This is a genomic window from Streptomyces sp. NPDC059897, assembly GCF_042730865.1.
GTDB lineage: Bacteria > Actinomycetota > Actinomycetes > Streptomycetales > Streptomycetaceae > Streptomyces.
On record NZ_JBHWKQ010000004.1, the window covers coordinates 1 to 111999 of the forward strand.

General features: G+C 72.2%; 103 protein-coding genes and 2 pseudogenes (1 of these 105 only partly in view). 48 read left to right on the plus strand and 57 right to left on the minus strand.

Annotated features, from left to right (window positions below):
- Positions 1–46: 46 nt before the first annotated feature.
- Complete coding sequence (locus ACFV9W_RS06065; protein WP_385756058.1) at positions 47–1006, minus strand: D-alanyl-D-alanine carboxypeptidase family protein; 960 nt, start codon at positions 1004–1006, stop codon at positions 47–49.
- Positions 1007–1165: 159 nt separating this feature from the next.
- A complete protein-coding gene (locus tag ACFV9W_RS06070) occupies positions 1166–1534 on the minus strand; it encodes a winged helix-turn-helix transcriptional regulator (RefSeq protein ID WP_385756060.1) in 369 nt (122 codons plus the stop codon).
- Between the two features lie 85 nt (positions 1535–1619).
- Here ACFV9W_RS06070 and ACFV9W_RS06075 point away from each other — a divergent pair, with 85 nt between their 5' ends.
- Positions 1620–2030: a RidA family protein gene (locus ACFV9W_RS06075; RefSeq protein ID WP_385756061.1), complete on the plus strand. Its 411-nt coding sequence runs from the start codon at positions 1620–1622 to the stop codon at positions 2028–2030.
- Between the two features lie 42 nt (positions 2031–2072).
- Here ACFV9W_RS06075 and ACFV9W_RS06080 read toward each other — a convergent pair whose 3' ends face one another.
- From ACFV9W_RS06080 to ACFV9W_RS06090, 3 genes are read right to left on the minus strand one after another with little or no spacing between them, the layout of a single operon-like run.
- A complete protein-coding gene (locus tag ACFV9W_RS06080; RefSeq protein ID WP_385756063.1) occupies positions 2073–2669 on the minus strand; it encodes a gamma carbonic anhydrase family protein in 597 nt (198 codons plus the stop codon).
- A gap of 53 nt (positions 2670–2722) precedes the next feature.
- Positions 2723–3334 carry a class I SAM-dependent methyltransferase gene (locus ACFV9W_RS06085; protein WP_385756065.1) on the minus strand — a complete coding sequence of 204 codons (612 nt, stop codon included), beginning with the start codon at positions 3332–3334 and terminating at the stop codon, positions 2723–2725.
- Positions 3335–3383: 49 nt separating this feature from the next.
- Positions 3384–3995, minus strand: coding sequence for a TetR/AcrR family transcriptional regulator (locus tag ACFV9W_RS06090; RefSeq protein WP_385756067.1), 612 nt, complete (start codon positions 3993–3995; stop codon positions 3384–3386).
- 99 nt (positions 3996–4094) lie between these two features.
- On the opposite strand from ACFV9W_RS06090, the gene ACFV9W_RS06095 reads away from it, so the two are divergent.
- On the plus strand, positions 4095–5600 hold the full coding sequence (locus tag ACFV9W_RS06095) for a carboxylesterase/lipase family protein (RefSeq protein WP_385756069.1): 1506 nt from the start codon (positions 4095–4097) through the stop codon (positions 5598–5600).
- A 21-nt stretch (positions 5601–5621) separates the two neighbouring features.
- Entirely contained in the window at positions 5622–6419 is a 798-nt protein-coding gene (locus ACFV9W_RS06100; RefSeq protein ID WP_385756070.1) for an alpha/beta fold hydrolase, read from the plus strand.
- 12 nt (positions 6420–6431) lie between these two features.
- On the opposite strand, the gene ACFV9W_RS06105 is transcribed toward ACFV9W_RS06100, so the two are convergent.
- Positions 6432–7334, minus strand: coding sequence for a LysR substrate-binding domain-containing protein (locus ACFV9W_RS06105; protein WP_385756072.1), 903 nt, complete (start codon positions 7332–7334; stop codon positions 6432–6434).
- A 195-nt stretch (positions 7335–7529) separates the two neighbouring features.
- On the opposite strand from ACFV9W_RS06105, the gene ACFV9W_RS06110 reads away from it, so the two are divergent.
- From ACFV9W_RS06110 to ACFV9W_RS06150, 9 genes are all read left to right on the plus strand, one after another.
- A complete protein-coding gene (locus ACFV9W_RS06110; RefSeq protein ID WP_385756074.1) occupies positions 7530–8855 on the plus strand; it encodes an MFS transporter in 1326 nt (441 codons plus the stop codon).
- Positions 8856–8901: 46 nt separating this feature from the next.
- The gene (locus tag ACFV9W_RS06115; protein WP_385756076.1) at positions 8902–11049 is read left to right on the plus strand and encodes an acetate--CoA ligase family protein; all 2148 of its coding nucleotides are present in this window, start codon (positions 8902–8904) and stop codon (positions 11047–11049) included.
- Between the two features lie 23 nt (positions 11050–11072).
- The gene (locus ACFV9W_RS06120; protein ID WP_385756078.1) at positions 11073–12218 is read left to right on the plus strand and encodes an acyl-CoA dehydrogenase family protein; all 1146 of its coding nucleotides are present in this window, start codon (positions 11073–11075) and stop codon (positions 12216–12218) included.
- Positions 12215–12985 (plus strand): enoyl-CoA hydratase/isomerase family protein, encoded by a 771-nt coding sequence (locus tag ACFV9W_RS06125; RefSeq protein ID WP_385756080.1) that lies wholly within the window; start codon positions 12215–12217, stop codon positions 12983–12985. The genes ACFV9W_RS06120 and ACFV9W_RS06125 overlap by 4 nt, the downstream gene beginning before the upstream one ends.
- Before the next feature lie 38 nt (positions 12986–13023).
- Positions 13024–14295, plus strand: a complete 1272-nt coding sequence (locus tag ACFV9W_RS06130; protein WP_385756082.1) for a CoA transferase — start codon at positions 13024–13026, stop codon at positions 14293–14295.
- 8 nt (positions 14296–14303) lie between these two features.
- On the plus strand, positions 14304–15044 hold the full coding sequence (gene fabG / locus ACFV9W_RS06135) for a 3-oxoacyl-ACP reductase FabG (protein ID WP_385756084.1): 741 nt from the start codon (positions 14304–14306) through the stop codon (positions 15042–15044).
- A 63-nt stretch (positions 15045–15107) separates the two neighbouring features.
- Positions 15108–16331: an acetyl-CoA C-acetyltransferase gene (locus ACFV9W_RS06140; RefSeq protein WP_385756086.1), complete on the plus strand. Its 1224-nt coding sequence runs from the start codon at positions 15108–15110 to the stop codon at positions 16329–16331.
- On the plus strand, positions 16328–17926 hold the full coding sequence (locus ACFV9W_RS06145) for an acyl-CoA dehydrogenase family protein (RefSeq protein WP_385756088.1): 1599 nt from the start codon (positions 16328–16330) through the stop codon (positions 17924–17926). Before ACFV9W_RS06140 ends, ACFV9W_RS06145 begins: the two co-directional genes overlap by 4 nt.
- 148 nt (positions 17927–18074) lie before the next feature.
- Positions 18075–19175: a sulfite oxidase gene (locus ACFV9W_RS06150; protein WP_385756090.1), complete on the plus strand. Its 1101-nt coding sequence runs from the start codon at positions 18075–18077 to the stop codon at positions 19173–19175.
- Between the two features lie 15 nt (positions 19176–19190).
- Here the strand turns inward: ACFV9W_RS06150 and ACFV9W_RS06155 are convergent, their stop codons facing one another.
- Positions 19191–20666, minus strand: a complete 1476-nt coding sequence (locus ACFV9W_RS06155; RefSeq protein WP_385756092.1) for an MFS transporter — start codon at positions 20664–20666, stop codon at positions 19191–19193.
- Between the two features lie 114 nt (positions 20667–20780).
- On the opposite strand from ACFV9W_RS06155, the gene ACFV9W_RS06160 reads away from it, so the two are divergent.
- Positions 20781–21629: a helix-turn-helix transcriptional regulator gene (locus tag ACFV9W_RS06160; RefSeq protein ID WP_385756094.1), complete on the plus strand. Its 849-nt coding sequence runs from the start codon at positions 20781–20783 to the stop codon at positions 21627–21629.
- A 7-nt stretch (positions 21630–21636) separates the two neighbouring features.
- On the opposite strand, the gene ACFV9W_RS06165 is transcribed toward ACFV9W_RS06160, so the two are convergent.
- Complete coding sequence (locus tag ACFV9W_RS06165) at positions 21637–22608, minus strand: 2-hydroxyacid dehydrogenase (protein WP_385756095.1); 972 nt, start codon at positions 22606–22608, stop codon at positions 21637–21639.
- Positions 22609–22807: 199 nt separating this feature from the next.
- A complete protein-coding gene (locus ACFV9W_RS06170) occupies positions 22808–23872 on the minus strand; it encodes a LacI family DNA-binding transcriptional regulator (RefSeq protein ID WP_385756096.1) in 1065 nt (354 codons plus the stop codon).
- 184 nt (positions 23873–24056) lie between these two features.
- On the opposite strand from ACFV9W_RS06170, the gene ACFV9W_RS06175 reads away from it, so the two are divergent.
- Positions 24057–24758, plus strand: a complete 702-nt coding sequence (locus tag ACFV9W_RS06175; RefSeq protein WP_385756097.1) for a ThuA domain-containing protein — start codon at positions 24057–24059, stop codon at positions 24756–24758.
- Between the two features lie 20 nt (positions 24759–24778).
- A complete protein-coding gene (locus tag ACFV9W_RS06180; RefSeq protein ID WP_385756099.1) occupies positions 24779–25900 on the plus strand; it encodes a Gfo/Idh/MocA family protein in 1122 nt (373 codons plus the stop codon).
- Here ACFV9W_RS06180 and ACFV9W_RS06185 read toward each other — a convergent pair.
- Positions 25872–26990, minus strand: a complete 1119-nt coding sequence (locus ACFV9W_RS06185; RefSeq protein WP_385756100.1) for an LLM class flavin-dependent oxidoreductase — start codon at positions 26988–26990, stop codon at positions 25872–25874. The genes ACFV9W_RS06180 and ACFV9W_RS06185 overlap by 29 nt on opposite strands.
- A 461-nt stretch (positions 26991–27451) precedes the next feature.
- Here ACFV9W_RS06185 and ACFV9W_RS06190 point away from each other — a divergent pair, with 461 nt between their 5' ends.
- Entirely contained in the window at positions 27452–28675 is a 1224-nt protein-coding gene (locus ACFV9W_RS06190; RefSeq protein ID WP_385756102.1) for an FAD-dependent monooxygenase, read from the plus strand.
- A gap of 418 nt (positions 28676–29093) precedes the next feature.
- Here ACFV9W_RS06190 and ACFV9W_RS06195 read toward each other — a convergent pair whose 3' ends face one another.
- Positions 29094–29594, minus strand: coding sequence for a MarR family winged helix-turn-helix transcriptional regulator (locus tag ACFV9W_RS06195; protein WP_385756104.1), 501 nt, complete (start codon positions 29592–29594; stop codon positions 29094–29096).
- Between the two features lie 166 nt (positions 29595–29760).
- Here ACFV9W_RS06195 and ACFV9W_RS06200 point away from each other — a divergent pair, with 166 nt between their 5' ends.
- From ACFV9W_RS06200 to ACFV9W_RS06210, 3 genes are all read left to right on the plus strand, one after another.
- The gene (locus ACFV9W_RS06200) at positions 29761–30549 is read left to right on the plus strand and encodes an alpha/beta fold hydrolase (protein ID WP_385756106.1); all 789 of its coding nucleotides are present in this window, start codon (positions 29761–29763) and stop codon (positions 30547–30549) included.
- A 59-nt stretch (positions 30550–30608) separates the two neighbouring features.
- A complete protein-coding gene (locus tag ACFV9W_RS06205) occupies positions 30609–31130 on the plus strand; it encodes a cupin domain-containing protein (protein ID WP_385756108.1) in 522 nt (173 codons plus the stop codon).
- Between the two features lie 85 nt (positions 31131–31215).
- Entirely contained in the window at positions 31216–32802 is a 1587-nt protein-coding gene (locus tag ACFV9W_RS06210) for an MFS transporter (protein WP_385756110.1), read from the plus strand.
- 188 nt (positions 32803–32990) lie between these two features.
- Here the strand turns inward: ACFV9W_RS06210 and ACFV9W_RS06215 are convergent, their stop codons facing one another.
- The gene (locus ACFV9W_RS06215) at positions 32991–34997 is read right to left on the minus strand and encodes a glycoside hydrolase family 3 protein (protein WP_385756112.1); all 2007 of its coding nucleotides are present in this window, start codon (positions 34995–34997) and stop codon (positions 32991–32993) included.
- A 279-nt stretch (positions 34998–35276) separates the two neighbouring features.
- Between ACFV9W_RS06215 and ACFV9W_RS06220 the strand changes: the two genes are divergently transcribed.
- Both ACFV9W_RS06220 and ACFV9W_RS06225 read left to right on the plus strand, forming a co-directional pair.
- Positions 35277–35789, plus strand: coding sequence for a DUF4232 domain-containing protein (locus tag ACFV9W_RS06220; protein WP_385756114.1), 513 nt, complete (start codon positions 35277–35279; stop codon positions 35787–35789).
- Between the two features lie 157 nt (positions 35790–35946).
- Entirely contained in the window at positions 35947–37491 is a 1545-nt protein-coding gene (locus ACFV9W_RS06225; protein ID WP_385756116.1) for an FMN-binding glutamate synthase family protein, read from the plus strand.
- A gap of 63 nt (positions 37492–37554) precedes the next feature.
- On the opposite strand, the gene ACFV9W_RS06230 is transcribed toward ACFV9W_RS06225, so the two are convergent.
- From ACFV9W_RS06230 to ACFV9W_RS06240, 3 genes are all read right to left on the minus strand, one after another.
- A complete protein-coding gene (locus tag ACFV9W_RS06230) occupies positions 37555–38772 on the minus strand; it encodes an alpha-hydroxy-acid oxidizing protein (protein ID WP_385756118.1) in 1218 nt (405 codons plus the stop codon).
- A gap of 105 nt (positions 38773–38877) precedes the next feature.
- Complete coding sequence (locus tag ACFV9W_RS06235; protein WP_385756120.1) at positions 38878–39576, minus strand: ANTAR domain-containing protein; 699 nt, start codon at positions 39574–39576, stop codon at positions 38878–38880.
- Between the two features lie 74 nt (positions 39577–39650).
- Positions 39651–40409, minus strand: coding sequence for an ANTAR domain-containing protein (locus tag ACFV9W_RS06240; protein ID WP_385756122.1), 759 nt, complete (start codon positions 40407–40409; stop codon positions 39651–39653).
- Between the two features lie 248 nt (positions 40410–40657).
- On the opposite strand from ACFV9W_RS06240, the gene ACFV9W_RS06245 reads away from it, so the two are divergent.
- Positions 40658–41992 (plus strand): NAD-dependent succinate-semialdehyde dehydrogenase, encoded by a 1335-nt coding sequence (locus ACFV9W_RS06245; RefSeq protein WP_385756124.1) that lies wholly within the window; start codon positions 40658–40660, stop codon positions 41990–41992.
- An 88-nt stretch (positions 41993–42080) separates the two neighbouring features.
- Here ACFV9W_RS06245 and ACFV9W_RS06250 read toward each other — a convergent pair whose 3' ends face one another.
- The 3 genes from ACFV9W_RS06250 to ACFV9W_RS06260 all read right to left on the minus strand — a co-directional run bounded on the left by ACFV9W_RS06250 (position 42081) and on the right by ACFV9W_RS06260 (position 44248).
- A complete protein-coding gene (locus tag ACFV9W_RS06250) occupies positions 42081–43079 on the minus strand; it encodes an asparaginase (RefSeq protein WP_385756126.1) in 999 nt (332 codons plus the stop codon).
- Positions 43080–43202: 123 nt separating this feature from the next.
- Positions 43203–43745 carry a hypothetical protein gene (locus ACFV9W_RS06255; RefSeq protein ID WP_385756128.1) on the minus strand — a complete coding sequence of 181 codons (543 nt, stop codon included), beginning with the start codon at positions 43743–43745 and terminating at the stop codon, positions 43203–43205.
- A 59-nt stretch (positions 43746–43804) separates the two neighbouring features.
- The gene (locus ACFV9W_RS06260) at positions 43805–44248 is read right to left on the minus strand and encodes an anthrone oxygenase family protein (protein WP_385756130.1); all 444 of its coding nucleotides are present in this window, start codon (positions 44246–44248) and stop codon (positions 43805–43807) included.
- A gap of 91 nt (positions 44249–44339) precedes the next feature.
- Between ACFV9W_RS06260 and ACFV9W_RS06265 the strand changes: the two genes are divergently transcribed.
- Both ACFV9W_RS06265 and ACFV9W_RS06270 read left to right on the plus strand, forming a co-directional pair.
- The gene (locus tag ACFV9W_RS06265; protein WP_385756132.1) at positions 44340–44918 is read left to right on the plus strand and encodes a TetR/AcrR family transcriptional regulator; all 579 of its coding nucleotides are present in this window, start codon (positions 44340–44342) and stop codon (positions 44916–44918) included.
- 78 nt (positions 44919–44996) lie between these two features.
- Positions 44997–45800: an IclR family transcriptional regulator gene (locus ACFV9W_RS06270; protein ID WP_385756133.1), complete on the plus strand. Its 804-nt coding sequence runs from the start codon at positions 44997–44999 to the stop codon at positions 45798–45800.
- A gap of 4 nt (positions 45801–45804) precedes the next feature.
- Here ACFV9W_RS06270 and ACFV9W_RS06275 read toward each other — a convergent pair whose 3' ends face one another.
- On the minus strand, positions 45805–47010 hold the full coding sequence (locus ACFV9W_RS06275) for a cytochrome P450 (RefSeq protein WP_385756135.1): 1206 nt from the start codon (positions 47008–47010) through the stop codon (positions 45805–45807).
- 206 nt (positions 47011–47216) lie between these two features.
- On the opposite strand from ACFV9W_RS06275, the gene ACFV9W_RS06280 reads away from it, so the two are divergent.
- Entirely contained in the window at positions 47217–48170 is a 954-nt protein-coding gene (locus ACFV9W_RS06280; protein WP_385756137.1) for a PDR/VanB family oxidoreductase, read from the plus strand.
- Between the two features lie 23 nt (positions 48171–48193).
- Here the strand turns inward: ACFV9W_RS06280 and hutH are convergent, their stop codons facing one another.
- The 5 genes from hutH to ACFV9W_RS06305 form a co-directional block, all read right to left on the minus strand.
- Complete coding sequence (hutH, locus tag ACFV9W_RS06285; protein ID WP_385756139.1) at positions 48194–49852, minus strand: histidine ammonia-lyase; 1659 nt, start codon at positions 49850–49852, stop codon at positions 48194–48196.
- Positions 49849–51345, minus strand: coding sequence for a sodium:solute symporter (locus ACFV9W_RS06290; protein ID WP_385756141.1), 1497 nt, complete (start codon positions 51343–51345; stop codon positions 49849–49851). Before ACFV9W_RS06290 ends, hutH begins: the two co-directional genes overlap by 4 nt.
- Positions 51342–51608, minus strand: coding sequence for a DUF3311 domain-containing protein (locus ACFV9W_RS06295; RefSeq protein ID WP_385756143.1), 267 nt, complete (start codon positions 51606–51608; stop codon positions 51342–51344). The genes ACFV9W_RS06290 and ACFV9W_RS06295 overlap by 4 nt, the downstream gene beginning before the upstream one ends.
- A 630-nt stretch (positions 51609–52238) precedes the next feature.
- A complete protein-coding gene (locus tag ACFV9W_RS06300) occupies positions 52239–55898 on the minus strand; it encodes a S8 family serine peptidase (RefSeq protein WP_385756145.1) in 3660 nt (1219 codons plus the stop codon).
- Positions 55899–56043: 145 nt separating this feature from the next.
- Positions 56044–56505: a hypothetical protein gene (locus ACFV9W_RS06305; RefSeq protein WP_385756147.1), complete on the minus strand. Its 462-nt coding sequence runs from the start codon at positions 56503–56505 to the stop codon at positions 56044–56046.
- A gap of 232 nt (positions 56506–56737) precedes the next feature.
- Between ACFV9W_RS06305 and ACFV9W_RS06310 the strand changes: the two genes are divergently transcribed.
- Positions 56738–57136: a PPOX class F420-dependent oxidoreductase gene (locus ACFV9W_RS06310; RefSeq protein WP_385756149.1), complete on the plus strand. Its 399-nt coding sequence runs from the start codon at positions 56738–56740 to the stop codon at positions 57134–57136.
- 29 nt (positions 57137–57165) lie between these two features.
- Here the strand turns inward: ACFV9W_RS06310 and ACFV9W_RS06315 are convergent, their stop codons facing one another.
- The 4 genes from ACFV9W_RS06315 to ACFV9W_RS06330 form a co-directional block, all read right to left on the minus strand.
- The gene (locus ACFV9W_RS06315; RefSeq protein ID WP_385756151.1) at positions 57166–57972 is read right to left on the minus strand and encodes an alpha/beta fold hydrolase; all 807 of its coding nucleotides are present in this window, start codon (positions 57970–57972) and stop codon (positions 57166–57168) included.
- A 102-nt stretch (positions 57973–58074) separates the two neighbouring features.
- The gene (locus ACFV9W_RS06320) at positions 58075–58527 is read right to left on the minus strand and encodes a hypothetical protein (RefSeq protein WP_385756153.1); all 453 of its coding nucleotides are present in this window, start codon (positions 58525–58527) and stop codon (positions 58075–58077) included.
- 128 nt (positions 58528–58655) lie between these two features.
- Complete coding sequence (locus tag ACFV9W_RS06325) at positions 58656–59543, minus strand: NAD(P)-dependent oxidoreductase (protein ID WP_385756154.1); 888 nt, start codon at positions 59541–59543, stop codon at positions 58656–58658.
- Positions 59540–60457, minus strand: coding sequence for an NAD(P)-dependent oxidoreductase (locus ACFV9W_RS06330; RefSeq protein ID WP_385756155.1), 918 nt, complete (start codon positions 60455–60457; stop codon positions 59540–59542). Before ACFV9W_RS06330 ends, ACFV9W_RS06325 begins: the two co-directional genes overlap by 4 nt.
- Before the next feature lie 100 nt (positions 60458–60557).
- Here ACFV9W_RS06330 and ACFV9W_RS06335 point away from each other — a divergent pair, with 100 nt between their 5' ends.
- The gene (locus ACFV9W_RS06335) at positions 60558–60938 is read left to right on the plus strand and encodes a winged helix-turn-helix transcriptional regulator (protein WP_385756156.1); all 381 of its coding nucleotides are present in this window, start codon (positions 60558–60560) and stop codon (positions 60936–60938) included.
- A gap of 8 nt (positions 60939–60946) precedes the next feature.
- On the opposite strand, the gene ACFV9W_RS06340 is transcribed toward ACFV9W_RS06335, so the two are convergent.
- Both ACFV9W_RS06340 and ACFV9W_RS06345 read right to left on the minus strand, forming a co-directional pair.
- The gene (locus ACFV9W_RS06340) at positions 60947–61984 is read right to left on the minus strand and encodes an SDR family NAD(P)-dependent oxidoreductase (protein ID WP_385756159.1); all 1038 of its coding nucleotides are present in this window, start codon (positions 61982–61984) and stop codon (positions 60947–60949) included.
- A pseudogene (locus tag ACFV9W_RS06345) lies at positions 61981–62970 on the minus strand (glycosyltransferase); the annotation flags it as partial. The pseudogene ACFV9W_RS06345 and the gene ACFV9W_RS06340, both read right to left, overlap by 4 nt.
- On the opposite strand from ACFV9W_RS06345, the pseudogene ACFV9W_RS06350 reads away from it, so the two are divergent.
- A pseudogene (locus tag ACFV9W_RS06350) lies at positions 62959–63300 on the plus strand (sensor histidine kinase); the annotation flags it as partial. The pseudogenes ACFV9W_RS06345 and ACFV9W_RS06350 sit on opposite strands and share 12 nt — an antisense overlap.
- 90 nt (positions 63301–63390) lie before the next feature.
- Positions 63391–64020: a GntR family transcriptional regulator gene (locus tag ACFV9W_RS06355; RefSeq protein WP_385756161.1), complete on the plus strand. Its 630-nt coding sequence runs from the start codon at positions 63391–63393 to the stop codon at positions 64018–64020.
- 39 nt (positions 64021–64059) lie between these two features.
- Here ACFV9W_RS06355 and ACFV9W_RS06360 read toward each other — a convergent pair whose 3' ends face one another.
- Together ACFV9W_RS06360 and ACFV9W_RS06365 are read right to left on the minus strand one after the other, a co-directional pair.
- On the minus strand, positions 64060–64884 hold the full coding sequence (locus ACFV9W_RS06360; RefSeq protein WP_385756162.1) for a carbon-nitrogen hydrolase family protein: 825 nt from the start codon (positions 64882–64884) through the stop codon (positions 64060–64062).
- A 49-nt stretch (positions 64885–64933) separates the two neighbouring features.
- Positions 64934–66283, minus strand: coding sequence for an MFS transporter (locus ACFV9W_RS06365; protein WP_385756163.1), 1350 nt, complete (start codon positions 66281–66283; stop codon positions 64934–64936).
- Between the two features lie 168 nt (positions 66284–66451).
- On the opposite strand from ACFV9W_RS06365, the gene ACFV9W_RS06370 reads away from it, so the two are divergent.
- Together ACFV9W_RS06370 and ACFV9W_RS06375 are read left to right on the plus strand one after the other, a co-directional pair.
- Positions 66452–67138, plus strand: a complete 687-nt coding sequence (locus ACFV9W_RS06370) for a DUF2848 domain-containing protein (protein ID WP_385756164.1) — start codon at positions 66452–66454, stop codon at positions 67136–67138.
- A 274-nt stretch (positions 67139–67412) separates the two neighbouring features.
- Positions 67413–68936 carry a catalase gene (locus ACFV9W_RS06375; protein WP_385756166.1) on the plus strand — a complete coding sequence of 508 codons (1524 nt, stop codon included), beginning with the start codon at positions 67413–67415 and terminating at the stop codon, positions 68934–68936.
- An 18-nt stretch (positions 68937–68954) separates the two neighbouring features.
- On the opposite strand, the gene ACFV9W_RS06380 is transcribed toward ACFV9W_RS06375, so the two are convergent.
- On the minus strand, positions 68955–69845 hold the full coding sequence (locus ACFV9W_RS06380; RefSeq protein ID WP_385756167.1) for a LysR family transcriptional regulator: 891 nt from the start codon (positions 69843–69845) through the stop codon (positions 68955–68957).
- A gap of 74 nt (positions 69846–69919) precedes the next feature.
- On the opposite strand from ACFV9W_RS06380, the gene ACFV9W_RS06385 reads away from it, so the two are divergent.
- The 3 genes from ACFV9W_RS06385 (at position 69920) to ACFV9W_RS06395 (ending at position 71810) form a co-directional block, all read left to right on the plus strand.
- Positions 69920–70066, plus strand: coding sequence for a hypothetical protein (locus tag ACFV9W_RS06385; protein ID WP_385756169.1), 147 nt, complete (start codon positions 69920–69922; stop codon positions 70064–70066).
- A 55-nt stretch (positions 70067–70121) separates the two neighbouring features.
- Positions 70122–70763: a carbonic anhydrase gene (locus tag ACFV9W_RS06390; protein ID WP_385756170.1), complete on the plus strand. Its 642-nt coding sequence runs from the start codon at positions 70122–70124 to the stop codon at positions 70761–70763.
- Positions 70764–70838: 75 nt separating this feature from the next.
- The gene (locus ACFV9W_RS06395) at positions 70839–71810 is read left to right on the plus strand and encodes an L-threonylcarbamoyladenylate synthase (protein WP_385756549.1); all 972 of its coding nucleotides are present in this window, start codon (positions 70839–70841) and stop codon (positions 71808–71810) included.
- A 4-nt stretch (positions 71811–71814) separates the two neighbouring features.
- On the opposite strand, the gene gap is transcribed toward ACFV9W_RS06395, so the two are convergent.
- The 3 genes from gap to ACFV9W_RS06410 form a co-directional block, all read right to left on the minus strand.
- A complete protein-coding gene (gene gap / locus ACFV9W_RS06400) occupies positions 71815–72813 on the minus strand; it encodes a type I glyceraldehyde-3-phosphate dehydrogenase (RefSeq protein ID WP_385756172.1) in 999 nt (332 codons plus the stop codon).
- 105 nt (positions 72814–72918) lie between these two features.
- Positions 72919–73878 carry a GlxA family transcriptional regulator gene (locus ACFV9W_RS06405; protein WP_385756173.1) on the minus strand — a complete coding sequence of 320 codons (960 nt, stop codon included), beginning with the start codon at positions 73876–73878 and terminating at the stop codon, positions 72919–72921.
- A 58-nt stretch (positions 73879–73936) separates the two neighbouring features.
- Positions 73937–75133, minus strand: coding sequence for an FAD-dependent monooxygenase (locus tag ACFV9W_RS06410; protein WP_385756175.1), 1197 nt, complete (start codon positions 75131–75133; stop codon positions 73937–73939).
- A gap of 233 nt (positions 75134–75366) precedes the next feature.
- Here ACFV9W_RS06410 and ACFV9W_RS06415 point away from each other — a divergent pair, with 233 nt between their 5' ends.
- Positions 75367–75669: a chaplin gene (locus ACFV9W_RS06415; RefSeq protein ID WP_385756177.1), complete on the plus strand. Its 303-nt coding sequence runs from the start codon at positions 75367–75369 to the stop codon at positions 75667–75669.
- Positions 75670–75735: 66 nt separating this feature from the next.
- Here the strand turns inward: ACFV9W_RS06415 and ACFV9W_RS06420 are convergent, their stop codons facing one another.
- Complete coding sequence (locus tag ACFV9W_RS06420) at positions 75736–76605, minus strand: tyrosinase family protein (RefSeq protein ID WP_385756179.1); 870 nt, start codon at positions 76603–76605, stop codon at positions 75736–75738.
- Positions 76606–76610: 5 nt separating this feature from the next.
- A complete protein-coding gene (locus ACFV9W_RS06425; RefSeq protein ID WP_385756180.1) occupies positions 76611–77039 on the minus strand; it encodes a tyrosinase family oxidase copper chaperone in 429 nt (142 codons plus the stop codon).
- 531 nt (positions 77040–77570) lie between these two features.
- Here ACFV9W_RS06425 and ACFV9W_RS06430 point away from each other — a divergent pair.
- The 8 genes from ACFV9W_RS06430 to ACFV9W_RS06465 all read left to right on the plus strand — a co-directional run bounded on the left by ACFV9W_RS06430 (position 77571) and on the right by ACFV9W_RS06465 (position 86881).
- Entirely contained in the window at positions 77571–78722 is a 1152-nt protein-coding gene (locus ACFV9W_RS06430; protein ID WP_385756182.1) for a glycosyltransferase family 4 protein, read from the plus strand.
- On the plus strand, positions 78719–80185 hold the full coding sequence (locus ACFV9W_RS06435) for a sugar transferase (protein WP_385756184.1): 1467 nt from the start codon (positions 78719–78721) through the stop codon (positions 80183–80185). Before ACFV9W_RS06430 ends, ACFV9W_RS06435 begins: the two co-directional genes overlap by 4 nt.
- A 4-nt stretch (positions 80186–80189) precedes the next feature.
- A complete protein-coding gene (locus ACFV9W_RS06440; protein WP_385756186.1) occupies positions 80190–81530 on the plus strand; it encodes an O-antigen ligase family protein in 1341 nt (446 codons plus the stop codon).
- A complete protein-coding gene (murJ, locus tag ACFV9W_RS06445) occupies positions 81527–83194 on the plus strand; it encodes a murein biosynthesis integral membrane protein MurJ (RefSeq protein WP_385756188.1) in 1668 nt (555 codons plus the stop codon). The genes ACFV9W_RS06440 and murJ overlap by 4 nt, the downstream gene beginning before the upstream one ends.
- Before the next feature lie 70 nt (positions 83195–83264).
- The gene (locus ACFV9W_RS06450) at positions 83265–83966 is read left to right on the plus strand and encodes a polysaccharide deacetylase family protein (protein ID WP_385756551.1); all 702 of its coding nucleotides are present in this window, start codon (positions 83265–83267) and stop codon (positions 83964–83966) included.
- A complete protein-coding gene (locus ACFV9W_RS06455; RefSeq protein ID WP_385756190.1) occupies positions 83963–85105 on the plus strand; it encodes a glycosyltransferase in 1143 nt (380 codons plus the stop codon). Before ACFV9W_RS06450 ends, ACFV9W_RS06455 begins: the two co-directional genes overlap by 4 nt.
- 4 nt (positions 85106–85109) lie before the next feature.
- Positions 85110–85766 carry a lipopolysaccharide biosynthesis protein gene (locus ACFV9W_RS06460; RefSeq protein WP_385756192.1) on the plus strand — a complete coding sequence of 219 codons (657 nt, stop codon included), beginning with the start codon at positions 85110–85112 and terminating at the stop codon, positions 85764–85766.
- Entirely contained in the window at positions 85766–86881 is a 1116-nt protein-coding gene (locus ACFV9W_RS06465) for a GNAT family N-acetyltransferase (protein WP_385756193.1), read from the plus strand. The genes ACFV9W_RS06460 and ACFV9W_RS06465 overlap by 1 nt, the downstream gene beginning before the upstream one ends.
- A gap of 32 nt (positions 86882–86913) precedes the next feature.
- On the opposite strand, the gene ACFV9W_RS06470 is transcribed toward ACFV9W_RS06465, so the two are convergent.
- Positions 86914–88167: a glycoside hydrolase family 26 protein gene (locus ACFV9W_RS06470; RefSeq protein ID WP_385756195.1), complete on the minus strand. Its 1254-nt coding sequence runs from the start codon at positions 88165–88167 to the stop codon at positions 86914–86916.
- A 379-nt stretch (positions 88168–88546) separates the two neighbouring features.
- Positions 88547–89764 carry an FAD-dependent monooxygenase gene (locus ACFV9W_RS06475; protein WP_385756197.1) on the minus strand — a complete coding sequence of 406 codons (1218 nt, stop codon included), beginning with the start codon at positions 89762–89764 and terminating at the stop codon, positions 88547–88549.
- A gap of 275 nt (positions 89765–90039) precedes the next feature.
- Here ACFV9W_RS06475 and ACFV9W_RS06480 point away from each other — a divergent pair, with 275 nt between their 5' ends.
- From ACFV9W_RS06480 to ACFV9W_RS06490, 3 genes are all read left to right on the plus strand, one after another.
- Complete coding sequence (locus tag ACFV9W_RS06480) at positions 90040–91602, plus strand: FadD3 family acyl-CoA ligase (protein WP_385756198.1); 1563 nt, start codon at positions 90040–90042, stop codon at positions 91600–91602.
- Positions 91603–91671: 69 nt separating this feature from the next.
- On the plus strand, positions 91672–92574 hold the full coding sequence (locus ACFV9W_RS06485; RefSeq protein ID WP_385756199.1) for an LLM class F420-dependent oxidoreductase: 903 nt from the start codon (positions 91672–91674) through the stop codon (positions 92572–92574).
- 113 nt (positions 92575–92687) lie between these two features.
- A complete protein-coding gene (locus tag ACFV9W_RS06490) occupies positions 92688–93038 on the plus strand; it encodes an STAS domain-containing protein (protein WP_385756201.1) in 351 nt (116 codons plus the stop codon).
- 16 nt (positions 93039–93054) lie between these two features.
- Here ACFV9W_RS06490 and ACFV9W_RS06495 read toward each other — a convergent pair whose 3' ends face one another.
- From ACFV9W_RS06495 to ACFV9W_RS06520, 6 genes are all read right to left on the minus strand, one after another.
- Positions 93055–94317, minus strand: a complete 1263-nt coding sequence (locus ACFV9W_RS06495; RefSeq protein ID WP_385756203.1) for an MDR family MFS transporter — start codon at positions 94315–94317, stop codon at positions 93055–93057.
- Positions 94317–95468, minus strand: coding sequence for a PLP-dependent cysteine synthase family protein (locus tag ACFV9W_RS06500; RefSeq protein ID WP_385756205.1), 1152 nt, complete (start codon positions 95466–95468; stop codon positions 94317–94319). The genes ACFV9W_RS06495 and ACFV9W_RS06500 overlap by 1 nt, the downstream gene beginning before the upstream one ends.
- Before the next feature lie 107 nt (positions 95469–95575).
- A complete protein-coding gene (locus ACFV9W_RS06505) occupies positions 95576–95986 on the minus strand; it encodes a hypothetical protein (RefSeq protein ID WP_385756207.1) in 411 nt (136 codons plus the stop codon).
- A 91-nt stretch (positions 95987–96077) separates the two neighbouring features.
- Positions 96078–96491, minus strand: coding sequence for a VOC family protein (locus ACFV9W_RS06510; RefSeq protein WP_385756209.1), 414 nt, complete (start codon positions 96489–96491; stop codon positions 96078–96080).
- Positions 96488–97072 (minus strand): dihydrofolate reductase family protein, encoded by a 585-nt coding sequence (locus ACFV9W_RS06515; protein ID WP_385756210.1) that lies wholly within the window; start codon positions 97070–97072, stop codon positions 96488–96490. The genes ACFV9W_RS06510 and ACFV9W_RS06515 overlap by 4 nt, the downstream gene beginning before the upstream one ends.
- A 79-nt stretch (positions 97073–97151) precedes the next feature.
- Positions 97152–98009 carry an SDR family oxidoreductase gene (locus ACFV9W_RS06520; RefSeq protein ID WP_385756212.1) on the minus strand — a complete coding sequence of 286 codons (858 nt, stop codon included), beginning with the start codon at positions 98007–98009 and terminating at the stop codon, positions 97152–97154.
- A 137-nt stretch (positions 98010–98146) separates the two neighbouring features.
- Here ACFV9W_RS06520 and ACFV9W_RS06525 point away from each other — a divergent pair, with 137 nt between their 5' ends.
- Positions 98147–98494, plus strand: a complete 348-nt coding sequence (locus ACFV9W_RS06525) for a winged helix-turn-helix transcriptional regulator (protein WP_385756552.1) — start codon at positions 98147–98149, stop codon at positions 98492–98494.
- A 38-nt stretch (positions 98495–98532) separates the two neighbouring features.
- On the opposite strand, the gene ACFV9W_RS06530 is transcribed toward ACFV9W_RS06525, so the two are convergent.
- Complete coding sequence (locus tag ACFV9W_RS06530) at positions 98533–98757, minus strand: hypothetical protein (RefSeq protein ID WP_385756214.1); 225 nt, start codon at positions 98755–98757, stop codon at positions 98533–98535.
- Positions 98758–98924: 167 nt separating this feature from the next.
- Entirely contained in the window at positions 98925–99302 is a 378-nt protein-coding gene (locus tag ACFV9W_RS06535) for a MerR family transcriptional regulator (RefSeq protein ID WP_385756216.1), read from the minus strand.
- Between the two features lie 75 nt (positions 99303–99377).
- On the opposite strand from ACFV9W_RS06535, the gene ACFV9W_RS06540 reads away from it, so the two are divergent.
- Positions 99378–100106 carry an SDR family oxidoreductase gene (locus ACFV9W_RS06540; RefSeq protein WP_385756218.1) on the plus strand — a complete coding sequence of 243 codons (729 nt, stop codon included), beginning with the start codon at positions 99378–99380 and terminating at the stop codon, positions 100104–100106.
- 27 nt (positions 100107–100133) lie between these two features.
- Here ACFV9W_RS06540 and ACFV9W_RS06545 read toward each other — a convergent pair whose 3' ends face one another.
- The 9 genes from ACFV9W_RS06545 to ACFV9W_RS06585 all read right to left on the minus strand — a co-directional run.
- The gene (locus ACFV9W_RS06545) at positions 100134–102221 is read right to left on the minus strand and encodes a SpoIIE family protein phosphatase (RefSeq protein WP_385756220.1); all 2088 of its coding nucleotides are present in this window, start codon (positions 102219–102221) and stop codon (positions 100134–100136) included.
- Between the two features lie 124 nt (positions 102222–102345).
- Complete coding sequence (locus ACFV9W_RS06550; protein WP_385756222.1) at positions 102346–103437, minus strand: peptidase C39 family protein; 1092 nt, start codon at positions 103435–103437, stop codon at positions 102346–102348.
- Positions 103434–105557, minus strand: coding sequence for an iron ABC transporter permease (locus ACFV9W_RS06555; protein WP_385756554.1), 2124 nt, complete (start codon positions 105555–105557; stop codon positions 103434–103436). The genes ACFV9W_RS06550 and ACFV9W_RS06555 overlap by 4 nt, the downstream gene beginning before the upstream one ends.
- Positions 105558–105571: 14 nt before the next feature.
- On the minus strand, positions 105572–106636 hold the full coding sequence (locus ACFV9W_RS06560) for an iron-siderophore ABC transporter substrate-binding protein (RefSeq protein WP_385756224.1): 1065 nt from the start codon (positions 106634–106636) through the stop codon (positions 105572–105574).
- Between the two features lie 105 nt (positions 106637–106741).
- Positions 106742–107608, minus strand: coding sequence for an ABC transporter ATP-binding protein (locus ACFV9W_RS06565; RefSeq protein WP_385756225.1), 867 nt, complete (start codon positions 107606–107608; stop codon positions 106742–106744).
- Positions 107609–107774: 166 nt separating this feature from the next.
- On the minus strand, positions 107775–108656 hold the full coding sequence (locus ACFV9W_RS06570) for a helix-turn-helix domain-containing protein (protein WP_385756227.1): 882 nt from the start codon (positions 108654–108656) through the stop codon (positions 107775–107777).
- A gap of 57 nt (positions 108657–108713) precedes the next feature.
- A complete protein-coding gene (locus ACFV9W_RS06575) occupies positions 108714–110486 on the minus strand; it encodes a glycoside hydrolase family 3 protein (protein WP_385756228.1) in 1773 nt (590 codons plus the stop codon).
- Between the two features lie 32 nt (positions 110487–110518).
- Positions 110519–111796 carry an MFS transporter gene (locus ACFV9W_RS06580; RefSeq protein WP_385756230.1) on the minus strand — a complete coding sequence of 426 codons (1278 nt, stop codon included), beginning with the start codon at positions 111794–111796 and terminating at the stop codon, positions 110519–110521.
- 42 nt (positions 111797–111838) lie between these two features.
- Positions 111839–111999: the final stretch of a LacI family DNA-binding transcriptional regulator gene (locus ACFV9W_RS06585; protein WP_385756231.1), read on the minus strand. Its footprint extends 844 nt past the window's final position; 161 of the gene's 1005 nt are visible here — the last part of the coding sequence; the start codon falls outside the window, past its right edge — the gene reads right to left on this strand; the stop codon is at positions 111839–111841.

The following is a 111999-nucleotide window of genomic DNA, read 5'->3' on the forward strand; positions in this document are numbered from 1 at the left end:
GACTCACGGGAGTTCGGCGGGCCTTCACCCGTAAGCGACGGACCGTTCAGTGCGCGAAGCCCCAGTCGAGCACCTTCGCCGCGTCGCCGAAGACCTCCTTGTCGGCGCCGACGATCGCTCCGACCAGGGTGCGGTTGTCCCGCTTCGCCGCGAAGACGAGGGAGTAGCCGGCCTCCTCGCCGCTGCCGGTCTTGACGCCCAGCGCGCCGTCGTAGCTGCTGAGCAGGTCGTTGGTGGTTTCCCAGGTGTAGTACCGGGTGCGGCCGTTGGCGGCCGGGGCCTCGGCCTCGTACTTCTTCAGCTTCACGACGTCGGCGAAGACCGGCTGGAGCAGGGCGCGCTGGCCGAGCTTGGCGAGGTCGCGGGCGGTGCTGCGGTTGTCGCCGTGCGAGATGCCGTCGAAGGAGTCGAAGTGGGTGCCGGTCATGCCCAGTTGGGCCGCCTCGGCGTTCATCTGGCTCACGAAGTCCGCGATCCGCGCCTCCGTGGTGTTCCCGACGCCGTAGTTGTCGGCGAGGGCCATGGCGGCGTCGCCGCCGGAGGGGATCAGCATGGCGTGCAGCAATTGGCGGGCCGTCAGCTTGTCGCCGGTCTGGAGGTCGGCGGTGCTGGCGCCGTTCTCCTGGACGTAGTCGCGGTACTCCTGCTTGACCGTGATCTGCCGGTCGAGCCACTCCGGGTGCTTGAGCACGACCACGGCGGTCATGATCTTCGTGGTGCTGGCCATGGACACGCTCTCGTCGGCCTTGGCACCGGCCCACATCTCGCGCTCCTGGCTGCCGTCGCGGGCGTCCAGGAGGTAGGCGTGCTCGGCCGCGCTGTCGGGGACGTCCTGGGTCGTGGCGGCCGACGCACCCTCGTCCTGGTTCGCGGAGTGCGTGGCGGCCGGCGTGGCCGCCTGGGCGATGCCACCGGCGGTGATCGGCAGGACGGCGCCGAAGAGCGCGACCGTCGCGAATCTGGCTCCTGTCCTGTGCAGCCGGTTGGGTCGGGCATGGGAACCCATGGGACGTCCCCTCCTCCCGGCGTGGTCAACGCCGGTTCGTCACGGTAAATCGGTGCACCACGAACCTACTTGCCCGCCGCCCGTCGACGTCAAGATCGGCGTGTCATAACCGGGTAACAGCGCCCTAGCCGCGTGAAGAAGGTGTGTGGACTGTGCGTGTCATTCGCCGTCGAAGGCCCTGCGTGCGCTTTCGATCTCCGGCATGCGGGTCGTGGCCCAGTCCAGCAGCACGTCGATCGGGCGACGGAGCGTCTTGCCGAGGGGTGTGATCCGGTACTCGACGGCGACCGGCCGGGAGCTGAGCAGTTCGCGCTCGACGATGCCGTTGCGTTCGAGCCGCCGGAGCGTGGCGGTGAGGGATTTCTGTGTCACCGCGGGGATGGCGCGGCGCAGTTCGTTGAAGCGGCAGGGCCGTTCGCACAGTTCGTTGAGGACGCTCAGCGACCACTTGTCCAGCACCTGGTCGAGGAGTTCCCTGTGCGGGGCGGTGACGCGCAGTTCGTCGTCCGGGGCGGGGGCGGTATCCATGCCGAAACCTGGTCTCGTTGAAGTGTCCTTCGTGCACCAGGTAGCAAAGGTATACCTGCCAGTCGATACGACATGAGGAGCCCCGATGTCCGTGCGCCGTTTCACACCTGCCGGAATGCCGCAGCCCACCCCGTACCACCACGTCGCCGTCGCCACCGGCACGCGCCATGTGTACGTGAGCGGCCAGATCGCCCGCACCCCGGACGGCGCCCAGGTGGCACCGGGCGACCTCGCGGGACAGGTCGCGCATGCGCTGCGCAACACCGCGACGGGGCTCGCCGGGGCGGGGGCGACCTTCGACGACGTGGTGCGGCTGACGTTCTACGTGGTGCGGTGGACGCCGGAGCAGATCGACGCGTTCATGGCCGGGGTCGACCAGGTGACCGGGGAGTTGGGCCTCGGCGACCGGCTTCCCCCGGCCTCGCTGATCGGGGTCGACCACCTCTTCGAGCCCGACGTCCTCGTGGAGGTGGAGGCGACGGCGGTGCTCGACTGAGCCGGGCGGGCGTGCGGGGTGGGGGGCCGCCCGCCCCGCACGTCAGTCGGGCAGGGTCCGGTCCTCCCGGTGTGCGCCGTAGAAGTCGACCTGGCGCTCCATGACCGCCCGCATCGGTGTGCCGCGCGGCACACCGTAGACGGTGCCCGGGAAGTCCAGGCGCTCCTGTTCCTGCCACAGCTCGTCGTGCTGGTCGGGGGAGAACAGCCGGGCCGGGTCACCTGCCGCGATCCAGCCGATGGGCACCACACTGTCCGGGCTCAGCCGGGAGTTGACGTGCAGCACGCTGTTGATCCGCAGCTCCGAGCGCGCGCCCGCCACCGACCCGGGGAACATCGACACCCCGGTCGCCACGAACACCTCGTCCTCTACATGCGCCCCGTTGATGTGCGCGTGCGGCCCGACCAGCACGGAGTCGCCCAGCACCGCGGGGTGTTCCGCCCTGCCCCGGACCAGGGCGTTCTCCATGACCACGACGTCCCGGCCGGTGCGTACTTCGCCGTCCTCCGCGGTGAGCACGGCTCCGTGCAGGACACGGGCGCGCTCCCCCAGGACGACGGCGCCGCACAGCACGGCCGACGGGGCGACATAGGCGGACTCGGGGACCACGGGCCGTTTTCCACGGTGCTCGATCAGCATGCCCATGGAGCGTAGGGCAGGCGGGGACCGTCGGCACGCCCCTACGGGCTTCTTCAGGCTCCGAGGCGGTGGACGCTCACCGCGTAGCCGCCGTCCTCGTACGGCGCCGCGTCCCAGGTGGCGAACCGGTCCAGCAGGGTCAGCCCGGCCGCCGCGCAGCACCCGTCGTACTCGGCCAGTGTGATGGTGGGCGGCACGGGCAGGTGGGCGGCGTCGAGGCCGAAGCCCGCGACCAGCAGGCCGCCCGGGCGCAGGGTCGCGGCCAGGCGCTCGACGACCGCGGCCTCGGTGCCGGGGGTGAGGAGCGGCATGACGTTCCCGGCGGCGACCACGAGGTCGAAGTCCGTGGCGATGTCGAGCGCGGCCGGGTCGAATTCGGCGAGGTCGGTCCGGAACCAGGGCAGGTGCGGTGCCCGCTCCCGCGCCACGTCGAGCATGGAGTCGTCCAGGTCGATGCCCACGCAGTCGTACCCGAGCTCGGCGAGCCGGATCATGACCCGCCCGGTGCCGCACCCGGCGTCCAGCACGCGGGCCCCTGCGGGCACGAGCGCCGCGCAGAACGACGCCTCTCCGTGCACGTCCTTTCCGCTGCGCGCCAGCGCCTCGAAGCGGGCGGCGTACTCGCCACCGGACTTTCCACCGGTCAGTTCCTGCCAACGACTCATGGGGCGACTCTAGGTCGTCGGCGCGGCACGGTCCTGTCCGCCCCTCGCCTCACGCACGCCGATCGCCCCCGCTGAACAGCCTGTCCAGATGCGCGTCGATGGCGTCGAGCGCCTCCTGGGGCCCGACCACGTCGAGCTCCAGCAGGGGGGTGAGGCCGGTGAGGGCGAGGAGCAGATTGGTCTCGGTGGCAGGGTCGCGGTCCGCGTCGATGTGCCCGTCGGTGATCGCCTGGCGGACCAACTGCTCGACCAGTTCCCGCCCTTGGAGCAGGCCTCGGCGCGCCTGCTCGTGAACGGCCTCGTCGTGCAGCGCCTCCAGGACGTAGGCGGCGCTCATCCGGCTGGTCGCGCGGGCGTCCGCGTGCAGAGGGAGCATTTCCGCGAGCGTCAGCCGCAGAACGTCGCGGGGGTGCGGACGGTCACCGAGCTCCGCGAGTCCCCTCTCGACACGCATCGAGGTCTGCTCGGACGCGAAGTCCATGGCGAAGGAGAGCATGGCGGCCCGGGAAGCGAAGTAGTGCTGCAGCTGCCCGAGGGAGATACCGGCCTCCTGCGCCACCACACGCATCGTCAGTTGCGAGACACCGCGCAGCTCCACCACACGCCACAGTGCCCGCGCGATGACTTCTCGGCGTCCGCGGTGATCCACCTGTTTCGGCATCGCCAGTGTCTCCCTTGCCGCCCCGAGCTCTTTCCAATACGGTTGACATAATACACTTGACCCATAAACCTGGCGACCACGCCGACGAGGGGAAGCACCATGCCTGTGCGACTGCCGGAACAGCCAAGGGTGCGGACCGTGGAAGGAACGGTGCAGGGGCTCCGCCGGCAGGGCCACGCGGTGTTCCGAGGCATCCCCTACGCCCAGCCCCCGGTCGGAGCGCTCCGCTTCGCCGCGCCCGCCCCGCCGCTCCCCTGGTCCGGAACACGGCAGGCCACGGAGTTCGGCCCCACCGTGCCGATCTCCCTCCCGATCGACACCGGCCCGCCCCAGGGCACGGACTGGCTGACCCTGGACGTCGGCACCCCCGATCCGGGGGCGGCCGGACTGCCCGTGCTGGTGTGGCTCCCGGTCGGCGGCTACGTCTCGGCGGCCTCCAGCGACCCGATGTACGACCCGGCGGCGCTGGCCGGGGCGGGCATCGTCGTGGTGACCATCAACTGCCGTGTCGGCGCGGAGGGGTTCGCGTTCCTCGACGACGCGCCGCCCAATCGCGGATTCCTCGACCAGATCGCGGCGCTCGAGTGGGTGCGGCGCAACATCGCCGCCTTCGGAGGCGACCCCGACCGGGTCACCGTGGGGGGAACGTCCGCGGGCGCGGGGTCGGTGGCCGCCCTCCTGACGATGAAGCGGGCGCGCGGCATGTTCCGGCGGGGGATCGCCCACTCGGTGCCGGGCCTGCACAGCACTCCCGCGCTGGCGCGCGAGGCCACCGCCACGCTCGGGGACCGGCTCGGCGCGACGGCCGCCACCGCCGCGGCCTGGCGCGAGATCGACCCATGGTGTCTCGCGGCCGAACTCACCTCCCTCAACAGTGACATCCAGGCACACCGGGAGCGCTGGGGACGGCTCACCGAGACCGGCACCGCCCTGTGCCCGGTCGTCGACGGCGAGATCCTCCCCGAGACACCCTGGCCGGCCCTGCGCGGCGGCCGGGCGCAAGGGACCGAGCTGCTCGTCGGCCACACCCGCGACGAGTTCCGCTTCTTCAGTGTCATCAGCGGACGGCGCGGCACCTTCACCGAACGCGACGCCCGCGCGGCCCTGGACCTGCTCGCCCCGCGACCGCACGGCGCGGACCGCTACCGGGCCGAGTTCCCGCAGGCATCACCGGAGGAGCTGGTGGAGACGGTGTACTCCGACGCGCTCTTCCGCATGCCGTCACAGCAGTTGGCGGAGGCCAATGCCGCGGCCGGTGGCGCCTCGTACCTGTTCGAGCTGAGCTGGGCCGCCCCGGTCCTCGGCGGCGCGCTCGGCGCGTGCCACAGTCTCGACATCCCGTTGGCGTTCGGCACCCTCGACAGTCCGGTCGGCAGGCAGCTCATCGGCGACGAGCCCACTCCCGAAGCACGCGCGCTCTCCCGCGAGTTCAGGGACACGTGGGTCCGCTTCATCAGCACCGGCGACGCCGGCTGGCCCGCTCACCGGCCCGACCGGCGGCTGACCCGCGTTCTGGACACCGAACCGGAGACCCTGCCCTACCCCGAACAGGCATCGCGCCGGATCTGGGAAGGCCACGCCCCCGCCCCCTTCGACCTCTCGTAGGCGAGAAACGGAGCAGTGCCGATGAAGAGCATCCACGTGACGGTCTGGGGCGAGGGCGCCGCAAGGGGAGCGCCCGCGGTCTTCGTGCACAACATTTTTACGTGGGGCAGCGACGAGATGTACGGTTTTGCCGCCCAGCGTCCGCTGGGCGACCAGCGCCGTCTGCTGCTGGTGGACCGTCGGGGCTACGGCCGCAGCCCCGACACCGACCGCAGCGACTTCGACACCGACGCGGACGACCTGGTGGAACTTCTCGAACGTCAGGCCGACGGCGCGCACCTGGTCGGTCACGGCAACGGCGGCCTGGCGGCCATGCTCGCCGCCGCCCGCCGCCCCGACCTCGTACGCTCGCTGGCCCTCATCCAGCCCGCCGCGTTCTCCGCGGCCGCCGGCCACCCGACGGTCGAGGCCATGCTGAGCCGGGTGCGCGAGAGCCCCGGTGTGCCGGATTCCGTCACACCGGAGGAGTACTTGCGCGCTTCCACGGAAGGGCTGGGAATGCCCATGCCCGCGCCCACTGCGCAGCGCTTGCGCGCCGTCGCCACGTCGATGCGCGAACGCCCGGTGTGGGAGGCGACGGTGGCCCTGGAACCGCTGCGGGCCGCCCCGTGGCCGAAGCTCGTGATCTGCGGGACCTGGCAGGACGCACCGGAGCTGTACCGCACCTACGCGGGTGAGCCGCTGATCGCCTGCGCCGAGGCCGTCGCGGCCACCGTCGGGGCCCGTCTGGTGCGCGTGCCCGGCTACTACCCGCACACCCAGCAACCCGCCGCCGTCAACGCGGCCCTGCGCGGACTCTGGGAGCGGCGACGCGGCTGACCGAGCCCGCCGTCAGCCCGTGGGATCCGCACAGTCCCCCGCGATCTCGTCCACCAGATCGATCAGCGCATGCAGCGCCGGATTCGGATCCCCCGCCCGCCACGCCAGGGCGAGCGGCAGCGGTGGGATGTCGCGGGCCGGGATGAGGACCACGCCGGGGACCTTGAGGTGGCTCGCGGAGGACGGGACGAAGCCGATGCCCACGCCGGCGCCGACCAGCGTCAGGATGGTGTGCGTGTCGGGTGCCTCCTGGACGATGCGCGGGCTCGACCCGTGGGCCAGATAGGCGGTGTGGATCAGGGCCACGATGCCCGCGCCCCGATTGGTGGGGTGGCTGACGACGGGTTCCTCCTGGATGTCGGCCATGCCGATCTCCTCGCGCGCGGCGAGCCGGTGGCCCGCCGGGAGTGCCACCACGATGCCGTGCCGGGTCAGTTCGCGGGCCTGGATGCCGGTGCCCGCGACCGGCAGCCGCATCAGGCCCGCGTCGATCTCGTCGTCGGTGAGCCGGGTCACCAACTCGCCGCCGTACACCGGACCGTGGATCTCCAGGCGGACCCGCGGCCGGTGTTCGCGGAACTTGCGGGTCATCAGGATCAGCACCTCGTGGGAGGTGGGTCCGCTGAACCCGAGCCGTACCACCCCGGTCTGTCCGCTCGCGGCCCGGCGGGCGGCCAGCGGCGCCTCCTGCGCGGCCCGCAGCGCCCTCCGCGCCTCCGTCAGGAACGCCTCCCCCGCCGCCGTGAGCGCCACCTGCCGCGTCGTGCGGCGCAGCAGCGTGACGCCGACCTCGTGCTCGAGGCGCTTGATCTGCTGGGACAGCGGCGGCTGCGACATCCGCAAACGCTCCGCCGCCCGCCGGAAGTTGAGCTCCTCCGCGACCGTCACGAACGACCGCAGGTGCCGCAGCTCCACGTGAACTCCCGTTCCTTCGCAGGTCATCGGCGATTGTGTCGCGCCGCCGAATCAACGGTAGGGAAATTTGGTGTTAGACGAAACCAGTCGGCAGCCATAGCTTCGCTGTGAGCGCGATCACGTTGTTCCCCCACGGAGTTCCCCTGCCCACGCCCGGACGACGACGTCCGCGGCCGACCGGAAGGACGGGACGAGATGCCGAGCACACGGCTTCCCGCAGAGGAGAAGATGGCCCGAAGGGCGGGCTGGGCCTCCTACCTTGGCTCAACCATCGAGTGGTACGACTTCTATGTCTACGGCACCGCCTCGGCCCTGGTGTTCGCCCCGCTGTTCTTCGCCGACGTGCCCCCGGCGGTCGGTGTGCTGCTCTCCTTCGTCACGTTCTGGGTCGGCTTCCTGGCCCGTCCGCTCGGCGCCGTCCTGTTCGGTCACCTCGGCGACCGCCTGGGCCGCAAGAAGGCGCTGGTGGCGACGTTGCTGCTGATGGGTGTCAGTACGGTCGGCATCGGGTGTCTCCCCACGTACGGGCAGATCGGTGTGGCCGCGCCGATCCTGCTGACCCTGTTCCGTACCGTGCAGGGCATCGCGCTCGGCGGTGAGTGGGGCGGCTCGGTCCTGATCACCACCGAACACGCCAAGAAGGAGCGCGGGTTCCTGTTCGCGGCCTTCGCCCAGCAGGGCTCCCCCACCGGCCGCATCCTGGCGACCCTTTCCTTCCTGGCCGTCGGGCAGCTCTCCGACGAGGCGCTGCTCGCGTGGGCCTGGCGCATCCCGTTCCTGGCCTCCGCGCTGCTGGTGATCATCGGCCTGGTGATCCGGCTCAGCCTGGAGGAGTCCCCGGCGATGGTGTCGCTGCGGGCCACCGACCAGACGGTGAAGGTGCCGGTCGTCACCCTGTTCCGGGAGCACTCCAAGCTGCTGCTGCTCGGTGTCGGCGCCGCGTTCACCGTCTTCGCCATCGTCTACGCCCGTGACACCTTCGCCCTGTCCTGGGCGACCGGCGAAGTCGGCATGGACCGGCAGGACTTCCTCACCGTCATCCTCGTCGCGAGCATCGTGCAGTTCTTCGTGCAGCCGCTCGGCGCCGTGCTGGCCACCCGCTGGGGCGTCCGCAAGGCCGTCACCGTCATCCTGGCCTGCCAGATCCCGACGATCCCGGTCATGTTCGCCCTCATCGGCACCGGCAGCTTCCCGCTGGCCGTGACCGGCGCGGTCCTCGCGACCATCCCTGACGTCATGTACTACGCGATCGTCGCGGGCATGTTCGCCCAGGCCTTCCCCGCCAAGGTCCGCTACACCGGCATCTCCACGGCGTACGGGCTCGCGGGCGTGCTCGGCGGTCTGGCGCCGGTCATCCTCCAGTCGCTGCTGTCGGCCTCCGGGACGATCGTGCTGCCCGTCCTGTTCGTGGTCGTCCTCGGTCTCGTCTCGCTCGTCGCTGCCCGCGCCTTCCTCACCCTGTCGGCCAGGACCGCCGACCAGGAACAGTCGACCGAGGCGCCACCCGCCGTCGTCAACTGACCTGCCCCTACGCGTACTTCGTCTCTCGCAGTTCCGAGGAGGAACCGTGCAGCAGCACGCAGCCCACCCCCGTACCGACGACGCCCTGAACTCGCTCCTGCACCCCCGCTCCATCGCGATCCTCGGCGCCTCCGACACCCCGACCAAGCTGTCGGGGCGGCCCGTCGACTACCTCAAGCGGTTCGGGTTCACCGGACGCATCCTTCCCGTCAACGCCAAGCGCGACCAGGTGCAGGGCCTCACCGCCTACCGGGGCCTCGACGACATCGACGGGGACATCGACCTCGCCATGATCATGCTGTCGGCCGAGCAGTCCGCCGACGCCGTCCGCGCCTGCGGCCGGCGTGGCATCCCCGCCGCGATCCTGGGCGCCTCCGGCTTCGCCGAAGTGGGCGGCCGGGGCGTGGAGTTGCAGGAGGACCTGAAGGCCGCGATAGCCGAGAGCGGGGTGCGGGTCCTCGGCCCGAACTGCCTCGGCATGATCGCCTCCCGCGAGCGGGCGCTGCCCACCTTCACCTCCGCGCTCGACGAGGACGCCGACCTGGTCGAGGGCCCCATCGCCTTCCTCAGCCAGAGCGGCGCCTTCGGCGGCTTCGTGTTCAACGCCGCCCAGAACCTCGGCATCGGGATCTCCCACTACCTCAACACCGGCAACGAGGTGGACCTTTCGGTCGCCGAACTGGTCGAGGGACTGGTTCGCAGCGACGATACGAAGGTGATCCTCGCCTACCTCGAAGGTGTCACCGGCGGCCGCCGCCTGTTGGACGCCGCCCGGGAGGCACACGAGCGGGACAAGCCGATCATCGCCGTCAAGGTCGGCCGTTCCGAGGCTGGCGCCCGCGCCGCGCAGTCCCACACGGCCTCGCTCGCCGGTGAGGACGCGGTCTTCGACGGGGCGGTCGGCCAGTACGGCATCCTGCGCGTGGACGGCCCCGAGTCGATGCTGGAGGCGGCGCAGATCTTCTCGACCGGCCGCCGGGCGGCGGGGCGCAGGCTGACCTCGCTGTCCGTCTCCGGCGGCGCGGGCGCCCTGATGGCCGACGCGGCGGCGGGCCACGGCATCGAGGTCCGTGCCTGGGACGAGGAGTGGCAGCGCACCATGGCCGCCGCGATCCCCGGCTACGGGTCGCCGCGCAACCCCGTCGACCTCACCGGCACCCTGGTGGCCGAACCCGACATCCTGCGGCGCTCGTTGAAGGTGGCCGTCGAGCACCCGGGCACCGACATGATCGCCGTGCTCCTGGGCTGCGCGGACAACTGCGCGGACACCCTCATCGAGGCCCTCGACGAGGCGTACCGCTCGACCGAGAGGCCCTTCGTGGTCGTGTGGACGGGCGGCAGCGGCCGTCCCCGCACCCGCCTGCGCGAGCTGGGCATCCCCTGCTACACCGATCCCGCGCAGGCCGCCCGCGCCCTCGGTCTGCTCGCCGACTTCAGCCTGCGACCCGCCCTGCCCGCCCCCGAGCGGCCCGCCGACGTCGACACCGAGGCCGCCCGCACCGTTCTCTCCCGCGCCCGCGCCGAGGGCCGCACCCAGCTCGACGAGTACGAGTCGACGCAGCTGATCGCCGCCTACGGGGTCCGTACCGCCGCCTCGCGACTGGCCGCAACTCCGGACGAAGCGGCAGCCGTGGCCCAGGAGTTGGGCGGCCCCGTCGCCGTGAAGCTGCTGTCCGAGCGGATCGGGCACAAGAGCGACATCGGCGGCGTCCGGCTCGGACTCGACGGTGCGGACGCGGTCCGCGAGGCCGCCGCCGACGTGCTGCGCATCGCCTGCGAGGCCGGTGTGGACGACGCCCGCGTCCTCGTGCAGCGCATGGCCGACGGCGGCGGCACCGAGCTGATCGTCGGCGTCAAGAACGACCCCGTGTTCGGCCCGGTCGTGGTCACCGGGCTCGGCGGCATCCTCGTCGAGGCGCTCGCCGACAGCCGGGTGGCCGTGGCCCCCGTCGACCCGGCGGGCGCCCGCCGCATGCTGCACTCGCTGCGCGGCAGCCGCCTGTTCGGCGAGGTGCGCGGCAAACCCGCCCGCGACGTCGAGGCCGCCGCCGACACCATCGCACGGCTGTCCTGGCTGGCCGCCGACCTCGGGGACGAGCTCGCGGAGCTGGACGTCAATCCGTTGCTGCTCGGCGCGGCGGGCGAGGGGGTACTGGCCGTGGACGCGCTGGCTCACCTCACGCCCCTCAACTGACCCACCTGGAAAGGAGTTTCACGATGGAAGCCGAGGAGTTCGAGGCGGTCGTCGCCGCCGTCCACACCCTTGTACGGGAGGACGTGGTCCCGCGCGAGGACGAGATCGAGGAGACGGACGCGATCCCGGAGGACGTCCGCCGCAAGGCCGTCGAGATGGGCCTGTTCGGGTACACGCTGCCGGAGGCGTACGGCGGGCTCGGCGCGAGCCTGTCCGAGGATGTCCGGCTCGCCTTCGAGTTCGGGTACACGACGCCCGCGTTCCGCTCGATGTTCGGCACCAACAACGGCATCGCGGGCAAGGTCCTCGACAACGCGGGCACCGAGGAACAGAAGAAGCACTGGCTGCCCCGGCTCGCCGAGGGAGCGGTGGCGTCGTTCGCGCTGACGGAAGCCGAGGCGGGTTCCGACCCCTCGGGCCTGACCACGCGCGCCGTCCGTGCGGGCGACGGCTATGTCATCAACGGCAGCAAGCGGTTCATCACCAACGCCCCGCTCGCCGACCTGTTCGTGGTGTTCGCCCGCACCGGCGAGGAGGCGTCCGGGACGAAGGGCATCTCCGTGTTCCTCGTCGAGGCTGGTCTGCCGGGTGTCTCGGTCGGTCCGAAGGACGCCAAGACCGGGCAGGCGGGCGCCTGGACCGCCGAGGTGTTCTTCGACGACGTACGGGTCGACAGGTCGGCGCTCGTCGGCGGCGAGGAGGGCGCGGGCTTCGGCACGGCCATGCGGTCCCTCGTACGCGGCCGGGTGCACATCGCGGCGCTGTGCGTCGGGATGGCCGAGCGGATCCTGGAGGAGTCCGTCGCGCACGCGGCGACCAGCAAGCAGGGCGGCCGCCCCATCGGCGAGTTCCAGCTCGTGCAGGGAATGCTCGCCGAGATCCAGACGGGTGTGCTCGCGGGCCGCGCGATGGTCGTGGACGCCGCCGAGAAGTACGACTCCGGCGAGGACCGGAAGATCCGCCCGTCGGCCGCGAAGCTGTTCTGCTCCGAAATGGTGTCGAAGGCCGCCGACCTGGCCGTGCAGATCCACGGCGGCATGGGCTACATGCGCGGCACCGTCGTCGAGCGCTGCTTCCGCGACGCCCGGCTCTTCCGTATCTACGAGGGCACCAGCGAGATCCAGAAGGTCATCATCGCCAAGCAGCTCCTGCGGCAGGCCCGGTCATGATCGAGCCCGCCGTGGACATACGGTGCGAGGGCCCCGTCCACACCCTCACCCTGAACCGGCCCGCCCGCCGCAACGCCCTCGACCTCGCCGACCGGCGCGAACTCCTCGCCGGGCTGCGGGAGTCCGAGCGCGACCCGGAGTGCCGGGCGATCGTGCTGGCCGGTGCGGGCGAGGTGTTCTGCGCGGGCGGTGACATCCGCTCCATGTCGCAGGACCCGGACGTCGCCCGCGAACGCCTCGCCGTGGTGGGCGATGTGGCCCGCGCCCTGGTGTGCTCGGCGAAGCCGGTGGTCGCCGCGGTGCGCGGCGGCGCGTACGGCCTCGGCCTGGGGCTCGCCGCAGCCTGTGACTACGTCGTGGCCGCCGACGACGCCCGGTTCGCGGCCTCCTTCGCCAAGATCGGGCTCACCGCCGACTCCGGCCTGAGCTGGAGCCTCGCGCAGCGCGTCGGCCCCGCCCGCGCCAAGGAGATCATCCTCTTCGCCGAGGACCTGAACGCCGCCGAGGCCCAGCGGATCGGCCTGGTCAGCGAGATCGTCGCGGCCGAGAAGGTGGCCGCGCGGGCGCGGGAGCGGGCGGAGCGGCTCGCCGCCGCGTCCCCCGCCATGGTCGCCGCCACGAAGCGGATCTTCGCGCAGGAGGCGCAGGATCTCGACGCGGTCCTCGACGCGGAGGCCGAGGCGCAGGTCGCACTGCTCGCCGGGGAGGGCTTCGCGGAGGGCCGGGCGGCCTTTCTGGAGCGCCGCCGCCCGGTCTTCCCGGCGTGAGCCCCACCCCGTACGCGTACGAAGCGAGAGGAGAACACATGCCTCACCCGACGGCGTCCCGCTCCCGCCCCCTTGAGGGCATGCGGATCGTCGAGCTCTCCAGCTACGTGGCCAGCCCGCTCGGCGGCATGACCCTCGCGCAGTTGGGCGCCGACGTCATCCGCGTCGAGCCGCTGAACGGCGCCCCGGACCGTACCCGGCACCCGCTCGCCGACAGCGGGACGAGCCTGTACTGGTCCGGCCTGAACAAGGGCAAGCGGGCCGTCGAGGTCGACATGCGCGACGAGGAGGGGCGCGAGCTGATCGCGGCCCTGGCCACCGGCGGCGGCGCGGGCGGCGGCATCGTGCTCGCGAACTCCGAACGCCACCAGGACCTTTCGTACGAGGCCCTGGCCGCCCGCCGCCCCGACCTGATCCATGTGCTGCTCACGGGCCGCCGGGACGGGTCGGCCGCCGTCGACTACACCGTGCAGGCCGCCACGGGCTTTCCGCAGCTCACCGGCCCGGAGAGCACGCCCGACCCGGTCAACCACCTGATGCCCGCCTGGGACGTCGCCGCCGGGCTGTACCTCGCCGTCGGACTGCTCGCCGCCGAACGCCACCGGCTGCGTACGGGTGCGGGCCAGCAGGTCCGTGTCGCCCTGGAGGACGTGGCGCTGGCGACGGCCGGGAACCTCGGGTACCTCGCCGAGGCCCAGCTGGGTGCCGCTCCACGCGCCCGCGGCGGGAACTACGTCTACGGCACCTTCGGCCGCGACTTCGCCACCGCCGACGGCGGCCGCCTCATGGTCGTCGCCCTCACCGAACGGCACTGGCGTGGGCTGCTCGGTGTCACCGGGCTGACCGACGCGGTCGACGCCGTCGGCCGTGCGCTCGGCGCCGACCTCTCCGACGAGTTCGAGCGCTACACCCACCGCAAGGTACTCGGCGAACTGCTCGCCGGCTGGTTCGCGGCACGCACCCTCGCCGAGGCACAGGAGGCGCTCGCCCGCACCCGCGTGCTGTGGTCCACGTACCGCACATTCGCCGACCTGGCCGCCGACGACGCCCAACTGCTGCGCGCGCACCCGCTGATGGCACGCGTCGACCAGTCCGGTGTGCCCGCGCACTGGGCACCCGGCTCGCCCGTCGTCATGGCCGACACCCAGTCCACGCCGGAGCCCTCGCCCACGGTCGGCCAGCACACCGAAGACGTACTTCGCGACGAACTCGGGCTCGGGGACGCCGAGTTGGAGAAGCTGGGCGAGGCGGGTGTCATCCGTCCCCCTCGCCGGCCCGCGCGCCCGTTCACCACCACCATCGGAAGCTGAGGACATTCATGGCACTACTGGCCGACAGGACCGCGGTCATCACGGGCGGCGCCCAGGGCATCGGGCTCGCCATCGCCAAGGCGTACGTACGCGAGGGCGCGAAGGTCGTGCTCGGCGACCTCAACCTCGACGCGGCCGAGACCGCCGCCAAGGAACTCGGCGGGCCCTCCCTCGCACACGCCATACGCTGCGACATCACCGAGGCCGCCCAGGTGGACACACTGATCCGGGCGGCGATCGACACCTTCGGCTCCCTCGACATCATGGTCAACAACGCCGGCATCACCCGCGATGCCACCATGCGCACCATGACCGAGGACCAGTTCGACCAGGTCATCGACGTGCACCTCAAAGGCACCTGGAACGGCACCCGCAAGGCCGCCGCCGTGATGCGCGAGCAAAAACGCGGCGCGATCGTCAACATCTCCTCGCTCTCCGGCAAGGTCGGCATGGTCGGGCAGACCAACTACTCCGCGGCCAAGGCCGGCATCGTCGGCCTGTCGAAGGCCGCCGCCAAGGAGATGGCCCACCATGGTGTGCGCGTCAACGCGATCCAGCCGGGCCTCATCCGCAGCGCCATGACCGAGGCGATGCCGGAGAGGGCCTGGGACCAGAAGATGGCCGAGATCCCGATGCGGCGCGCGGGCGAGGTCGAGGAGGTCGCGTCCGTGGCCCTCTTCCTGGCTTCGGACCTGTCGTCGTACATGACCGGGACCGTGCTGGAGGTGACGGGCGGCCGTTTCATGTGAGTTGGGGCCGGTGGCCCGGCCATCAGCCCGTCCCCGTACATCCGCACCCGTCAGGAGCACCCCATGCGTGAAGCCGTCGTCTGTGAACCCGTCCGTACCCCCATCGGCCGCTACGGCGGCATGTTCACGTCGCTGACCGCCGTCGACCTCGGCGTCGCCGCCCTCAAGGGCCTCCTCGAACGGACAGGGCTCAACCCCGAGGTCATCGAGGACGTCGTCCTCGGGCACTGCAACGGCAACAGCGAAGCCCCCGCCATCGGCCGCGTCGTCGCCCTGGACGCGGGCCTGCCGGTGACCGTTCCCGGGCTCCACCTCGACCGCCGCTGCGGCTCAGGCCTCCAGGCCGTGCTGTACGCCGCCCAGCAGGTGCAGACCGGCGCGCACGAGGTCGTCGTGGCGGGCGGCACGGAGTCCATGAGCAACGCGGCGTTCTACTCGACCGACATGCGCTGGGGCGCGAAGGGCGCCGCCATCCAGCTGCACGACGGCCTCGCGCGCGCCCGCTCCACCGCCGGTGGCCGCCACTATCCGGTGCCCGGCGGCATGTTGGAGACGGCCGAGAACCTGCGCCGCGAGTACGCCATCCGCCGCGAGGAGCAGGACCGTCTCGCGCTCGCCTCCCACCAGCGCGCCGTGCGGGCGCAGGAGGACGGCACCCTCGCCGAGGAGATCGTGCCGGTGACGGTGCCGGGGCGCCGCCGCGGCGACGAAGGAGTGGTCGTCGACACCGACGAACACCCGCGCGCCGACACCTCGTTGGAGTCCCTCGGTCGCCTCAAGCCGATCCTGCGCCACTCCGACCCGGAGGCCACGGTCACCGCGGGCAACGCGAGCGGGCAGAACGACGCGGCGGCGATGTGTGTGGTCACCACCCCTGAGCGCGCCCAGCAGTTGGGGCTGCGGCCGCTCGTACGGCTGGTGTCGTGGGGTGTGGCGGGTGTGCCGCCGAGGACGATGGGCATCGGGCCCGTCCCGGCGAGCGCGGTGGCCCTGGACCGGGCCGGGCTCAGCCTCTCCGACATGGACCTGATCGAGCTGAACGAGGCGTTCGCGGCGCAGGCGCTCGCCGTGATGCGCGAATGGGGGTTCGGCGAGAAGGACCTGGAGCGCACCAACGTGCACGGCTCCGGCATCTCGCTCGGCCATCCGGTCGGCGCGACCGGTGTGCGGATGCTCGCCACACTGTCGCGCGAACTGCACCGCCGCGAGGCCCGGTACGGCCTGGAGACCATGTGCATCGGCGGCGGCCAGGGCCTGGCGGCGGTGTTCGAGCGGGTGGCGTCGTGACCACGGCGCTGGCGCGGGCGACGGCGCTGGTCGAGGCGCTGGAGGAGGTGGTGGCCAAGGCCTCCGCCCGGCTCGCCGCGGCGCCCGCGACGGACGACGACCAGACCGTCCCGTACGACATCGCCTCGGTGTCGTCGGCGGTCGCCGCCGCCCGCCACCTCCTCGACCTGGGGCCGCACAGCGACACCGAGGCCGACCTGGCACTGCTCTTCGCCGCGGACACGGCGGCCGATCTGACGGGACGTATCGCCGGTCGCGAGGCGCTGTGGGGCGCGGACGGGACGCGGGGGCTGGGCGCGGTCGCCGAGCAGATCGCGGCCGGGCGGGCGCCCGCGTTCCTCGACGCGGTCGCCGAACGTGTGCTGGCCGCCGGCGGGGAGGCGGCCCCGCGCCACCTCCCCGCCGAACTGCAGCTGGTGCGGGCCACGTTCCGGGACTTCGCCGAGGCGAAGGTGAAGCCGGTCGCCAACCGCATTCACGCGGGCGACGAGGACATCCCGGCCGACATCGTCGACGGCCTCTCGGAGATGGGCTGCTTCGGCCTGTCGATCCCCTCCGAGTACGGCGGCTTCGCCGAGGGCGGCGCGGACGAATTGCTCAGCATGGTCGTGGTGACGGAGGAGCTGTCACGGGCCTCGCTCGGCGCCGCGGGCTCGCTGATCACCCGGCCCGAGATCATCGGTACGGCGATCGCGCGCGGCGGCACCGAGGAGCAGCGGCGGCGCTGGCTGCCCCGCATCGCGACCGGCGAGAAGCTGTGCGCCGTCGCCGTCACCGAGCCCAACCACGGCTCGGACGTCGGCGGCATCACGACGACCGCCGTGCGCGACGGCGAGGACTGGGTCCTCAACGGCGTCAAGACGTGGTGCACCTTCGCGGGGCGCGCCAACTACCTTCTGGTACTTGCCCGTTCACACCCGGACCGTACGGCGGGCCACCGCGGGCTGTCCCTGTTCGTGGTCGAGAAGCCCTCCTTCCCCGGCCACGAGTGGGAGGTCACGCAGGACGGCGGCGGCACGGCGTCCGGCCGCGCGATCCGCACGCTCGGCTACCGCGGCATGCACTCGTACGAGGTCACCTTCGACGGCTTCCGGGTCCCGGCGGAGAACCTCATCGGCGCCGAAGAGGGCCTGGGCCGCGGCTTCTACCTCCAGATGCAGGCCTTCGCCAACGCCCGCCTGCAGACGGCGGCCCGCGCGGTCGGCGTCATGCAGTCGGCCCTGGAACTCGCCCTTGAGCACGCGCGGCAACGCCCCGTCTTCGGCCACCCGCTCACCGACTTCCAGCTCACCCGCGCCAAACTCGCCCGCATGGCGGCGCACATCGCGGCGTGCCGCGCCTTCACCGCGTCGGCCGCGCGGGCCATCACGGCGGGCGACGGCGTCCTGGCCGCCGCCCAGGTCAAACAACTGGCGTGCCGGGCGGCCGAGTGGGTCACCCGCGAGGCCCAGCAACTGCACGGCGGTTACGGCTACGCCGAGGAGTACGCGGTGTCCCGCCTCTTCGTCGACGCCCGCGTCCTGTCGATCTTCGAGGGGGCGGACGAGGTGCTGGCGCTGCGGGTGATCGCGCGGCAGTTGGCGAAGAGGGGGTGACGAGGTCTGATCCCCTCGCGGCCGTCGCCCTCATGGCCGGCCTCCCGCCACTGGCCCTGCCCGGGGCCCGCAAGCCATAGACCACGCTTATGGGTCCATAGGGAACGAGCCGCTAGCGGCCCGCACGCGACGCGCCGACGCTGAGAACATGACGACAACCGACACAGCAGTCAGCGCACGGCCCGGGGTGGTCAAGCCGACGTCGGCCGAATTCATGGAGGACACCGGTACCGGGCTCGACTTCGGTACGCGGGCGGACCGGATGCCGGGCCATCTCACCCCCAACGACCACTTCTTCGTCCGCAGCCACTCCCCCACGCCCCGGATCGACGCCGAGCAGTGGTCCCTGCGCATCGACGGGGATGCCGTCCGGTCGCCCGTCACCTTCGGTTACGACGATCTGTGGCGGGCGTTTCCGCTGGTCTCCGTCACGCGCACGATCGAGTGCGCGGGCAATCGGCGGGTGCTGTTCGGCAAGCAGCACGGGCAGCGCATCGCCGGTACGCCGTGGGGCCGCGGTGCGGTGAGCACCGCCGAGTGGACCGGCGTACGGCTCCGTGACCTGCTGGAGGCGGCGGGTGTGACCGGGGACGCGCACGACGTCATGCCGGTGGCCCTGGACGCGTGCGGGGCCCGCCGTCCGATGCCCCTGGGCAAGGCGATGGCCGACGACACACTCCTCGCCCTGGCCATGAACGGCGAGCCGCTGCCGCCGGACCACGGCTTCCCGGCCCGCGTCGTCGTCTCCGGCTGGCTGGGCGCGGCCAGCATCAAGTGGGTCGGCCGCATCGAGGTGTCGCGCAAGCAGATCCACGTCCCCTGGAACACCGAGGACTACGTCCTCATCGGCCCGGAACACCCGGCACACGGCCCCGTCCTGGGCACCCCCATCAACGAACTCCCGGTGACCAGCCTGGTGGAACTCGACTGGCCCGCCCACCTGAAGCCGGAGCCCCAGCTCGTACGGGGACGGTCCTTCGCCGGTGAGCAGCGCGTCGCCTCCGTGGCGTACAGCATCGACCGCGGGCCCTGGCGCGAGGCCCGGCTCACCGGCTCCCGGGAGGCGGGTGCCTGGACCCGCTGGCACTTCGACTGGACTCCTGACCCGGGCGAACACACCATCTCCGTCCGCGCCACGGACGACACCGGGCGCACCCAGCCGGCGCACGTCCCGTGGAACCGCCTCGGCTACCTCAACAACCAGATCCTGGAGCATCCGGTGCGGGTCGCCGAGGCGGTCACCGGCTGACTCGGTGCGGGGCGGCTACTTCTTGGGCAGCCAGCGCAGGGCCGCCGCGCCCAGGGCGAGGTGCAGGGCGCTCGCGACCAGCGCCACGACGTGCAGTCCGGCCAGGAAGGCCGCCTTGGCGTCCGCCTGGGCCGCGGCGTCGGCACCGGCCTTGAGGGTCTCGTCGAGGGTGGGCGCGAGGCCGGGGCCCTGGAGGCGGAAGACGAGGGCGGCCAGCGAGCCGAGGAGGGCGATGCCCAGCGCGTTGCCGATCTCGTTGCTGGTCTCGGCGATGGCGCCCGCCGCTCCGGCGCGCTCCGCGGGGACCGCGCCGACCGCGGTGTCGGCGACCACGGCGAAGGAGATGCCGTAGCCGATCCCGGCGACGGCCGTCGAGGCGACGTACCAGCCGATGCCGCCGGTGACGGTGGTGGCGAGCAGGGCGAGCAGCCCGGCCGCGATGGCGAAGTGCCCGGTGACCAGAACCTTCCGCTTGCCGACGCGGTCGACGACGGCGGGCACGACCACCGAGGTGACGGTGAGCACGGCCGCCCCGGGCAGCGCGAGCAGGGCGGCCCCGAGGACGTCGATGCCGAGGACGGACTGCAGGTGGACGCCGGTCAGATAGGCGGCGGCCGACCAGGCGGCCAGCGGGAGCAGACCGGTGATGATCGCGACGGTGAAGACGCGGTCCCGGAACAGCGAGAAGTCGATCAGTGGCTCGTCGAGCACCCGCTGCCGGTACGTGAACCAGGCGAGCAGCACGACCCCTACGGCCACGGAGACCACCGGCAGCACGGCGAGGCCCTCGGCGGCGAGGTGCTTGAGCCCGTAGATCGCGGACAGCAGTCCGGCGGCGGACGCGGCCACGCTGGGCACGTCGACACGGCCCGTCCGCGCGGCCCGTACCTCGCCCAGCAGGACCGGTGCGACGACCAGGAACAGCGCGACGACGGGCAGGTTCACCAGGAACACCGAACCCCACCAGAAGCGCTCCAGGAGCAGCCCGCCCGCGACGGGTCCCACCGCGAACCCCGCGGCGAACGTCGCCGCGAAGATCCCGATCGCCCTCGCCCTCGTCCGTGTGTCGGGGAACAGCTCGCTGAGCACGGCGAGCGCCGAGGGCAGGAGGGTCGCGCCCGCGACACCCATCAACACCCGGAAGGTGATGAGGAGTTCCGGCGTCGGCGCGAGGGCGGCGGCAGCGGAGGCGAGGCCGAAGACGGCGGTGCCCAGCATCAGCAGGCGCAGCCGCCCGTACCGGTCTCCGATATTGCCGAAGGCGATCAGCAGGGAGCCGACCGCGAAGCCGTAGCCGTCGAGGATCCACAGTGCCTGGCCCGCGCTCGGCTCGAGCGCCCGGGACAGGCTCGGCATGGCGAGGAAGAGGATCGAGCCGTCCATCGAGACCAGGAGGACGGGGCCGAGGACCGCGAGGAGGCCGAGCCAGGAACGCAGGCCGGTGCGCCGGGACGGTGCCGTGTCCCGCGGGGGTGTCTGTGTCGTCGTCATGGCCACCACGTTCGGCGCCGGTCACGGCGGCAGCCATCCCACTGGCGTGGGTACACCTCGCGGGTACACCCTCCGGTCCCCCGTTTCCCTCCTCGGCGGCCTACCGTCTGAGGCATGGAGAGCATGGGAGCGTTCCTCAAGAACCGCCGCGACCGGGTCACACCCGACGACGTGGGCCTGCGCACGTACGGCACCTCGCGGCGGGTCCCAGGTCTGCGGCGCGAGGAACTGGCCCAGCTCGCGGGCGTCAGCGCCGGCTACTACACGCGGCTGGAGCAGGGGCTCGCCGAGTCCGCGTCGGAGCAGGTCCTCGACGCGCTGGCGCGGGTGCTGCGGCTCGACGACGTGGAGAGCGCCCATCTGCACAACCTCGCCCGCAGGACCGGGCGTTCGCGGCTCGTCGAACCCCCGGCCGAGACACCGGACGCCCGTGTCCTCGCGCTCCTCGCCGCCATCGACGAGGCCACCCCGGCGGTGATCCTCGGCCGGCGCGGCGACATCCTGGACTGGAACCGCGCAGGTCACGCCCTGTTCGGGCAGGACGCCGACTTCGACGCACCCCGGGACCCGGACCGCCGCCCTTCGGTGGTCCGCGGATTCTTCCTGGACCCCGAGGCGCGCGACTTCCACCACAACTGGGCCGAGCTCGCCGAGATCCACGTCGGCTATCTGCGGCTCACGGCGGGCCGCTACCCCACCGACGCACGGCTCGCCGCGCTGCTCGGCGAGATCATGATGGGCAGCGACGCGTTCGCCGAGCTGTTCGCCGCGGGCCACGTCCGCGACTGCACGACCGCGCCCATGCACCTCCAGCACCCGCGGGCGGGCGCCCTCAGCGTCACGTACCAGGTCTGGCTCCAGCCCGACAACCCCGACCACCGCCTGGAGTTGTACACCCCCAACGACCCGGGCTCGGCGAACGCGCTGCGTGAACTGCTCGACGCGCGGCCGGGCGGGCGATAGCGACGCCCTATACCCGGTGCGCGAGCTCCGTCCCCGAGGCCAGCCGCCGTGCGTTGTCCGCCGCGATCGCCACGCAGCGCTCCAGTGTCTCGGCGGTCAGCCAGGCCAGGTGAGGTGTCACGACCACGTTGGGCAGGGTGAGCAGCGGGTTGTCCGGGGCGACGGGTTCCTGGGCGAACACGTCGAGTCCGGCCGCCCCGAGGCGCCCGCTCCGGAGGGCGTCGACGAGGGCCGGTTCGTCGACGAGGGCGCCGCGGGCCGTGTTGACGAGGACGGCGCCCGGTTTCAGCAGGCCGATGCGGCGGGCGTCGAGCAGCCCTTCGGTGTGTTCGGTGAGCGGCAGGTGCAGCGATACGACATCGGACTCGGCGAGCAGCTCGTCCAGGGGGCGCCAGGGTGTCCCGGCGTCCGTGCCGCCGCCGGAGCGGTCGTGGCGCAGGACCCGGGCGCCGAGCGCGCCGAGCACCGGGGCGAGGCGGCGGGCGACCTGGCCGTAGCCGATCAACCCGACGGTACGGAACCCGAGTTCGCCCAGGTGCTCGGCCTGCGCGGTCTCCAGGGGCCAGCCGTGGCCGGCCCGGGTGGCCGCGTCGAGCGGGACCACGCGGCGCAGCGCGGCGAGCAGCAGCGCGAGGGTGGCCTCGGTGACCGCCTGGGCGTTGGCGCCGGGCATGTTGGCGACGGTCACGTTCCGCGCGCGGGCCCGCTCCAGGTCGATCGTGTTGACTCCGGTGCCGAGCTTCTGGATCAGCCGCAGCCGGGGCGCGCGCTCCAGGTCGGCGGCGGTGACGGGGCGCAGGACGTGCCAGAGCACCTCCGTGTCGGGCAGCAGCTCGGCGAGCCGTGTCTCGTCGTCCTCCGCACACCAGCGCACGTCGAGCCCGTCGAGGTGGCGGGCGAGGCGGGTGCGCAGGGCGGGCGGCGGGTCCAGGTGGGCGAGGATCCGGATCGGGGTGTCGCCGGTGTGCGGTGTGGTCATGCCAGGCCTCCCGCCGTGGCAGCGTCGGCCGGGCCGGGGGGCGTCGCACCGCGCCGGGCGAGTCCGAGCCCGCCCCAGCCGACGGCGAGGTGTGCGACGGAGGTGTCCTCGGGCGCCCGTCTCGACCTCGACAGCTCGTACATCCCTGAACCCCTCATGACAGGACGACAGTTCAGCAATTCTGAACCTGACGTTATATTCAGGAAACGGGCGAGGGCAAGACCACGCCGGACGTCTCCGGCGCGGCCGTCGACTCCCGTACGACCAGTTGTGTCGCCAGTTCCACGCGATGCGTGTCGGGCTGCTCGCCGCGTGCCTGGCGCAGGACGGCGCGCAGGGCCGCCCGGCCCATCTCCTGCAGGGGCTGGGCGACGGAGGTGAGTGCCGGGACGGAGTCGCGGGCGAGGGCCGTGCCGTCGAAGCCGACGAGGCTGAGGTCCTCCGGCACCCGGACGCCGCGCCTGCGGGCCTCGCGCAGGACACCGACGGCGATGGCGTCGTTGCCCGCGAAGATCGCGGTCGGCGGGTGGGTGCGGGACAGCAGCGCCGCCAGCCCCTCGATGCCGTACTCGGCGCGGAAGCGGCCGTGCAGGACGAGGCCGGGGTCGGCCTCGATGCCGTGCGAGGCGAGCGCGGACAGGTGGCCGTGCAGGCGCGCCTGGTTGCACTCGATCGCCTCCGGGCCGCCGAGGTAGCCGATGCGGCGGTGGCCGAGGCCCAGGAGGTGTTCGGTGGCGGCCTTGCCGCCCGCCCAGTTGGCGGCTCCGACACTGACGACGTCGGCGGGCGGCGGGTTGTAGGAGTCGATGACGACGACGGGGATCTGCCGGCGCAGGAGGGCGGAGAGGCCGGGCTCGCCGTAGGCGGAGGTCACGACGATGACTCCGGCGCGGCCCTCGTTGATGATGCGCTGCGCCTTGCGGTCGAGGCCGGGTTCGGCGGCGCGCCGCCGTCCGGTGGTGCTGACGACGACCTCGACGCCGGTGCTCGCGGCGTGGTCGAGGATGCCGTTGAGCAGCGCCGAGGGGTACGCGGAGTCGACCGTGTCGAAGGCGACCTCGACGACGTCGGGTCCTGCGGGCCCCCTGCGCTGGGACGGCGAGCGGTACCCGGCCTCCTCCAGCGCGGTCAGCACCTTCGCACGGGTCTCGTCGGACACGTCGGCCCGGCCGTTGACGACCTTGGACACCGTGGCCGTGGAGACTCCGGTGCCGCGTGCGATGGCGGCCAGGGTCGGCTTCGCCGAGGAGGGCGGAAGTGGCACGGGGCCTCCTGGTTCACGAAACATTTTCGGTCACGGCAGCGTGCTGTGCGGGGCGGCCGACGTCAACCCCGAGCGCCAAATCCCTCCGCCGCACGCCCTCTTGACCTCCCCCGTCGCCACTTCTACGGTTCCTGAGTCGCGAACCATCCTCGAAACTTTTCGACCCTTGCAGCAGAGGAGTCCAGTGACGACCACCGCCAAGAAGGCACTCGTCGTACGCGGCGGCTGGGACGGGCACCAGCCCGTCGAGGCCACCGACCTGTTCATCCCGCATCTCAGGGCCCACGGCTACGAGGTACGCGTCGAGGACTCGCCCAAGGTGTACGCCGACGCCGCGTACATGGCCGGCGTGGACCTGGTGATGCAGTGCATGACGATGTCCACGATCGAGCGCGAGGAGTTCGCGGGGCTGCGGGCGGCCGTCGAGAACGGCACCGGGCTCGCCGGCTGGCACGGCGGGATCGCCGACTCCTACCGGAACACCGCGGACTATCTGCACCTCATCGGCGGCCAGTTCGCCTGCCACCCCGGCAAGCACCCGGACGAGCGCAAGGGCGAGCAGGCGGACAACTACGTCCCGTACACCGTGAACATGCTCGCCGCCGCGGCCGATCACCCCATCACCGAGGGCATCGAGGACTTCGACCTCGTCACCGAGCAGTACTGGGTCCTCGCGGACGACTACATCGACGTGCTCGCCACCACCACGCAGAAGATCCGCGCCTGGGACCCGTGGCACCGGGAGGTCACCTCGCCGGCCATCTGGACCCGCAGGTGGGGCAAGGGCCGCGTCTTCGTGTGCACACCGGGCCACCACGTCGAGGACCTGGAGCATCCGAGTGTGCGCACCATCGTGGAGAGGGGCCTGCTGTGGGCGAGCCGGTGAAGGCGGGTGAGCCGGTGAAGGTGAGTGAGCCAGTGAAGGCGGGTCAGCCGATGAACGTCGGCATCGTCGGGTGCGGGACCATCGTGGGCCAGTATCTGGCCACCCTGCGCGGGCTTCAGGGCGTCAGGCTCGTCGCCGTCGCCGACCTGGACGCCGAGCGGGCGCGCGCGGTCGCGAAGGAGTGGGGCGGGGACGTCCGCGCGGTCACCGTCGACGAGTTGCTCGCCGCCGAGGACGTGGACCTCGTCCTGAACCTCACCGTCCCCGCCGCGCACGCCGAGGTGGCCCTCAAGGCGATCGCGGCCGGCAAGCACGTGTACGGCGAGAAGCCCCTCGCGGCCACCACGCACGAGGCCCGCCAGGTGTTGCGGGCCGCCCAACAGGCCGGGGTCAGCGTCGGCTGCGCGCCGGACACCGTCCTCGGCACCGGCATCCAGACCGCCCGCAAGGCCATCGACGACGGGCTCATCGGCCGCCCCGTCGCGGCGACGGCGACGATGGTGACACCGGGCCACGAACGCTGGCACCCCGACCCGGACTTCTACTACGCGCCGGGCGGCGGGCCGCTCCTCGACATGGGCCCGTACTACGTCACGGCCCTGGTCACCCTCCTCGGTCCGGTCGCCTCGGTGATCGGGGCCGCGAGCCACACCCGTTCCGAGCGGGAGATCGGCAGCGGTCCGCGGGCCGGTGAGCGGGTGCCGGTCTCGGTCGACACACATGTCACGGGGGTCCTCGTCCACGAGTCGGGCGCGCTGTCGACGCTCGTGGTGAGCTTCGACGCGGTCGCGACCCACTCCGCGAACATCGAGGTTCACGGGCCGCTCGGCTCCCTGGCGGTGCCCGACCCGAACCACTTCGACGGGGACACACGCGTGTTCCGTCTCGGCGCCGACACATGGGAGGCCCTCCCCGTCTCGGCCGGTTACGTCGCCTCCGGCCGCGGCTACGGCATCGCCGACCTGGCCGCCACACCCCCGGCGCACGAGCCACGTGCGTCGGGCACGCTCGCGTACCACGTCCTGGACATCATGGAGTCCCTGCTCGCCTCGGCGGCGAGCGGCGCCGCCGTCCCGGTCTCCAGTCGTGCCGCGCGTCCGGACGCGGTCCCGCTCACGAACCTGTCCCCGACGGGAGCCTGAGGGCAGGCCCTGGAGACGGCAACGGCGACGGTTCCGGGAGCACGGACGCCCAGGCGAACGGCGGGTCGGGCAGCTCGCGCCGCAGCACCGCGGCGGCCTCGGACTGGAACAGTGCGAGCGACGACCGGTGTTGATGGTGCGTCAGCCCGTCGCCGTCCGCCTGCACATGCAGCACGGAGTGCCCGAACCTCTCGTGGTAGCGGTGCACCTTCTCGACGACCTGCCCCGGGCTGCCGATCAAGGCCGAACTGCGCTCGACGAAGTCCTCCACGGTCTCGAAGACCACCGGGAGCCCGGACCGCCGCTGGAACGCCAGCGTCGCCTCGAAGATCGGCCGGTAGACCTTCACCGCCTCCTGGGAGGTGCGGGCCACGAAGAGACCGGCCGTACCGGCGCCGACGGCGAGCTTCGCCGGGTCGTGGCCGTAGTGCTCCCAGCGCTCGCGGTAGTGGCGGATCAGCTCGGCGTACGGCTCGATCGGGTTGGTGACGTTCGCCGAGAACAGCGGGTCGCCGTAACGGGCCGCGAGCTCCACCGATTCCTTGCTGGTGGCGCTGCCGTGCCAGACCCGGACCGGCCGCTGGTACGGCCGCGGCCACACCTCGGCGTCCGTCAGCGGCGGCCGGAACCGGGTCGCCGCGGTGACCTTGTCCTGCCGCCAGAGCTTCCGGAACACCTCGTAGCTCTCGGCGTTGCGGTCCCACTGTTCCTCGGGCGTGACGTGGAACAGCTCGCGCTGGGCGGTCCCGTTGCCCTTGCCGATGATCAGGTCGAGGCGTCCCTCGGACAGGTGGTCGAGCGTGGCGTAGTCCTCGTAGGCGCGCACGGGGTCCAGGAGGCTGAGCGTGGTGACCGCCGTGAACAGGCGGATGCGCCTGGTCAGCGCGGCGATGTGGCTGAGCACGACGGTCGGCGACGAGGAGATGAACGGCCGCTCGTGCCGCTCCCCCACACCGAATCCGTCGAACCCCAATTCCTCCGCGAGCACGGCGTGTTCGAGCACCTCGCGGAACCGTTCGTGGGTCGACTTCCACACACCCGTGACCGGGTCGGGCCGGTGCGTGATCAGGGTGATGGCGAGGAACTTCACGCCGCCACCTGCTCACCGCGTACGTCGTGGGTGGAGCCGGCGGAAGCGGCGGTGCCGGCAGGGGGCGCGGCAGATGCGGGCATGACGGGTTCGGGCACGGCGGGTTCGGGCATGGCGGACCTCATGATCTACGAGAGGGGGCGCGGAGGCGCACGGGACCCCCGGCAACCGGGGGCCTACGCACTCAACAGGGCGCAGGCGAAGGACAGTTCGGTGCCGGGACGGGGCGGCGAGTGATCAGCCGGGGAACCGACACAGTGCGGCAGCGACGCGGACGAGGTCCACGGTGCGGCGACGCGTCAGAGGCTCCAGCGGTGACATGGCGCGATGCAAACACGCGGGGCGTGAGGGTGTCAACGGCGCCTGTGCGGAGGCCGGCCGTCGGCGCGTTCCCGGTCCGCCGGGCGCCGCACTGACATCATGGCGCCGGTACGGCGGAGGACAAACCACGGGGGCATGGAATGCGTGACGGCAAGGTCGCGATCGTAGGCGGAAGCATCGCAGGGTGTGCGGCGGCGCTCGCGCTGCGGCGGGGCGGGGCAGGCGAGGTCACCGTGTACGAGCGCGCGTCGGGCCGCCTGGCCGACCGCGGCGTGGGCCTCGCCATGCACAACGCCCGTTACGCGGAGCTGGAGTCGGCCGGCCTCGTCGACGCGTCGATGCCGTGGCACCAGGTCACCCGCCGACGCTGGTACGTGCGCGACGGCGCGGGGGCGAACGGCCCGCTGGGCCGGGAGCTGGCCGTGATGCCGTTCCCGTTCCGCACGTACAACTGGGGCCCGCTCTGGCGGGAGTTGCGGCGACGGGTGCCTCAGGAGGCCGACTTCCGGCACGGTTCGGCCGTCGAGGCGGTCGAGGTGACGACACGCGGTGCCGAGGTGCACGCGGCCGGGCGCACCGACCGCTACGACGTGGTGATCGGCGCGGACGGCTACCGCTCGGCGGTCCGCGCGGCCGTGCACCCCGAGGTCGGGCCGGGGTATGCCGGTTACCTGGCCTGGCGCGGCGCGTACCCGACGGAACGGCTGCGCGATGCCGGGCTGTGGCCCGAGGACGAGTGCGCGTACGTCGTCTTCCCGGGCGGCCATCTGATCGGGTACCGCATCCCGGACCCCGCCACCGGCGGCCTCCGGGTCAACTGGGTGCTCTACACGGCTCCGCCGCCCGGCCTCGACCAGGGCCTGGAGACACCCACCACCTTGCACCCCGGCACGGCGGGCGACGGGCTGCGCGCCCATCTCGCGTACGTCGCCGACGAGTTGCTGCCCGACTTCTGGGGCGACCTGGTGCGGGAGACGACGTACGACGAGCTGTTCCTGCAACCCCTCTACGACTTCACGGCGCCGCGTTACGCGGTAGACAGGGCGCTGCTCATGGGCGACGCCGCCACGGTCGCCCGGCCACACACGGGCGCCGGCGCCGTCAAGGCACTGCAGGACGCGACCGCCCTCCAGTCGGCGCTGACCTCCGCGTCGACCTGGCCCGAGGCCCTCTCCGCGTACGACACCGACCGCGCGCCCACCGGCCGGGTCATGGTCGACCTGGGGCGGCGGCTCGGCCGGAGCCTGGTCCAACAGACGCCGGACTGGCAGGCCCTCGACCAGGCAGGGCTGGAGACCTGGTGGCAACAGGCGGACGGGACAGGGGCGTTCGGCGGACGACAGCTCGGCGGCTCGACCACCTGATCGCCCGGCCGTCAGCCGAGCAGGCGGTCGACCAGGCATGTGGGCACACATTTCGGGCATCCGCGCAGTAGCGGCACCCGCCGGACAGCACACCCCGACGTGGCGCCGACAGGCGTGGGGGAGGGAAGCTCCCCTTCCCTCCCCCACGCGACGCCCTGCACGGGGCGGAGAGTGCGGGAGGCCGCTCCGCTCAGCACGTGACAGGGCATGAGCTGGAGCCGCCCATGGTCGGCGACGCGGCCCCAGCGGCCCATGGTCTGCAGGTCTGCAGGTCTGCACAAAGGGGCCCAGGGACAGGGGGCCGTGGCGGCGCTTCGGCGACCGCTGCCATCGAACGTACAACCGTTACCCGGAGTCCGTCAGGCCGTCCGCGCGAGAACCTCCCGTACGTCGCGCGCGGCGGCCGGGACCGGGCGAGTCACCGGCCGGGCGTGTCACCGTGGGACTCGAGCACCGTCGAGAGAGTGGCGGCGAGGAGCCCGCGGCCCTCGGCGTCGAGCCCCCGCAACAGGCGGTCCTCGTTGGCCAGGTGAAGGGGAAGGACCCGGTCGATCACCTCGAGCCCGTGCGGAGTGAGGCGGATCCTGACGGACCGGCGGTCGGCGGCGTCGGGCACGCGCGTGACCAGATCCTTGGCGGCCATGCGGTCGACGCGCAGGGTGATCGCCCCGGTGGTGACGAGCGAGGACCTGAGGAAGGTCTTCGCGGTCAGCTCGAAGGGCTCCCCGGAGCGGCGCAGCGTGGAGAGGATGTCGAACTCGCCCGGCTCCAGGCCGTGCCCGGCGAGAAAGTCCTTGATCTCCTTGTCCCACAGCCGGGACAGCCGCATGACCCGGCCCACGACGCCGATCGGCGAGAAGTCGAGGTCGGGGCACTCCCGACGCCACTGCTCAAGCACCGACTCCACCGCATCCGCCATGAGTTCTCCCATTCTCGTCGTGCCGCGCACCGTGCCGTCGCGGCCACCACGGTCGCCACAGTCGTCACGGCCGTCACAGATAGCTTAGCGCTCATTTAATTGACACTCACCCAACCATCCTTTAGCTTAGCGCTCACTTAATCAGTCCTCGCTGAAGGAGCCGGTCATGCCGTTCACCGCCGCACGCAACTCCCGCGTCCACTACGAGGTCGACGGCCAGGGCCCCGCCCCCGCTCTCGCCCTGGTCCACGGCGTCGGCGGCGACGCCGAGAAGGTCTTCGGCAACGTCGTGGGCCACTTCGCCGGCACCCGCACCGTCGTCCGGCCCAACCTCAGCGGCAGCGGGGCGACCGAGGACGGCGGCGCCGCGCTCACCGTCGACCTGCTCGCCGACCAGATCACGGCGGCGGTCACCGACTCGTCCGAAGGACCCGTGGACCTGCTGGGCTTCTCCCTCGGCGCCGTCGCGGCGGCCGCGGTCGCCGCGGCCCGTCCCGCGCTGGTGCGCCGGCTCGTCCTCGTCGCCGGCTGGACGCACTCCGGCGGACCGCGCGACAACTACTACTTCGAGACCTGGCGCAAGCTACTGGCCACCGACCGCGAACTGCTCAAGCGGTTCTCGGCGCTGACCGGCTTCAGCGCCGCGACGCTCGACCGGTTCGGCCACGACGGACTGGCCCAGTCGCTGGCCGACCCCTGGCCGCCGGCCGGGATCGTCCGCCAGATCGACCTCGCCGGCCAGGTGGACATCAGGCCCCAGCTCCCCGCGATCACCGCGCCGACGCTGGTCGTCGGCTTCGGCGGCGACGCCATGATCCCCGTCGAGGGCTCCCGGCAGCTGCACGAAGGCATCGCGGGCAGCCGGCTGGTGGAGATCCCCGGCGCGGGCCACATGGACTGGTTCGCCGATCCCGCCCAACTCGTCAAGCTCACCAGCGACTTCCTCGACGGCTGACCCCGTCGCCCTCCCGTCGACCGTCTCCCGCCCCCTTCTCGTGCCCGTCAGCCCAAGGAGTGACCGTGTCCTACCCCGACCCCCGCTACTTCGGTGAACACGGCGAGATCAACGCCGACTTCCGCCCCGCGACCGCCCCGCCCGACTTCGTCTCCCAGCCCGTCACCACCGACGGCGCCGGCCCCGACGTCTCCCGGGGCACCGCCTACCACTACCTGTCCACCACTGTCTCCACCGGCGGCGAGTACGGCCTCTACCGGGTGGACATGGGCCCGGAGTTCGGCGGACCCAGCACGCACTTCCACAAGGCCATGTCGGAGTCGTTCTTCATCCTGTCCGGCACCATGCGGCTCTTCGACGGCCGCCGCTGGATCGACGCCACCTCGGGCGACTACCTGTACGTGCCGGTCGGCGGGCTGCACGCCTTCCGCAACGAGTCCGGCGAACCCGCCTCCATGCTCATGCTCTTCGCGCCCGGCGCGCCCCGCGAGGACTACTTCGAAGGCGTCGCCCAGCTCGACGGCCTCAGCCCCGAGGAACGCGCGGAGTTCTTCGTCCGCCACGACAGCTTCTTCGTGTGACGCGGCGCAGCGGACCGCCGCGCCGCCCCCTCGCCACCGTTCGACCGCTCCAGCCGCACACCCTCCTCCCCGGAAAGGCAGTGCCATGCCACCGAACGACGCCGTGACCGCCCCCGCCAGAGCCACCTCCAGGCAGTGGCTCGGCCTGGCCGTCCTCGCCCTCCCCACGATTCTCCTCGCGCTCGACCAGAGCGTCCTCTTCCTCGCCCTGCCGCACCTCGCCGAATCCCTGCACCCCACCGGCAACCAGACCCTGTGGATCATGGACATCTACGGCTTCATGATGGCCGGCTTCCTGGTCACCATGGGAACCCTCGGCGACCGCATCGGCCGCCGCAGGGTCCTGTTGATCGGTGCCGCGGCGGTGGGCATCACGTCCGTCGCCGCCGCGTACGCCCCGAGCGCCGAACTGCTGATCGTCAACCGCGCACTGCTCGGGCTCGCCGCCGCCGGCCTCATGCCGTCCACGCTCTCCCTGATCAGCAACATGTTCCCCGCCCCCGACCAGCGGGCCCGCGCCATCGCCGTGTGGGCCAGCTCGTTCATGGCGGGCACGGCGCTCGGCCCGGTGATCGGCGGCGTACTCCTGGAGTACTTCTGGTGGGGGTCCGTCTTCCTGCTTGGCGTGCCGGTCATGGTCGCCCTCCTGATCAGCGCGCCCTTCCTGCTCCCCGAGTACCGCGACCCCGCGGGCGGCCGGCTCGACCTCTACAGCGTGCTGCTTTCGCTCGCCGCGATCCTTCCGGTCATCTACGGCCTCAAGGAGTTCGCCCGCCTCGGCTGGCAGCCGCTCTCCCCCGCCGCGATCGCGGCCGGACTGGTCTTCGGCCTGCTCTTCGTACGGCGCCAGCGGAAGCTGCCCCAACCGCTCCTTGACCTGCGACTGTTCCGCTATCGCGCCTTCACCGCGTCGCTGCTGGTGCTGATGCTCTGCATGACCACAATGGGCGGCAGCTACCTGGTCATCACCGGATTCCTGCAGATGGTCCAGCGTCTTTCGCCGATCGAGGCCGGACTGTGGATGGTGCCGTCCGCGATCGCCTCGATCGTGGCCGCCATGACCGCACCCGCGCTGGCGAAGCGGCTGTCGGCGGGGACCGTGCTCGCGGGCGGACTCGGCGTCGCCGCCGCGGGCTACCTGCTGCTCGCCTTTGTCGAACCGGTGGGGGGACTGCCGCTGCTGGTGACCGGTTTCGTGCTGGCGTTCTTCGGCACCGGGCCGGTCGGTGCCCTCAGCCAGAACCTCGTCGTCGGCTCCGCGCCGCCCGAGAAGAGCGGATCGGCCGCAGCGATGTCGGAGACCAGCGGGCAGCTGGGAGTGTCCCTCGGCATCGCCGCGCTGGGCAGCCTCGGCAGCGTGATCTACCGGACGGAGATGACCGTGCCGCCGCAGGTGCCGGCCACGGACGCCGACGCGGCCGGCAGCAGCATGGAGGGCGCGCTGACCGCGGCCCAGCGGCTGCCGGGGCGGCTCGGGGACCAGGTGCTGACGGCCGCTCACGACGCGTACACCAGCAGCCTCAACACGGTCGGCCTCACCTGCGCCGCGCTCATCGCCGGCACCGCCGTCCTGGCGGCCGTCTCCCTGCGACGCACGGGCACCACCCCGCCGCAGCGGACCACCGCGGCCCCCGCGCAGCCCACCAGGCAGGCGGACGCGCAGCACACGTAGGGCCCTTCTGACGGATCTTGCTGGAGTCGCGGGCCCTGGCACGCACATCTGCGGCGTTGTCGTCGGTTGCCAACGCTCCGCGTTGACGCCCTCCTCCGCCTTGCAGCTGCACACACCAGACCCCGCTCGCGGAGCCGGACGACGCGGCCTCCCGGGCCCAGCCTGATCCGTCAGAAGGGCCCTAGCCGTCAACGCCCGCGCGGCGCGCGGTAGTCGAGGCCGAATCCCCTCTCGTACAGCGGGTGTGCGGTGTCGTCCGGCACGTCGCCCTGCTGGGCCGTCACGTCCTCCATCGAGGACGGCAGCTCGAAGGGCAGCCTCCCGCCCGGGCCGCGGTCGCCGAAGACCATGTCGAGCAGGACCGCGTCGGAGACACCGAAGTTGGCGACGACCGCGTCGGCGGTGCGGGCGACGTCCGTCAGGATCAGCGGGCGGTCCAGCTTGGGGACGGCGACCGTCGGGGTGCCGGAGGCCGCGGCCTCGCGCAGCGCCTTGTACGCCGGGTCCGACTCGGGGAAGTCCAGGCCGGTGAGGTCCGAGCCGGCTCTGGGGTCCTCGAGCCGGACCACCGCCAGATCGGCGTCGGCCGGGTCGTCCACGACGCGCAGGCCGCGCGCCTTCGCCGCGTCGGCGGAGACACCGTGCAGGTAGACGCTGCGGACCTGGTCGCTCCGCGCGGGCAGGGTGCGGTCGTCGTTCTTCAGCAGAGTGAGCGCATCGGACTGCGCCTTGTCGCCCACGGCCTGGAATCCGGCGTTGCCGACGAGGCGGCCGGCCGCCTCCTCGTCCACGTACGGGTCCTCGAACAGGCCGAGGCGGAACTTCTGCTCCAGCACGCGGTGGGCCGCCTCGTTCACCCGCCGCTCGGTGACAAGCTTCTGGCGCACGGCTTGGACCACGTAGGACGGCTGGTCGCTGCCGCCGATCTGGTCGACGCCCGCGTTCAGGGTGAGCGCGGTGCGCTGGATGACGGACTGCTCCTCCACGCCCCAAGGCATGCCGACGCCCCACGGTCCGATGAAGGACGCCGGGGGCCGGTTGTCGCGGCACTGCTGCGGACAGTCGCCGGTGATGCCCCAGTCGGAGACGATGACACCGTCGAACTTGTAGGTGCCTCGCAAAAGGTCCTTCAGGAGGTACGAGTTGAAGCCCGCGCCCACCTGGTCCAGTTTGCGGCCCTTGTACGTGAGGTCCTTCAGGATGGAGTACGTGGGCATGACGCCGGAGGTGTGCGCGGCGAACGCGCCCTTGAACGGCGTGATGTGGTCCGCGAAGTTCTTGCCGGGGAACGTGGCGTAGCGGCCGTAGTAGTAGTGGCTGTCGTAGCCGTTCGCCTGGGCGCCGTAGCCGACCCAGTGCTTGGTGACGGTGGCCGCGCTGTCCGGGCCGAGGCCGTGGGAGCCGTGCTGCATTCCCTTGACGTAGGCGTTCACTTGGCGGGCGGCGGCGTCCGGGTCCGAGCCGAAGGTGCCGTTGATGCGGGTCCAGCGGGGTTCGGTGGCGATGTCGGCCTGGGGCGAGAGGCCTTCGGTGATGCCCACGGCGCGGTATTCGCGGCGGACAATGTCGCCCAGCTTCTCGGTGAGCCGGGGGTTGTGGGCGGCGGCCATGCCGATGGCGTCGGGCATGGCCGTCGTGCCCGCGCCCGCGACGGTCTGGCCCTCGACGACGGCGAACCCGTTGCGCGGGTCGGTGGAGATCACCACGGGTATGCCAAGGCGTTGCTTCTCGGCGGCGGCCTGCACGCTGTTGTTGGCGGCGGCGACCTTCTGCGGCGACTTGGCCAGCCGGGTGATGGCGGTGGTGACGTGGCGGTCGCCGACGAGTCGGTCCGTGGCCTCGGCGTCGTAGCCGTCTCCCGAGGTGGGGAGCGTGCCGTGGACGAGGAGCCCGGCCTTCTCCTCCAGGGTCATCCGGGCGAGCAGGTCGCGGGCCCGCGCATCGGCGCTGCGGCGCCAGTCCTCGTACGGGGTGAGGCGGCCGTCGCGGTTGAGGTCGCGGAAGCGGATGCCGTCCCCGGCCAGGATCGGTACGTCGCGCGATTCCAGGCGGGGCGCGGCCGGCGTCCTCCCTTGAGCGTCGGCCGGTGCGGTCAGGGGGCCCGGCTGGGCGATGAGCGCGGCGACGGTGGTGGTGACAGCGGCCCCTACGGCCAGTCTTCGCCGGCCGCCCGTGGGGTGATTACGTGAACGCATGCGTTCCTCTCCATCGAGGTCCACTTGAGCGCTTGCAGGGCCTCCCGCAGCCACGTCGCCGTCCGGCGGCCGGGCAGCGCGGAGGGTCACGCCTTCATGCTGTGAAGCGACAGAGCACCGGAGCGCCTTCAAAGTAGGTTGCGGGTTCAAGCAATACAAGAGCTGTGACATCGAAAGCGCTCCGCACCCGACCGGTACGACGGGGCCCGCCGGTGGGAGGGATGGGAGGAACCCGGCACACCGGGCACCGGACAGACACAAGGAACGGAGCACCCCCGCGTGCGTACGACCACTGGGAAGCTCACCGCCACCGCCACTGTTTTGGCCGCCGCACTGGGCGGCGGCCTCACCCAGGCCTCGGCGGCCGCGACCGGCTCACCGGAGGAGCCGAGGCCCTCCTCCTGCCGCCCCGCCAACCACACCGCCCGCATCACCCAGGACGCCTCGTCCGCCGGGCACAGCCACTACCGCGTCACGCTGACCGCGGCGCCGGGGTACGAACGGTGCACGCTGGCCGGTTCGCCCGTCGAGGTCCAGTTCTCCCACAACGGCGTGCCCATCAGCCTCCCCACCGGCAGCTACGGCGACCAGGACGTCCCGGTGCGGTTCGGCCCCGGCCACCCCGCCCACTTCGACATCCAGGTCCCCGACCAGCTCCCGACCATCCCCGCGGACGAGGCCACCTTCACACTCTCCACGCCGACCGGCCAGATCCCGGGCGATTCAGCGGCCTCGGGGAAGCTGCGGATCACCGAGGGCACGGTCATCGGCCCGGTGGTGGCCGGCGCCTGACGCCCCTCCCCTGCCTTCCCCTCCCGCTGACCTCTACGATCAGGTGGCGTTTCGCCGTCGAACTCGTGAGCCCGGACGGGGCTGTTCGGCGGTGGGCGTCCGCGTCGTCCGCTGTGCGGGGTGGCGTCGGGTATCGGCAGTCGAGGAGAGGAACGTCATGCGTGCTCGGAACATCGGTGCGGCGGTCGGCACCGCGTTGGCGGTGGTCGCCGCGCGCGACCTCGTGCAGAAGAAGCACGCGCTGTTGCGGAACTTCCCCGTGGTCGGGCACGCCCGGTACCTGCTGGAGACGATCGGCCCCGAGCTGCGCCAGTACATCGTGACGTCCAACGACGAGGAGCGGCCGTTCAGCCGCGACCAGCGCAGCTGGATCTACGCCTCGTCGAAGGAGGAGAACAACTACTTCGGGTTCGGCACCGACAACGACGTCGAGCACGTGCAGGGTCACGCGTACGTCAAGCAGCGGACGTTCGCCGGGGTGCTGCCCGATCTGCACGACCCGCAGGCCCCGTTGCCCTCCGCCAAGATCCTCGGTGGGCCGCGCGGGCGCGCCAAGGCGTTCCGGCCCGCGAGCATCGTCAACATCTCGGCGATGAGCTTCGGTTCGCTGTCCGGCGCGGCGATCACCGCGCTCAACAAGGGCGCGGCGCTGGCCGGCACGATGCACAACACCGGTGAGGGCGGCCTGTCTTCGTACCACCGCGGCGGCGGCGACCTCGTCCTGCAGATCGGGACGTCGTACTTCGGCTGCCGCAACGAGGACGGCACGTTCAACCTCGACAAGCTGAAGGCGATCGTCGACAGCGCCCCCGTCAAGGCGCTGGAGATCAAGCTGTCGCAGGGCGCCAAGCCGGGGCTCGGCGGGATGCTGCCGGGCGCGAAGGTGACGCCGGAGATCGCCGAGATCCGCGGCATCCCCGTCGGCAAGGACTGCGCCTCGCCCTCGCGGCACACCGCGTTCCACGACGTCGACTCGATGCTCGACTTCGTGGAGCTGCTCGCCACCGAGACCGGTCTTCCGGTCGGCATCAAGAGCGCCGTCGGTGACATGGGTTTCTGGGAGGAGCTGGCCACGCTGATGGCGCCCGGCGACCGGGGCGTCGACTTCGTGACCATCGACGGCGGCGAGGGCGGCACCGGCGCCGCTCCCCTGATCTTCAGCGACTCGGTGTCGGTGCCGTTCCGGATGGGCTTCTCGCGTGTCTACAGCACGTTCGCCGAGCGGGGCCTGACCGACCAGTTGACGTTCATCGGCTCCGGCAAGCTCGGGCTGCCCGAGAACGCCACGGTCGCCTTCGCCCTGGGCGTCGACATGATCAACGTGGCCCGCGAGGCGATGCTGTCCATAGGGTGCATCCAGGCGCAGAAGTGCCACACCGACAAGTGCCCCACCGGCATCGCCACCCAGGACCCGTGGCTGGCGCGCGGCCTGGACGCGCCCTCGAAGGCGACCCGCGCCGCCATGTATCTGCGCACCCTGCGCAAGGAGTTGCTGAAGGTGTCGGGAGCGGTCGGCGTCGCCCACCCCTCGCTCATCACACCCAATGACATCGACATCATGAACGGTGACTACGAGGCCCGCACCCTGGCGAGCGTCTACGGCTACAAGGACGGCTGGGGCGAACTCGGCAAGGACCTAGCCGAGGAGATCACCGAACTCCTCACCGCCCGGCCTGAGTTGGAGACCGAATCGACTGTCTGACTCCGTTCCGTTCGGGGGTGACCGGCGGACGACAACGCCGGTCACCCCCGAACGGCCCCCGCATCAGCCGGTGTGCCGCGTGCGCAGGAGATGCGGTCCGAGGTCGGCGATCGTCGCCGCCCCGATGAGCTGCATGGTCACCTCGATCTCCCTGGCGAGCAGTTCGACGGCCCGCGACACACCTTCGCGGCCACCGGCCATCAGCCCGTAGAGGTACGCGCGTCCGATGAGGGTGAAGTCGGCTCCCGCGCAGAGGGCGGCGACGATGTCGGCGCCGGACATGATGCCGGAGTCGAGGATGATCTCCACGTCGTGGCCCGCCTCGGCCCGCACCTCGGGCAGGGCGTACAACGAGACTGGCGCGCGGTCGAGTTGGCGTCCACCGTGGTTGGAGACGACGAGCCCGTCGGCGCCCGCGTCGAGCGAGCGGCGTGTGTCCTCCGCGGTCAGGACGCCCTTGACGAACAGCTTCCCCGGCCACTGGGACCTGATCCACTCCAGGTCCTCGATCGACAGGGTCGGGTCGAACATCGAGTTGATGAGCGACGGCAGGTCCTGGCTCGTGCCGGAGAGCGAGGCGAAGCTCAGCGGGTCGGTGGTGAGGAAGTTGAACCACCACTCGGGCCGGTACGAGGCGTCGAGCACGGTCTTGAGGGTGAGCCGCGGCGGGATCACCATGCCGTTGCGGGCGTCACGCAGCCGCTGCCCCGCGACCGGTGTGTCCACGGTGACCAGAAGTGTGTCGAAGCCGCTCGCCGTGGCCCGCTTCAGGAGGTCGAGCGACTTCTGGCGGTCCTTCCAGAGGTAGAGCTGGAACCAGCGGCGCCCGGCCGGCGCCGTGGCGGCGACCTGTTCGAGCGACCGGGTGCCCATGGTGGACAGGGAGAACGGGATGCCCGCCGCGGCGGCCGCACCCGCTCCGGCGTCCTCCCCCTCGGCGTGCATGAAGCGCGTGAATCCGGTGGGCGCGATCCCGAAGGGAAGCTCGGACGTCCCGCCCGCGATCCGCGTGCTCAGGTCGACCTTCGCGGTCCCGTGCAGGATCCGCGGCAGCAGCACGACGTCGTCGAACGCCCGGCGCGCCCGACGCACCGTCAACTCCCGCTGCGCGGCCCCGTCCACATAGTCGAACGCGGGGCGCGGTGTGCGGCGCCTGGCTATCGACCGCAGGTCCCACACGTCGGCGGCCTTCCCCAGCCGGGCGGCGCGCCTGTCGGGGTTGAAGCCGTCGAACTTCAGCAGCGGGCGCAGCTCGGAGATCTGGGGCAGTCGGTGTTTCATGGTGTCTCCCGCGAAGCGTGACGTATGCGGCCCGGTGGGGGCCGTGACGACGACGGACGAGGCGTCGTCCACGGCAAATTACCGGACCATGATCCGTCGCCCGGGTCAGGGAGTCGGCAGGTCCAGGTCGGCCTGATGGTGGACGACGTCGTGTGCGACCTCGTGGAGCAGACGGTTGTGCGTGAAGGCGTAGGCGCGCAGCCGGATGAGGGCCTGGTCGAGGGGGACGCCGAGGCGGACGGTCAGCGCGCCGGTCGCCTGGTGGACGACGGCCCGGTGCAGGGACAGCGGCTGGTCGGTCCGCATGTCGTGGATGCCTTCTGGGGTGGTGAGGATCGCCACGGCGCCCTCGGCGAGGGCGAGGAACTGGCTCATCTGCGGGCGGGTGAGCGCGCCGGGGTCGGCGCGGTGGCCGGTCAGGGCGCCGAGCCGGGTGGCCCCCAGGTTCAGCGCCACGGCGTGGACGGCGCGCAGCGGGCTGAAGCGGGCGGCGGGCAGCAGGGCGGGCCAGCGCTCCTCGGGCACGGTGTGCAGATCGGGGACGAGCACGGGTTCACCGGTGCGCACGGTGTCATGGGTGGGCCCCTCGCCGAGGGTGAACTCGAGGTCCTCGAAGGCGACTCCGGCGGTGTGCTCCGGGTCGTACCAGACCAGTTCGAGGCCGGACTTGTTGAGCAGGCACAGGGTGAGACCGTCGAGGCCGAGCGCGTGCGCGCAGGCGGCCGGGGCGAGCGCGCTCAGGCCGTGGCCGGAGCGCACGGCGGCGGCCACGAGGGCAGGGATGTCGGGAGAGTCTGCGGACACCGGGTGAGCACTCCTCGGCTGGTGGCGGTGGGACGCCGGTGACGTGGGCCGCAGGTCGTGGGCGGCGGAGATGTTCAGGGGTTCTGCTGCCTGTCCGGACGCGGTACGAACTCCTCGGCGGGGATGTGGCCCTCGACGACGCGCTGACACAGCTGGGTCAGCGAGGTCCGTCGGCTGCGGGCGTGGGCCCGCAGCCGCTCGAAGGCGGCATCGGGGGCGATGCCGAGCCGTGCTCCGAGGGCGCCTTTGGCCTGTTCGATGACGATGCGGCTGTTGAGGGCGGTCTGCAGCTGGCCGACCCGTTCGATCTGGTCCTGGGAGAGGCGGTGGTGCAGGATGCCGATGGTCGCCGCGTCCGCCAGGGCCTGGCCGAGGCGCAGGGCCGCCGGGTGGAGGGCGTCGCGCCGGTCGTGGAACATGTTGACCGCGCCGATCACCTCGTCGCGCAGCCGCAGCGGCAGCGCGGCCACCGTCTCGAATCCGACCGTGCGGGCGGCCTTGGTGAAGCGCGGCCAGCGTTCGGCGACGGCGGGCAGCGTCAGGTCCACCGGGCCGATCTGCTCGTGGCCCAGGCAGCACTCCTTGCACGGCCCCTCGCCGAACTCGACCTGGGCCTCTTCGAGTTGGTGGGCGGTGTGGGTGGACGCGGTGACGTCCACAAGGCGGTCCTGGGCGTCGACCATGACGACCCCGATCGCCGTCACGTCCAGCAACGCGCGCATGTGGTCGGTCAGTACGTGCAGGAAGTCCATCAGGTAGAAACCGTCCCGGAGCGTGTCGGCAAGCTCCAGGAACGCCCGCGCGAGCCGCTCGTCCCGCTCCCACTGCGCCATGACGCAGCCTCCTTCCGCCCCGAGTCCGAGTCGGCCGGGCCGACTTTCGCGGCACCGCCAGTGTCCCGCACGGGCCCCCGGGCGGGAACCGGATCGATGGATTGCGGGAAACGGCCCGCGACGAAGTCCGGTCGGCCGCCTCAGCCCGATCCGCCCCGGAGCCGTAGGGTTCTTCCAGTGGGCTTCGCGGCACGTGAGGACCGCGGAACCGACCTCGTTCCTTACTCCTTCGCACTTCTGGAGATTCGATGTACGCAGTCACCGACCCGGCCACCGGCGAGATCGTCGAGACCTACCCCACCGCCACCGACGCCGAGGTGACCGCGGCCGTCGACGCCGCGCACCAGGCCGCCGCGTGGGGCCGCACCAGCTCCGTGGCGGACCGCGCCGCTCTGCTGCGCCGCCTCGGCGACCTGCACGCCGAGCACCGTACCGAGCTGGCCGACAGCATCGTGCGGGAGATGGGCAAGCCGCGCGAGGAGGCCGAGGGCGAGGTCGACTTCTGCGTGGACATCTACCACTACTACGCCGACCACGCCGAGGAGTTCCTCGCCGACGAGGCGCTGAACGTCACCTCAGGCCCCGGCCGCGCCGTGCTGCGCCGCAGCCCGGTCGGCGCCCTCCTCGGCATCATGCCGTGGAACTTCCCCGCCTACCAGATCGCCCGGTTCGCCGCCCCGAACCTCGCCATCGGCAACACCATCGTCCTCAAGCACGCCCCGCAGTGCCCCGCCACGGCGGCGCTCCTGCAGAAGCTGTTCCTCGAGGCGGGCTTCCCGACCGGCGCGTACGTCAACGTCTACGCCACCAACGAGCAGATCGCCGACGTCATCGCCGACCCGCGCATCCAGGGCGTCTCGCTCACCGGTTCGGAGCGCGCGGGCGCGGCGGTCGCCGAGATCGCCGGCCGGAACCTGAAGAAGGTCGTTCTCGAGCTCGGCGGCTCCGACCCGTTCGTCGTGCTGTCCACCGACGACCTCGACGCGGTCGTGGAGTCCGCGGTCGCCGCCCGCCTCGACAACACCGGCCAGGCCTGCAACGCGGCCAAGCGCTTCATCGTCGTCGACGGTCTGTACGACGCGTTCGTGGAGAAGTTCACCGCCCGGCTCCTCTCCGAGCAGACCGGCGCCCCGCTGTCCTCGGTGACCGCGGCCGACACCCTGGAGCGCCAGGTCGCCGCGGCCGTCGCCGAGGGCGCCACGCTGACTTCCGAGGGCAAGCGCGACGGCGCCCACTACCCGGCGGGCGTCCTCACCGGTCTGACCACCGAGAACGCCACGGCCCGCCAGGAGCTCTTCGGCCCCGTCGCCATGGTCTTCAAGGCCGCCGACGAGGACGACGCCCTGCGTATCGCCAACGACACCCCGTACGGCCTCGGTTCGTACGTCTTCACGAACGACCCCGCCCAGGCGGAGCGGGTCGCGCACGGCATCGAGGCCGGCATGGTCTTCGTCAACGGCGTCGGCGCCGAAGGGGCGGAGCTCTCCTTCGGCGGCGTCAAGCGCTCCGGCTTCGGCCGTGAGCTCGGCCGTCCCGGCATCGAGGAGTTCGTGAACAAGAAGCTCATCCGCACGGTCGCGTAGGCGCGCAGGGCCAGGCGGACGCCGGTGACGTCGACGGGTTCCGTCCGGTCGACGCCACCGGCGGCAGGGCGCGGGACGGGTGACGGGTTCAGGCGCCGGTGCCGAGGACGGCCGCCGGCCGCACCGCTCCCACTGGTTCGCCGTGCCCGAGGACCGGCGCCTCGCTCAGCGCCGCCAGCTGCGGATCGGCGTCCACGTCGACTCCGAGGTGGCGCAGCGCGGCGGTCATCACCACGGGACGCGGCCGCTGCGCGCCGTCCGCGATCTTGAGGGCGACGGCCGAGCCGTCCGGGCGGGCAAGGGCGTAGACGCCTTCCGCCCCGTCCTTGGCCACGACGCCGGGGAGCACCCGCATCAGGGTGGTGACGTCGCGGCCCGTGCCGCCCACGTACTCGGGGTGGGTGTTCATCGCGGTGGCCACCCGCCGCTCGTCGGTGCCCTCGGCCGCGGTCGCGATCCTCGCGAAGGCGCGCGCGAGGCCGGTGAGGGTGAGCGCGAACAGCGGGGCTCCGCAGCCGTCGACGCCGACCGCCGTCGACTTCTCCCCCGCGAGGTCCTCCAGCGCGTCGCGCAGCGCGAGCTGCAACGGGTGGGCGGGGTCGAGGTAGTCGTCGAGGGACCAGCCGGCCGCGACGCACGTGGCGAGCATCGCCGCGTGCTTGCCCGAGCAGTTCATGGTGATACGGCTGGGGCCGAGCCCGGCGGCGAGGTGCGCGGGCTGCGCGTCGGCGCCGATGGGCAGGGCCGCGGTGCACCGCAGGGCGCCCTCGGTCAGTCCCGCTTCCGCGAGGATGCGGCGCACCCCGTCGAGGTGGAAGGCCTCGCCCGAGTGGCTGGCACAGGCGAGCGCGAGGAGTTCGCCGTCGAGGTCGAGGCCGGCGCGGAGCATGCCGACGGCCTGGAGCGGCTTGTTGGACGACCGCGGGTACATGGGGCTGTCGACGGGCCCGGCCGACAGCACGGCACCGCCGTCCGCGTCGAGCACCACGACCGATCCGTGGTGCACGGACTCGAGAAATTCCCCGCGCCACACCTCCGCGAGCACGGGCCAGTCGGGCGTGGACTTGCTGGGAGTTGCGGCGGTCATGAATGTCCTTCGGAGGTCGGAGGTCTGAGGTCGGTGGTGCAGGGACGTGGCGGGGCGCCAGGACCTTTCGAGTGTCGACAGGCATCGCTCGCAGCCCCGCAGTCGGAGACCGGGAGGCAGGCCCTACCCCTCGCCCGGCCCCGCGATCACGTCCGGTCCGGTGAAGCCGATGCTCTGGCGCCAGTTGAGCTCGGTCGTTCCGTCGCCGTCGCCCTTGCGGAAGACGACGCGGTAGCCGCTCCACGAGAAGCGGGTCCACTCCCAGCCGTCGATGTTCTCGATGCCGTGCGTGTCCCACTCGTCGAGGTCACCGTCGCTCACCGCGACGATCGCGATCTCGGCGGCGTCGCCATAGCAGCCATAGTCCCAATCGGCCATGACCGCGACCGTGTTGTCGTACGTCGTGAGTTCGGGGTCGCATTCGGAGTCGCCCGCCGCCGGATGCAGCACCCTGGGCTTCGACCACGGGCCGCCTTCGGCGCCCTGGTGCCGCTCGACGAGCCCCTGTTCGGTGAATGCCACCGTGACGCGGCGCCCGTCGTCGAGCTCGATCGGACCGTCGCTGCTGCGCCTGACCTCCGACGGTGTCTTGGTGGGCCACTCCGCACACCCCACCCACACTCCGGATGCGAGCAGTACCGCACCGAGCGCCAGGACGCGCCTCATCCCCACCGTGCCACCTCGTCTCCACTGGTCCCCGGGACCCCAGCTCACGTGCCGCGGGCTCAGGCGAGGGCGGCGACCAGCAGGGCGAAGGCGGCGATGACGACGGCGACGCGGCCGTAGTGCCAGCGGTCCCAGCGGGTCATCTGCTGCTTCCAGTCGGCGGGCGGCTGCTGTTCGGTCCACGTCTTGATCCGGTTGTTGATCGGGACGAGCACCAGGACCGACATGAGCACACTGACGATCAGCAGCGCGCCGGAGGTGACGACGAGGCCCGTGCCGTGGTGGTGCCACCCTGCGACGGCCCAGACCACGACGAGGGCGAGCGAGGTGAAGTACCAGGCCGGCATCACGGCGCCGCCGACGCGGGCTCCCTGGACGCGGGCGCGCAGGCCCATGTCTCCGGGGAGCACGTTGAGGATCGGGTTGTTGAGGAGGACGGAGAACTCCACCCCCACCATCACGCCGACGATCACGGTGGTGACGATCTCAAGTGCGTTGAGCATGAGGACCCCTCCTGGGATCTAGCATCGCTAGATGTTGGTTCTACGCTAGCGCTGCTGCCGCTCGATTGTCTAGCAGTGCTAGGGTTCGGTCATGTCGGTACAGGAACGCAAGGAGCGCGAGCGTGCCAGCCGCGAGCGCCTCATCGTGGCCACGGCCCGCGAACTCGCCGAGCAGCAGGGCTGGGACGCGGTCACCACCCGTCGCCTCGCGGAGCGCATCGAGTACAGCCAGCCGGTCCTCTACAGCCACTTCCGCGGCAAGCGCGAGATCATCGGCGCCGTGGCCCTGGAGGGCGCCGCCGAGATGGCCGCTGCCGTACGGGCCGCGGCCACGGCCACGGACGGCCCGCGCGAGCGGGTCGCCGCCCTCGCCCACACCTATCTCGACTTCGCCGCACGCAACCCGGCGGTCTACGACGCCATGTTCCAGCTCGAGGGCGGCCTCGCGTTCGCCCAGGAGGACACCCCGGCCCCGCTGAAGGACGCCTTCGCCGCGCTGCGGGAGACCCTCGCCGAGGTCGCCGGTGACGGCGTCCACGCGGACCTGTTCACCGAGGTGTTCTGGGCGTCCCTGCACGGGCTCGCGACCCTGTCCCGGGCGGGACGACTGCCCCCGGAATACACCGAACAGCGCCTGGAGCTGCTGGTGGACCGGCTCGCCGTGGTCTGAGACCCCGTCCCTGTTCTACGCTGGCCGCGCCGCCGACCGGGCCAGCCGGCCGGCGTGCCGGGTCGAGGGGAGATCGCTGTGTCCAGGGCCGTCCCGCGCGAATCCGGCGGGACACCGCCGGCCGCGCGCCCCGCGGCCGCCGGTGCGGGTGTGTCGTTCCAGCGCGGACTGAGCGTGCTCATCAGCGTCGCCGAGTCCGGCGAGACCCGGGTCGAGCAGATCGCGGCCGACGCGGGGATACCGGTCAGCACGGTGTACCGGTACCTGCGCACACTGCGGGAGTTCGACCTGGTCGAGGAGCGTTCGGGCACCTACGTTCCCGGGTGGCGGCTGCTGGAACTGTCGGGCCAGCATCTGACGCACACCCGGCTCGTGGAGCTCGGCCACCCCCTGCTTCAGGAACTCACGGACGCCACCGGTGAGACGGCCGTGCTGACCGTGCGGGTCGGTTCGCAGGCGATGTGCCTGCGCCAGACCCAGTCGCCGCACGCGATCCGCATGGCGTTCCGCATCAACCAGCTGCTGCCGCTGTACGCGGGCGCCGGGCAGCGCATCCTGCTGGCACACGCGCCCCGTCCGGTGATCGAGCGGGTGCTCTGCCAACCGATGCGTACGATCACCGCGCACACCCCCGACCGCGCCCGCCTGGCCCGGGAGATGGAGCGCATCCGGGCCGGCGGGTTCCTGATCTCGCAGGGCGAGCTGAACGAGGGCGCGGTCGCCGTCGCGGTGCCGGTCGCCGCGACGGGCGAGGTGGTGTGTGCGCTGACCGTGGCAGGACCCGAGTCGCGGTGCGGCCCCGCCTGGCGGCGGCAGGCCCTCGACCGGCTCCAGGCGGCCGGCGCCCGCCTGTCGGAGATCCTGGAGTACGGCTCCGGGTGACCTCTTACGCCGCGGTGATCCGCACCGGCAGGTGTTTCCAGCCGCGCAGCGTGTTGTGCAGGAACGGCACCGGGTCGCCCGCCGGCTCCACCGTCCGTACCCGGCGGGCCAGTTCACCGATCAGGACCTCGGCCTCGAGGCGCGAGACGGGCTGGCCCACGCACTGGTGGATGCCGAAGCCGAACGCGAGATGCCCGGAGGCGTCCCGCTCGATGCGGTAGTGCTCGGCGTCGTCGCCGAAGCGGCGCGGGTCGCGGTTGGCGGCCCCCATGAACAGGGCGACCTTGCTGTCCTCGGGGATGCGGACCCCGTGGAAGTCGATGTCGCGCGCGGTGGTGCGGAAGAAGGACTGGAACGGTGACTCGTGGCGCAGCGCCTCGTCCACGGCGAACCGGGTCAGCTTCGGATTCGCGTGCAGCAGCGCCCACTGCCCGGGGTTGGCGGACAGGCACCTCATGGTGTTGCCGAGAGTGAGCACGGTGGTGTCGAGCCCCGCCGACAGCAGGGCGCGCACCAGGCGGGTCGCCTCGTCGCCGGTGATGACACCTTGGTCGGCGTACTCCCAGATCTTCGCGCCGAGCCCGTCGGGGGTCAGGTTCTCGCGGGCGCAGTTCTCCATGACCCAGTCGACGGTGTGCTCGCCCGCGGCGAAGTACGCGGCGTAGCGGGCGTCTTCGGGGCCGAAGGCCGAGAAGTTCATGGCTCCGTGCGGGAGCAGGTTCTCGGCGCGGCCCTCGCGGGGGATGCCGACGGCGTTGCCGAAGACCTCGATGGGGAACAGCTCCGCCATCTCGGTCACGGCGTCGAACTCGCGCTTGTCGAGGAGTTCGTCGACGAGTTGCTCCGCGTAGGCCTGGAACGCGGCGCGCAGCGCGCGCACGTTGCGCGGGGAGATGACTCCGGACATGGCGGTGCGCAGCGGGGTGTGCGTCGGCGGGTCGGAGTCCAGGATGCCGGCCGGCCGCCACGGCGGTTCCTGGTGGTAGTTGCGGGGTCCGACCCCGGCACCGGAGAGGAACGTGTCGTGGTCGGTGAGGATCTCCCGGCACTGCTCGTACCGCGTGAAGGCGTGCACGCCGTAACGCTCCAGCCACACCGCGGGGCCCGCGTCGCGCATCCGTGTGAACAGCGGGTACGGGTCGGTGAGGCGGGCGTCGTCGTAGGGGTCGTCGGCGAGGTGTGCGACGGGGGTGTCGGCCGGGGCGGACATCTGGCCTCCTTGGGTACGGCGGGGTGGGCCGGGCGGGCCCGGCATCCGCAACGTAGACCGGTGGGAGGCCACCCGGACACGGGCGTTATCACGTGCTGAGAACGGCTGTTGCCACCGTGCGCCCGCGTTTTTGACGATGCGGCGGAGCGCGGAACGTTCCGCCGTCGGACGAGACGAGCCGGCCATGACGCCATGGAGGGTGCAGCATGCCTACGCAGGACTACCTGACGGTGACCGTGAAGGAGACACGCTCCGAGGCCGCGGGGGTGCGCTCCCTGGTGCTCGCCGCGCGCGAGGGCGGGTCGCTGCCCGCGTGGACGCCCGGCGCGCACATCGATGTCGTCCTGTCCCGGGATCTGGTCCGGCAGTATTCGCTGTCCGCCGGGCCCGAGGAGTCCGGGTGGCGCATCGCCGTGCTGCGGGAGCCCGAGGGCCGGGGCGGTTCCGCGTATCTGCACGACCGGGTGGAGGCGGGTGACACCCTGCTGGTGAGCGCGCCCCGCAACAACTTCGCCCTCGACCTCGACGCGCCACGATTCGTGTTCGTCGCGGGTGGCATCGGCATCACCCCGATCCTGCCGATGCTCGCGGAGGCCGAACGGGCGGGCCTGGGCTGGCAGTTGCTGTATCTGGGGCGCAGTGCGGAGAGCATGGCGTTCACCGGGGAGCTCGCACGGTACGGCGACCGGGTGCGCCTGCACCGCGATGATGTCTCGGGCGTCGCGGACCTGGTCGCGGAGCTGGACGGCGTGGGTGCGGCGCGGGCCCGTGTGTACGCGTGCGGCCCGGCCGGGCTGCTCGCTGCGGTGCGGGAGTACACGGATGCCCGCCCCGGGACGCGGCTGACACTCGAGCGGTTCGCCGCGGCGCCGGAGGACCGGGCACCCTGCGACGACCGGCCGTTCACGGTGGAGACCGCCGACGGGCAGGAGATCCCGGTGGCCGCCGGGCAGTCCGTCGTCGACGCCCTGACGCGGGCCGGGGTGCGCACGCTCACCTCGTGCCGGGAGGGTGTGTGCGGGACGTGCGAGACACCCGTGCTCGAAGGCGTTCCCGACCACCGCGACCAGCTCCTGAGCGAGGAGGAGCGGGCCGCGGGGGACGTCATGATGATCTGCGTGTCGCGGTGCCGGGGAGATCGTCTGGTCCTCGACGTGTGAGGCCCGGGCAACCCCCGTACGGATCAGCCCACTTGCGCGACCGCGGCCACGACCGCCCCGGTCCTGACGAGGTCGATCGCCGCGTGCACCCTCGGGTAGAGGACCACGTCACGGGTCAGGTGGTCGATCGGCCGTCCGTCGGTGGCCGGTGCGGCGCGCAGCCGGTCGAGGGCGGCGCGGGTGGCCGGGGCGAGGGCGTCCGGGCCCCTCCCCTGCTCGGCGAGGCGCAGTTCCAGGGCCTGACCGGCCATCAGCAGCTCGGTGGCGACGACCGCTTCGATGTTGGCGACGATCTGGCGGGCGTGCCGCCCCGCGTTGGACGCCATCGAGACATGGTCCTCCTGGTTGGAGCAGGTCGGGATGGAGTCGACGCTGTCGGGGTGCGCGAGTGTCTTGCAGTCGGACACCAGGGCGGCGGCCAGGTACTGCGGCAGCATGTAGCCGCAGTCCATGCCCACCTTCTCGCCGTCGACGAGCATGTCGGGAAGGCCGCGGTTGAGGGTGCCGTCGTTGAGCCGGAAGAGGCGGCGCTCGGCGATCGAGCCGATCTCGGTGACGGCGATGGACAGGAAGTCCGAGGCGAACGCCAGGTACTGGGCGTGGAAGTTGCCGCCGGAGACGGCCTTGAGGTCACGCGGCAGGCCCGGCACGACGAGCGGGTTGTCGGTGGCGGCGTTGAGTTCCGTCTCGACGATGCCGTGGACGAAGCCGAGGGTGTCCCGCACGGGGCCGAGCACCTGGGGCACGCACCGCAGCGAGTACGCGTCCTGGGGCGGCTGGCGTACGGGATCGGTGTCGGCGGCGCCGTCGACGAAGGCGCTGCCGTCGAGGAGTTCGCGCAGCCGGGCCGCCGTGGCGATCTGCCCGGGGTGGCCGCGGGCCTCGTGCAGCTGCGACAGGAAGGCGTCGCCGAAGCCGAGCAGTGCCTCGATGCTCATCGCGGCGGTCACCTCGGCGGTGGCGAGGAGGTTCTCCGCGTCGGCGAGGGCGAGGGCGCAGAGCGCGGTGGAGTAGGAGGTGCCGTTGGTGAGGGCGAGGCCCTCCTTGGCGCCGAGGGCGAGCCGCTCGATGCCCGCGGCGGCCATGGCGGCACGCCCGCTCAGCAACTGCCCCTCGTGGTGGGCGAGTCCGCTGTCCTCCTCCGGGTCGGTGTCTCCGGCGGGGCGGCTGAGCGCGAGGGCGAGGTGGGCGAGCGGGATGAGGTCGCCGCTTGCGCCGAGGGAGCCGTACTCGGGGATCGCCGGGTGGACACCGGAGTTGAGCATGGCGAGCAGGGTGTGCACGACGTCGGGGCGCACCCCCGAGTAGCCGCGGGCCAGGCTGGAGGCGCGGATCAGCATGGTGGCGCGGACGATGTCCTCGCCACAGTACCGGCCGACGCCGCAGGCGTTGGAGACGATGAGCCGGCGGGACAGTTCGACGGCGTCCTCGGGGGCCTCGAAGGCCTGCCGTCCGGCGAGCGAGCCGAAGCCGGTGTTGACGCTGTAGACGGGGCGTGCGGCCGCGCCCTCGGCCATGTCGTCGGTGAGCCGCGCGATCCACGCGGCGCTCGGCCCCATGGCCTTCTCGGCCGCCGCGCCGAGTGCGACGGGGCGGTGGTGGCGGGCGACGGCGACGAGGTCGTCGAGGGTGAGCGGCCGGTCGCCGAGGACGAGGGGGTCGATCGCGTCCGTGGTGGTCACAGGGCGGCTCCTTCCGGGACGGTGGTGGCTGTGGTGGCGGGGCGGGTGTCGTCCCGGTGTCCGGCGCGGTGCCGGGTGGCGGCACTGACGACGGCGAGTACGAGGATGTTGGCGACCATGGCGACGACACCCACGTCGAGGTCCTGCACCGGCCGCGGCGCCCACGGCAGCAGGCTCGCGGTGGTGGCATCGGTGAGCGTCGTCCAGCTGACGATGGCGACACCGGTGCAGACACCTGCCCAGGCGCCTGCGGTGGTGACGGGGTTGCGCCGCCACATCGACGCCACGAGCACCGGGAAGAGCTGGACCACGAACCCGTACGCCATGATCAGCAGCATCGCGATGGCCTCGCCGCCGCGGAAGGTGAGCACGGCGGCGACCAGTGCGAGCACCGGTACCAGGAGTCGGCTGAGCCGTCCCACGGTCCGCTCGCTCGTGGCGGGGCGGGCCGTCTGGTAGATGTTCTTCGCGACCAGCATCGCGGCGGACTGCAACAGCATGGCGCCCGGGACGAGCGCGGCGAGCATGCCCGCGACCCCGACGAGCCCGACCAGCCACGGCGGCAGCGCGTCCTTGGCGAGCGAGAGCAGCGCGAGGTCCCCGTCCTTGAGACCAGGCACCTTGAGCACCGCGGTGAACCCGATGACGAGCACCATGACCAGCACGATCTGGTACGCGGGTGTGATGACGGCGTTGCGGCGCAGCGCCTTCGCGCTGCGAGCGGCCAGGATGCCGGGCATCATGTGCGGCCACGTACAGATGCCGAGGGCGAACAGCAGGCTGGTGGAGATGTACCACCACACGCTGTACCCGTGGTCCGGCAGTGTCAGGAAGTGCGGGTGGGCGGCGGACAGCGCGTGGAACATGTCACCGAGTCCGCCGTAGTAGTGGATCGGCAGATACAGGCCGAGCCCGACGACGAGGACCAGCATCAGCGTGTCCTTGATGACCGCGTTCCAGGCGGTGCCGCGCAGCCCGGACACGGTGACGTACACGGCGATGACGGCGACACCGATCCACACGGCGGCGCCCTGGGAGATCCGGCCGTAGGAGCACTCGTAGACGATGATGCCGAGCCCCTTGAGCTGCAGCACGAGATACGGCACGAGGGACACCACGCCGACGACGGCGGTGAGCACACCGAAGCCCTTCGAGCGGTACTTGTGGGCGTACAGGTCCGGGGCGGTGAGCAGCTTGTGGCGGCGGGCGTACGCCCAGATCGGCGGGGCGAGCCAGTAGAAGACGACGTAGCAGATCGACGAGAACATGTAGATCATCGGCCCGCCCATCGAGTAGGCGCCGCCACTGCCACCGAGGAAGGTGTACGTGGTGAAGTTCTCGCCGGCGGCGAGGAGGAAGACGAGGAGGCTGCCGAGCCCGCGCCCGCCGACGGACCACTGTTCGAGGTCCATGGTGCGACCGCGCCGGGCGAGCAGCCCGAGGACGAGCACGAGGACGAATGCGCCGCCGAGGATGGCGAGGGCGACGTTCATCGGGCGGCTCCTTCGGCGGTGGCGCCCGGGGTCGCGGAATCCTGGAACTCGGCGTGTTCGTCGGGGAGTTCATCGGGTTCGCGGTTGGCGGGGTCGAGCCAGTAGACGGCCGCCATGAAGACGGTGGTGAGCACCACCCACAGGGCGGCCCAGAACACCACCATCGGCAGCCCGAGGACGTAGGGCTGCTCGGTGTTGACGACGATCAACGACCCGGCGACCGGGACGGCGCTGAGCAGACAGAGGATCCAGCGGCGTGACACGGGACGTGCTCCCTCCGGACGGACGGGCCATGGATGGGGCCCGTCCGGAGGGCCAGGTCATCGGGCCACCGGGCGGGCGCGCGGGGGGAATGCTTGCCCGATGAATCGATCTTGGCAATGGCGGATTCTCACGGTGCAGGAACGCGGTCCCGGCGGGAACGCCGCGGCGTCGTGGCACGACGGGCGGGCGGCGTCGGAGGACAGCTGAGGTGGCCCCCGCCGGGAATCACCGGGAACGTCGGCGAGGACCACCAATGAGGCGCGCGGCTCCCCTTCGCGCGCGCCTCGCGAACTCCGCACGGCGTGCCGCGGTCCGGGAGCGTGCGGAAAACCCGCCCCACGGGCCGCGTCAGCGGCGGAGGGCCAAAGCCGCCGTGTCGGCGAAGCGGCTCTGACCGGCTCGATCATGTGTCACCTGGCCCGGGGGCATGGGGCCGAGCGGTACACAGGGCGACCGCTTCAAAAATGGTACGTCACATGCAAGTTTTACCTCAAGGGCAAATTCCATGTGCGATCTTGAGACACCGTCAGGATCGCCGGATCTTCCCGCCCTTCGCGTCACATACGAACGACGGCGGCCCGGCACGCAGTTGCCGCGCGCCGAGCCGCCTCTCCCCCTCTGCCTCGCGGCTACTTCACGGCCGCCGCCCGGACGATCTCCTGCGACACCGTGCCGCCCTTGTCGTCCTTCGCGCTCGCCCGCAGCGAGAGCGACGCGGCGCCCTTCGGAACGTTCAGCGTGCCCTTCCAGGAGGCGCCGGATCCGGTGAGGGACACGGACTTCCAGGTCTTTCCGTCGTCGTAGGACACCTTCAGGGTGCCGCCGCCGATGGCGCCGGTGCCGGCCGCGCCCTTGACGTACTCGGCGGACAGGCCGACCGGCAGCCGCTTGCCCGCCTCGATCCTCCCGGCGAGGTCGGTGCCGATGTCGTAGTTGAGATTGATCAGCGGCAGGAACGTGTACCGGTCGTCCGGCGTCGTGCCCGAGCGGAACGTCCACTCGCTGTGCGAGGTGGTGCCGAGGCCCCACACGCTCGGGTCGAGCGCCGTGTCGGTGACGAGCCTGAACGGCTGCACGGAGCCGTCACTGACGCTGAACTGGGTGGCGCTGCCCGTGCGTCGGCCGGCGCTCTCACCGTTCACAAAGGCCTCGGTGGTCTGCGTCATGCCCGATTCGGAGCTGTACGGGTCGCCGAAGCCGGTGTGGTCGGGTCCTGAGTCGCCCCAGCCGGGGATGTTGAAGCGGAGCATGTCGCCGCGCCGCTCCTGGCCCCAGCCGAGACCGCTGCCACCGTAGGGGTGCCAGACCGGCTTGAACCAGTTCAACTCGGTGCGCTTGCCCGGCCGGTAGGACACCAGGCCGCTGCGCTCCTCCAGGGAACCGACGTTCACCGACTCGTGCCACTTCTGGTCCGGCTCGACGGACACGTAGTCGGTGCGGTGCCCCGGGAAGTCGTACCGCTCCTGGAAGCCGCCCGCGACCGGGAAGGACGGGTCGACGGAGTGGCGGAACTCGCTGCCCTCGGCCTTCTTCGCACCGTAGAAGGTGGTGTCGACGGTGGCGAGGTCCTTGGAGCCCGGCGCGAACAGCAGGCTCCGGTCCGGAATCGCGCCCTTGTAGCCCTTCGACAGGTCGTAGGAGTACGCGGGGTTGTCGACGCCCGCCATCGTGACGCGCTCGCCGCGCTGCTGCTGGGCGAGCAGCCGGGCGAAGTCGGCGTTGGTGACGCTCGCGATCTGCAGCGGGCGTTCGGTGTTGTCGTCGTTGTAGAACAGGGTGTTGAGGCGGCCGGGGCTGTCGTCCGTGAGGAACAGCGCCTTGGCGCCCGCGTCCTGGGCGGCCTGGGCGATCTGGGCCGGGGTCCGGGTGCCGTCGATGCGCACGAGGACGCCCTTGCCGGTCGCGTCCTTGCCCGCGTAGTCGCCGGGGGCACCCGCGCCCGCGTTCACCAGGGCGAGTCTGCGCCGCCCCGGGAGGAGGGTGGAGCCGGGCTGCTCCCACACCTCGTCGACGCCGTCGACGGTGATGCGCGGCTGGGCCTCGCGCCAGGTGGTGCGGTAGGCGTAACTGCCCTCGCTCACCGGGCGGGTGGGCAGGGCGTACAGCGTGTCGTACTTGATCGGGAGCAGCGCCATGCCGAACACGTCGGTGCCGCCCGCCTTGCGGTCGTACTGCACGAGTGTCTGGTGCGGGTCGGTGTTCTTCGAGACACGTGTCGCGACCTCGCGCAGTTCGGTGCCGTCGAGCGTGATCTCACGGTCCCTGTCGACCTTCACCTCGGGGTCGGCCAGATAGGCCGTGCCGAGGGAGTCCTTGCCGTGGGCTCCGCGCACGTCGAGGAACGTATCCAGGTAGTACGTCCCGGGCTTCAGGCGCAGCTTGACCGTGCCGGACGCGTCGACCGTGGCCGGCTGCGGCAGAGTGCCCTTGGCGAGCTGCTGGTACATGAGGTTGGCTGCGGCGGGCTTGCCGTCCCGGTCCTTGACGTGGACGGTGAGCGTGTACCGCTCCTCCTCCTTGACCAGGCCGAAGGCGGTGTGCGCGACGGCCTGGCCGCCCGAACTGGCCACGATCCGCCCGCTGTTGGTGCCGACGGAGGCCTTCGATCCGTCGCCGGTGACGGTGGTCGAGGCGGTGCCGTGCGCGGGGACGGTCAGCTTGGAGTCGGCGAGCGTCGCGACGCCGTCGGCGGCTCCCTGCACGGCCAGGTCCAACTCGACAGCGTTGTCGGAGGAGTTGGAGTAGGTGACGGTCTTGGTGACCGGCTTGTTGCTGTCGTACGGCCAGCGGTAGGAGCCGAGGTCGGTGCTGCCCGTCGCGTTGACCTTCGCGGCGATCGCGTCGGGCACGGAGACCCGTCCTGAGCCGATGGCGTACGCGGAGTCGTCGAGCCGCTTCGACGACGACATCAGCGCGTCCTTGAGCTGCGCGGCCGTCCAGTCGGGGTGGGCCTGCGCGAGGAGGGCGGCGACACCGGCGACGTGCGGTGTCGCCATCGACGTACCACTCATGGTGGTGTAGCTGCCGGACCCTTCGGTCAGCGAGGAGCGGGCCGCGAGGATGTCCACGCCCGGGGCGGAGAGGTCGGGCTTGAGGCCGTCGTCGCCGAGGCGCGGACCCTGGCTGGAGAACGAGGCCCGCTCGTCGCCCGCGTCGACCGCGCCGACGGTGAGCGCCGAGTCGGCGGCGCCGGGCGAACCGATGGTGCCGGGGGCGTAGGCGTTGCCCGCGGCGATGACGAAGAGCGCGCCGGTGTCCTCGGTGAGGGAGTTGACGGCCTGCGCCATCGGGTCGGTGCCGTCGCTGCCGGTGTCGGAGCCGAGGCTCATGGAGACGACCTCGGCCTTGATGTCCTTGGCCGCCCACTCCATGCCGGCGATGATCTCGGACTCGGTGCCGTACCCCTCGTCGGAGAGGACCTTGCCGACGGCGAGCGTGGCGTCGGGCGCGACGCCCTTCTCCTTGCCGTCGGACGCGGCGCCGGAACCGCCGACGGTGGAACCGACGTGGGTGCCGTGGCCGTTGCGGTCGGCGACCTCCTGCCCGGCGATGAAGGACTTCGATTCGCTCACGCGGGACGCGAGGTCGGGGTGGCTGGTGTCGTACCCGGTGTCGAGGACGGCGACCTTCACGCCCTTGCCGGTGAGTCCGGCGTCCCAGGCCTTCGGGGTGCCGATCTGGGCGTTGGACTCCGCCATGTCGCCCTTGACGCGGCCGTCGAGCCACACCTTGCCGATGCCGTCGGTGTAACCGCCCTTGGTGGTGAGGTCGTTCCAGAAGGTGCGTCCCTTGCCGGCGTCGAGGGCCGCGCCGCCGATGCTGCCGAGCTTGCGGGTGCGGTCGGCGCCCTTGGGGGTGGCGGCGTCGTCGCGTGCGCTTCGGCCGCCGTAGGTGACGATGAGCGGGGTGGCGTCGGACTTGGTGTCCGCGAGGCCCTGCTCGATGAGCCCGCTCACGTCGAACAGCCGGGCGTCGAGCTTGCCCGAGGCGAGGTAGGGGGCGGCCTCCTCCGGAACGACGCGTATCGCACTGTCGGTGACCTGCGTACGGACGAGTCCCGTGGTTCCCTCGGGGCGTTTGACGTCGACGGTGCGCTGCCCGCCACCGATGTCCGTCACGGTCACCTTGTCGCCGGTCACCAGCGTCACGGTGTGGGCGGCGCGGGCGGTCTTGGTGGGCTGCGGTCTCGCCTCGTCCGCGGCGGCGTGTGCCCCGCCGCCCGGCAGCAGCGCGAACGCCAGGCCGGCCGACAGCAGGGCCGCGCCGCGTCGCGCGGTACGTCTGGTCATCGTTGCCTCTTCCCTTGGAACCATCGGGTGCGGGGGTGCGCTCCGAGAGCTGGGAAAAGTGTCAACTACCGTGAGGGGCGAGGCACTTGTCTTGCGGTGGCGGATTGGCGCCACGGCGCCTATCCGCCACGCGTCACGCGGCGTCTCACTGCTGCTTGACGGGCGGGCAGTAGCCCGTGTTCTCGCCGATGGAGTTGATCTCGGCGTTGGGGCGCGGGTCGCCCGCGTAGTTGATCTGGTCCGTGCACTTCGTGCCCGGGTCCTTCGGGGTGCCCGAGGGCTTGTCGGACTTCTGGGGCGTGGGGCACGTGCCGGTGTCAGCGCCGATGGAGTTGATCTCGGCGTTGGAGCGGGGGTCGCCCGCGTAGTCGATCTGGTCCGTGCACTTCGCGTCGGACGCGGCGGGGGTGCCCGACGACGCGCCCCTCGCCGCATCGGCCTCCGGCGTACTGGTGGCCGTCGACGTCCCGCTCGCGGAGGACGAGGCGCTGGAGGACGAGGCGCTGGAGGACGCGTTGTCGTCGCCGCCGCTGCCGTTGCACGCCGTCAGCGACAGGCCGAGGGCCACAGCGGTCAGGGTCAGTGCCGAGATCTTCCGAGTGCGCATGCTGCTGTCCTTCGCGTGGGGCCGGCGCTCCTGGGGAGGAGCGGCGGGCGGGTGAACCGGGCGGGTGTCCGCCGGTGTTGCGTTCCGCCTCGTCAGACAGGGGTGCGGGTTCCCTCAGTTGCTTCTTGATCGTCTTCAGGACACGTTCGTGACATGACAGTCGCCGCTCGGTGAACTCCCGGCACGCCGGGGGCGACGCGAAGGGACGGTCGCCTCCCGGTACCGTCCCCCTGTGACCTCACTCGACCCCGGCACACTCGCCGCGCTCCAGCGCGCCCGCTACGTCAGCCTCACCACGTACCGCAAGGACGGCACGCCCAGGGCCACCGCGGTCTGGCATGCCATGGACGGTGACCGGCTCTATGTGCGCAGCGCGGCCGACGCCTGGAAGGTCAAGCGGCTGCGGCGCGACTCCCGGGCCGAGGTCGCCGTCTGCGATGTTCGCGGGCGCGTCGCGCCGGACGCCGTACGGGCCACGGGAACCGGCCGCGTACTGGACGAGGCCGGGACGAAAAAGGCCGGGGCGCTGCTGCGCGGCAAGTACGTGATGGCGCGCATGGGCGACTGGTACTCCGCGGTCTCGGGACGCCACCGCAGGCACCCCGTGATCGGCATCGAGGTCAACTTCTAGACGCGCGGGCCCCGTCGTCCGAAGTTTGGCTAGGGCCTCAGTACCTCCCGCAGCCGCTCGGCGAACTCCTTGGGCTGTTCGGTGAATCCGCCGTGGTCGCCGGGGAATTCGACCGGTGTCGTCCCGATGCGTTCGGCAAGCGCCCTGGAGGTCCGGGCCGTGACCAGGCCTCCCGAGGTGGCACCGATGCCGATGACGACGCGGGAGCGGCCGGATGCCAGTGCGGCGATGTCGGGCACGTAGAGGCTGGTGTCCAGCATCTCGTGGGCGAAGAAGCGGGCGCTGTTGGCGAGGTCCTGCTCCGACGGCTCCCCGGGCGGCGGGCCGGGCGCGTCCTCGCCGACGTCGAACCCGGCGTTGGCCATGAACTGGCCCCAGGCCGCGCCCACGCCCTCGCGGTGGAACGTCGCGACGATGGCCTCGACCGCCGCGCGCTGCTCCGCGGCGTCGGGGAGCAGTTCGAGGAGCGGAGGCTCGTGTGCGACGAGCGTGCGCACCCGCCCGGGGTGCCGTGCGAGGAGCGCGAGCCCCGTGACCGCTCCGCCGCTGCTGCCCAGCAGGTCGGCGGAGTCCTCGTCGAGAGCGTCGAGGAGCGCGGCGACGTCGTCCGCCCGCAGTTCGGGCGTGGAGTCCTGCTCGGGGTCGTCGAGGGTGCTGCCCGAGATGCCCCGGGGGTCATGGGTGACGACCGTGTGGTCGCTCGCGAGCGCGTCGGCCAGGGGCCCGAAGGCCTCGGCGTCCATCGGCGCCCCCATGAGCAGCAGCAGCGGTCCGGTGCCACGGATCTCGTAGCGCAGTCGTCCACCGGGGACATCGAGGGTACGGGTGGTGGTCACGGGTCGTCCTTCCCCTGGGCGGTCGTCCGCGGGCGCGGCGACACAGGTGGGGACCGCGGCCGGGCGGCAAACTCATCGCCGCCCGGAGGACGTGCCTTACCGTTACCGGACGTTGCGGGAGAGCCACGGGCTGAGCGCGTTCGGCAGGATCAGCTCTTTGTACGTGTCGTCACCGGACAGCGGAACGATCAGCCACAGGGCGGGCGGGAACATCCTCCGCTTCACGTACGCCAGGCCGCCGTAGACGGATCGCAGGAACGCCGGGACGGCGTCGCGGGGGACGTCCTCGAAGCCGACGTTCTCGACGGTGATTCTGGCGTCTTCCTCCGGAAAGATCCGGACGGACACGGACGGCGATCCCCCGAGCTCGATGTGCGCCTCGTGCGGCAGCGCGCCGTCCGGGTCGAGCACCACGAAGGCCCCCGCCGAGGTGCGGCGGGACGTCTGGTCGGCGCCGATGTCGTCGGTCACGGACAACTCGCGGTGGTACTCCCCGGCGACCTCGCGCACCGCCGTCACAGCGGCCTCGGTACTCGCCGGACGTGGATGTCTCATGGACACGATCATGCCGCACGGGTGCGGTCCCCCGATCGGGCGGCGACGCCCTGGGCGGGCCGCCCGGCGCGGGCGGGGCGCCGTGGTGGTTCGGATTCCGTTGCGGCGCCCCCGGCCCTCGCCGACGGCTACCCGTTCGCCCGGGGCCTGCGGATTCCGTCGATGATCCGCGTCCAGTTCTCCTTCCCGTGGCCGTCGGCGATCGCGCGGAGGTAGTGCGCCTGGACGGCGCGCGGGAGCGTGAGGTCGATGCCCGCGGTGGCGCTGGCGGCGGCGATGTGGTCCGCCGTCGCGCCCATCATGGTCGCCGTGCTCAGGTGGCCCGGGTGCTCGCCGGCGTCGATCTGCGCGCCGACGTCCCCGCCGGCCCGGAGCATGGCCGGGATGTCGGCGAGCGTCGGCAACAGTTCCGGGACCGCCTCCGTCGCGGAGACACCGGCCGAGCCGAGGAGCGCGGTGGCGTGCATGAGGGCCGACAGGCTCGTCAGGAACACGTCGAGGTGGGCCAGGTACATCAGCTGCGCCAGACCGGCGTCCTCGCCGAGCGGGCGCGGAGTCCCGATCCGGGCCAGCGCCGGGCGGTGCGCCTCGAAGACCTCGGACGGGCCGCTGTAGTACACGTACGCCGCCTCGGTGCCCACCATCTCCGCGGGCACCATCACGCCGCCGGTCAGGAAGGCCGCTCCGTGCGACGCCGCCCAGGCCGCGGCCTCGCGGGCGCGGTCGGGGGTGTCCGAGCTCAGGTTGACGAGGGTGCGGCCCGCCAGTGCGTCGGTCGAGTCGCCGAGGATGTCGTACATCGCCTGGTAGTCGGTGAGGCTGAGGACGACGAGTTCGCTCGCGGCGACCGCTTCGGCGGGCGAGGCGGCCAGGGTGGCGCCTTCGGCGACGAGACCCTCGGCCCGGGCCGCGGTGCGGTTCCAGACGGTGACGGGGTGGCCGGCCTTGAGCAGCGTACGGACCATGGCCTGGCCCATCGGGCCGAGGCCGATCAGGGTGACGGGGGTGGCGCTCATGCTGCGGTTCCTTCCTCGGGGCGGGTGGTGGCGGGGTGGGCGGCGCGCAGGCTCTCGTAGATCCGCGCGAACCCTTCCCGGCCGTGGCCCGCCGCGATCTGCTGGGCGATCGGCTTCTGGACGGCGGCGATCGGGGCGGGGTCGACGCCCTGTTCCTCGCTGGCCCGTACGAGGTGCGACAGGTCGGAGAAGTCCAGGCTCTGCTGGCCGGGGACGGTGTAGTCGCCCCCGTCGACGACCTCGGCGAACCCGGCGAACCCGTCGGTCATGGCGGACAGGAACGGGGCCTGCCGGGCGGCGAATTCGGACGCGCTCATGCCCATGGTGGCGACCATCGCCGCACCGTGCAGGAAGCCCTGGAACATCTGGTACATCCCCGACAGCATCGCCAGGTCCACCAGCGAGGCCCGGCCGGCGTCCTCGCCGTGGAACTCGCTCGTGGCCCAGACATCGAGGATCGGCAGGACGGCGTCGTAGGCCGCACGCGAGCCGCTGTAGAAGATCTGGCCCTCGCGGGTTCCGATCATGGCGGGTACGGCCATGATGGCGCCGTCGAGGTAGGTGACTCCGAACTCGGCGGCCCAGGCGGCGAGTTGGCGGGACTCGTTCGGTGTGGTGGTCGTGACGTTGACGAGGGTGCGGCCGCGCAGCTCGTCGGCGACCGGGCCGAGGGTGTCGCGGACCGATTCGTATGTGAGCAGGCAGGCGACGACGAGCGGGCTCGCCGTCACGGCCTCGCGGGCCGTGCCCGCGAGGCGGGCCTGAAGGCCCGGGGCGCGGCCCGGGGTTCGGTTCCAGACGGTCACGGAACGGCCGGCGTCGAGCAGCGCGCTCGCGAGCGCGCTGCCCATGGCGCCGAGGCCGAGCACGCTGACGTCGGTCAACTGGGCTGGGTTTCTGTTGGGTTCGGACACGACGACCATGCTGCGCGAGCCTGTATCGTCGCGTAAGTACCCACTATTTACTGCGGTACTTACCTTTGGGTAAGCCAGGAGAGACGGGAGACTCCAGGTCATGGCGAAGGCACCCCGCAACGGCCCCTACATCTGCGGCATCGACGCCGCTCTCGACGTCGTCAGCGGAAAGTGGAAGGGCCTCGTCCTGTGGGAACTGCACGCGCACGGCGTCCGGCGCTTCTCCGAACTGCGCCGCGCGCTCCATGGGGTGAGCGAGAAGATGCTGACCCAGCACCTGCGCCAGATGGAAGAGGACGGCCTCGTGCGCCGCACGGTCTACGCGGAAGTGCCACCGAAGGTGGAGTACTCGCTGACGGAGTCGGGCGCGGCGCTCAACGAGGCGTTGCGGCCGCTGGGTGAGTGGGGCCTCGGCCGGATCCGCGAGGACCACCTCGATGTCGTGGTGGCCCCCGACGCCCCGGTGTCCACCGCCTCCTGACCCGGCCGTCAGACCTGGTAGCGGTCCGCCGCGAACAGGTGCGGGTGCTCCGCGACCCAGTCGGAGGTGCGGCGCAGGCCCTCCTCCAGCGGGACCTCCGGCTCCCAGCCCGCCCAGTCGCGGGCGCGGGAGTTGTCGGAGAGCAGGCGGTGCACCTCGCTGCCCGAGGGCCGCAGCCGGCCCCGGTCGACGACGACCTCGGCGTCCCTGCCGGAGGCGTTGATCAGGGCCTTGGCGAGGTCCCCGATGGAGATCTCCTGGCCGGTGCCGAGGTTGACGCTGTGGCCGAGGGCCGCGTCGCAGGCGGCCAGGGCCAGGAAGCCGCGGGCGGTGTCGGCGACGTAGGTGAAGTCGCGGGTCGGGGTGAGGGAGCCGAGCTTGATCTGGCGCCGCCCGGCGTGCAGTTGGGCGAGGATGGTGGGGATGACGGCGCGGGCCGACTGCCGGGGGCCGTAGGTGTTGAAGGGGCGCACCACCGTCACCGGCAGCTCGAAGGCGTGCCAGTGCGACAGGGCCATCATGTCCGCGCCGATCTTCGAGGCCGAGTACGGGGACTGCGGCTGGAGCGGGTGCGTCTCGCTGATCGGGGCGGTGAGCGCGGTGCCGTAGACCTCACTGGTGGAGGTGTGCACCATGCGGCGCACCTGGTGGCGGCGGCAGGCCTCGGCGACGTTCTCGGTGCCGACGACGTTGGTCTGCACGTACGCGCCCGGCGAGTCGTAGCTGTAGGGGATGCCGATGAGCGCGGCGAGGTGGAAGACGGTGTCGCAGCCCTCGACGGCGTCCATGACCCGGCCCGCGTCCCGTACGTCACCGGCGATCATCTCGACGGGGCCGCCGGTGGCGCCGAGGTAGGGGGCGAGGTTGCCCTTTTCGCCGTACGGCTTGTAGTGGACGAAGGCACGGACCTTGGCCCCTCGGGCGACGAGGAGGTCGACGAGGGTGGAGCCGATGAACCCTTCGGCCCCGGTGACGAGGACGGTGCGGCCGGTCCAGTCGAAGTCGGCGGCAGCGGCGGTGGCGTGGGCGTGGGTGTTGGCGGTCATATGGCGATCTCCGTGTGGTGTGTGGTGTGGGTGAGGGGGCGGCCCGCCAGGCGCAGGACGTGGGCGGCCAACAGATCGGCGGCCTGTCCGTGCCGTCCGGGGTGGGCCGCCGTCGACATGGCCGCGAGGCGGGCCGGTTCGGCGAGCAGTGGCTCGACGAGGGCGGCCAGGCGGTCGGCGTCCGTCTCCGCGTCGGGCAGCAGGAGCCCCGCGCCGACGTCGGTGAGGACCCGCGCGTTGTGGGTCTGGTGGTCGCCGGGCGCGTAGGGGTAGGGCACCAGGACTGCGGGGGTGCGGGTGGCCGCGAGTTCGGCGACGGTCGCGGACCCGGCGCGGCAGACGGCCAGGTCGGCGGCCGCGTACGCCAGGTCCATGCGGTCGAGGTAGGGCACGGCGGTCGCGACCCGGTCGCCGCCGGTCTCGGCGAGCCGCCCGCGGACCTCGTCCAGGGTGGCGGGCCCGGTCTTGATCAGGAGGTGGACGCCGGTACGGTCGCGCCAGCGCCGGGCGAGGTCAACGGCGGCCGTGGTGAGCCGGACGGCGCCGAGGCTGCCGCCGTTGACGAGCAGGAGCCGTCCGTGTGCGGGCACCCCCAGCGCGCGCCGGGCCTCGCCCCGCAGCCGTGGCCGGTCGAGGGCGGCCAGTTCGGAGGCGATGGGCATGCCCACCACGTCGGCGTGCCCGCTGCCGGACAGATGCGCCCGGCTCTCCTCGAAGGCGAGCGTGATCTGGTCGGTGAGCAGCGCGGCGAAGCGGTTGGCCCGCCCGGGCACCGCGTTGGACTCGTGGATGACGCTGGGCAGCCCGGCCATCCGCGCCCCGACGATCACGGGGGCGCTCGGGTAGCCGCCCATGCCGACCGCGACCTGGGCCCGCTGTGCCCGCAGCACCGATTTGGCCTGGGTGCCGGACTTGATCAGCGCGGCGGGCAGCAGGAACCGCCGGGCGCCGAGCGACGGATCGAAGGGGATCATGTCGACGGTGTGCCCGCCCGGCTCGCTCGGCTGCTGTCGAGCCTGCTGGACAACGCGGCCAAGTTCAGCCCGCCAGGACGCCCCGTCGAGGTCACCCTCACCGCGGCCTCCGCGACCCTGGAGCTGACCGTCCGCGACCACGGCCCCGGCATCTCGGAACAGGACCTGCCGTACGTCTTCGACCGCTTCTACCGGGCCCGCAGTGCCCGCGCCCTGCCGGGCTCGGGCCTCGGCCTCGCGATGGCCCGCCAGATCGCGCTCGCCCACCACGCCGAGCTGGTCGCCGAACCGGCGCCGGGCGGCGGCGCCCAGTTCCGGCTGACGGTCGCGCACAATTCGTGACGTGCGGGATCCACCCCGTGGTAACTTCCGTATACAAGTTGTATGCGATTCATATCCAGGACACACGGTCCACGGACCACGGGAGCTCACATGGGGACGTCCGGCCGGGAGAAGGCGTACGCCTACCTCAAGGGGACGGTGCTCACCGACCCGGAGATGCAGGGCGAGTTCCTCTCCGAGCAGGAGATCGCCGACCGCATCGGCGTCTCCCGCACCCCGATCCGTGAGGCCCTGCTGCTGCTCGCCGCCGAGGACCTGGTCGAGATGGTGCCCCGGCGCGGCGCGCGCGTGTCCCGGCTGACCGGGCGGCAGATCACCGAGCTGATGGAACTGCGCGGCATGGTGGAGCGGTACGCGGCGGAGCAGGTCATCAAGGCCGACCGGGTGCCACTGGAGGAGCTGGGCGAACTGCTCGATCGGCAGCGCGGCCTGAGCGGGCCCGACGACGCCAAGGAGTTCATCGCCATCGACCACCGCTTCCACGCGACGATCGTCTCGGCCGTCGGCAACGGCCTGCTCGACCGGCACTACGACGGGCTGCGCAGCCGCCAGGTGCGCGCGGGCGTCGTGGCGCTCTACAACCAGAGCGGCCGGCAGAAGGCCGTCATCGACGAGCACAAGATGATCCTGGACGCGCTCGCGGCAGGTGACGCGGAGGCCGTGAGCGCGGCGATCGACAGCCATCTGGAGTCGACGCTGAAGGTGCTGCTCGCGGGCTGACCGGACCGGCGCGGATGTCACCGCGCCGGTCCGGCTCCGTCACTTCGGGTACGTGATCCCCGCGTCCTCGCGCCCCAGCCTGCGGTTGGCCAGTACGGAGGTCTTCTCGCGGACCCGGTCGACCTCGGGAACGTCCAACTCCGCGACGATCAGGCCCGGTTCGGCGCCGAGGCTCTCCCGCACCGTGCCGTCCGGGCCGACCAGCATGCTGTGGCCGATGCCCGTCGGCGCCGTGCCCGAGACGGTGATGCCGCTCGCCGCCGGGTCGGCCTGGTCCACCGCGGCGACCCACACCGTGGCGTCAAGGGCCCGGGCCCGTACGAGGAGTTCCCACTGCTCGCGCTTGCCGGGGCCCGCGCCCCAGGACGCGGGCAGCAGCGTGCCGACGGCGCCCGCGTCGGCGTGGGCCCGGAAGAGCTCGGGGAAGCGGACGTCGTAGCAGGTGGCGAGGCCGAGGCGGACGCCTTCGACGTCGATGGTGACCACCCGTGTGCCCGGGGCGACCCCCTTGGACTCCGCGAAGCCGAAGGCGTCGTAGAGGTGGATCTTGTCGTACGTGGCCTCGACGCCGGGGCCCGTCGCGAGCAGGGTGTTGGTGACCCGCCCGTCCTCGGCCGGGGTGAACATTCCGGCGACGACGACGATCCCGGCCGCCTCCGCGATCTCGCGCACACGGTTCGCCCACGGCCCGTCGAGCGGCTCGGCGAGCGGGGCGAGCTTCGTGCCGAAGCAGGCCATCGCGGCTTCGGGCAGGACGACGACGCGGGCGCCGGCGTCGGCCGCGCGCCGCGCCTGCTCCTCGATGAGGTCGAGGTTCTTGGCCGGGTCGGGCCCGGTGGTGAGCTGGCTCAGGGCGATCAGCATGAGGTGTCCCTCCTTGTGTGGCGACAGGTGCGGCGACGGGTGTGACGGTTCAGGCGGACGCCTGCGCGACCAGCTCGGCGTCCTCGTCCGTGGCCGCGTCCGCGTCGCGGCCCAGCAGCAGCCCGGTGATGGTCACGACCGCGGTCACGGCGACGTAGACCGCGAGCGGCACCCAGCTGTCGAACGAGCCGAGCAGCGCCGTGAACAGCAGCGGAGCGATGGCGCCACCGATCAGACCGGCCAGCGTATACGCGAGCGAGGACCCGGTGGAGCGCAGCCGCGGCGAGAACTGTTCGGCGATGAACGCGGCCTGCGGTCCGTACATCAGCGAGTGCAGGACCAGCGCGACGATCACGCCGAGGACCAGCAGGCCCCACGAGCCGCCGTCGACCATGCCGAAGAAGACGAACGGCCACACACCGGCACCGACGGCGGAACAGCCGTACAGCAGCCGCCGGTTGACGCGGTCGGACAGGGCGCCCGCGAGCGGGATCAGGACGATCTGCAACGAGGAGCCGATCAGTACGGCGGCCAGCGCGGACCCCCGCGACATGTCCAGCTCGTCGGTGGCGTAGGTCAGCACGAACACGGTGAACAGCGCGTACAGCACGTCCGGGGCGACGCGGGAGAGGATCGCGGCGAGCAGCGCGCGGGGCTGGCGGGTGAGCACCTCGCGCACCGGCGCCTCGGGGCGGGCCTGCTCGGCCTCCATCGCCTTGAAGACCGGGGTCTCCTCCAGCTTCGCGCGGATCCACAGGCCGAAGCCGACCAGCACGCCGGAGATCAGGAAGGCGACGCGCCAGCCCCAGGAGAGGAACTGGTCCTCGGTCAGCAGGGCGCCGAGCGCGGCGAGCACGCCGTTGGCGAGGAGGTTGCCCGCGGGCGGTCCGACCTGGGCGGCCGAGGCGAAGAAGCCGCGCTTCTTCGGGTCGCCGAACTCGCTGGAGAGCAGCACGGCGCCGCCCCACTCGCCGCCGACGCCGACGCCCTGGGCGAAGCGCAGCACGACGAGCGCGATGGGCGCGGCGGCGCCGATGCTGCTGTGGGTGGGCAGCAGGCCGATGAGGAACGTGGCCGCGCCGATCAGCACGAGCGTCGCGATCAGTACCTTCTTGCGGCCGATGACGTCGCCGAGCCGGCCGAAGACGATGCCGCCGAGCGGGCGCGACACGTAGCCGACGGCGTACGTGGAGAAGGCCAGCAGGGTGCCGGTGAGCGGGTCCTCGGAGGGGAAGAACAGGTCGCCGAAGACCAGGGCGGACGCGGCGGAGTAGACCGCGAAGTCGTACCACTCCAGGGCGGTGCCGGTCAGGCTGGCGAAGAAGGCCCGGACGAGACCGGAGCGGTTCGGGGTGACGACCGGTGCGGCGGCCGGGCCGCGGGGGGTGTCTTGCAGCATTTCGGTCCTCGGTTCGGGGGACTTCGGCGGTCGGGGTGGGGCATCGACGTTCGGGGGGGACATCGACCTTCCGGCATACTTCTTGTATACAGGTCGTATGCGCAAGCCCTGAACGGGAAGTTAACCGCTTCGCAACCCTCCACCCTGCCCTCACCTCTGGAGATGTCCATGACCCTGCTCACTTTCGAACTCCCCGACGGCTCCACCCGCGACGTGGATGTCGTCCAGGTCCTCAACGCCGGCTACGCCGGGCGCAGCCAGGACGATGTCGCCGCGCACGTCGCCGAGCTCGCCGAGCTCGGTGTGCCCGCGCCGGCCACGACCCCGGCCCTCTACCCGATCTCCCCCTACCTGGCGCAGCAGACCGGGCGGGTCGCGGTGCAGCACGGGCGGACCTCGGGCGAGGCGGAGTGGGCGCTCGTCGTGGCGGCGGACGGCGAGCTGCTGCTCACGGCCGCCTGCGACCACACGGACCGCGAGCTCGAGGTGCACGGTGTGGCCTGGAGCAAGAACGCGAGCCCGGACGTCCTGGCCCGCCGCGCCTGGCGCCTCTCGGACGTGGAGGACCGCCTGGACGACATCGCGCTGCGTGCCTGGGTCACGGTGCAGGGCGAGGAGACCTTGATCCAGGACGGCTCACTCGCGGAGCTGCTGACCCCGTCCTACTGGGCCGACGTCCTGCGCGAGCGCGGCGAGCTGCTTCCCGGCACCGTGCTGATCTCCGGCACCATCCCGATGGCCGAGGGCGTCGACCAGTTCGGCGACGCGTGGCGCGTGGAGCTCTCCGACCCGGCGACCGGCGACACCATCGCGCTGGCGTACGAGGTGGCCGCGCTGCCGGTGCCGATCGGCTGATCGCGCCCGTGGAGGACGAGTGGCCCGGCCGGGGCACTCGTCCTCCTGGCTCTCGCCACCGTCGCCCTGCTGTGCATCGGCGCGCGACGCGTGGGCACTCGCTCCGCGTGAGCGGTCGAATGGCCGTGTCCGGACGGAGGCCCCAGCATGGTGATGTCGTCGGTTTGCCCGATGCGCCCTTCCGAGGCGGCTCCGCCCGAGAACTCCTGCGCGGCCGCTCCCCGCAGGGCGACCGCGGCGCAGAGCGAACCCCGTCGAAAGGCACGCGTAGCTCATGAGTGACGAGACAGCCAAAGCGACCACCACGGATGCCGGTGTTCCGGTCGAGAGCGACGAACACTCGCTCACGGTCGGCGCCGGCGGCCCGATCCTCCTGCAGGACTCGTATCTGATCGAGCAGATGGCGCAGTTCAACCGGGAGCGGATTCCGGAGCGGCAGCCGCACGCCAAGGGCAGCGGTGCCTTCGGCCACTTCGAGGTCACCGCGGATGTCAGTGCTTACACGAAGGCCGCGGTGTTCCAGCCGGGGACGCGAACCGACCTGGTGGCCCGGTTCTCCACCGTCGCCGGCGAGCGCGGCAGCCCCGACACGTGGCGCGACCCCCGCGGGTTCGCGGTGAAGTTCTACACCACCGAGGGCAACTACGACATGGTCGGGAACAACACCCCGGTCTTCTTCGTGAAGGACCCGATGAAGTTCCAGCACTTCATCCGGTCCCAGAAGCGCCGCGCGGACAACAACCTCCGCGACCACGACATGCAGTGGGACTTCTGGACGCTCTCGCCCGAGTCCGCCCACCAGGTCACGTGGCTGATGGGCGACCGGGGCATCCCCCGCACCTGGCGCCACATGAACGGCTACACCTCGCACACCTACATGTGGATCAACGCCCAGGGTGAGCGGTTCTGGGTGAAGTACCACTTCAAGACCGACCAGGGCATCGAGTGCTTCACCCAGCACGAGGCCGACCAGATGGCCGCGGCCGACACGGATTACCACACGCGGGACCTCTTCGAGCACATCCGTGACGGGGAGTACCCCAGCTGGACACTGCACGTGCAGGTCATGCCGTACGAGGACGCGGCCACGTACCGGTTCAACCCGTTCGACCTGACGAAGGTGTGGCCGCATGCCGACTACCCGCTGATCGAGGTCGGCAGGATGACGCTGGACCGCAATCCGACGGACAACCACGCGGAGATCGAGCAGGCCGCGTTCCAGCCGAACAACCTGGTCCCCGGGATCGGCCCGAGCCCCGACCGGATGCTCCTGGCGCGGCTGTTCTCCTACGCCGACGCGCACCGCCACCGCATCGGCGGCAACTACCAGCAGCTGCCCGTCAACGCGCCGGTCGCGCCCGTGCACTCGTACTCCAAGGACGGGGCCATGGCCTACAAGAAGGCCCAGGACCCGGTGTACGCGCCGAACTCGAAGGGCGGACCGGCGGCCGACACGGACCGCTACGGCACACCGCCGAGCTGGTACGCGGACGGTGACATCACCCGCGCCGCGTACGTGGACCACGCCGAGGACGACGACTGGGGCCAGCCGGGCACGATGGTGCGCGAGGTCCTCGACGACGCGGCGCGGGACCGGCTCGTGGACAACGTCGTCGGTCACCTGCTCAACGACGTGAGCGATCCGGTCCTCGAGCGGGCCTTCGAGTACTGGTCCAACATCGACCGGAACATCGGCGAGCGCATCAAGCAGGGTGTGCGCGCCAAGGCCGGCGAGAAGGACCCGAAGGCCGCGGAGCAGGCCAACCCGGCGCGCAGCAGCATGCAGGACAAGGCCTGAGACGATCCCGCGGCCCGGCTACGGGCGGGTCCCGGCCGGGCCGCGGGTGAGGTGGTCGATCAGGGCGGTGGCGGCCGGGTTGCGGGTGCCCGGGCCGCGCCCCGCGAGGACGACCGTGCGGCCGGGGTCCGGCTGGCGGATGTCCACGCACGGCAGTCCCGCGTCCTCGCCGATGCGGCGGGGCACGAACGCGACGCCGATGCCGGCGCGGACGAGGGCCACGAGCATGCCGATCTGCGTCACGTCGCACGTGATGCGGCGCTCCAGGCCGCAGCGTGCGGACAGCCTGCGCACCGCCGTCTCCAGGCCGGTGCCCGCGCGGAAGTCGATGAAGGACTCCTGGGCGAGGTCCCGGATCAGGGTGCGGCCCGCGTGTGCCAGGGGGTGCCCCGGGGCCGTGATGAGCACCAGCTCCTCGTGCCAGGACCCGAACTCGACCAACCCGTCCGGGAGTTCGGCCGCGTCCGGGGCGAGGTAGGCGAGGTCCAGTTCACCGGCGCGCAGGGCCGCGTACAGCTCGTCGACCGGCGCGTCCCGCACGGACACCTGGATGCCGGGCAGGCGGCGGTGGAACAGCGCGAGCTCGGTGGGCAGGTCCACGCACGTGAGGGTCTGGATCGTGCCGATGGCCACGCGCCCCGTGGTGAGGCCCGCGACCGCGGCGACGGCGTCCCGGGCCGCGTCGGCCCCCGCGAGCAGCTGTCTGGCCTGCGGCAGCAGGGCGCGCCCCGCCTCGGTCAGCACGACTCGGCGGCCGGTGCGGTCGAACAGGTCGGCGCCCAGCTCGCGCTCCAGGTTGCGGACGGAGGTGCTGAGCGCCGACTGCACGATGAGCTCGGACCGGGCGGCGGCCGTGAACGTGCCCTCGTTGACGACCGCCACGAAGTGGCGGAGCTGACGCATCTCCATCCATCCACCCTATCGATGGCAGCCAGCGAAACGATCTGTTGGACCGACCGGGCGGGGCGCCGGATCCTGCTGGCATGAACCGCGTACCCGCCCTGTGGGCCGCCGCCCACTCCCCTCGCCGACCCGCACCCGTCAGGGCCGTCGCCCGCCAACTGCTCCGCCTGCGCTGCTTCCTGCGCGAACTGGCGCTGGCGGACCACACGCCGTTCGGCGGGTACTGAGCGCTCAGCGGGGCCCGGGACGCGGACTCCGGGAGCCGCGTCGTACGCTGCCGTCGTGACCGAGACGCTGAATCCGACGCCCGACGAAGCCTTCGCGATGCTGCTGGACGGCAACCGCCGCTTCGTGACCGGTACCCCAGGACACCCCAATCAGGACGCCGCGCGGCGTACCGAGATCGCACCGGGGCAGAACCCGTTCGCGGTGCTGTTCGGGTGCTCAGACTCCCGCCTCGCCGCCGAGATCATCTTCGACCAGGGGCTCGGCGACATGTTCGTGGTCCGCACGGCGGGTCACGTGGTCGGTTCGGAGGTGCTGGGCAGCATCGAGTACGGGGTGAGCGTGCTCGGCTGCCCGCTGGTCGTGGTCCTCGGCCACGACTCGTGCGGGGCGATCGCCGCCGCCAAGGACGCCGCCGACGGCGGCAGGGCGCCCGCCGGTTTCGTGCGCGACGTCGTCGAGCGGGTGACGCCGAGCGTGCTCGCGGCCCGTGCCGCCGGGCGCGGCCGGGACGAGGAGATCCTCCACGAGCACATCCGGCACAGCGTCGACCTGCTGCTCGACCGTTCCCGTGTGCTGTCCGAGCAGGTGGCCGCCGGGCGTCTCGCCGTGGTGGGCCTGTCCTACCGGCTGGCCGACGGCACGGCACGGCTGGTCGCCTCGCACGGCCTGAGCGAAACCGCCGACGCCGCAAGCTGACCCCCGCACCATCGAAAGAAGCGCACCACAGTGAAGGACAACGTGAGGGTGACGGCACCCGGCCGTGACCCCGAGATCGACCTCGACGCCGACATCGACAAGGCGGTCGGCGTGCTGCGCGCCGGCGGGCTCGTCGCCCTGCCGACGGAGACCGTCTACGGGCTCGCCGCCGACGCCGAGGACCCCGCCGCCGTCGCCCGCATTTTCCAGACCAAGGGCCGGCCGCCCAACCACCCGCTGATCGTCCACATCGGCGGCGCCGAGCACCTGGACGACTGGGCCGATGAGGTGCCCGAGGCGGCGCGGCTGCTCGCCGAGCGCTTCTGGCCGGGGCCGCTCACGATGGTGCTGCGGCGCGGCGCCCGGGTGCCCCTCGAAACCACCGGCGGCCTGGAGACGGTGGCCGTGCGCGTGCCCGACCACCCCGTCGCGCTTGAGCTGTTGAACGCGTTCGGCGGTGGCGTCGCCGCCCCGTCGGCCAACCGGTTCGGTTCGGTCAGCCCGACCACCGCGGAGCACGTCCGTACGGAACTCGGCGACGGCGTCGACTTCGTGCTCGACGGCGGTCCCTGCACGGTGGGCGTCGAGTCGACCATCGTCGACGCCACGAGCGAGTCGCTGAGCATTCTGCGGCCGGGCGGGGTGACGCGCGAGGACCTGGAGGAGGCGCTGGGCCGTCCCCTCGACGTCCCTGACAGCAGTGAGGTGCGCGTGCCGGGGCAGCACCCCTCGCACTACGCGCCGAACGCGCGCGTCGTCCTCGTCGACCCCGAGGAACTCGTCGCCGAGACGCGGCGCGGGCACGAACTCGGCCACCGGGTGGGCGTGTTCCTGCCGTCCGCCCCCGCCGGCTCGCCGCTGGAGGCGCACGCCGTGGTCGACGTTCCCGCGTCGCTCGACGCCTACGCCCGCGGCCTGTACGGCTACCTGCGCGAACTCGACGAGCAGGGCTGCGACCTCATCCTCGCGTCGCTGCCCGCGCAGGAGGGCCTCGGCCTCGCGATCGCCAACCGGCTGCGCCGCGCGGCCGGGCCCCGGCCCGCGTAGGGGATCAGCTCGCGGCGAGGAGTGCGAGCGTGTCGATCACTCGGTTCGAGAAGCCCCACTCGTTGTCGTACCAGGCGACCACCTTGATGTGTCGCCCGTCGACGCGGGTGAGGGCCGAGTCGAAGATCGACGAGGCGGGGTTGCCCACGATGTCGGAGGACACGAGCGCGTCCTCCGAGTACTCGAGGACACCGGCGAGCGGCCCCTCGGCCGCGGCGCGGTAGGCGGCGAGCACCTCGTCGCGTGTCACGTCGCGGGCGACGGTCGTGTTGAGTTCGACGATCGAGCCGACCGGTACGGGGACGCGGATCGAGTCGCCCGACAGCTTGCCGTCGAGGTTCGGCAGGACCAGGCCGATCGCCTTGGCGGCGCCGGTCGTGGTCGGCACGATGTTGATCCCGGCGGCGCGGGCGCGGCGGGCGTCGCGGTGCGGGCCGTCCTGGAGGTTCTGCTCCTGCGTGTAGGCGTGCACCGTCGTCATGAACCCGTGCTCGATACCGGCGAGTTCGTCGAGGACCGAGGCCAGCGGGGCGAGCGCGTTGGTGGTACAGGAGGCGTTCGAGACGATCGTGTGCACGGACGGGTCGTAGGCGTCGGTGTTGACCCCGTACGCGAGGGTGACGTCGGCGCCGTCCGAGGGCGCGCTGACGAGCACCTTCTTGGCGCCGGCGTCGAGGTGGGCGCGGGCGGCCTTGGCCGAGGTGAAGCGTCCGGTGGCCTCCAGGACGAGGTCGACGCCGAGTTCGGCCCACGGCAGCTGCGCCGGTTCGCGCTCGGCCAGCACCTTGATCCGCCGTCCGTCGACGACGAGGGTGTCCCCGTCCGCGGTCACCGGGCGCCCGAGCCGTCCCGCCGTGCTGTCGTAGGCGAGGAGCCGGGCGAGGGTCGCGGGCTCGGTGAGGTCGTTGACGGCGACGACCTCGAGGTCACTGTCGCGTTCCAGCAGGGCGCGCAGCACATTGCGTCCGATGCGGCCGAATCCGTTGATGGCGATGCGAGTCATGAATGGTGTCCCTTCCGTTCCCCACCAGGCTCGCGCGCGGCGTGCCCCGCTGACAGTGGCGGGATCGCCAGGGTTCGAAAGGATGCCGCCACCGGCGGTGCGGGGTCACTCCCCCGGTGTGAACGTGCGCCGGTACTCGCTCGGTGTGGTGCCGAGGATCCGCTGAAAGTGCAGGCGCAGGTTGGCGCCGGTGCCGAGTCCGACCTCGGCGGCGATCTGTTCGACGCTGTGCTGCGAGCGCTCCAGGAGTTCGCGGGCCAGGTCGATACGGGCACGCATCACCCACTGCATGGGCGTGTAGCCGGTCTCGTCGACGAAGCGGCGGGAGAAGGTGCGCGGTGACACCCCGGCCTGCCGCGCGAGGGTGTCGAGGGTGAGCGGTTCGCCGAGCCGGTGCAGCGCCCATTCGCGGGTGGCGGCGAAGCGCTCGCCGAGCGGCTCGGGGACGCTGCGCGGCACGTACTGGGCTTGGCCGCCGCTGCGGTAGGGCGCGGCGACGAGGCGGCGGGCCGCGTGGTTGGAGGCGGCGACGCCGAGGTCGCCGCGCAGGATGTGCAGGCACAGGTCGATGCCGGACGCGGCGCCGGCCGAGGTGAGCACGCTGCCCTCGTCGACGAACAGCACGTTCTCGTCGACCCGGACGTCCGGGTACCGGTCCGCGAGCGCCCGCGTGTAGTGCCAGTGCGTGGTGGCACGCCTGCCGTCGAGCAGTCCGGTGGCGGCGAGCGCGAAGGCGCCGGTCGAGATGGCGGCGAGCCGCGCGCCACGCTGGTGGGCGGCGCGCAGCGCGTCGACGACCGGCCGCGGCGGGTCCTCGCGGTCCGGGAACCGGTAGCCGGGCACGAAGACGATGTCGGCCCACGCGAGCGCCTCGAGCCCGTGCGCCACGGCGTAGGCGAGACCGTCGCCGCCGGTCACGAGCCCGGGCGCCGCCCCGCACACCCGCACCTCGTACGGCATGCTCGCGCGGGTCGTGAACACCTGCGCGGGAATCCCTACGTCGAGCGGCTTGGCACCTTCGAGTACGAGGACGGCGACACGGTGCGGGCGGGAGGAGGCTGACACAGGAGGAGGTTACGCGGCGGTGGCGGCCGTCCGCGGACGAGACACCGTCCCCGCGAGGTCACTTGCTCTGCAGGGCACGCGCGACGCGCGGGCCGAGCCAGCGCTTGAGTGAGCGCAGGGCCTGGGTCTGTTCGACCGCCCGGTCGAGCCGGTAGTAGAGCTGCGGCGGGACGTACGGGAGCAGCGGGGAGTGGCGCTGCCCGAGCAGGGCGAACATCTGGTGCGGTTCCAGGTGCATGTAGCGCGTCAGGTTCTCGTACCAGTGCGCGCTGTGCCGGGCCGCGCTCTGCAGGGGCAGCAACTCCCTTCGGCGTTCCCGTTCGTAGCGTGCGAACGCGGCCGGGGGCGGTCCCGGCTCGCGCAGGGCCCGGGCCAGTGCCATGGCGTCCTGCATGGCCAGGGTGGTGCCTGCGCCGATGGAGTAGTGCGTGGTGTGGGCGGCGTCGCCGAGCAGGACCAGGTTGCCGTGGGACCAGGTCCGGTTGGTGACCGTGCGGAACCGCTGCCACTGCGAGGGGCCGTCGGTGTCCGTGCGGCCGATGAGCGGGTGTCCCCGCAGGACATCGGCGAAGAGGCCCTCCAAGAGTTTCAGGGCGTCGGCGCGCTCCATGGTGTCGAGGCCCAGTCCCGTCCAGGTCGCGGGCGAGCATTCGACGATGCAGGTGCTGTGCGTGCCGTCGAATCCGTAGGCGTAGCACCACAGCCAGCCGTGGTCGGTCTCCACGAAGGCGAAGGTGAAGGAGCGGAAGACCCGGGTGGTGCCCAGCCAGATGAACCGGTTCCCGCCCAGGGCGACTTGGGTGCCGAAGTGTTCCGCGTGCTGCTCGCGCAGGGTGCTGTGCGAGCCGTCGCCCGCCACGATCACGTCGCCCTCCGCGTGCGCGCCCAACTCCGGGACCGATGTACCGAAGCGCAGGTCCACACCGAGCGACGTCGCCCGCTCCGCGAGGAGTTCGAGCATGCGGTGGCGGCCGATCGCGAAGCCCTCGTCGCCGTGGTGGGTCGTGACCCGGTCGCGGACGTGTGCCACGCCGTCCCGCCAGCGCGCCGAGTGCCGCTCGATGGCGCGTGCGGACACCTCGTCGTGCTCCGCGAGCAGCCCGAGCATGTCCGGCCAGTAGGTGACACCCCAGCCGTAGGTCGACCCGGCGGGGTTCTTCTCGTACACGGTGACGTCCAGGCCGCGGCCCTGCAGCTTGAGGAGAATCGCCAGGTACAGGGACGCGGGTCCCCCGCCGACGCAGACCACCTTCATGTGCGCTCATTTCTGCCGCCGACGCGGCGCTGTCTCGCAGTTGGGGTCGAAGCCGTGCCGCCCGACCCACGAATGTCCGGAATGTACCCGCCACCGCTCGCCCATTGAGGCTGAATTCCTGGTGTTTTCACCATCTATCCGTGTATGAACCGTGACCGAGGGTGCCCACCGCCGTTGAATGAGCCGACGGCTGCGACCACGCGGCCGCACCTGTACAGCAAAAGGAGAACGTGATGTCACGCATCGCGAAGGCAACCGCTGTCGCTTTCGGCACGGGCGCCGTGGTGCTCAGCGGCGCCGGTCTGGCCATGGCCGACGCGGGTGCTCAGGGCGCTGCCACCAACTCGCCCGGCGTCCTGTCGGGCAACCTGGTCCAGGTTCCGATCCACGTCCCGATCAACGTCTGCGGCAACACCGTGAACGTCATCGGCGCGCTCAACCCGGCCTTCGGCAACGCCTGCACCAACGGTGACGGCGGCCACGACGACGGCGGCAACGGCGGCGGCTACGGCGACGACGCCGGCTACGGCGGCTGACACTCGCGCCGAACCCTGGTGACGGCCCCCGACACTTGGTGTCGGGGGCCGTCGCCGCGCGGGCGGTCATTCGTACCGGTACACCGACGTGTGCTCGAGCATGTCGCGCAGCGGCGTGTCCCACGGCGGCATGGTGTCACCCAACGCGAGTACGCGGCCGCGCTGCGCGTCACCGGGGCCGGGCTTTCGCGCGGGAAGGTAGGGCTCGGCGTCCGGGTGGCGCCGGCGCCACCGCGACCAGCACAGGTCGACGAAGGCGTGGTGCAGCCAGAAGACGGGGTCGTTCACCGAACCGGCACCCAGCATGTGCCCGCTGACCCAGCGGTGCACCTGGTTGTGGTTGAACCACCGCCGCTCCCCCCGGCGCACCGGCCAGCCCTCCAGCCGGTTGCGAAAGCCGCGCGGCGCAAGGGAGTTCCACGGCTCCACGTCGTACGTGGTCTCGTTCATGGCGTCGGCGAGCTCCGCCTTGCTGGGCAGCTCGACCGGGGCCTGCGGACGGCCGAAGTCCCGCATCAGGAAGTCCCCGTCGGTCACGGCCGCCTTGATGTCCCAGTGCCCGTTGCGGTGCGCGAAGGGACCCGTGGTCACCTGACGGTCGGAGCGGCGGCCGTTGCCGCCGAGGAAGTCGTCGCCCCACAGGGAGACGGCCGGTGTGCGGTCCACGGTCCAGTCCCAGTAGGGAACCGTGACACCCGAGTCCACCTTCTGCAGCGCCCTCTCGAACTCCAGCAGGAACTTGCGGTGCCAGGGGAAGAACGAGGGGGTCATGTGCGCGACCCGCAGTCCGCCGTCCCCGTCGCCCACGTAGAAGTCGATGTGCGTCCGCACGAACTCGTCGTACCGGCCGGAGCGTTTGAGGGCGAGCACCGCGTCGACGAAGCGCCGCTTCTGCGCCTTCGTGAGCGTGCGCTGATTCTGCCGTGTGTACGCCACAGGCCTCACATCTCCCCTTCGTGCGGCCGCAGTTGCTGGGTTCCGAGCTCCTCTACGGCCGCCTTCGCCGCGGCGAGCGGTGTGTCGTAGGCCGTGTAGTGGTCGACCATGCTGAGGTACGTGCCGTCGGCGCGGCGCATGAGGTGCAAGGGGCGCCCGTCGACGGCGACTTGCCACTCACCCGCGCCTCCACCCGCACCGGACAGCCGGGTGCCGACGATGTGCCGGCCGAGATACGTCTCGTCGAACGTGTCGACGCCGGGGCCCGGGGCCGGGCCCGGTTCGCCGCGCTCGAAGGGCCTGACCTGGAGGACGGCGGTGGCGCTGCACAGGGCGCCGACCAGGATCAGACCCGCGCTGCGTCTGGTCAGACGCGGTCTTCCGCCCGGCGGCCGCCCGGCCCGATCGTCGACCGGGACCGCCGGATTGTTCACGACCTCCTCCCCTTTGCGCGTCCCGCGCTGCGCCGGCGGTCCGGGACTGGGCGGGAGAAATTCCGTTCGATCGCTGGGGTGTGCGACAAATTGACGTCGCAACAGGGTCGTGATGTTCACCAGTCCAACATACCTGTGCATTACCTGAAACCCGCACACCACGCTTTCCTGATGAGCGCGCCGACAAATCCGGTCCAGGCGTCGCCGATTACGTGATCATGTCACCCGTGAAAACGCGTCGACCAGGACACTCGTCTGCCGCGCGAATCAACGGACCAGGGTTGACGAAGGTTTCGACTCCGAACGGGTGATTGCCCGTACGGTCGCTGAAGTGTGTCGCGGGACGAAGCCGTGCGAGAAGTGAGAGTTTCACAACTCCAACACAGTGGTGTATTAACTGAAGGCCGCTTTCCGGCGAAACCCCAAGAGAAGTCGGACTTCCTCATTAATTGCCCGGTGCCGCAGCGCATCCACTCATTCCTGAAGGGGAAGCAGGCCGTGCCCAATTCGAAAGGCTGTTTCCTGCCTCGCGTGACACCGACCCCCGCGACCGCGCCTGCGCGGGTTCTGCACGTGTCCCAGCCGACCGACGGCGGGGTGGCGCGCGTGGTGACCGACTTGGTGCGCATGCAACGGGCCCAGGGCATGCACGTGTCGGTGGCCTGTCCCACCACCGGCGGCCTGCGGCAGAGCGTGGCCGCCCTCGGCTGCGAGGCCCTCGCGTGGGAGGCCTCCAGGTCCCCGGGCAAGGGCCTCGTGAGCGAGGCACGCCGGCTCTCGGCGTTGGTGTCCCGCGTACTCCCCGATGTCCTCCACATCCACAGCTCCAAGGCGGGCATGATCGCCCGGCTCGTGGTGCGCGGCCGTGTCCCCACCGTCTTCCAGCCGCACGCCTGGTCCTTCGAGGCGGTCGACGGAACCGCGGCCCGGCTGGCCCTGACCTGGGAGCGGGGCGCGGCCCGCTGGGCCGCCCGAACGGTCTGCGTGAGCGGGGCCGAGCAGCGTGCCGGCAGTGCCCGCGGGATCGCGGCGCAGTGGCGGCTCGTGCCCAACGGCGTGGACCTGGAGCGCTTCCACCCGCACGGCCCCACAGCTCGCGGGCGGCCACCCGCCGCGCGGGAGGGCCCGCTCGTCGTGTGCGTGGGGCGGCTGTGCCGGCAAAAGGGCCAGGACGTGCTGCTCGCGGCATGGCCCGAGGTGCTTCGCGCGGTGCCGGGCGCCCGCCTGGTGCTGGTGGGCGACGGCCCGGAGGAGGCACGGCTGCGGGCCGCGGCCGGCCCTTCGGTGACCTTCACCGGGGCGCTCGACGATCCGGCGCCCTGGTACCGGGCCGCGGACCTCGTGGTGCTGCCGTCCCGGTGGGAGGGCATGGCGCTCGCGCCGCTTGAGGCCATGGCGTGCGGAAGCCCGGCGCTCCTCACGGATGTGGCCGGAGCCCGCGAGAGCCTGCCCCTCCAGCTGGCGCCCCGCTGCCTGACCGCACCGGACGATTCCGCGGGCCTGGCAAGGGCGTTGCGGGATCTGCTGCGCGACCCGGAGGGCCTGCGCACTCTGGGCCGTGACGCCTGCGCCCATGTACGCGCCCATCACGACGTCCGGCGCAGCGCCGGCGCGGTCGCGGACGTCTACGCGGAACTGCTGGGCCTGGAGACCATCGAGCACAGAGAGCGGATCACGACGTGACCCATGACCGCATCGTCTCCTCGCCCTCCCGGCAGCTCACCCGGGACGAGGCGGGCACCTCAGCCACTGTCATCACCCAGCGGAACGCGAACATCCCGAGGGCGAGGCGGACCGGTGGCGCTCCCCCGGGCACCTCCCGCGCCTTGCTGTGCGCGACGGACGGCACGGCCTCGGTGCTCGGCGCGCTCGTCCTCGCCCCGCTCCTCCAACAGCCCTGGCTGGTGGCCTGCTTCGCCCTGCTGTCGCTGATCCTGTTCGGCACCGGTGGGCTGTACCGGCTCGCCCACGAGCAGCACATGCTCGACGACTGCCCCGCGGTCGTCACCCGTGCCACCGCCGCGTGGTGTGTCCTCACGGCGGGCTGCGCGAGTCTGTCCCTGTTGGACCGGGTCCCGGGGCAGAGCCTGATCCTGGGCTGTGCCGTGCACATCACCCTCGCCCTGCTGGGCCGGGCGTTGGTGCACCGGCAGCGGCGCGCGGCCCTGCTGCGGCAGCCGTGCGCGGCGCTGCTGGTGGGCTCTGAGCCGGCCGCATCGCGCGTGGCCGCCGCCCTCCAGCGGCAACCGGCGAGCGGCATCCGGCTCGTGGGCATCGCCGGTGACGGCGCCGCCGCGGATCAGCAGCACGACGCCGTGCCCGCCCTGCCGGTCCTGACGACCGTGGAGGACCTGCGGCGCGCGGTCGTGCAGAACGAGGTGCGGCAGGCGATCGTGCTCGGCAGCGCGGGCTCCCCGCGGCAGCGGCCCTTCCTGCACGCCCTGGCGGAACTCCGGTGCGAGATCTGGGAGTTGGACCCGCACCCCTCGCCGTACGTTCCTCAGCTGCGCGAGGCCGACCGCTACCTGGCGGGCTTTCGCTGCAGACCCCTCAAGGGGCCGCACCTGCCGTTGAACCCCGCCAAGCGGGCACTGGATCTCGTGGTCTCCGCCGCGCTGCTGGTCCTCGCCTCGCCGGTCCTCGCGACCTGCGCGCTGTGGCTGCGGATCAGCGAGGGCCCCGGTGTCGTGTTCCGTCAGGAGCGCATCGGCAAGGACGGCCGCCCGTTCACCCTGCTGAAGTTCCGCACCCACCGTCCGGCCGACGCGATGGAGTCGGCGACGCGCTGGAGTGTCGCGAACGAGCAGCAGATGCCGTGGTTCTGCCGCTTCCTGCGCCGCACCTCTCTCGACGAGCTGCTCCAGCTGTGGAACGTCTTCCGCGGCGACATGAGCCTCGTGGGCCCGCGGCCCGAGCGCCCGTACTTCGTGGCGCAGTTCAGCGAGGCCCACCCCGGCTACAGCGAACGGCACCGGATGCCGACGGGGATCACCGGGCTGGCCCAGATCCACGGCCTGCGCGGTGACACCTCCATCGAGGACCGCTGCCGGTTCGACAACGCGTACATCGCCAACTGGTCGCTGTGGAAGGACATCACCATCCTGGTGCGCACGGCGTCCGAGTGCTTCCGGCCGAGGGGGAGCTGACACCGTGACCGTTCTTCCCGCTCTCTCCGTTCCCCGCCCCGGCCCGCTCGCCGTCGGCCTGCGGCATCTGCGCCGCGCCGGGCCCGTGCTGCCCGTCCTCCTCCTGATCGGCATGCTGGCCCTGCCGACGGCCGGGGGCGAGGGCGGTGGCACGCCCGCCGACGCCGTCTCGGGACTCGTCGTCACCTTCTGTGCGGTGCGGCTGGTCCGGCATCGCGCCCGCCCGCTGACCCGTACCGCGCTCGTCGTCCTCGGTCTTCCCGTCGTCGCCGTCGCGGTGGCCGCTCTCGGCGCCGATTCGCCGGGCAACGCCCTTGAGGGGATGGCGCGTTACTACCAGGTCCTCGTCCTCGTGCCCGCGGCCGTGCTGCTGCTCGTGCGCGACCGCGAGGACTTCCGGCTGGTGGCCTGGGGGCTCGTGGCGCTCGGCCTGTGGCAGGGCGCGATCGGCGTGCACCAGTACCTGACCGGGACGGGCGCCTCGTACGCGGGCGAGGACATCCGGGCCGTCGGCACGTTCGGCGCCACGGATGTGATGGGCATGTCCACGGTGGTCGCGTACGGGCTGGTGTGCGCGCTCGCCCTGGCGCTCGGCGGGGAGAGCCGTCGCGTCCGGATCACCGCCCGGCTCTGCGCCCTGGCCCTCGTGGTGCCGCTGGCGCTGTCCTTCAGCCGCGGGGCGTGGATCGCGACGGGCGCGGTGTGCGTGCTGCAGATCGTGCTCGGCGGGCTTGGCCGGGCGGTGCGGCTGCTGGCCGCCGCCGTCGCCGCGGCCGTCGTCCTCGTCGGCGGCTTCGGCGTGGGCTCGTCGATGCTGGAGGAGCGCCTGAGCAGCATCACCCAGGTCACCGCCGCGCCCGACCAGTCCGTCACGGACCGGTACACGATGTGGGCGGCGGCGGCCGACATGTGGCAGGAGCACCCGGCCACCGGGGTCGGGCTCAAGAACTTCCCCGCCCACCGCGACAGCCACGCATCGATCGCCCTGTCCGCGGGCAGCGACGTGTCCGGCGCCGGAGCCACCTACCACCGCCAGCCGCTGCTGTCGCCGCACAACATGTACCTCCTGATCCTCAGCGAACAGGGCCTGTTGGGCCTGCTCGCCGTCGCGGGTGCCTGGACGGCGCTGCTGGTGTGCGGGGCGCGGCGGCTCGCCGCGGCGCACCGGCGCGGGGGCGGCCTGGACTGCGCGCTCATCGGGTGCGGGCTGCTCACCTGGCAGCTGATCGACTTCGTCTACTCGGACATCGGCGGGCCCTCCACGGTGCTCACCGCCGTCGTGTTCGGCCTGGCCGCCTGGTGGGCGCTGTCGCCCGCGGCGTCCGGGACGGCGGGCGGCCGGTGAAGCGCACGCTGCCCGTGGGCCGGGCCAAGTCGCCGCTCTCCTCCACGGTGCCGGTCCAGTCGGCGCCGGACGGCTTGGGCGTCAACGGGGACGGGCACCGCGCCTCCGGTTCCTTCCTGGCCCGCGTCGCGCTGCTGACCGCCGCACTGTCGGCCGCCGGTTCACTGCTCGGCCTCGGCCGGGACCAGGCGCTGGCGCAGCTGTTCGGGGCCGGCAGCGAGACGGACGCCTTCCTGGTGGCGTGGACGGTGCCAGAGGTGGCGGCGACGCTGCTCATCGAGGACGGTCTCGCGTTCATGCTGGTGCCCGCGTTCAGTGCCGCGCTCGCCGCGCGCGCTGCCGACGGGCCGAGCCCGCGCGGGCAGGACCCGGTGCGGGCGCTGGTGGCCGGCTCGCTGCCCCGCCTGTCCCTGGCCTTCGCGGCGTCTGCCATCCTGCTGATCGCCGCCGCCCGCCCCCTGGTGGCGCTGCTCGCACCCGGCCTGCCCGATCCTCAACTGGCCGTCGACTGCACCCGGTTGACCGCCACCTGCGTGCTGACCTTCGGTCTCGCCGGGTATTGCAGCGCCGCGCTGCGCGCCCACAGCAGCTATCTGCCGCCGGCCGCCATCTACGTCGCGTACAACATCGGCATCATCGCCACCATGCTGCTCCTCGCCGACCGCTGGGGCGTGCGCGCGGCGGCCGCGGGCGTCGCCGTCGGGGGCTGCCTGATGGTGCTCGCGCAGGCGCCTTCGCTGCGACGCCGGCTACGGAACGGGACGCCGACCGCGGGCGGCGCGGACGCGAGGACGACGGACCGGGCGCCGATGAACCTGGCGCTGATCGCCACGGTGCTGCTGTTCGCGCTGTGCCGGCAGGCCCAGGTGTTCATCGAGCGCTACCTCGCCTCGTCGCTGCCGTCCGGGGCGATCTCCGAGCTCAACTACGCGCAGAAAGTCGCGCAGTTGCCGATGGTGCTCTCGCTGATGCTGTGCACCGTCACCTTCCCCGTCGTCGCCAAGGCGCTCGCGCGCGGGGACGTCGAGCACGCGCGGGACCGCGTCGAGCGCGACGTGGCGCTCGCGGCCTGCATCGTCCTGTCGGGCGCCGCCGTCGTGTTCGCATGCGCTCCGCAGATCATCGAACTCCTCTTCCAGCGCGGCGCGTTCACCGCCGAGGACACCGCGGCCACCGCGTCCGTCATGCGGGTCTACTCGCTGGGGCTGCTCGGGCACTGCCTGGTGGGCGCGCTCGTGCGCTCCTACTTCTCGGCCGGGCGGCCCAGTTGGTACCCCGTCGCCGCGATGGCCGCCGGCATGGTGCTCACCGCCGTCGCCGGCCTGTGGGCCGTCGACGCCTGGGGCGTCGGCGGCATCGCGGCCGCCAACGCGCTGGGCATCACGTTCACCGCCGTACTGCTGCTCGCGGCGATGGACCGGCGCAGCGTGCCCGTGCGGATCCCCGCCGTGCTGCGCGAACTCGCCAAGACGCTGCTCGCGGCGGTCGCCGCCACGGCCGCGGGCCTGCTGTGCACGGCCCGCGTCGAGCAGCCCCTGTCCGCCCTCGCCGCCGGTTGCCTGGCCATCGGAGCCGTTTTCGGGCTCCTCCTGTGGGCCCTGAAGGTCCAGGCGTTTCTGCCCGCCGTCCGCATCGCGACCAGAAAGCTCCGGAATGCCCGTTGAACCAGCGCTCCAGGAATCCCCTGGCGCCCGCCCGAGGGGCCTGCTGCCCCACAGGTCGCCGTGGGTGGCGATGTACCACTCCGTCGACGACTGCTCCGACGACCCCTACAACGTCACCGTCTCCCCCGAGCGGCTGCGCCAGCAGCTGAGCTGGCTGCGCTCGCGCGGCCTTCGCGGGGTCGGCGTCGCCCAGCTCCTCGACGCCCGCCGCCGCGGCCTCGGGCGCGGACTGGTCGGCCTGACCTTCGACGACGGCTACGGCGACTTCGTCGAGAACGCGCTGCCGCTGCTGCGGCACTACGAGTGCACCGCCACGGTGTTCGTGCTGGCCGGCCGTCTCGGCGGCGAGAACGCGTGGGACGCGAGCGGACCGCGCAAGCCGCTGCTGACCGCGCAGGGCATCAGGGCGGCCGCGGCGGGCGGCATGGAGATCGGTTCGCACGGCCTCCTGCACGTCGACCTCACCACCCTCGACGAGGACGAGCGCCGCGCCGAGATCCAGCGCAGCAGGGCGCAGATCGGCGAACTCATCGGCGGTACGGTGCACGGCTTCTGCTACCCGTACGGAAGCGTCGACGCGCGGACCGTGGAAGCGGTGCGCCGCGCGGGCTACCGCTACGGCTGCGCCGTCTCCCCCGGCCCGCTGACCGGCGTGTACGCGATGCCCCGCGTCTTCGTCGGGCAGCGCGACGCGCCGTGGCGCCTCGAACTCAAGCGCCGCGTCCACCCGGGCTGCCGACACGCCTGGAAGCCGGGGGCGGGTGCGCGATGAAGGCGCTGCACGTCATCACCGGCCTCGGCGCGGGCGGCGCCGAACAACAACTGCGCCTGCTGGTACGGCACTTGCCGGGCACCCACGACGTACTGACCCTGACCAACCCGGGGCAGGTCGCCGCCGGGCTGCGCCACGACGGGGTGCGCGTCGCCCACCTCGGCATGGCGGGCAACCGGGACCCACGGGCACTGCCCCGCCTCGCGCGCTTCATCCGTGACGGGCGCTACGACCTGGTGCACACCCACCTGTACCGCGCCTGCCTGTACGGGCGGATCGCGGCGCGCCTCGCGGGCGTGCGGGCCGTCGTGGCCACCGAGCACTCCCTCGGCGACGGCCAGATCGAGGGGCGCCCGCTCACCTCAGGGGTGCGCGCCCTGTACCTGGCGGGCGAGCGGCTGGGCCGGGCGACGATCGCCGTGTCACCGGCGGTGGCCGAGCGTCTCGGCCGGTGGGGTGTGGCGCACCACCGGGTGCACGTCGTCCCGAACGGTGTCGACGTCGACCGCTTCGCCTTCGACGCCGCCGCCCGCGCCGCCGTCCGGCGCGAACTGGGCCTGCCCGCCGACGCGTTCGTGATCGGCGGGGTCGGCCGGCTCGTCGCGGGCAAGCGGTTCGACGTGCTGATCGCCGCGCTGCGCGAACTGGGCGGCGACGTACGCCTGCTGCTCGTGGGCACCGGCCCCGAGGAGGAGGCGCTGCGCCGGGCGGCGCGCGAGGCGGGCGTGCTCGACCGGGTGCACTTCGCCGGGGAGCGCCCGCACACCGCCGACGGCCCGGCGGGGACGGTCGTCGATCTGCCGGCCCTGATGTCCGCGATGGACGTGCTGGCCGCCCCGTCCGTCGACGAGGCCTTCGGCCTGGCCGTGGTGGAGGCGCAGGCCTGCGGTCTGCCCGTCCTGTACGTCACCTGCCCGGCCCTCGACGACCTGCCAGGAGGCGCCGGGGAGCACGCCGTCCGTGTGCCGTGCTCGTCCACCGCGTTCGCCCGCGAGGTCCGAAGACTCGGCGCCGCGCCCGCGGGCCCCAGGCCCCCGACGCGCGCGGCCCTCCACTACAGCATCGCCCGCAGCGCCGCCCTGCACCACGAGGTGTACGCGACGGCCCTGGGCGCACCGACATCCGCACCCCAGGAGTGATGACGTGAAGACCGAAACCGCACAGGACACCGAGGCCCCCCGCGCGCTGTCCGCCCGCATCGGCGGCAGCCGCAAACCGCCGCGGTGGTGGCCGCTGCCCGTGGGCATCGTGGTCGGCGCGATCGCCGGTGCCACGTACGGCGCGGTGAGCACCCCGCAGTACACGGCGACGAGCTATGTGATCGCCGTGCCCACCAAGCAGTCCGACTCGATGTCCGCGCTCGGCTTCGCCCAGGCGTACAGCCGGGTGGCCACGCAGGTCGCCGTTCTCGCCGACGCCCAGGACAAGGCGGGTGTGTCGGTGCGGACCCTGAAGTCCCAGGTGCGCGCCGAGACCTCGCCGGACGCGCCGATGGTGGCCCTGTCCGCGGCGTCGGCGCAGCCCGCGCAGGCCAAGAAGATGGCCGATGCCGTGGCCCGCGCGCTCACCGCCAGTGCGAGCGAGGCCAAGGGCGACACCCATGTGAAGCTGCTGCGGTTCTCCAAGGCCGTCGAGCCGACGGAGCCCTCGACGCCGTCCACCGCGCTGACCACCCTCGTGGGCGGTTGTGCGGGCGGGCTGCTCGGCGGGCTCGCGCTGCTGGTACGACCGCGCCGCGAGGCCGGTGCGGCGACGGCCACGGTGCCCGCGCCGGCGGCCGGGCTGCGCGGTGGCGCCTGATGACGACTGGCGACGCCGGGTGCCTCGTCAGCGTGTGCACGGACGCGGCCGAGTTCGCCTCCCTGCGCGAGGAGTGGAACCGGCTGCACCGGTCGTCACCGAGCGCGACCCCGTTCCAGAGCCACGCCTGGCTGCACTCGTGGTGGCTGTCGTACGGGGAGGCGGGCGCCCTGCGCGTCGTGCTCGTCCGCCGCGACGGACGGCTGATCGCCGCCGCGCCACTGATGCGTCGGCTGCGCCCACTGCCCGTGCTGACGCCGCTCGGGGCAGGCATCTCCGACTTCAGTGACGTCCTCGTGGACGCGGAGGCGAGCGGATCCGCGGTGGAGGCGCTGGGCGCGGAGCTGTGGCGCCTCGCCGCGCACACGGTGATCGACCTCAGGGAGGTCAGGCCGGGCAGTGCGGCACAGTCGCTGCACGACAACTGGCCGGGCCTGCGCCGCCGTTTCGACGACTCGGCGTGTCTTGAGCTGCCCGCGCTGCCGATGGACGAACTGGTGCAACGCCTGCCCCGGCCCCGTGCGCAGCGGGCGCGGGCCAAGATGCGCAAGCTGGACGCCACCGGGATCGAGCGCCGGGTGGTGCCCGCCGCGGAGGTCGACGCGTCGGTGCGCCGACTGCTGGCACTGCACCAACTGCAGTGGCAGGAGCGGAAGGTGACGACGGAGCACGTGAAGCCGCGCTTCGCCGAGCACCTGTCGCGCTCGGCCGCCCTGATGGCGCAGACCGGCGACGCGGTCGTCACGGAGTTCACCCTGGACGGCGCCGTCGTGGCGGCCGACCTGACCTTCGTGTCACCAAGGCTCGCGGGCGGTTACCTCTACGGGGCACACCCGCGACTGCGGGAACGCAAGATCGACGTGGCGACGATGCTGCTCCGCTCGAGCACCCAGCACCTTCAGGAGGGGGCACGGTCCCAGGTGCTGAGCCTGCTGCGCGGCACCGAGCCGTACAAAATGCACTGGCGGCCCGAGCAGCTCGTCAACCAGCGCCTGCTGCTCGCGCGCCCCGGTTCCGCACCCCAATTGGCCGCGCTTCTCGCGGCCATCGGCGCCCGCTCCGGCGCCAAGCGGGCACGCCGGGCCTGGCGCGACCGTGGTGGCGGCCCCGCCTGACAGGACGGGGCCGGCACCATGGTCGTACCGGCTCAGTTCTTGTCCAACCACCAGTCGAAGCGGACGCACACGGTGCCGCCGAGCCAACTCTCCACCCAGTCGCCCAGGTTGATCTGCCGGCACTTCGCCGGCTGCGTCGGCTGCGTGGGAGCCGTCGGCTTCGGGGGCGCGGTCGGCTTGTCGCGTCCGGTCAGCATGGACCGGTAGGCCTTGGACGCCTTCGGGTTCTCGTCGCACTGCCACACACCGTGCGGGCAGTAGTCGGTCAGGGTGTTGTAGAGCGGCTTGTGCTCGTCCATCCAGGCGAGCATGCGCCGCATGTACTCGGCGTTGTCGCCGTTGCGGAACAGTCCCCACTCCGGGTAGGAGATCGGCTTCTTGTGCTCCTTGGCGAAGTCGACCTGTTTCTGCAGTCCGTAGGGCTCGGTGATCTGTTCGTCGAAGGATCTGCCCGCCGGCTGGTCGTAGGAGTCCATGCCGACGATGTCGACCACATCGTCGCCCGGGTAGCACTCGGTCCACGGCACGGCGTCGCGGCCGCGGCTCGGCGTGAAGTCGAAGCGGAACTTCTGCCCCGGCACCGAACGCATCGTCTTCACGATCCGGTTCCAGTACTTCTTCCACGCCGCGGGGTCGGGGCCGCAGCGGTGCGTGTACGTGGTGCCGTTCATCTCCCAGCCGAGCACCACGACCGTGTCCGGCACCTTCAGGTCGACCAGACGCTGGGCCAGGGTCTTGAAGTGCCGGTCGAAGTCGCCCTGGGCCCCGCGCCGCAGCATGATCGCCACCTCGGCGTCCGAGACGCCTGCCTCATTGCGCTCCAGCATGGGCACGTTGAGCACGAAGGTCCGGTCGTCGCGCGCGTTGCGCCACTTGGCCCAGGCGTCGAGGAAGTCGGGCGCGCCCTCGATGTTGACCCACCGGTCGCCGGGCAGATACGTGTGCCCGACGCGGAGGTCGGCGCCGCCGAGCCAGTTCGACAGTTTCGTCATCCGGGTCACGCCCTGGGGCCCGTAGTCCAGATAGGCGCCGAAGGCGGGGAACCTGCCCTTGGTGCCCGCCCCTGAGGACGGGGCGGTGGGGCTCGTGGAGGCCGTGGGCGTCGGGGTGCGGGTGGGGGTCGGCGCAGGGGGCGCCGAGACGGAGGGGCTCGGGCCGTCGCGGGCGACGGCGTCCGCGTCCTCGAGGGACACGGACGATCCCGACACGACGACGAGCGGAACCAGGGCCCCCGCCGCGATCAGCGGGAGCCGTCTCCGGCTCGTCCGGCGGTGTTTTCCGACCATGCATGCTCCTCGTCCCGCGCTCGCTCCATTCCTGACACTCAGTCATATGTATGCTCATGACGCCATTCGTGGATTCGCGGATGCCCCCTTTCGTCACCCTCACGTGTCACCCGCGGGCCGACACATGCGCCCCGGCCCTCTTTTGGGGTGAGCTTGCGGGCGAACGAGTGAAGGGGCTCCTCCCGGCACCCCCGGAGGTGTTCCACTGGTTCCGGCACGAGGGCGCCCGCACTGCCTTCCTCCCAGCCGTCGGCCTCGCGCCGTGGGGAGGCAGCCGACGACGGCCGCGCCCTCTGCGGGTCGGGAAGTGCACGGGGGCCTTCCCGGCCGGACGCCCGCACCGGGCGGCCACGGTCGGCGGCGCACTCGACATTCGCCCTCAGACGGCGGCGACGTCGATCGACTTCTCCCTGAACGCCTTGGCCATCAGGGCAGACATGGCCTTCCTGCCGAGGCGGCCGGTCTGCATCCGCTGCATGGCGGTGCGCAGCACCTTGTCCTTGCGGGTCTGCGGGACGAACATCGTCAGGCCCATGGTGCGGCCGGACTTCTGCTGGACGGCCATGTAGGGGCGCAGCTTCTGGTCCCATTCGCGCAGCGCGCGAGGGGTGTTGCCGGGGTTGCGCTGGAGGAGGGTGCCCAGGAGGTCGGCGCCGGCCATCGCGGTGGAGGCGCCCATGCCGGAGTAGAGGGTCAGGCACCAGGCGGCGTCGCCGAGGAGGACGACGCGGTCGGTGTGCCAGGTGTCCATCTCGACCTGGTGGACGGAGTCGAAGAGGTGGTCGTCGGCCTGCTCGAACTGCTGGAGCAGGTGGTCCAGGACGGGCCCCGTCGGCTGTGGGCCGAACGCGGCGCGCAGGGAGTCGACGGGCGGGCGGCGGAACTGGGCGTCCTCGTCGTCCGTGCGGTAGTTGAACAGCAGTCCGGGCGCGTGGTCGGCGAACGGGAACGTCCACACCGAGCGGCCGGGTTCGGCCAGGACGATGCCGTCCTGGAGCCGGTAGCCGGGCACCGGCTCCTTCATGACGGTCGCGGCGATGATGTGGTGCAGCGGCCGCATGAACTCCTCGTCCGGGCCGAAGGCCAGGCCGCGCACCGTGGAGCGCAGCCCGTCGGCGCCGATCACGAGGTCGAAGCGCTCCGTGACCTCTGAGGGGTCGTCACCTGTGGTGGTCCGGAGGGTGACATCGACGCCGTCGGGGTGTTCGTCGAGGGCGGTGGGGGTGGTGCCGTAGCGGATCTCGGTGCGCGGCGCGACGGTGTCGTAGAGAGCGGCCTCGATGTCGCCGCGGAGTATGAGGCGGGGGCCGCCGGGCAGGTCGCCGTAGCCCATGCCGGGGCGGCGTCGGCCGTCGCGGTCGATGTCGTAGGTGATGCCGTCCAGGGCGGAGCGGTTGCCGATGGCGTCGAGGACGCCCATGCGCCGCGCGGTGGCGCGGCCGGTCTCGAAGAGGCCGATGAAGTATCCGGCGGCGCGGCGCCCGGGGGCGCGCTCGACGACGACGGGCTCCCAGCCGACCTCGTGCAGGCGCATCGCGGCGGCGAGGCCGCCGATGCCCATGCCGACGACCAGTGCGCGGGGTGCGGGGATGCTCATGGCTGACTTCCCTCTTCCGTCCGGGGCGGCCGGGTTGGCGGCTTCTCCGACCGCGAGAAGCCAAACGGAGAAGCCTTCTCCGTTTCGAGGGTTTACCGTACCATCAAACTGGAGACACCATCTCCAGTTAATCCCGGCCGCCGGCGCGGCAGCGCCACCCGTGGGCCGGATTTCCCACCCACCGGGAACGCCCCACTGCGCCCGCCCCTCCCCCGTGCCACGCTCCGACCGCCTGATGCACCGCACTGCCACCGCGACCGGGAGGACGACAACACATGGGCGGCCCGCACACCTTGGCCCGCCTCGCCGACTGGGCGGCCGACGCCCACGGCGACGCGGAGGCCCTCTCGTTCCGCGGCACCAGCTGGACGTTCCGCACCCTGCGCGAACAGGTCGACCGGGCCGCGCGGGCCCTGATGGCGCAGGGGTTGCGCCCTGGTGAATCGGTCGGTGTCTGGGCGTCCAACAGCGACCGGTGGGTGGTCGCCGCGCTCGGCGCCCTGGCCGCGGGCGGCGTCCTCGTGCCGGTCAACACCCGCTACCGCGCCCCGGAGGCCGCCGACATCCTGCGCCGGGCGCGTGCCCGCGTACTGCTGGCCGAGCACGACTTCCTGGGCCGCGACTACCGCGCCGAGATCGAGGAAGGCCATGAACTGCCCGCCCTGGAACGGGTGGTGGCCCTGCACCACGACGGTGAGTGGGACGCGTTCCTCGCCTCCGGCGACGCGGTCACCACCCGCGAACGCGAGGAACGGTCGGCGGCGGTGACCCCGGACGCGCCCAGCGATCTGCTGTTCACCTCGGGGACCACGGGCCGCCCCAAGGGCGTGATCGGCGAGCACGGGCAGGTGGTGCGGGCCTCCCGTGACTGGGCGCGATCGGTGACACTGCGATTCGGTGACCGGTACCTACTGGTCAACCCGTTCTTCCACACGTTCGGCTACAAGGCGGGCTTCGTGGCCTGCCTGTTGACGGGCGCGGCGGTGCTGCCGGAGCCGCTGTTCGACGCGGCGCGGGTCCTGGAGCGGATCGAGCGCGACCGCGTCTCGGTGCTCACGGGCGCGCCGACGGTGTTCCTGTCCCTGCTCAACCACCCGCGGCGGCCCGACCGCGACCTGTCGTCGCTGCGCATGGCGGGCACCGGCGCCTCCAACATTCCCACCAGGATCATCGAGCAGATCCGTGAACTCGGCGCGCACACCGTGTTCACCGCGTACGGGCTCACCGAGACCAACGGCTTCGCCACCATCTGCTCGCCCCACGAGGACACGCACACCCTGGCGCACACGGCCGGGCCCGCGATGCCCGGCACCGAGGTCCGGATCGACGCCTCGGCGGGCCGGTTCGCCGACGGCGAGGGCGAGGTACTGATCCGCGGCTACCAGGTGATGCGCGGCTACCTCGACGACCCGGACGCCACCGCCGCCGCGCTCGACGCCGACGGCTGGCTGCGCACCGGAGACGTCGGACGCCTCGACGAACGCGGCTTCCTGACGATCACCGACAGGCTCAAGGACATGTTCCTGGTCGGCGGGTTCAACGCCTACCCGGCGGAGATCGAGCAGGCGCTGCGCGGCCATCCGGCCGTCGCCGACGTGGCCGTCGTGGGCGCGCCGGACGAGCGGCTCGGCGAGGTGGGGGTCGCGTACTGCGTCGCGGCGGACGGCGCCGGGATCGACGCGGCGGAGCTGGCCGGGTGGGCGCGGCAGCGGCTCGCCAACTTCAAGGTGCCGCGCGCCTTCGTCCCCCTGGACACGCTGCCGCACAACGCGGCGGGCAAGGTCGACAAGGTCACGCTGCGCGAACACGCCCGCCAGGAACGGCCGTCCCGGGCGTGAGTAGACGGCCGGGCCCGGGTCCAACTCTCTTATATGCGCCTCACGTTGACCGTCTCCATAGGAGCCCACATGAAGTACTCCGTCGTCCTCCCCGTCGGCCTCGGCGTACTCGGTGAGCCCGCCGAGGTGCTGCGGATCGCCCGGCACGCCGAGACCCTCGGTTTCGAGTCGGTCTCCGCCGTCGAGCACGCCGTCGTGGTGAGTGACACCGACAGCCGTTACCCCTACGCGCCCGACGGGCGGCTTCCGCTGCCGAACGATCTGCCCTACCCCGACCCGCTCGAACTGCTCGCCTTCCTCGCCGCGGGCACGGAACGGCTCGGCCTGTCGACCGGCGTGCTCGTGCTGCCGAACCACAATCCGTTCGTCCTCGCCAAGCGCCTGGCCACGCTCGACCGGTTGAGCGGGGGCCGGCTGCGGATCTGTGCCGGACTCGGCTGGATGCGCGAGGAGATCGAGGCGTGCGGCGGCGACTTCGCGCGGCGCGGCCGGGCCGCCGACGAGTCGATCCGGCTGATGCGGGAGCTGTGGGCGTCGACTTCCCCCGAAGGCCTCTCCTTCCGGGGCGAGTTCCACACGGTCGAGGGCGCACACAGCTACCCCAAGCCGCACGCGGGCCGCGCCGTCCCCCTGCACATCGGCGGCCACTCCCCCGCGGCGGCCCGCCGTGCGGGGCGGCTCGGCGACGGCTTCCAGCCGCTCGGCCTGGCGGGCGACGAACTGACCGCCGCCCTCACCCTCGTACGAGAGTCGGCGCGTGCGGCCGAACGAGAGCCGGGGGACGTGGAGTTGACGCTGGGGGCCACGCTGCCGCGCGCCGCGGACGGGGCCGAATGGGCCGAGTCGATGGGTGCCGACCGGCTCGTGCTGTCCGGGTCCCGGCGGGCGACTTCCCTGGACGCGTTCCTGGAGGAAATGGCGGACTGCTCGGCGAAGTTGGGACTTTCGTTCCGCCATATGCCGGAGGCATGAACAGGCAGCAACCTTGGCCGCCTTCCGCCGGTTGGGATGCACGGACGGGACGCTCGGTGCTTCCATGGAGAGCTCAACGCACCTCAAGCGGGGTAGGCCGAGGAGCAACAACCATGAGCACGCCGACCTCACCCGTCTTCGACATCCACGTCGTCGACGCCGGAGACCTCGTTCTCCTCCACGCACGCGGAGAACTGGACCTGAACACGGCGCCCGGCCTGGACCGCGCGCTGGTCCCGCTGCATCCGCGCCGCTGCGAACTCGACTTCGCCGACGTGCCGTTCACCGACTCGACCGGCATCAACCTCCTCGTCCGCCATCATCGCCTTGCCGCCGACGCGGGAGGCAGCCTGCGCCTGATCGCCGTCAGCAGGCCGGTCCGCCGGGTCCTGGACATCTCCGGCACCACCGGCCTGCTGCTCGCCACGCCCGAACCGCCCCCGGAGGGCGCCACCGGCCGCTGACCTGGACGTCGCGGGTCTACACCTTCGCCGCCGCCGGCCGGGGCTCGCGGCCCACCGCACCGAGGCGCCCGCCGCGAGCGAGCGCCGCCACGGACGCCGCGCACCCGAGGCCGGTGAGCGTCAGCGCGCACCAGGTCAGCCACAGGGCGTCGTGCCGCACGGCGAAGTCCCACAGGGCGCCCGTGGCCAGGTTCCCCAGGGTGATGCCGAGGCCGGAGACCGTGTTGTAGAGGCCGTAGTGCGTGGCGACGAGGCGGTCGCCGGAGAGCGCCACGACGGTGTCCATCTCGAAGGGGTAGACGACCGCGCCGCCCATGGCGAGCAGGGCGACGGCGACGACCAGCGCGCCGACGACCGCCCACGCCGTGCCGGACGGGGCCAGCGCGAGCGGCAGGAACGCGAGGCCCATCGCGGTCAGCCCGCGCACCAGCGCCCGGGGCGGGTCCCAGCGCCGCTTCGCCCAGCCCGTAAGCCGCAGTTGACCGGTCACGGCGACCGCGGCCGACACCACGAACAGGCCGCTGGTGACCCACGTCCCCCGGTCGCCCAGGACGCTCCGCGCCGCGAGCGGCAGCGCCAGGTACACCTGGAAGGTCAGCACGTACGAGCCGATCATCGCGAGGGCGAAGAGCAGGAAGGGCCGGTTGGCGACGACCGTGCGCCACTGGGCGAGCACGCCTTCACGGTCCGCTTCCGCCCCTGCTCCGCGCCGCTCGGGCAGTGCCCGGGCCTGGAGGACGGTGAGCGCGGCGAACACCAGGGCGGCCGTGGTGCACACGAGGCGGAAGTCCGCGGCCAGCAGGGCGAGTCCGACCAGCGGGCCGAGCAGCATGCCCGCCTGGTAGTAGACGTTGAAGGTGGCGAAGGCGTCCACGCGCCGCTCGCCCGCCTCGGCGGCCAGATACGCGCGTACGGCGGGGTTGAACAGGGCGCCCGCGAACCCGGTGGCCGCCGACGCGGCGATCAGCGTCGGCAGATTGTCGACCCAGCCGAGCAGCCCGAAGCCGACGGTGCGCAGCAGGCAGCCCGCCATGATCGGCGCCTTGTAGCCGAAGCGGTCGGCGAGGGTGCCGCCGATGAGGAACATGCCCTGCTGCGAGAAGTTGCGCACGCCGAGCACGAGCCCGACCGCCCAGGCCGCGAGGCCGAGCGCGCCGGAGAGGTGGGCGGCGAGGTAGGGCATGAGCATGTAGAAGGCGAGGTTGATGGCGAACTGATTGACCATCAGCAGGCGTACGGGGGCGGAGAAGGAGCGGGTCTGCCGCCAGATCCCGGTCATCACCGCTCCACCCCGGCCCTGGTCTCGTTGGCCCGTCGGGCGTCGGCGGCGAGCGGATCAACGATGTGTGTGCACCTCGTCCAGCGGGTGACGACGCGGTCGCCGGGCCCTTCGATCTCGTCGGGGTCGTCGGCGGGCGGATCGCCGCCGAGCAGGCCATTCGCCCGGCAGTACGCGTCGTCGAAGACGGTGCCGACATAGCGTTGCGGCCCGTCGGGGAACACGGCGACGATGCGGTCCTCCGCGGGCAGCGTGCGGGCCAGCCAGCGGGCCACGAGGGCGACGGCGCCGACGCTCCAGCCGCCGGTCGCGTAGTGGCGGCGGGCCAGATGCCGGGCGGCCCCGACCGCCTCGGGCGCGTCGACCCAGTGCACCTCGTCGAACAGGTCGTAGGCGACGTTGCGCGGGTGGATGCTGCTGCCGAGGCCGCGCATCAGCCGGGGCGCGGCGGGCTGGCCGAAGATGGTCGAGCCGGTGGTGTCGACGCCGACCACGCGCAGGTGCGGGAAGAATCCGCGCAGCACCCTGGCGATGCCTGCCGAGTGGCCGCCGGTGCCCACGGAGACGACGAGGGTGTCGATCCGGCCGAGCTGGGCGACGAGTTCATGGGCGAGCGGGGCGTACGCGGCCACGTTGTCGGGGTTGTTGTACTGATCGGGGCACCAGGCGTCGGGCTGCCCGGCCAGGATCTCCGCCACGCGCCGGCGCCGCGCCTCCTGCCAGCCGCCGACGGGGTGCGGGGTGTCGACGAGTTCGACATCGGCGCCGTAGGCGGTGAGCAGGCCGGTCATGAGCGGTTCCATGCCGGGGTCGGTGACGACGGTGACCGGGTGCCCGTACGTGCCTCCGGCCAGTGCCAGGCCGAGGCCGAGGGTGCCGGAGGTGGACTCGACGATGCGCGCGCCCGGGGCCAGCCGGCCGCGTTCGCGGGCCGCGCGGACCATGTGCAGGGCGGTGCGGTCCTTAATGCCGCCGGGGTTGTGGCCTTCGAGCTTGGCCCAGAATCCGCGGCCCGCGGCCGTGAAGGGGGCGCCGATCCACAGCACCGGTGTGTCACCGACCAGTCCCGCGGGGGTGCGTTGGGGTCGCTTGGTGTCGGCGAGCAGTTGTGCGGGCGCGTCGGGCATGCGGGTGGTCGTACTCGGGTTCATGGCGTGCTTCTCCTACGGCCGACGGCAGCGGGTGCCGGGGCGGCCGTGTGGTGGACGGAACGGACTGACCGGGACACCGTCGGTCATCAGCGACGACGTGGGTCCTGTCAGGTCCGCCAGACGCCGAGCCGGGAGCGTTCGTTCAGTGCGGGAAGGGGGCCGCGTGTCCCGTCCGGAGGCGGCCCGTACCGCAGGGCCGCAGCACCGTCCACCTCGGCACGGGGCACGGTGAACTGCAGGGCGTCCGGGTCGACTTGAATGCCACGCGGCGCCTGCACGCTGGGCTCGTCCGCGCCCCGACACTCCTCGCCGCCCTCGTGCGCGGGGGCGCAGGCGGCGTGGTCGTGATCGGCGGCGTAGGAGACGGCGGCGACGGTGTCGGCCCGCCCGGAACCCGCCGACGCGGGCCCGTGGGCGCAGCACAGGACGTGCAGCAGCGCGGCCAGCAGCACGACGAGAACCGCGCCGGCCCATGTTCCGGCGCGGCGGTCGCGACGCACTGCGAACGAGATCCCCATCAGCACAGAACGTAGCCGATCGGGCACATAAAGTGCACGTGAGGGTTGGCGGGGGAATCGTCAAGGCAGCTCTCCGTGGCCCCGGGCCCGCTCAGGAGAAGGTCTCCGCAGTGATGCCGTCGGGGCTTTCCGGTGGCCATTCCACCAGTTCGATGCGGTAGCCGTCCGGGTCGGTGAGCCATGCGGTTTTCGGGCCCTCGGGGCCGCCCGGGTGCTTGATTGGTCCCGGGGCCAGGCCCGCTTCGGCCAGTCGTTCCAAGGTGGCGGCCAGGGTGTCCACCTGGATCGCGAGGTGGTCGAAGCCGGTGCCCACGTCGACGGGTCCTTCGGCGGGGCGGTGGACCAGTTCGAGTGAGGCGGCGGGCTCGTCGGGGAAGTGCAGGATCACGAGGTGGCCCGCGTCGGCGGCCCGGACTCTGCCCAACTCGGCGTAGCCCAGGGCGGTGTAGAAGGCGAGCGAGTGGTCCAGGTCGGTGACGCGGTAGGAGACGAAGAGCGTCTTCATGCGGTCTTCCCCGAGTGGCGCACGCGGTAGCGCAGGTGTGTGACGTCGCGGTCCTCGAGGCGTCGGAGGAGGGCGAGTTCGATGTGGTCGGCGCCGAGGTGGTCGAAGAGTCGGCGGCCGGATCCGAGGAGGACCGGGACCAGGTGGATCTCCATCTCGTCGAGGTGTCCGGCCCGCAGGAGGGCCTGGGCCGCGCCCGCCCCGTGCACCATGACGGGCCGGTCCCCGGCGGCCTCGCGGGCCTGCCGGGCGCAGTCCTCGACGTCGGTGACGAACCGCGCGTGGCCGGGCAGCACGTCCCCGTCCTCGACCCGGTGGGTAAGGACGAGGATCGGCACACCGTCGTGATGGTCGCCCTGCCGGCGGCCGGCGAGTTCGAAGGTGCGGCGGCCGGAGATCAGCGCGCCGGTCGCCAGCGCCTCGCGGTAGACCTGTCCGCTGGGGCCGTCGGAATTCCGGTCGTCGAGCCAGTTGAAGAGGCGCCCGCCGGCACGGCCGAGCTCCTGACCCGGCCGGTCGTCCGGACCGGCGATGAAGCCGTCGAGCGACATCGACATGTACAGCCGAATCGGTTGGGTCATGGCCGGCCTCCCTGGTGTCACAGGGAGGACTCCGGGTGGCCGGCAAACTCATCGCGCGGCGGACACCCCGCCGCAGGCGCTACCGCAGCGCCTGCGCGACGGCGTCGGCGATCGGCGTGGTGGGGCGGCCGATGAGACGCGACAGGTCGCCGTTCTGCCGCGCGAGCAGCCCCTTCTCGACCGCGGTGTCCACGCCCACGAGGATGTCGGCGAACGGGGCGGGCAGTCCGGCGCCGAGCAGGATCTCCCGGTTCTGCTCGGGCGTGACGGCCCGGTAGACGATCTCCTTGCCGGACTGCCGCGCGACCTCGTCCGCGTACTCGGCGAGCGACCACGCGACGTCGCCGCTCAGCTCGTACACCTTGTTCTCGTGGCCCTCGCCGGTCAGTACGGCGACGGCGGCCGCCGCGAAGTCGGCGCGCGAGGCGGAGGCGAAGCGGCCCTCGCCCGCGTTCGCCACGACGGCGCCGTGCTCCAGGACCGGGGCCAGGTTCTCGGTGAAGTTCTCGTGGTACCAGCCGTTGCGCAGGAAGGTGTATGGCAGACCGGAGTCGAGGATCGCCTGCTCGGTGACCTTGTGCTCGGCGGCGAGTTCGAAGTCGGCGTCCGGGCCGCCGAGCACACCGGTGTAGGCGAGGAGCGCGACGCCCGCCGCCTTCGCGGCGTCGATGACGGCCTGGTGCTGGGGGACGCGCTGCCCGACCTCGCTGCCGGACACCAGCAGGACGCGGTCGCCCGCGCGGAAGGCGTCCGCGAGCGTCTCGGGGGCGTTGTAGTCGGCGACGCGCAGCTCGACACCCCGGGCGGCGAGGTCCGCGGCCCTGCTCTTGTCGCGCACGACGGCGGCGATTTCCGAGGCGGGGACACCCGCGTCCAGCAGTCCCGTGACGACCAGGCGGCCGAGCTTCCCGGTGGCGCCGGTGACGACGTAGCTCATGTCTCATATCTCCTTGCTCAGTGGTTCTCCTTCACCGTAAAACGGGTACTAAGGATTCGTAAGTACCCACTTTGAAGTAAGGTACTGGTGTGAAGGTGAGCAGGGTCCGGGAGTGGACGGCGACGACCGGCGAGGGCATGTGTCCGCAGCGCCTGGTCCTGGAGCATGTCACCAGCCGGTGGGGCGTTCTCGTGCTGCTCGCGCTGGAGGAGCGCTCGTACCGGTTCAGCGAGCTGCGCCGGGAGGTCGGCGGGGTCAGCGAGAAGATGCTCGCGCAGACGCTGCAGACCCTGGAGCGGGACGGTGTCGTCCACCGTGACGCCAAGCCCGTGATCCCACCCCGCGTCGACTACTCGCTCACGGACCTCGGCCGCGAGGCCGCCGCACAGGTCCGCGCGCTCGCGGACTGGACGGACCGGCGCCTGCCCGAGGTAACGGCGGCGCGCGAGGCGTACGACGCGTCGAAGAGCGCCGAACAGGCGTAGAGCGGCCTTCGGGCGCGGCGAACACGTCCGCGCCGGCATCACCGCTCCGTGTACCTGTCGGCTCCGCGGTCGACCTCGGCCTGCGCGTCCTCGGACTGCTCGCGGGAGTTCTCCCGTGCCTTCTCGGGGAGGCCCGCCTCGCGCTCGTCCTCCCGTGTGCGACGCTCGAGTTCGTCCGCGTCGGGCCGCCGGGGCATGCCCCGGCCGTGGCCCGTTTCCGGGTTGCCTTCGACCTGCCTGTTGGACTTGTGGTGACCCGACATGTCTCCTCCTGAATGCCGGTCCGAGGCGCCGCCCAGGACCGCTCGTGGCCCGGCCGGACCGGGGAGTTCGTGCGGCGGCTCTGACAGGGGCCGACCGAGGGGATGCGTTCAACTGAAGCGCGATGTCCGCTCCGCCGCAATCGGAGCACGAGGCACGACGACCAGGCCTACGGGTGCGCGTCCGTGAGCGCGATGACCTCGTCGAGGCGGTCCAGGGCGGCCTGCAGGTCGTCGACCTTGGCCTGGATGCGGGCGCGCTCCTCGTGCAGCATGGCCCGCTGCTCGGCGTCGGTGTGCCCGGAGTCCCAGCACGGGAGGAGTTCCGCGATCCTTCGGCTGGTCAGGCCGGCGGCGTACATCTGCTGGAAGAAGCGCACCAGGGCGACGGCGTCCTGCCGGTACAGGCGCTGGCCGGACGGGCTGCGCTCCGCGACGAGGAGGCCTTGCTGCTCGTAGTAGCGCACGGCGCGCACCGAGACACCGGCCCCGCGTGCCACCTCGCCGATGCGGATCAGCCGCTCGGCCGCGGCCTGGGTGACGGTCATGGTGGTTCCTCTCGCCCCGGTTCCGAAGAACAGCACTTGCCCCTGACGTCAGCGTCAGGTTTTAGCGTACCGGGCATGGACATCAACGACTCAGTCGCCCTTGTCACCGGAGCCAACCGTGGCCTGGGCCGCGCCTTCGCCCAGCGCCTCCTCGACCGGGGCGCCCGCAAGGTCTACGCGGCGGCCCGCCGCCCGGAGACCGTGGACCTGCCCGGGGTGGTGGCGCTGCCCCTCGACATCACCGACCCCGCATCGGTACGGGCCGCCGCCGAGGCCGCCCCGGACGTCTCGCTGCTGATCAACAACGCGGGGATCCAGACGGGCACCGACCTGGTGACCGGCTCCCTGGACGAGGTGCGCCGCGAGCTGGAGACCAATGTGTTCGGCCACCTGGGGATGATCCGGGAGTTCGCCCCGGCGCTCGCCGGGAACGGTGGGGGCGCGATCGTCAACGTCCTCTCCGCCATGTCGTGGTTCGGGGGCGCGGGCGCGAACGCCTACCACCTGACGAAGGCCGCCGCGTGGGCGATGACCAACGGTGTCCGGCTCGAACTCGCCGAGCAGGGCACGCTCGTGACGGCGGTGCACCTCGGCCTGGCCGACACCGACATGGCCGCCGGCTGGCCCGTGGCCAAGATCGCGCCCTCGGACCTGGCCGACGCGGCGCTCGACGGTGTCGAGGCGGGCTCCGCCGAGGTCCTCGCCGACCAGTGGAGCCGGGACGTCAAGGCCCGACTGCCGCTCGCGCCGGAGGAGTTCAACGCCGCGATGGACCGCGCCCTGACGGCGCTGACGGCGGCGTGAGGGCCTTCTCGCATCGATGCTGAGGCGCTAACCCGCCGCGCCGTCGCGCTCGGCGACGAGGAGCGCGATGTCGTCGCGGGCGCCGGGGTGGCGCAGGTGCTCAAGGAGGTGGTCGCAGGTCTCCTCCAGGGGCCGGTGGCCGGTGAGGAGACCGAGGAGCACCTGGATACGGGTGTCGATGGCGTCGCCGCGGGTCTCGACCAGGCCGTCGGTGTACAGCACCAGACGGCTGCCCGGGTCGAGGGTGAAGTCCCGCGCGGTGTACTCCGAGTCGCCCAGCCCCAGCGGGGCTCCCGGGTCCATCTCGACGGTTTCGGCGCGGCCGTCGGGGTGGGCCAGGACGGGCGGGAGGTGTCCCGCCGTGGCGATCCGGCAGTGGCCGGTGGCCGGCTCGCAGATGACGTAGCTGCACGTGACGAACGAGGAGCCGTCGAGCTCGGCGCTGAGCCGGTCGAGGTGGTGCAGCACCTGGCAGGGGCTGAGGTCGAGCTGGGCCAAGGTCCGTGTGGCGGTGCGCAGTTGGCCCATGGTGGCGGCGGCGTTGATACCGCTGCCCATCACGTCCCCGATGACCAGGGCGGTCCGGCCCTCCGGCAGGGGCAGCACGTCGAACCAGTCCCCGCCGATTCCCGAGGCGTCGTCGGCCGGACGGTACCGGGTGGCGATCTCCAACCCCGGCCGGTGGGTGGCCCGTTGGGGCAGCAGGCTGCGCTGCAGCGCGAGGGCGGTGTCGCGTTCGTGGCGGTACCAGCGTCCGTTGTCGATGCAGATCGCCGCACGGTCGGCGAGCTCGCAGGCGAAGGCGCGGTCCTCGGCGTCGAAGGGGCGGGGGTTGCCGACGCGCAGCAGCGAGAGGGCGCCGAGGACGACGCCGTGCGCGGTCAGGGGCACCGCCAGGTAGGAGTGGGCGCCGGCCCGGGCGAGGGTCGCCGAGTCCGGGTCCGTGCCGAGCCGCCGCAAGGTGTCGGCCGTCAGCTGCGGCACCAGGACCGGGCGGCCCGTCGTCACACACTCGGTCACCAGGCGGTCGGCCGCGTAGACCGCCGCCTCGCCGACCGGATCGGCGGCCCGGACGGCGTCGCTGGGCGGCCGGGCCGCGACGGCGAGCGGGCGGAAGGCGGCTCCCTGCCCGGTGTCCGGCACGGCGGGATCGACGCCGGTGAAGATGACATCAAGTACGTCCACCGCCGCCACGTCGGCCAGGTCCGCCACGGCGATGTCCGCGAGGTCGCGCGCGGTGCGCTCCATGTCGAGCGTGGAGCCGATGCGCGCTCCGGCGTCCGCCAGCGTGGCCAGGCGCCTGCGGGCGCGGGCGGCCTCGACGGCGGCCTGGTGCCGTTCGGTGTCGTCGATGACGGCGGCGGCCACCCCGATGACCCGCCCGCGGGTGTCCTGCAGCCGGTAGTACGAGGTGGACCACGCGTGCTCGCGTTCGGGGTCGGGATCGTACGGGGTGGTGCTCGACGTGAGCTGGTCCAGCATCGGCTGTCCGGTGTCGAGCACGTGGCGCAGCGCCGCCTCGATCGGGGCGGTGTCCATGAAGGGCAGTACGTCCGCGGGGCGCAGGCCGACGCATTCCGCGGCGGGTGTGCCGTGGAACTTCTCGAGCGCGGGGTTGATCAGCCGGTAGCGCAGCTCGGTGTCGAAGACCGCCAGGCCGATGGGCGAGTGGTAGAACAGCGGCGCCGTCAGCGCGAGGCCGGTCTCCACCTCGCGCAGCTGCGTCTGGTCGGTGGCGATGCCCAGCGCGTAGATCCGCCCCTCGATGTCCTTGAGCGGCACATTGCGGAATTCCGCCTGGCACACCGTGCCGTTCTTGCACCGGATGGGGAATCCGCCGGCCCACGGTTCGCCGTCCAGGACGCGCTGGAACCACTCCCGCACCTGCGGCGCGTGCTCCGGCTCTACGAGGAGGTCCTCCGCGTTCTGCCCGAGGGCGTCCGCCGCGCTGTAGCCGAACAGCCGCTCCGCCTCGGGGCTCCACAGCGTGATCCGGCCCTCGACGTCCAGGACCACGGCGGCCACGCCCAGCAGGTCGAGCAGCCCGCCCGGGGCGGAGAACACGTCGCCGTCCCGCGCCTCGGTCGGCCCGACCGTGAAGCCGTACTCAGTCACGCCGCCCACCGCCTTCGCACACCAGGCGACCGGCGAAGCCGGATCGCCTGCATTCCAGCATGTCGCGGGGCGCAGCACAATGCACATCCACGAACCGGGCGGGCCACCACACACCGCCGGCGCCTCACTCGTACGGCGCCCGCCCGATGGTCACGGCGCCGCGGAAGCCCTCCGCCGAGACGCTCGCCATCGCGTCGAGCGAGGCGTCGGGGACGGGCAGCAAATGGGCGTCGACCCAGGTGTCGCCCTTCTCCGTACCGGCCCACGGGTCGTCGATGACGACGGCGCCGGGGACGACGCCGTGGCAGAGCACCCAGTGCGGCACGTCGAAGCCCTGCATCGCGGCGAGCGAGAGCAGGAGCAGCACGTGCTCGCTCCGGCCGAGCGCCGCGCGGACGTCGTCGGTGGAGAGGCGGTGCGCGTCGACGGGGACTCCGGTCCGTGCGGCCTGTGTGCGTGACTCCCGTTGCAGCAGGGCGCGCCATTCCCGGTCGGCTTCCGGGAGATGGTCGAGCAGCACGGGGTGGTCCACGTCGAGGTGCACCGTGACCGGGGTCGAATGCCACGCCCGGCGCACGGCGACGCCCAGACCGACGGGCTCGCAGGCGAGGAAGTTGGTCGCGTCGCGCCACAGCGTCAGCTCCGCCCGGCGGTCGAGCGCGTCCAACGGCAGGGCGCCCGCGTGCACTTGGGCGACGAGGGCGGTGACCGCGCCGCACGTGAAGTGCGTGCTCTGACCGTAGTACGGGGGTTCCGGCACCGCTCCCCCGTGCAGCCAGCGCACGTAGCCGGTCGTGGGGCCCGCCGCGTCCTCGGGTGGCGCGAGCGGGGAACGCAACGGAGTGAAGCCGGCGGCCACGGCCTCCTCACGACTCACGGTCCAGCCTTCCCACTTGACCTGCGCGAGCCCCTGTTCGCGTGCGTGGGCGACGACGGCCTCGACGGCCGCCGGTACGTCGCCGACCGCGTCGACGATCTTCAGGTACGCCGTGCCGGGGCGCGCCGACACCAGCGCGGCGGCGGTCCACCGCGCGCCGTCGCCCGGGACGGCCACGATGTGCGGGGCGTGGGCGGAACGGTCGACCGTGTGCCAGCGCTCGGGCGCCTTGAGGTGTGCCGGAAGGCCCGGCGAGGTGTCGGGCTCGTACGGGACGACGGTGAAGTGCTGCACGGGCGTTTCCTTTTGGGGCGGGGGCCGGTGGCCGGGCGGCGTCATGCGCGGGACTGCCGCAGGACCCAGACGAAGTACGGGGCGCCGACCAGCGCGATCATGAGGCCCGCCGGCATCTGGGCGGGCGCGACGAGCGTGCGGCCGAGCGCGTCGGCCACGCAGACCAGCACCGCGCCGAGCAGCATCGCGACCGGGATCGCGCGGCTGTGCCGGGCACCCACCAGGGAGCGGGCGAGGTGCGGGGCGACGAGCCCCACGAAGCCGACGACACCGACCGCGATCACGCTGAGCGCCGCGAGCACCGCGGCGATCGCGAGCGCGGTGAGCCGGGTGCGTTCGACCTTGACCCCGACGATGCGCGGCGTGTCCTCGTCGACGGCGAGCAGGTCGAGCCGCTCGCGCATGGCCAGCAGCACGGGGAGCGCGAGCGCCAGGGCCACCGCGACGGGTACGACATCGGGCAGCGTGCGGCCGTAGGTCGTACCGGAGAGCCAGGTGAAGATGCGGGGCGTGTTGTACGGGTCGGCGCGCAGCAGCAGGAACGTGGTGACGGCGCTCAGCCCGTACCCGCAGCCGATGCCGATCAGGACGAACCGGTCGGGCAGGAAGCCCCCGCGCCAGGACAGCAGGGCGACCACCGCGAACGTGGCGAGACCCGCCGCGACCGCCACCGCGACGAGCACCGGCCGCCCGCCCGGCAGGCCCGACGTGACGACGCTCGCCGCGCCGAGCCCGGCGCCCGCCGTGATGCCCAGGATTCCGGGCTCCGCCAGCGGATTGCGCACGGCGCCCTGGACGACACACCCGGCCAGTCCGAGCGCGGCGCCCGCGCACACCGCGGCGGTCACCCGCGGCACCCGGTCGTCGAGCGCCTGGCCGATCAGATCGGGGGCCAGGCCCTGGGCCCACAGCGCGATGTCTCCCGTACGCAGCCAGAGACTGCCCGCGAGGACCGCCACGACGGCCGCCGCCACCAGGAGTGCCGTCGCGCCGAGCACGACGAGGAGGAACGCGCGGCGCGACCGTGCGGCGACCCGGGCGCGCGAGGGGCGCGGCGCCTGGCCGGTGTCCCGCAGCCGCAGCGCGAGCGCCACGATCACCACGGCGCCGAGCAGCGCGGTCGGCACGCCGGTGGGGATGGCGGCAGCCCCGTCGGCACCCTGCACCGCGCGCAGTCCCGCGTCCGCGAGCAGGATGAGCAGCGCGCCGAGCAGCCCGGCGGCCGGCACCGCGTACAGGTGTCGGCGCAGTGCCCGCACCCGCCCGGCGAGCAGGCGGACCAGGACGGGGGCGCCGAGGCCGACGAAGCCGATCGGGCCGGCGAGGGTCACCGCCGTGCTGGTGAGCAGCACCGCGCAGAGCACGGCCGTCACACGGGTGGACCGGACCGGGACGCCGAGGGTGGCGGCGGTGTCGTCGCCGAGGTTCAGCACGTCGAGGCGGCGGGACAGCGCCAGGGCGAGACACAGCACCACGGCCACCAACGGCCAGGCGCGCACGGCCGCGTCGATGTTCAACTGCGCGAGCGAACCGCTCCCCCACGCGAACAGGCCGGTGGTGTTCTGGTTGAACAGGATGAGGAGCGCACCGGTCGCCGCGTCCAGGGCCATCGCGATGGCCGAACCGGCGAGGACGAGGCGGGTGCCCGCGGTCCCCGCGGCCCGGCCCGCGAGCAGCAGGACGAGCGCCGCCGCGGCCAGTCCACCGGTGAAGGCGACGGCGCCCGACGCCCACAGCGGGACGGCGAGGCCGAAGGCCGCGACGAGGGTGAGGGTGAAGTAGGCCCCGGCCGTGACGGCGAGGGTGTCGGGCGAGGCGAGGGCGTTGTGCGTGACGGACTGGAGCAGCGCTCCGGCGGCGCCGAGCGCGACACCGACCGCGACGCCCGCGAGCAGCCGCGGCAGCCGCGAGCCGGTGAAGATCTCACCGACCGGCGCCCCACCGGTGTGCTCGCGTCCGCCGGCGAGATACCGCAGCAGGTCACCGACGCCGACGCCCGAAGTCCCCTGCGTCAGGTGCCACATGCCCACCAGGACGGTCGCGGCGAGCAGTGCCACGAGGACGGCCACGCCGGTGGGACCGCTGCCGCGCTCGGGGCGCGGCAGCGGGGGGCCACCGGCGGGTGACGGTGCGGTGGGCGCGGAGGTCCGCCGTGGCGCGCCCACTTCTTGCCGTGCGCTCACTTCTTGTCGAGCACGTCGACGTAGGCGTCGATCGCCTGCGCGCAGGAGCGCGGGCCGCCGGCGCCCCACACCCGGGCCGGGAAGGAGTGCGCGCGGCCTTCCTTCACGGCGGGGATGGTCTTCCAGATCGGGTTCTTCTTCAGCGCGGAGACATAGCCGCCGGCGCCTTCGTCGTTGGCGTAGAAGAGGTTGGCGTCGCCGACGGCAGTGAGGCCCTCCACGTCGGTCTGGGCGAGGCCGTAGGACTTGTCGACGCCGCCGTCCCCGTGGTCCTTGTTGACGGCCTTGGTCCAGGCCGGGTTCATGCCGAGTTCCTTGCCTATCTCGGTGAACAGGGCGCCGTCGCTGTACGGGCGGACGGTGAGGTTGCCGCCCTGCTGCCATCCGTCGAAGAACAGGAAGTCCTTGGTGGGCAGGTCGGCGTCCGTGACCTTCTTCTTCGCCGTGGCGAGGTGGTCGTCGAACTCCTTGAGCACCTGGTCGGCCCGCTCGGTGCGGCCGGTCGCCTTGCCGATCATGCTGAACACGTCGCGCATGTTGCCGATCGGGTCCTTCGGGTCGGCGCCCTTGGTGACCAGCACGGGGACCTTGCGCTTCTCCAGCTTCTTGACGGTCTCGTCGTCGGCGTCGAAGGCCTCCACGACGACGAGGTCGGGCTTGGCCGCGTAGAGGGTGTCGAGGTCGGGTTCCTCACGGGTGCCGATGTCGGTGACTCCCTTGGGCAGCTTCTCCGCGCTGACCCAGGTGCTGTATCCCTTGGCGTCGGACACGGCGGTGGGGGTGACGCACAGCGTCAGGGCGTCCTCGACCTGCTGCCACTCCAGGACCGCGATCCGCTTGGCGGGCTTGTCGAGCTTCACGGTGCGGCCGACGCCGTCCTTGAAGGAGACCGGCTTCGTGGAGGTGGCCGTGGTGTCCGAGGCGCAGTCCTTCGATGCGGGCGAGGCACTGGCGCCGCTGCCTGCCGCGGACTTGTCGACGTCCGTGGTGCCGCAGGCCGTCGCGGCGAGGAGGACGAGCCCGGTGGAGGCGGACGCCGCCAGGAGACGGGCACGGTTCATGAAGGGGCCTCTTTCTTGTGAGGTGTTCGCGGTGCGCGCCGGTGATGTGTGCGCGGCGCGTACTCGTGATGTGTGTGCGGTACGGGAGGGGTGAGGTGATCCGCCTCAGGCGGAGTGCCGCCCGAGGGGATCGATGCGGAGCCGTCCGGTGCGGGGGTCCACCTCGACCTCGACTTGGATGTCGTAGACCTCGCCGATGTTCGCGGCGGTGAGGACGTCGGCGGGGGCGCCCGCCGTGTGCACCCGGCCGGAGTGCATGAGGACGAGCGTGTCCGCGACGCGGGAGGCGTGGTCCAGGTCGTGCAGCACGATGCCGACCGCGATGTCGTGCTCCTCGACGAGCTCGCGGACGAGGTCGAGCGTCTCGAACTGGTAGCGCAGGTCGAGGTGGTTGGTGGGTTCGTCGAGCAGGACGACTCCGGTGTCCTGGGCCAGGCAGGCGGCGAGCCACACACGCTGCATCTCGCCTCCGGAGAGTTCGCCGACGGGGCGGCGGGCCATGTCCCGTACGCCGGTGACACCCATGGCGTGGTCGACGGCGGCCCGGTCGTCGGCGGCCGGTCCCGCGAAGCCGCGGCGGTAGGGGTGGCGTCCGAAGGCCACGACCTCCGCGACCGTCAGCCCTTGGGGCGCGGGCCTCGACTGCGAGAACAGGGTGACCTCGCGGGCGAACTGGCGGGCGCCGAGCAGCGCCGCGTCACGCTCAGGACCGCCGTCGGGGCCCGCGAGTGTCACCCGGCCGCCCTCCACCCGGTGCAGCCGGGACAGCGCGCGCAGCAGTGTGGACTTTCCGCTGCCGTTGGGGCCCACCAGGGCGGTCACGCGGCCGGGCGACAGGTCGACCGAGACACCATGGACGACCGTCCTGCCGTCGTAACTCAGCACCAGGTCGCGCCCGTTGAGGGCAGTGGTGGCAGGTGTGTCGACGGCCGCGACCGAATGATCGGTGGGCCTGCGGGGGCGCGTGAACATCGATGGGTCCCGGTGGTCGGAGGGGCAGGGGCCGCGGCACCCTCCGTCCGGCCGTCACGGGCCGGTCCGCGAACTCGCCCGCGTACGGGCAGCGCCGTACACGTCGAGCAACAACTAAGGGTTACCTAACTCCGAGCAGGTTATATTCCGCCCGCCGCGTCGACAATCACGCGTTCTGGACACCCGATACGGGATTCCGGACATCGCCGGGGGCGCCGCCCGACGCCTCGAAGTACGCGCCCGGCGTGGTGCCCATGACCCGCCGGAAGGCGGCGATGAACGAGCTGGACTGCGCGTAGCCGAGCACCTCGGAGACCGTCAGCACGTCGAAGCCCTCGGAGAGCAGCGTCAGCGCCCGGTGCACCCGCAGCAATTGCCGCCACTGCGCGAAGGAGAGACCCGTCGCCTGCCGGAAGGCGCGGGTGACCGTGCGGTCGCTGACACCAAGGTGCGCCGCCCACTCCTCCAGGGAGCGGCCGTCGCCGGGGTCGTCGAGGAGTGCCTCGGCGATCGGGTCGATCCGGGGGTCGTTGGGCAGCTGGAGGGTGAACTGCCGCCCGGAGGGGCGGAGCACGTCGAACACGACGGCCTCGGCCCGGGACCTGGCCGCCTCGTCGAGCTCCGCGGCGGACAGATGCACCAGCAGGGATTCGAGCAGCGGTGTCATCTCGATCGCCTTCGGCTCCTCGAAGGCGAAGGCGGACGGTGTGCGGTCCGGGGCGAAGAAGGCGTCGTGGAACCGCGCCCCCGCCGTCGACCGCCCGCCGTGGGCGACCCCGGCGGGCATCCACAGTCCGTGCCCCTCGGACACGGTGAAGACCCGGTCCTCGACGCGGGACGTCAGGGTTCCGCCGCGCACCCAGACGAGCTCGTGGAAGGTGTGCGAGTGCGGGGCCCACTCGGTGGGAACGCGGGGTATCCGGAATCCGGCGGTGATGGCGAAGGGGGCGGGCACCTGCTCCGCCTCCTCCACGACCTGACGCACGACGGTGCCCGCCGCGCGGGACACGGTCCCGCGGCTCACCTCACCGCGGGACGCTGGAACCATGAGGTGAGTCTATCGAGGCGCTTTGGGGGACCACCGTGCGCTCATACCGCCGTGCGCTCAGTACGACAGGCCGTGCCCGAAGCGGTACAGCGGCGCACGGGTGTCGAAGGGGACGTCCTCGCGGCTCTCCTCGACCGCCTTCATCGACGACGGCAGATCGAACGGCAGGCGTCCCTGCGGCGCGCTGCCCCCGAAGAGCAGGTCGAGCAGTGCGTCGTCCTCGGCGCCGAAGTCGGCCACGACGGCCGTCGCCGCGTCGGCGAGGTCCGTGAGGACGGCGGGGCGCTCCAGGTAGACGAGCACGACGGTCGGCACCCGGGCCGCGAGGTCGCGCACGTGCCGTACGACGTCATCGGGGAAGTCGAGCGAGCCGCCATGAAACCACTCGCTCAGCGCCGTGCCCCGGTCCTCGTACGGGGCGCGCAGGCGCACCACGGCGACCTCCGCGTCCGTGACGTCCGACACCAACTGCGCGTGCTCACCGACCAGTTCGGTGTCCAGGCCCTCCGCGTACACGCGAAGGTCCGTGCCCTCGGACAGCGGCAGCAGCGCGTCGGTGTTCTTCACCAGGACCAGCGAGCGGCGTTGCGCGGTCCGGCCCGCCTCGCGCAGCGGCTGTGAACCGACGGTCCGGGCCGCCGCCCCGGCGTCGACGCGGCGGTGCTCGAAGAGTCCGAGGCGGAACTTCTCGCGCAGGAGCCGGCGCACCGACGCGTCGATCCGCTCCTGAGACACCGCGCCGCTGTCCACGAGTTCGAGGACGAGGTCGGTGCAGTCGTCGCCGCCGAATTGATCGACGCCCGCGTCGAGGGCGCGGGCGATCCGCTGTGCCGGGGTCAGCTGCTCAAGGCCGTAGGCGTGGGCCTCGAAGACGTCGCCGGAGAGCATGGTCGACTCGATGACGTTCCAGTCGGTGCAGACGATTCCGTCGAAGCCGTAGTGGCCGCGCAGCAGGTCGGTCACCACGGGCTTGTTGAAGGCGAAGCCGACCTCCTCCCAGCCCGGGACGGCCATCGGCATCCCGTAGTACGTCATCACCTGGGTCGCCCCGGCGCGGAACGCCGCGTCGAACGGGAGCTGGTGCAGCCGGGCCAGGCCGCCCGGGTACACCTGCTCGCGGTGGGCGGGGTCGTGCGCGTCCTCGCCGCCGAGCTGCGGTCCGCCGCCCGGGAAGTGCTTGACCATGGCCGCCACCGAGTCGGGGCCGAGCGCCTCGCCGCCGCGCAGGCCGCGGATGAACGCGGCCGTCATGTTGGCGACGGTGACCGGGTCCTCGCCGAACGTGCCGTAGCCGCGCGACCAGCGCGGGTCGGTGAACAGGTCGGCCATCGGCCCGAGCGCGACGCGGATGCCGAGCGCGGTGTACTCGCGCCGCACCACCTCCCCGTACTCCTCGGCGAGCCGGACGTCACCGGTCGCGCCGATGCCGGTGTGCTCGGGCCAGCGGGACATCCGCTCGATGGCCTGGCCCGCCGCCGGGCTGGAGAACATGCCGTGCCGCGGGTCCGTGGAGACGGTGACGGGGATGCCGAGCCGGGTGTCGGCGGCGAGTTCCTGGAGCCGGTTGTGCCAGAGCGCGATCTCGTACGGGTCGGTGCCGTTGAGGAGGTTGAAGTGGGTGATGTGCCGGCTGACGACCAGCTCGTGCGCGCTGCGCACACCGTTGGCCTCGTCCGGCTCGGCGAGCAACTGCCCTCCGGTAGCGAGGGTGTTGGCGGTGTGGAAGAGCTGTCCGGCCTTCTCCTGCGGCGTCATCCGGGTGAGCAGGTCCTCGACGCGCTGCTCGAGGGGCAGTTCGGGGTTCAGGTAGGGGGCGGCGGTCTGGGGCATGACGGAACTTCCTTGTGCGGTACGGGCGTTGCTCAGCGGCGCTTGACGGGCAGCACGGCCGGGATGGCGAGGAGCGCGGCGAGCAGGCCGAAGACGAAGAGCGCGGGGTAGTTGTCGCCGCCCCCGAGGGCGAGCAGCGTCGGCGCGATGAGGGTGATCAGGGAGTAGGGCAGCGTGGCGGCGATGTTCATGACGCCGAGGTCCTTGGCCGCGTTCTTCGGGTCGGGCAGCACATCGGCGGGCAGCGCGATGTCGACGGCGAAGTACACACCCATACCTACGCCGACGAGCGCCTGCGCGATCAGGAACCCGGCCACCGACGTGGCCAGCGCCATCACACCCATCGAGGCGGCGAGCAGCACGGCGGCCGTGAACACGATCGGCTTGCGGCGGCCCATCCGGTCCGAGATCCGGCCCGCGGGCACCGTCGCGATCAGAATGAAGATGTTGGCGACGAGGCTGCCCATGAACACGTAGTGCGTGACGGCGTCGGAGTCCTGTCCGAGATAGTCGGAGAGGTAGTACGCCATGTACGTGGTGACGGTGGCGTACGAGGTCCACATCAGGAAGCGGCTCAGCCACGCCCAGCCGAAGCTCGGGAAGCGCACCGGGTTGGTCCACAGGAAGGCGATCAGCTGGCGGGCGGTCAGCGGCGGCACCTGGTCCTTGCTGACGCGGCGGTCCCGGCCGTAGAGCAGGAACGGCACGACAAGGGCGGCGCCGACGAGTGCGGGGACCAGCATCAGCGCGACGGTCGAGGCGTTGAGGGAGTCCACGAGGAAGGTGCCGCCGAGCGTCGCGAGGGGGTTGGCGAGGGCGAGTACCGCGGAGGCGAAGCCCATCTGCCGCTCGGGCACCTGGTCGGCGAGGGCGCCGTAGATGGCGGCCACCAGCGCGTTGTAGAAGCACTGCGCCAGACACCAGCCGACGACGATCTCCCAGGTGCTGCTCGCGTAGGCGATCACGACGATCCCGACGAAGCCGCCTGCCGTGCCGATCACCATCCAGGGGCGGCGGGCGCCGAACCGGGACGTGGTGCGGTCGGAGAGCAGGCCGAAGAGGGGGTTGGCGACGAGCGCGACCAGGGCGCCGACGCCGAGCGCGAGCGACAGGGCGCCCACCTTGCCGGCGGCGTCCATCCGCTCGACCTTGAGCGCGACGGAGACGAGGGACGGCACGAGCACGCCCATCCAGGCGCCGAGCAGCGCCAGGAAGTGGACGAGGACGAAGGTGCCGGGGACGCGCTCGCGGGCGTCGCCCCCGGGCGGTGCGGGGGCAGCTCCGGGTTCGGTGCTGCCGGGGGCGGACATGGTCACAACTCTCCTTTGAGCCATGGCATTCACTGCCGGCTGTTACTGGGGCTCGTGGCTGCCGCAGGAGTCGCGGATCACGAGTTCGGTGGGGACGGTGAAGTGGGCCGGGGGGCGGCCGTGCTCGATGGAGTCGAGCAGCATGCGGACCGCGGCCGCGCCCATCCGCCGGAACGGCTGGCGCACGGTGGTCAGCGGCGGCT

Bases quoted from the DNA above. Each gene is read 5' to 3' on its own strand.
- ACFV9W_RS06065 (WP_385756058.1), bottom strand. From the start codon at position 1,006: ATGGGTTCCCATGCCCGACCCAACCGGCTGCACAGGACAGGAGCCAGA.
- ACFV9W_RS06070 (WP_385756060.1), bottom strand. From the start codon at position 1,534: ATGGATACCGCCCCCGCCCCGGACGACGAACTGCGCGTCACCGCCCCG.
- ACFV9W_RS06075 (WP_385756061.1), top strand. From the start codon at position 1,620: ATGTCCGTGCGCCGTTTCACACCTGCCGGAATGCCGCAGCCCACCCCG.
- ACFV9W_RS06080 (WP_385756063.1), bottom strand. From the start codon at position 2,669: ATGCTGATCGAGCACCGTGGAAAACGGCCCGTGGTCCCCGAGTCCGCC.
- ACFV9W_RS06085 (WP_385756065.1), bottom strand. From the start codon at position 3,334: ATGAGTCGTTGGCAGGAACTGACCGGTGGAAAGTCCGGTGGCGAGTAC.
- ACFV9W_RS06090 (WP_385756067.1), bottom strand. From the start codon at position 3,995: ATGCCGAAACAGGTGGATCACCGCGGACGCCGAGAAGTCATCGCGCGG.
- ACFV9W_RS06095 (WP_385756069.1), top strand. From the start codon at position 4,095: ATGCCTGTGCGACTGCCGGAACAGCCAAGGGTGCGGACCGTGGAAGGA.
- ACFV9W_RS06100 (WP_385756070.1), top strand. From the start codon at position 5,622: ATGAAGAGCATCCACGTGACGGTCTGGGGCGAGGGCGCCGCAAGGGGA.
- ACFV9W_RS06110 (WP_385756074.1), top strand. From the start codon at position 7,530: ATGCCGAGCACACGGCTTCCCGCAGAGGAGAAGATGGCCCGAAGGGCG.
- ACFV9W_RS06120 (WP_385756078.1), top strand. From the start codon at position 11,073: ATGGAAGCCGAGGAGTTCGAGGCGGTCGTCGCCGCCGTCCACACCCTT.
- ACFV9W_RS06125 (WP_385756080.1), top strand. From the start codon at position 12,215: ATGATCGAGCCCGCCGTGGACATACGGTGCGAGGGCCCCGTCCACACC.
- ACFV9W_RS06130 (WP_385756082.1), top strand. From the start codon at position 13,024: ATGCCTCACCCGACGGCGTCCCGCTCCCGCCCCCTTGAGGGCATGCGG.
- fabG (WP_385756084.1), top strand. From the start codon at position 14,304: ATGGCACTACTGGCCGACAGGACCGCGGTCATCACGGGCGGCGCCCAG.
- ACFV9W_RS06140 (WP_385756086.1), top strand. From the start codon at position 15,108: ATGCGTGAAGCCGTCGTCTGTGAACCCGTCCGTACCCCCATCGGCCGC.
- ACFV9W_RS06150 (WP_385756090.1), top strand. From the start codon at position 18,075: ATGACGACAACCGACACAGCAGTCAGCGCACGGCCCGGGGTGGTCAAG.
- ACFV9W_RS06155 (WP_385756092.1), bottom strand. From the start codon at position 20,666: ATGACGACGACACAGACACCCCCGCGGGACACGGCACCGTCCCGGCGC.
- ACFV9W_RS06160 (WP_385756094.1), top strand. From the start codon at position 20,781: ATGGAGAGCATGGGAGCGTTCCTCAAGAACCGCCGCGACCGGGTCACA.
- ACFV9W_RS06165 (WP_385756095.1), bottom strand. From the start codon at position 22,608: ATGACCACACCGCACACCGGCGACACCCCGATCCGGATCCTCGCCCAC.
- ACFV9W_RS06190 (WP_385756102.1), top strand. From the start codon at position 27,452: ATGCGTGACGGCAAGGTCGCGATCGTAGGCGGAAGCATCGCAGGGTGT.
- ACFV9W_RS06195 (WP_385756104.1), bottom strand. From the start codon at position 29,594: ATGGCGGATGCGGTGGAGTCGGTGCTTGAGCAGTGGCGTCGGGAGTGC.
- ACFV9W_RS06200 (WP_385756106.1), top strand. From the start codon at position 29,761: ATGCCGTTCACCGCCGCACGCAACTCCCGCGTCCACTACGAGGTCGAC.
- ACFV9W_RS06210 (WP_385756110.1), top strand. From the start codon at position 31,216: ATGCCACCGAACGACGCCGTGACCGCCCCCGCCAGAGCCACCTCCAGG.
- ACFV9W_RS06215 (WP_385756112.1), bottom strand. From the start codon at position 34,997: ATGCGTTCACGTAATCACCCCACGGGCGGCCGGCGAAGACTGGCCGTA.
- ACFV9W_RS06225 (WP_385756116.1), top strand. From the start codon at position 35,947: ATGCGTGCTCGGAACATCGGTGCGGCGGTCGGCACCGCGTTGGCGGTG.
- ACFV9W_RS06230 (WP_385756118.1), bottom strand. From the start codon at position 38,772: ATGAAACACCGACTGCCCCAGATCTCCGAGCTGCGCCCGCTGCTGAAG.
- ACFV9W_RS06240 (WP_385756122.1), bottom strand. From the start codon at position 40,409: ATGGCGCAGTGGGAGCGGGACGAGCGGCTCGCGCGGGCGTTCCTGGAG.
- ACFV9W_RS06245 (WP_385756124.1), top strand. From the start codon at position 40,658: ATGTACGCAGTCACCGACCCGGCCACCGGCGAGATCGTCGAGACCTAC.
- ACFV9W_RS06250 (WP_385756126.1), bottom strand. From the start codon at position 43,079: ATGACCGCCGCAACTCCCAGCAAGTCCACGCCCGACTGGCCCGTGCTC.
- ACFV9W_RS06255 (WP_385756128.1), bottom strand. From the start codon at position 43,745: ATGAGGCGCGTCCTGGCGCTCGGTGCGGTACTGCTCGCATCCGGAGTG.
- ACFV9W_RS06260 (WP_385756130.1), bottom strand. From the start codon at position 44,248: ATGCTCAACGCACTTGAGATCGTCACCACCGTGATCGTCGGCGTGATG.
- ACFV9W_RS06265 (WP_385756132.1), top strand. From the start codon at position 44,340: ATGTCGGTACAGGAACGCAAGGAGCGCGAGCGTGCCAGCCGCGAGCGC.
- ACFV9W_RS06275 (WP_385756135.1), bottom strand. From the start codon at position 47,010: ATGTCCGCCCCGGCCGACACCCCCGTCGCACACCTCGCCGACGACCCC.
- ACFV9W_RS06280 (WP_385756137.1), top strand. From the start codon at position 47,217: ATGCCTACGCAGGACTACCTGACGGTGACCGTGAAGGAGACACGCTCC.
- ACFV9W_RS06290 (WP_385756141.1), bottom strand. From the start codon at position 51,345: ATGAACGTCGCCCTCGCCATCCTCGGCGGCGCATTCGTCCTCGTGCTC.
- ACFV9W_RS06300 (WP_385756145.1), bottom strand. From the start codon at position 55,898: ATGACCAGACGTACCGCGCGACGCGGCGCGGCCCTGCTGTCGGCCGGC.
- ACFV9W_RS06305 (WP_385756147.1), bottom strand. From the start codon at position 56,505: ATGCGCACTCGGAAGATCTCGGCACTGACCCTGACCGCTGTGGCCCTC.
- ACFV9W_RS06320 (WP_385756153.1), bottom strand. From the start codon at position 58,527: ATGAGACATCCACGTCCGGCGAGTACCGAGGCCGCTGTGACGGCGGTG.
- ACFV9W_RS06325 (WP_385756154.1), bottom strand. From the start codon at position 59,543: ATGAGCGCCACCCCCGTCACCCTGATCGGCCTCGGCCCGATGGGCCAG.
- ACFV9W_RS06335 (WP_385756156.1), top strand. From the start codon at position 60,558: ATGGCGAAGGCACCCCGCAACGGCCCCTACATCTGCGGCATCGACGCC.
- ACFV9W_RS06340 (WP_385756159.1), bottom strand. From the start codon at position 61,984: ATGACCGCCAACACCCACGCCCACGCCACCGCCGCTGCCGCCGACTTC.
- ACFV9W_RS06355 (WP_385756161.1), top strand. From the start codon at position 63,391: ATGGGGACGTCCGGCCGGGAGAAGGCGTACGCCTACCTCAAGGGGACG.
- ACFV9W_RS06360 (WP_385756162.1), bottom strand. From the start codon at position 64,884: ATGCTGATCGCCCTGAGCCAGCTCACCACCGGGCCCGACCCGGCCAAG.
- ACFV9W_RS06365 (WP_385756163.1), bottom strand. From the start codon at position 66,283: ATGCTGCAAGACACCCCCCGCGGCCCGGCCGCCGCACCGGTCGTCACC.
- ACFV9W_RS06370 (WP_385756164.1), top strand. From the start codon at position 66,452: ATGACCCTGCTCACTTTCGAACTCCCCGACGGCTCCACCCGCGACGTG.
- ACFV9W_RS06375 (WP_385756166.1), top strand. From the start codon at position 67,413: ATGAGTGACGAGACAGCCAAAGCGACCACCACGGATGCCGGTGTTCCG.
- ACFV9W_RS06380 (WP_385756167.1), bottom strand. From the start codon at position 69,845: ATGGAGATGCGTCAGCTCCGCCACTTCGTGGCGGTCGTCAACGAGGGC.
- ACFV9W_RS06385 (WP_385756169.1), top strand. From the start codon at position 69,920: ATGAACCGCGTACCCGCCCTGTGGGCCGCCGCCCACTCCCCTCGCCGA.
- gap (WP_385756172.1), bottom strand. From the start codon at position 72,813: ATGACTCGCATCGCCATCAACGGATTCGGCCGCATCGGACGCAATGTG.
- ACFV9W_RS06410 (WP_385756175.1), bottom strand. From the start codon at position 75,133: ATGAAGGTGGTCTGCGTCGGCGGGGGACCCGCGTCCCTGTACCTGGCG.
- ACFV9W_RS06415 (WP_385756177.1), top strand. From the start codon at position 75,367: ATGTCACGCATCGCGAAGGCAACCGCTGTCGCTTTCGGCACGGGCGCC.
- ACFV9W_RS06450 (WP_385756551.1), top strand. From the start codon at position 83,265: ATGTACCACTCCGTCGACGACTGCTCCGACGACCCCTACAACGTCACC.
- ACFV9W_RS06455 (WP_385756190.1), top strand. From the start codon at position 83,963: ATGAAGGCGCTGCACGTCATCACCGGCCTCGGCGCGGGCGGCGCCGAA.
- ACFV9W_RS06465 (WP_385756193.1), top strand. From the start codon at position 85,766: ATGACGACTGGCGACGCCGGGTGCCTCGTCAGCGTGTGCACGGACGCG.
- ACFV9W_RS06470 (WP_385756195.1), bottom strand. From the start codon at position 88,167: ATGGTCGGAAAACACCGCCGGACGAGCCGGAGACGGCTCCCGCTGATC.
- ACFV9W_RS06475 (WP_385756197.1), bottom strand. From the start codon at position 89,764: ATGAGCATCCCCGCACCCCGCGCACTGGTCGTCGGCATGGGCATCGGC.
- ACFV9W_RS06480 (WP_385756198.1), top strand. From the start codon at position 90,040: ATGGGCGGCCCGCACACCTTGGCCCGCCTCGCCGACTGGGCGGCCGAC.
- ACFV9W_RS06485 (WP_385756199.1), top strand. From the start codon at position 91,672: ATGAAGTACTCCGTCGTCCTCCCCGTCGGCCTCGGCGTACTCGGTGAG.
- ACFV9W_RS06490 (WP_385756201.1), top strand. From the start codon at position 92,688: ATGAGCACGCCGACCTCACCCGTCTTCGACATCCACGTCGTCGACGCC.
- ACFV9W_RS06495 (WP_385756203.1), bottom strand. From the start codon at position 94,317: ATGACCGGGATCTGGCGGCAGACCCGCTCCTTCTCCGCCCCCGTACGC.
- ACFV9W_RS06500 (WP_385756205.1), bottom strand. From the start codon at position 95,468: ATGAACCCGAGTACGACCACCCGCATGCCCGACGCGCCCGCACAACTG.
- ACFV9W_RS06505 (WP_385756207.1), bottom strand. From the start codon at position 95,986: ATGGGGATCTCGTTCGCAGTGCGTCGCGACCGCCGCGCCGGAACATGG.
- ACFV9W_RS06510 (WP_385756209.1), bottom strand. From the start codon at position 96,491: ATGAAGACGCTCTTCGTCTCCTACCGCGTCACCGACCTGGACCACTCG.
- ACFV9W_RS06515 (WP_385756210.1), bottom strand. From the start codon at position 97,072: ATGACCCAACCGATTCGGCTGTACATGTCGATGTCGCTCGACGGCTTC.
- ACFV9W_RS06520 (WP_385756212.1), bottom strand. From the start codon at position 98,009: ATGAGCTACGTCGTCACCGGCGCCACCGGGAAGCTCGGCCGCCTGGTC.
- ACFV9W_RS06525 (WP_385756552.1), top strand. From the start codon at position 98,147: ATGTGTCCGCAGCGCCTGGTCCTGGAGCATGTCACCAGCCGGTGGGGC.
- ACFV9W_RS06530 (WP_385756214.1), bottom strand. From the start codon at position 98,757: ATGTCGGGTCACCACAAGTCCAACAGGCAGGTCGAAGGCAACCCGGAA.
- ACFV9W_RS06535 (WP_385756216.1), bottom strand. From the start codon at position 99,302: ATGACCGTCACCCAGGCCGCGGCCGAGCGGCTGATCCGCATCGGCGAG.
- ACFV9W_RS06540 (WP_385756218.1), top strand. From the start codon at position 99,378: ATGGACATCAACGACTCAGTCGCCCTTGTCACCGGAGCCAACCGTGGC.
- ACFV9W_RS06550 (WP_385756222.1), bottom strand. From the start codon at position 103,437: ATGACGCCGCCCGGCCACCGGCCCCCGCCCCAAAAGGAAACGCCCGTG.
- ACFV9W_RS06560 (WP_385756224.1), bottom strand. From the start codon at position 106,636: ATGAACCGTGCCCGTCTCCTGGCGGCGTCCGCCTCCACCGGGCTCGTC.
- ACFV9W_RS06565 (WP_385756225.1), bottom strand. From the start codon at position 107,608: ATGTTCACGCGCCCCCGCAGGCCCACCGATCATTCGGTCGCGGCCGTC.
- ACFV9W_RS06570 (WP_385756227.1), bottom strand. From the start codon at position 108,656: ATGGTTCCAGCGTCCCGCGGTGAGGTGAGCCGCGGGACCGTGTCCCGC.
- ACFV9W_RS06575 (WP_385756228.1), bottom strand. From the start codon at position 110,486: ATGCCCCAGACCGCCGCCCCCTACCTGAACCCCGAACTGCCCCTCGAG.
- ACFV9W_RS06580 (WP_385756230.1), bottom strand. From the start codon at position 111,796: ATGTCCGCCCCCGGCAGCACCGAACCCGGAGCTGCCCCCGCACCGCCC.